This is a genomic window from Brevundimonas sp. MF30-B, assembly GCF_004683885.1.
GTDB lineage: Bacteria > Pseudomonadota > Alphaproteobacteria > Caulobacterales > Caulobacteraceae > Brevundimonas.
Genome location: NZ_CP038440.1, coordinates 2,599,228 through 2,706,419 on the forward strand (window position 1 = coordinate 2,599,228; position 107,192 = coordinate 2,706,419).

Sequence of the window (107,192 nt, forward strand, 5' to 3'; positions counted from 1 at the left end):
TGGCAGCTACCACAACGTCTTCCGCCTGGGCTCCGCGATCCAGGACCTGGGCTTCTGGGTGCTGAACGACATCATCTGGCGCAAGTCCAATCCGATGCCGAACTTCAAGGGCACGCGTTTCACCAACGCCCACGAGACCCTGATCTGGGCGGCGCGCTCACGCGAGCAGAAGCGCTACACCTTCAACTACGACGCCCTGAAAGCCTTCAACGAAGACACCCAGATGCGCTCCGACTGGACCTTCGCCCTGTGCACCGGCGAGGAGCGGTTGAAGGACGCCGACGGCAAGAAGGCCCATCCGACCCAGAAACCCGAGGCCCTGCTGCACCGCGTGCTGCTGTCGGCCACCCGGCCCGGCGACGTGGTGCTGGACCCCTTCTTCGGCACCGGGACGACGGGCGCGGCCGCCAAACGGCTGGGCCGCCACTTCATCGGCATCGAGCGCGACGAGGCCTACGCCGACCTGGCCGAGGCGCGCATCAAGGCGGTGATCCCCGCCGCGGCCGATGACCTGAAGGTCATGGGCTCCAAGAAGTCCGAGCCCAAGGTGCCGTTCGGCGCCCTTGTGGAAGCCGGTCTGCTGGCGCCGGGCGAAACCCTGTACTGCCCCAAAGGCGAGCGCATGGCGCGGGTGCGGGCCGACGGCTCACTGATCTCGGGCGCGTTGACCGGCTCGATCCACAAGCTGGGCGCGCTGCTGGAGAATGCGCCCGCCTGCAACGGCTGGACCTACTGGCGGTTCAAATCCGACCAGGGACTGAAGTCGATCGACGCCCTGAGAGCCGAGATTCGCGCCGGGATGCAATGACCGGAACCGGACATATGTAACGGCTGTAAGCCCCTATCTTTTCGGCGAAAATTTGCATGGTGCGATGCGGAACCGTGACAGGCTGTCGCGGGTTTCCAGATTCTGGCGCCCGGCTGTCGCGGGCGCGGGAGCTTCCGCATGAAAATCGCCCAGGTCACCCCGCTGTACGAAGCCGTGCCGCCCAAGCTGTATGGCGGCACTGAACGGGTCGTCGCCCACCTGACCGACGCCCTGGTGGACCTGGGGCACGAAGTCACCCTGTTCGCCTCGGCCGACGCCGAGACCCGGGCGCGCTTGATTCCGGTGCGCGATCAGGCGATCCGGCTGGACCCCGCCCCGCTGAAATCCGACCTGGCGGCCCACCTGGTCATGCTGTCCGAAGTGCTGCGGCGCGCCGACGAGTTCGACGTCATCCACTTCCACACCGACATGGTGCAGTTCCCGCTGTTCGAGCGCTACGCCGACAAGACCCTGACCACCCTGCACGGCCGCCTGGACATGAAGGACATCGGCGGCGTCTACGAACGCTGGCCGCAGTTCGGACTGGTCTCCATCTCCGACGATCAGCGCCGGCCGCTGGCCTCGGCCAACTGGAAGGCGACCGTGCATCATGGGATGCCGGGCGACCTGTATCGCTTCTCGCCCCAATCAGAGGGCTATCTGGCCTTCCTGGGCCGCATCTCGCCTGAGAAGCGCCCGGACCGCGCCATTGAGATCGCCACCAAGCTGGGCAAGCGCCTGAAGATGGCGGCCAAGGTCGATGCGGCCGACAAGGTCTATTGGGAGACGGTCATCAAGCCGATGGTCGACGGCAATCCGCTGATCGAGTTCATCGGCGAGATCGGCGATCATCAGAAGTCGGACTTCCTCGGCGGCGCCGAGGCCCTGCTGTTCCCCATCGACTGGCCCGAACCCTTCGGCCTGGTGATGATCGAGGCCATGGCCTGCGGCACGCCCGTCGTGGCCTTCCGCTGCGGCTCGACGCCCGAGGTGATCGAGGACGGCGCCACCGGCTTTCTGGTCGACACCCTGGAGCAGGCCGTGGCCGCCGCAGGCCGGGCGCATCTTCTGGACCGCGAGGCGATCCGCGCCCGGTTCGACCTGCGCTTCTCCTCGACCGCCATGGCCCGGCGCTATCTGGACGTCTACGGCGACCTGCTGGCCCGTCGCCCCTTCGCCGAAACGCCGCTGGACGACCGCATTGCGCCGTTGCGCGTGGCGAATGAAGAGCGGGTCTTTCTGGCCCGCGGCTGAAGACCGGTTTCCGACAAAGGCCCCGGAACGGCCACGCGGCCTCCGCATTCCGCAGTGACCCTCAGCCCTCGCCTTGGCCGGAGACCTCATGGACGACGCCTATCCGGTGCAGACGCCCGCCGTTGAGACCGTCGAGCAGGATGGTCTCGAGCGCCTGATGGCGCTCAAGTCGGGCGACGCCTTCGTCGTGGCCGACGGCTGGGGCGACATGCGCGGCGGGGCCGACGGCCTGTTCGACAACGATACGCGCATGCTCTCGCGCCTGATCATGACCGTAGGCGGCCAGCGCCCGTCGCGGCTGAGCTCGGGCGTCAGCCAGGACAACGTCTTCTTCACCTGCCATTCGACCAACAGGCCCCTGCCCCCCATGGGCAAGCGGTCGACGCCCGGCGGGGTTCTGCACATCGAGCGGCGGCGCTTCGTCTGGGACCGCCGGCTTTTCGAGAAGATCACCATCGCCAACCATGGCGTCGAAGAGGTGTGGATGCCGCTGGCGTTCGACTTCGCCGCCGACTTCGCCGACATCTTCGAAGTGCGTGGCACCGCCCGCGCCAAGCGCGGCAAGGCCGAGCCGCCTCGACATGACGGTCGGCGCGTGACCTTCCGTTACACCGGCCTGGACGATGTCGAGCGCATGAGCTGCCTCGCCTTTTCCGAGCCCCCGGCCCGGCTGACGGGCGGCCGCGCGGAGTTCATGTTCAGCCTCGGCCCGAACGCCCGCACGGAGATGTTCGTCGAATGCGGCATCGATGCGTGCGAGGCGCCCGACGAGGCGCGCTGGCGGGTCGCCGCGCTTCAGGCCCGGCTGGCGATGCGCGCCAAGCGCCGGCGCGGCGCCTCGGTGCGCGGCCCGCGCAGTCCGCGCTTCAACGATTTCCTTGAACAGTCCCGCGCCGACGTGGCGCTTTTGACCACCGACCTGCCGACCGGCCCCTACCCCTATGCGGGCGTGCCGTGGTTCTCGACGCCGTTCGGGCGCGACGGGATCATCACCGCCTGGCAGATGCTGTGGCTGGATCCCAGCCTGGCGCGCGGCGTGCTGACCTATCTGGCCAGCCGTCAGGCGACCGAGGTCTCGGCCTTCATGGACGCCGCGCCGGGCAAGATCATGCACGAGACGCGCGGCGGCGAGATGAGCGCGCTCGGCGAGGTGCCGTTCGGCCTCTACTACGGCGGGGTGGACACCACCTGCCTGTTCATCGCCCTGGCCGGCGCCTACTGCCGTCGAACCGGCGACCAAGACCTGATCCGCGCCCTGTGGCCCAATCTGGTCGCGGCGGCCGGCTGGATGACCGATTACGGCGACTACAACGGCGATGGGCTGATCAGCTATCAGCGCGGCGCGGACACCGGCCTGTCGAACCAGGGCTGGAAGGACTCCGAGGACGCCATCTTCCACCGGGACGGCCGCTTTCCCAAGGGCCCGATCGCGCTGCTGGAGGTGCAGGGCTACGCCTACGCCGCCTGGCAGGCCATGGCCGATCTCGCCGAACTGACCGGACAGGCGGGCGCCGACAGCTATCGCGTCAAGGCCGAGCGCACGCGCCAGCTGGTCGAGGACCGCTTCTGGATGGAGGACGAAGGCTTCTACGCCATCGCCCTGGACGGCGACGGCGAGCAGTGCCGATCCATCGGCTCCAACGCCGGGCACCTGCTGTTCACCGGCCTGCCGTCGGCCGAGCGCGCCAGGCGGGTCACGCGCCGGATGCTGTCGTCGGAGTTCCGCTCGGGCTGGGGCGTGCGCACCCTGGCCAAGGGCCAGTCGCGCTTCAATCCGATGAGCTACCACAACGGCTCCGTCTGGCCGCACGACACGGCCATGGCGGCGGCGGGCATGGCCCGCTACGGCGAGCGGCGCGCGGTCGCCATGCTGCTAGGCGAGATCAACGCCGCCGCCGCCCACTTCAACCTGCGCCTGCCCGAACTGTTCTGCGGATTCGAGCGCCAGACCGGCGAGCCGCCGATCGCCTATCCCGTCGCCTGCCTGCCCCAGGCCTGGGCCGCGGGGTCGGTCTTCCTGATGCTCCAGGCGTCGCTGGGCCTGTCGGTCGACGCCTGCGCCGGAATCATCGAGGTCGACCGGCCCATGCTGCCTCCCGGCATCGACCGGCTGAACGTCACGCGGCTGGAGGTGGGCGGCGGTCAGATGGACCTGGGCTTCCAGCGTGTCGACGGACATGTCGTGGTCATGCCGCGCGAAAGGGATGACCGGATCAGCGTTCGGGTGCTCGGCTGACGTGTCTTGCTTCTCCCCCGAGGGGAGAAGGGTCAGGCGAGCGCTCTCTCCAAGGCTTTTCTGAACACCGTGGGCAGGCCGGCACGCCCGTCCTCCACCGACATCCAGACGAACGCGCCGTCGCCCGTCGCGACATGGACCGTCAGGTCCAGCGCGAAGTGGGTGAAAACGTGTTCGACTGATCCCGCCGCGCGCCAGACTGCGGCGACCGGCGGCGAAGGCGCGGGCGCGGCGCTCCAATCCGAAGTCGGCAGACCCAGCATGCCGCCCAGCAGCCCCTTGGCCGGACGGCGCACCAGGGCGACGCGGCCCTGTCCGTCCAGCAGCACATAGGCGTGGCCGAAGCGCTGCGGCCGCTGCGCCTTCGGCGTCTTCACCGGAAACCGCTCGGGCGCGCCGGTCGCCAGGCCCTGGCAGGCGAAGGCGACGGGGCAGCGCTCGCACAGGGGTGACTTGGGTCGGCAGACGGTCGCGCCGAGGTCCATCAGCGCCTGGGCCCAGTCGCCCGGCCGTTCATCCGTCACGAACTCGGCGGCCAGGCGGCGCAGTTCCGGCCGGGCAGCGGGCACAGGCGTCTGAACCGCGAACAGCCGCGCCATGACCCGTTCGACATTGCCGTCCACCACATTGGCCGCCTGGTCGAAGGCGATGGCGGCCACGGCGGCGGCGGTGTAGGCGCCCACGCCGGGAAGGGCCAGCAGGCCCGCTTCGCTGTCGGGAAAGATGCCGCCGTGATCGCGCGCCACCGCGCGGGCGCAGGCCAGCAGATTGCGGGCGCGGGCGTAGTAGCCCAGCCCGGCCCAGGCGGCCATCACCTCGCCGTCCTCGGCCGCGGCCAGATCGCCGACGGTCGGCCAGCGCGTCGTGAAGGCGGCATAGTAGGGCGCGGCGTGGGCCGTCGTGGTCTGCTGCAGCATCACTTCCGACAGCCAGACGCGATACGGGTCGGGCCGCGCGTCCGAACCCGGCGGGACGCGCCACGGCAGGCTGCGGGCCTCGCGGTCGTACCAGTCGATCAGGGCGCGGCGAACGGCGACAACATCCATCGCCCGACCATGTAGTGCGCCGCGCGTCCAAGGGATATGGTCTGTCCCATGCGCCGCCCCCTGCCCACGGAAGCCGAAGCCCGCGACATCCTGGCGCGCCGTCGCACGCGCCCGCCGATGCGGCCGGCTCCGCGCGCCGGCAAGGCCCTGACCGGCCTGATCCGCGAATTGGACGAAAAGTTTGGTCGCGGCGCCGAGGCGCTGGAGCCGCGCTGGCGCGAGATCGTCGGAGACAGGCTGGCGCGGGTCACGCGACCACAGAAGCTGACGCGCGGGCGTGGCGGGGCGGGCGGGACGCTGGAGCTGCGGGTCGCGGGCGCGGCAGCCTTGCTTGTGCAGCATCAGTCCGAGGAAATCCTGTCGCGGGTGAACCTGTTCCTGGGGCCGGGCGCGGTGGCGAAACTCAGGATCGCCCAAGGCCCGGTGAAGCCGCTGGCCGAACGCGAACGGCCCCGCCCCGCGCGGGCCGCCACGCCCCCGCCGCTGGACGCCGCCGAGGCGAGGCGGCTGGAGGCGGACCTGGCCGATGCGCCCGAAGTCCTGCGCGGAGCGCTGGCCCGACTGGCCCGCGCCGTGAAGACGAACCGACACGAGCATGACTGAGGCCAGAACCCTGTCGGCGCCCAGCGGCGGGGTGGTTCACGACCTGCCGGACGATCTGCGCCAAGTACTGTGCGGTGACCCGGCCGCCCTGGAGCGCTGGGAGGACATCACTCCGCTGGCGCGCAACGAGTGGATCTGCTGGGTCCAATCCGTCAAACGGCCGGAGACGCGACGCAAGCACCTCGCGCGGGTGACCGAAGACCTAAACGCCGGCAAACGTCGCCCCTGCTGCTGGCCCGGCTGCCCGCATCGGGACCGGACGGGGAGGTGAGGCGCGGACGTTTTGGATCGGCGCCGCCCGAAGTCGTCTTTTTCGCCGATGTTCGAACTCTGCTTTCGACCCATTGCGGACGTTAGCCGAACTGTCGTGCGTGCAGATACAGAGCCAAGTAGCGCGCGTGGCGGCCCCAATGAACATAGAGCAGGCGGAAGAACCAATGTGCATCATCAAGGCCGATGTTCTCGGCGCGCCACACAATTTCACGCATGTCAGACGTTAGATCGCAGAGGTCATCTATTGCGTCGCCTGTGAGCTCGGCCTCCCCGAACGATGCTGTTGGGTCAGCAGCGGGGTAAAAGCCGTAAGCAGGGAAACGGCCCGCGACCTGCTTGTTCAGCGCTTCTTTGTCGGGGCTTGGAGGCTCTAGATCAGTTTCTGCTGCGCCCTTTTCCGGGGTTGCCGCGTAGGCTCCGAGAAGGCGGTCGAGTGCGGCTAAGAGCTCTAAGTCCGTCGGAGCTTCACCACTCCAAACCACGTCGAGAAAGTGGACTGCGGCTGCTACACTAGGCGACGGTTCCATACCTTAAGCTGGCATGTTGGTTCCGCTCGTTCAACGTCCGGTTCCCACCCTTAGCGGAAACAGCCAGCGTCCGTTGTCCGGTCCGAAGCCCAATGTCTGCTCACGGCGGCGAAGCCGAGGACCGCATTCGACCCATTGCGGACATGAAACGGCACCTGCAATCTGAGCTATGCCGAAAGCTCAAACGCCCTTGCCACCGGAAGACCCAGCACCTTTGTCAGGAGAGGAGGAGCGGTTCGTCCTCGCAACTATTCGTGCCTACTACGGCCCAGACGCAGTGGTGCGGAACTGGGGTCCAGACCCAAGGCACCTCATGCTTCACGTCGAAAGCGACAAGGAAGACAGCCTCGCTCGCCATGAATGTCTCGGTGTGCTGATGTGCGACATCGTGCGCGATCAGATCACTTTAGAGTCGACCAAGCGAGGGCAGCGCATCTGGGGAGGGGCCAAGATCGCTTATCGGCAGGGTGTCATCTTACCGACGACAGTCAGCGGCTAGTTGCTGAGCGTCCGCTTTCCACCTTATCCGACCTTTAGCAGGACCGCTTTCAGCCGCGATGGCTCAATCCGGGCTTGACCGCCCGGCCGTCGTGCCTTGATTGGGGGATCGGCGACCGGGACGGCCAAAATCCGCCTTACCTGTCGTCAAAAACCAGCGGTGCGATGACGTCTCCGGAATCGCCGATGATCCGCCTCTAGCGATGGAAGACGACGCATGCGCGCCAAGCTGAACCGATACGCCGACATGAGCCGCCGCGCGGCTCTGAGCGCCGCCGCCCTGGCGAGCATGGCCCTGATGGCCGGTTGCGGCGGAAACGCCGGCGGGGCCGCCGAGGGCGACATGGCGATGGGCGCGGCCGAGGGCGCCAAGGTGACGGTGGTCGAATACGCCTCGGTGACCTGCGTCCACTGCGCCGCCTGGCACACCAACACCTGGCCGGCGTTCAAGGCCAAATACGTCGACACCAATCAGGTCCGTTTCGTGCTGCGCGAGCTGCCGACGCCGCCGGCCGACATCGCCACGGCCGGTTTCATGATCGCCCGCTGCGCCGGCGACGACCGCTACTTCGATGTCGTGCATCATCTGATGGACACCCAGGGCGAGTTGTTCTCGGGCGCTGTCCAGCCGCGCGACTGGCTGCTGCGCACGGCCAACGCCGTGGGCATGACCGAGGAGCAGTTCCAGACCTGTCTGGCCGACCCCGAGGGCGTCGCCGCCATGGAGCGCCGCATCCAGGTCGCCCGCGACCAGGGCGTGACCGGCACCCCGGCCTTCTACGTCAACGGCAAGGTTGTTCAGTCCTCGGGCGGCGAGGGCGCCAGCCTGGAAGACCTGTCGGCGGTCATCGATCCGCTGCTGGCGGGTTGACGGTCATGAGGGGGGCGACGATGAGCAGGCGTGGGCTGGGCGGAGCCGCTTTGGCGGCGGCCGCGCTGATGCTGGCTGCGTGCGGCGGCGGGTCCGGCAAGGCCCCGGCCGAGGGCGACATGGCGATGGGCGCGGCCGAGGGCGCCAAGGTGACGGTGGTCGAATACGCTTCGGTCACCTGCGGCGCCTGCGCCCAATGGCATTCCGAGGTGTGGCCTGCGTTCAAGGCCAAGTACGTCGACACCAACCAGGTGCGGTTCGTCTTTCGCGAGTTTCCCACGCCGCCGGCCGACATCGCCGTGGCCGGCTTTCTGGTGGCGCGCTGCGCGGGGTCGGATCAGTATTTCGACGTGGTCGGCAAGATCATGGACGCCCAGCCGGAAATCTTCGGCGGGGCGCCGCCGCGTGATGTTCTGGTCCGCATCGCCCGCGAGGCCGGGCTGAACGAGCAGCAGTTCACACAATGCGTCACCAATCCCGAGGCTGTGGCCGCCGCCGAGGCTCGGACCCAGGCCGCGAGAGCGGCGGGGATCACCGCCACCCCCACCTTCCTGATCAACGGCCAGATGGTTGCGGATCGGTCGCTGTCGGGTCTGTCGGCGGCCATCGATCCTCTGCTGGCGGGCGAATAGCGATGCGCCGCGTCCTTCTCCTGGCGGCCGCCCTGATGCTGGCGAGCCCGGCGACGGCCCAGACCCAGCTGGCCGCGCCTTCGCAGACCCCTGCGACCCCGCCCGCAGCGCACGCCAATGACCGGGTGCTGGGACGCGCCGACGCTCCGGTCACGGTGATCGAATACGCCAGCTTTACCTGCCACCTCTGCGGCGACTGGCATCAACTGGTCCTTCCCGAGTTCAAGCGGCGGTTCATCGACACCGGACGAGTGAAGCTGGTGTTCCGCAACCTGCCCACGGCACCGGCCGAGCTGTCGTTCCCTGCCGCAGCCCTGGCGCGATGCGCGGCACCGGAGCGCTTCTTTGACACGACGGCCGCCTTGTTCGGCGGCCAGGCCGCCCTGTTCAACGGCGGCAGCCAGGACGCTTGGTACGAAGCCGCCGTCGCCGCCAGCGGCCGGACGCGGGCTCAGATCGACGCCTGCGTCGCTCGCCCGGAAATCCGCCGGCTGATCGAGACCGAGGCCGATCAGGCGCGCGCCGCCGGGGTCCAGGGCACGCCGGCCTTCTTCGTCAACGGGCGGCGCGTCAACGACCGCAGCCTGGGCGGGCTGGAGTTCGCCATCCGCGACGCCGAAGCCGCGGCGGGGCGCTGACGGACGGGCGATGCAGTTCCAGCGCCTCAGGCTCGTCGGATTCAAGTCGTTCGTCGAACCGGCCGAGGTGCAGATCGAGCCGGGGCTGACCGGCATTGTCGGCCCGAACGGCTGCGGCAAGTCCAACGTGCTGGAGAGCCTGCGCTGGGTCATGGGCGCCAACTCGGCCAAGGCCATGCGCGGCCAGGGCATGGACGACGTCATCTTCGCCGGCGCCTCGGGCCGCCCGCCGCGCAACCACGCCGAAGTCCAGCTGACCATCGACAATGCGCAGCGCCGCGCGCCCCAGCCCTTCACCGACAGTGCGGTGCTGGAGGTCTCGCGCCGCATCGACCGAGGCCAGGGCTCGACCTATCGGATCAACGGCAAGGAGGTTCGGGCGCGCGATGTGCAGCTGCTGTTCGCCGACGCCTCGACCGGCGCCAACTCGCCCGCCCTGGTGCGCCAGGGCCAGATCAGCGAACTGATCGCCGCCAAGCCCCAGAACCGGCGTCGCATCCTTGAGGAAGCCGGCGGCGTCGCTGGCCTGCACACGCGCCGGCACGAGGCCGAGCTGCGCCTCAAGGCGGCCGAGACCAATCTGGAGCGGCTGGACGACATCGGGCGCGAGCTGGAGACCGCACTGAACCGGCTGAAGCGCGAGGCGCGCCAGGCCGAGAAGTACAAGAAGATCTCGGCCGAGATTCGCGCCTTGCAGGCCGCGCTGCTCTACGTCCGCTGGAACGACGCGCGGGTCGCCGCCGAGGCCGCCGCCAGCGAGCTGCGCGAGGCCGACCGCGCGGTCGCCGAGACGACCACCGCCGCCGCCGCCGCACAGACAGCCGCCCTGACCGCTCAGGAAGGGCTGAAGCCGGCCCGCGAAGAGGATGCGGTCGCCACCGCCCTGCTGAACCGCGCGACCATAGAGCGCGACCGCCTCGACATGGCCGAACAGGCGGCCCGCGCCGAGGTCGAGCGCCTGAAGGCCGAGGCCGCCCGCATCGCCGCCGATCAGGAGCGCGAGGGCCGCATGGCCGGCGACGCCCAGCGCGAGCTGGAGCGGCTGGACGGCGAACTGGCGCGCCTCAAGGCCGAAATCGCCGCAGCGCCTCAGCGTGGGCCTGAGCTCGAGACGGCGCTGTCCGCCGCAGAAGAGGCCCGCAGGGCGGAGGACGCCGAGGTCGAGCGCGTCGCCGGCACCCTGGCGGCCGCCGAGGCGCGCGCCAACGCCGAAACCGCGCGCCGCCGCGACGCCGAGGCCCGCCTGTCGCGCGTTCAAGCCCAGCAAGACCAGGCGAGGCGCGAGCGCGAGGCCCTGGGTCCGCTCGAGACTCCCGAACTGGAGCCCGCCCGCCTGGCCCTGGAGACCGCCCAGGCCGAGCTGGCCGCCGCTCGCGAGGCGGTGGAGGCGGCCGAGACCGCACGCGGCGACCTGGCCCGCGCCGAGCAAGAGGCCCGCACAGAGGCCCGCGCCGCCGAAGACCGCCTGGGTCGGCTGCAGACCGAGGCGCGCGGCCTGGCCCAGCTGCTGGTCTCGGCCAAGCGCGACTATCCGCCAGCTTTGGACAAGGTCGCGGCCGCCAAGGGCTATGAGGCGGCCCTGGCCGCCGCTCTGGGCGACGATCTGGACGCCGCGCTCGATCCTCGCGCTCCGGCCCACTGGGCGGGCGCCCAGGCCGCGCCGCCGACCTGGCCGGCGGGCGTCGAGCCCCTGTCGGACCACGTCCAGGCGCCCCAGGCCCTGAGGGCGCGCCTGGCCCTGTGCGGCGTCGCCGACCGGGCGCGCGCGGCCGAGCTGGCCGCCGACCTGCCCCCCGGCGCCCGCCTGGCGACGCGCGAGGGCGACCTGTACCGCTGGGACGGCTTCGTCAGCCGAGCCGAAGCCCCGCGCCCCGCCGCCGTCCGCCTCGCCCAGCGCACCCGGCTGGCCGAGCTTGAGGACGAAATCGACCGCGGCAAACCGGCCCTGGAGCAGGCGCAGGGTCGTCAGAAGGCCGCCGCCGAAGCCTTCCGCGCCGCCGAGGAAGCGGTAAAGAGCGCCCGCCTCAAGCCCTTCGCCGCCGACAAGGCCCTGACCGGCGCGCGCGATCGCGTCGAGGCCCTGACGCGCGAGCAGACCCGCCGGGAAGCCCGCGCCCAGGCCCTGGACGAGACCGTCGCCCGTCTCGCGGTCGAGGTCGACGAGGCCCGCGGCGCGCTCGAGGCGGCCCAGAGCATCGACACGAAGTCCGAAACCCTGATCGAGCTGAAGGGCGAGCTGTCCGCCGCCCGCGCCAGGGCCGACGCCGCGCGCCAGGCCGCCCAGACGGCGCGGTCCCAGCGTGACGAGGAGGCCCGCGACCGCGCCGGCCGTGAGCAGCGCCTGGGCGCCCTGACCCGCGCGCAGGAGGGCTGGACATCGCGCGCCAAGGACAGCGCCCAGCGCGTCGCCGCGCTTGAGAAGGACGCCGACAAGACCGCCGCCCTGCTGGCCCAGGCCGAGGTCGCGCCGCTGGGCTTCGCCGAGCAACGTGGGCGGCTGATGGACTCTCTGCTGGCCGCCGAGGCGCGCAAGCAGGCGGCGTCCGACGCCGTCGCCGTGGCCGAGGCCGCCGCGACCGAGGCCGACCGCGCCGCGCGCGCATCCGACGCCGCCGCGTCCCAGGCGCGCGAGGCCCGCGCCGGCCTGGCCGCCCGCGCCGAGGCGGCGGCGGAGAAGCTGTCGGACGCCGAGACTACAGTGCGCGAAACGGCGCAGATGTCGCCGCATGAACTGGGTCAGAAGCTGACCGACGACGCCATCGCCCGACCGCCGGACGCGGCGGGCGCCGAAAGCCTGCTGTACGGGCTGGAGCGCGAACGCGAGGCCCTGGGCGCCGTCAATCTGCGCGCCGAGGACGAGGCGGCAGAGTATGGCGAGCGGTTGAACAGCATGAAGTCCGAGCGCATCGACCTGACCCAGGCGATCGCGAAACTTCGCGACGGCATCGACGAGTTGAACGCCGAGGGCCGAGAGCGGCTGGTCGCCGCCTTCGACATCATCAACGCCAACTTCAAGGCCCTGTTCGAGGCCCTGTTCGGCGGCGGCCAGGCCGAGCTGAAGCTGGTCGAGAGCGACGACCCGCTGGAGGCGGGCCTGGAGATCTACGCCTGCCCGCCGGGCAAGCGGCTGTCGGTCATGAGCCTGATGTCGGGTGGCGAGCAGGCGCTGACGGCGGCGGCGCTGATCTTCGGCGTCTTCCTGGCCAATCCGGCGCCGGTCTGCGTGCTGGACGAGGTGGACGCGCCGCTGGACGACGCCAACGTCGACCGCTTCTGCCGCATGCTGGACGAGATGCGCAAACGCACCGACACCCGCTTCATCGTCATCACCCACAACCCGGTGACCATGAGCCGGATGGACCGCCTGTACGGCGTCACCATGCCCGAACGCGGCATGAGCCAGCTGGTCAGCGTCGATCTGAACCAGGCCGAGACCCTGGTCGCATGATCGCCCTGGCCCTGGCTCTGCTGGCCGGCGAGCCGCGCCTTGTGGAGACCGGCGTCGGCCGCTTCGCCCATTACGCCGATGTGGCCTCCCTCGAACGCCAGGGCGATCAGGCCCGCATGCGCGCGCTGCAGGTCGCCGAGGCCGGCTTCAGCGTGGGCGAGGTCGTCTATGTCGGCGGCTGGTCTTGGTGGGCGTTCGACTGCGCAGCCCAGACCGCCGACCGTCTGGACTTCGCCGCCCTGCGGGCCGACGGGACGGAGGGTCCGGCGACGCCCGACGCCTCCCCGCCCTACCCCGCCGCGCCCGGAGGCGACGCCGCCGAACTCATGATGGTGGCCTGCGCCGAAGCAGACTGGGCAGACACATTGTCGCTTGCGGACGCCATCCTGAGGGGCCAGGCGGCGCTGGAGGACTAGATCAGCCCGAGCGCCCTTGGACCGGACCTCAAAGTCGGGAGGGGCGACGGCGGCGTTCAGAGGCCGGTGGCGGAGAGGGGGGGATTAGAAGCCTCTAGGCGTGGCGGGTGTTTGCGGCCCGCCGAGCGCTTCCGCCCTAAAACGCGCCCTAAGCCGCGTGACCGATTGCTCCGAAGTGGCGCTCCAGCTCCGAGCGTGGAATGAACACCCTCCGACCCCGGCGCCGGGCCTGGATCTCGCCCGAGTTGACCATGGCCGACAGGGTGCAGCGGCTCGCGCCGGTGGCCAGCACAGCCTCGCGGTAGGTGTAGGCCAGCTTGAACCCGTTGTCGTTCGCCGCGGTCATCGCGTGTCCCTCCACAGTCCCCTTCCCTGCCGGCGAGCTTCGGCCTCGAGGCGACGATAGCGGGCGCCGTAGCGAGGATCGGCAATGGCCAGGCCTTCGGTGATGAGCGTCCCGCCGATGTCCCGCCCCGAGGCGGTGCAGACGGCGACGATCCGGCCGTAGCGGTCGCGGTCCTCTACACGGCACCGGGCGCCGCCCTGCGCAAGCTGACGGGCGCGCTGGGTGGCTGGGGCGGCATAGGCCCGGCCGGTGGTGGAGCAGGCCCAGATGGCGGGCTGCTGACGGCAGCGGGTGTGCGGGGCGACCTCGCCTGCGTCGACACCCGCCAGGCGCACGCGGTGGTTCTCTCCGTCAGCCGTGCGGCACCGGCCGGAATCGCCGTCTGAGAAAGCCAGGGTGGCGCAGATCAGAATCTCGATCATGCTGGCCACCCCGACTTCGCGGTGAAGACGTTGGAAGTCGGATCGACCGTCAGGGCAGAAGCGAGATAGCCTGCATTCATCATGGCCTCTGCGCTCTCATCGGCAACGCAGATCGTTGGCTCCAGATCACCATGACCACAACAACACCCCGTCGTGCGGATACCCATGCGCCAGAGCTCGGTGATTTCCAGCGCAAGACAGGCATCAACGCATATTCCGCGCCCGTCAGGTCTGACCAGGAACGGCGGCGGCACAAGCTCAACTTGAGCATCATATGAGCCCATGCCCACGCGCCGGCAGGTGCAGGAGCGGATCATACCTCGTCGTCCTTCTGATACCTGGAGGCCAAGTGTCGTAACTTCCTGCTAAGCCGATTGTCGGCCTTGATCTTCGCGCGCCTCAGCAGGTGCCTCACTGTGCGCACGCTCGATCCGTCCCGCGCCGCTATTTCGGCTAGCGTCAGTCCAGCCTTGCGGAGTGACAACGCCCGATCCTGCCTGGGTGAGTTGCTCCGCCGCTTCGAGCGTTCGAGATGAACGTCCATCATTCCCCTCCTTCGCTCTCCGGGGGGGGGTGGGGCGTTGCGCTGGACAGTGATGGACCAGTCACCAGCTTGAACGCCCTTCACATGGAACCCCTCAAGGCTTGTCGTGAACGTCTCCGCGTTGGACTCAAAGGCCATGCGGGCGGCCTCTTTCAGCCCCATTAGCATCAAGCCAAGCCGACGCTCTCCATCGTCACGCCACTCGGTTTGGGACCAGTCGGTGACTGTCTGAGCAAACCGGCGGAAATCGCGGCCTAGCTCTTCATCGGTCATTTCTGGCCAGTAACGCTCCTCGCTCATGACCCGCCCTCGGGGGCGCTGGACAGGGCTGCTAGAACATCGCCGTGACAAGCTTTCGGAGCGCACCAGCAGCCGAGCGTCTTTCCGCGAAGCTCTGGAAGCGCCGCCATCAGGTCCGGTCGCGTCAGAACGTGTTCGCGGTATTTTTCGATCACCTCGCCGCGCGTCCCATCGCGGCCAATCTCAAACGGATTGCCCCATTTGCTCGGCCGACCGATGTAAACATCGTAAGGCTCGCGCTTGCAGTGGACCACGCCCATCACGAGCCTCCCTTCGCTGAGAGGGCGGGGGCGGCGTAAGCCATGCCGGCGCGCCAAGCGTCCTGCATATCCTCCCAGTCGAACTGATCTCCCGACAGGTCGCCGCCGAAGCGGCCCTTCATCCAGAGTGTCGCGGCACCTTGTGTTTCCTCTCGGTCCTCCCCACCCCTCGCGGCGGCAGGCTCCGGTGTGGGGGCGGCGTAGCCTAGGTCTGACAAGAACAGTCGGGCTTCGGTCAGCGCCTTCTGAACCTCTTCATGGTCTGTGGGCAGCGCCTTCATGCGGGCAATGTGTGACCTTGCTCGGTCCTGCCAGAAGCCGGGTTCCTCTCGCTCTGCTTGGCGTTCAGCGGCGCACGTCATGGCGTGCAGAAACTGCGCGTCTGACACCGCTACAGGGGCGGGGCGGGAGAGCGCGGCGAGGCGGTGTGCCGTCACGTCGAGCGTGATGTAGGCCTCGCGGATCATGTTCTCTTCGTCCGTGAGGTTCTCGGCTTCCAGATACTTCGGAAGGCCGTAGATCAGTTGCTCGTATGCGGCGTGAAGGTCGGAAGCGATCTTGAACGCGCTGTCCTCCCTCTCCCCGCCAGGGGTGGCGGCGGGACGGGCGGCGCGAAGGTATTCGGTGATCACGGCGCGCGCGAACTTCTCCTGGCCCATGACGAAATCAGGATCGAAGCCATGCAGCGAGCAAAGATTGTGCGCGATGGCCTCCAAGGCTTGCGGCGGCACGACCACGGTGTCGGGGGTGGTGGTCATTGCGGCCTCCAGAGGATTTCGCCGGTCAGGGCGCAGGTGATTTTCAGGGTGCCTGGGTTGCACTCCGCATGGGCTGAAAGGTCATCGTAAAGCGGCAGGTCCAGCGGGTAGTAGAACCCCTCGCGGTGGAAGATCAGCGGGCGCATCGGCCCACGGTCGGGGGTGGCGGGGGCTTGGGGGGTCATTTCGGGTGCCTTTTAAATCCAGCCGGAACAGGCCACGCTGCTGGCGGTCGTTCCTGGCGCTTGTCGTCGGAAACCATCACGGCGAAACCTTTGGCCAGATGGCTGTTCTTGCTCATCCACGCGCGCGCTTCGTTCAGGTCTTCGGCGGCTCGATATGTGTGGGCGTAGAGGCCTTGAGAGCCGACTTCACGCGACAGCACACCGGCGTTGACCGCCTCCTCAAGAGCCCGTCGCGCTCTGTCTGTGACGTTCCAAGGCGTCTGAAAGGTCAGTGTCGTCTTGACCCCGAACGAAAGGTGGCCCGCGCACATCAGCTTGGCGTCGTCGCTTAGTCCGTCAAACTTCCTCATTCCGACCTCCCCGGCGTAGGGATGGCGGACAGGGCTTGGCGGGCGCGCGCATGCCCGACTTGACCAAGAGAGATTAGAGTTCCGCGCAGATAGTTCTCATGTTTTGGGTCTGCGCTGTTCGATGGCATTGGCGACTGCGCGCCAATGTCTCGGAGATCGTTCGCCGCCCGCTCCAAAGCCTCCCGCAACGCTGCGACCTGGGCTTCGGCGGCCTTGCGCTTCGCGAACTCGTAATCGGCCTGCTGCTGATAGATTTCACCGTCTCGCGCGGCGGCATCGAGGGCAGCGGCGGCAGAGGCCTGGGTGACGAGCAGATGGTTCAGCGCGACCTTTTCATCAGGTGACAGCCGAGGGCGGCTTGGGTCACCCGCGAAGGTCGAGTGCAGAAGGTCTTGCAGAACGATCAGCCCCGCGTCCACGCCCTTGTCAGCATCGGCGGGGCGGGTGGAGAGGGCTTTGGCGCGGTCGGGATAGTTCAGGCGCACCCACTCGGCGGCACTCTCAAGGCTGGCCTCGCCGTTGATGCGGCGGATCAGGACATCGAGGACCGAGTTGAGGTCCGACATCGCGCCTTCGTAGTTGAGGTCGTAGCCTTCCCCCGACACCCCCTCTGCGCGGCGGTCGGCTTCGGCGGTGGGGAGGGCTGTCATGCGAATCCTCCCAAAGAGTTTCGTTCGTTGCGGCTGGACAGGAAGCGCAAGACAGCCTCGGCGGCGTCGGGCGTGAGGCCGCGCAAACTGATCGCCACGCCCCCAACCGGACGGCCGTCAATGTGGTCGATCTGCACGCGGGCGCTGACATCGGGTCGGGCATAGAATGACCGGCTGTCTTCATCCGGGCGCTGCCCTACGAATGCTGGAATGCCAGCAGCCTGACGCAGGCGATCCTCAAGTTCATCTACAGGAAAACGGCTCACTGCTTCACCTCAGTCAGAGGGCGGCCGGATTGGGGCGTGTCATGCGACATGGCGGGGCTCCTGGGATTGGGTGGATTCCTTCGCCCGCAAGACTGCAAGGACGAGAGCAAGGGCGATCTGCGGCGTGTATTCGGAGGTTTGGTAGCCTCGCGCCCACAGACCGCCTGGCCCGTCTAGAGCGTCATTCCAGAGTTGCGGCAGGTCGAAACCCGCACGCTCTGCCAGCGCGACAGCCGCATCGATTGACACAGTGTATCGACCGACGCTCTCCTCAAACTCAGGATAGCCCACAAAATCTGCATGGCTACCAGGTCCGTCGCACATCACTAGCGGGTCAAACACATCCTCAATGAGAGCATCCAACTCCCTCGACCCCGCCTCTGCCTTCTCTACGCGCTCGATTAGGGATGCGAGGGTCATGACTTGAGCGACTTGTGCGAAAGCCTTTCAGGACCGCCAGCGTTGATGATCTCAGCGAGGGCAATCGCGCGCTGCTCACCGATTCCGATCCCGCAATCCAGCAGGTGGCCGTCCGAAAGCAGGACCATCCAGACGGTCGCGCCACCGTGTTCGCTGTTGACCTCGCGCTTGCAGACGAGGGCCTTGTCGGACCTCAGGTCTTCCCAGCTTGTCATTCCGAGCCCTCCCCTTGAGCGCGGCGACCGATCTCTAGCGATGCCGCGTGGCCTCGATACGTCGCGGCCTTTGCGGCGTAGTGCTGCTGAAGACCACGGAGAGCGCGGGCCAGCGTCCCATCCCGGTTCGTGTGAAGCCAAGGCGCGCGCTTGCCGAACCCTGCCGACTTCGCTTCGTATTCAACGACACCGTCGCGATCCCGACGCGTCACGGCGAGCGTCGAAAGCCGATTGAACCCGCTGGACTGGATGCCGGTGGCCTCAAGGTATGCACCCGTCTTGGCGATCGGCCGGTGCACGGTCCACTCGTAGCCGGGCATGGCCTTGAGCAATTCCTTGCGGAGATCGTCGGGCCCGAAGACCTTCTCTGGCGTATGCTTACCCATGTCTCAGCCTCCCCGCTGGTATGCCGAGAACAGCGTCGCGGCGATGGTGAATGGATCCAGCCCCCGCTCTGACCAGAACCTGGCCTCGCTCATGCTGTGCTGGGTGGTGTGGCAGTCTCGGTTGAGCGGGACGGCGAAGCGGTCGGACGGCTTGACCTGCATCCCGGTCGGCAGCTTTCCGAGGGACAGGTTGCCCATGCGGATGTGTGCGGCGTCGGAGGGCGCCGGGCGCCCGCAGCCGCACACGCAGGGCTGACGGCGCAGAAACGCGAGGTAGCCCGTGTCGCGCTCGCGTCCGCGGTCGGCCTTGGGGCTCTTGGGCCGGGCGCGCGTGGCGGCCTTGCGGGCGTCGCGCTGCAGCTCCTTCGCCGCGTTGATGATCTTGCGCTGGTCCTGGTCGAAGCGGAGCATCAGGCCGCCCTCGCCTTCTGTCCGATCCCGGCGGCATAGAGGCGGCCCCGCTCTCGGACTCCAGCGGCGCTGAGGCGGACGGTGTAGGGCCGCGCCGGTGCCCGCTCCCATTCCTGAGTGCCTTGCAGGACGTCGAGCAGCCCAAGGCCGATCATCTCCAGCACCAGAGCCTCGGGATACAACTGCGGTGGTGCGATGGGCTCCCACGGCTCACGCTCGACCCGGAACGGCTGGCCGCCAAACGCAGCGCGGGACATCAGCTGGCCAGGGCGAAGCGTGCAGACCAGGGCGGCCTGATAGACCGACAGGTCCATATGGTCGTCGGCGATGGTCATGCCGCCGCCTGGTCTGCGGTCTCGATATAGCGAGCTTGGAGCTTGCGACCGATGTTGACGCGGTGGGCGGAGGGGCAGGACCGGAGGCCCAGCACGTTGGTCGCCTCGAAGGTGGCGAGGTCGCTGGACGACTGCGCGAGATCCACGCGGCGCTCGAATGCGGCCGCCCATCCCTTCCAGTCGGTGGTCATGATCTCGTCCGGCAGGAACAGCTGCTCAGACCAATCCACGTCCTCGACGAACTCGGGCATGGTGTAGCGTCCGGAGGTGACCGGTGCCGGAGCGGCAAGCTCTGACCGTGAGGGCGCCGGTGACACCAACTCCGACCGAGGCGGCAACACCTCGGCCAGGTCGAGCCAGGCTAGCCCGCCACAGACGCGCTGCGCCAGACGCTCTGCGTCCTGCACATAGGCCGAAAGGTAGAGCAGCGGCACGCCGGGCCCGTCCTTATCGTCCGAGCGCTCGATGCGCACGGTGGTCGGGCCGAAGAGGTCGATGTCCCGCTTGGGGGTGGGCGCGGTGATGGCGCGATAGAAGCCGGCCATCAGAACACCAGCTTGATAGCGAGGAACCAGGCGGTCCCGACCATGCCGCCTATCATCACGACGCCGGCCAGCGCCTCACCCAGGCGGGTTGAGAGGAACGGCACGCGCACGGCCGCCTCTCGCTCAGCCGCCGCGTTCAGGATGGCGGCGCACTGGCGCTCGTGAAGGCGGTCTCGGACTGACGCCCATGCCGGATCGAAAGCGATACCCAGCGGATGGGCGGGGACGTCGATATAGGCTTCGTCGGTGGTTGAGGCGGTGGACATGGCGTCTCCCTTCGATGGAGAGACTATGCGCCCGACGCATATTTGCTGTCAACAGGATTATGCGCCGCGTGCATTTTCTATACGTCCGTTTCGGACGTAGGCCGCCCGCGCCCGTATGGACTCACGGCGATCAACCGGGAATCCATAGAGCATGGCGATGAGGACGATCTATTGCGTGCAGCCCTTCCAGCGGTCAGCCGGCCGCCTGGTCAGAGGGCATATGCGGCGGCTTCTGAGCCGTGACGCAGCGATCCGCGTGGCGCGCTCGTGCAAGGGCGCCGCTGCCGGTGTGGTTGTGTTCAGGGTGACGGGATCGGCAGAGGCCGATTACTGGTCAGATCCGGTCCTGATTGCGCGGGCCGGGGAGGTGCCGGCCGAGGCGGCCTAGAGAACCCGGAACACATGGATGCGCACCGGCTTGGTAGTGCCGTCATCCTTAAAGCGGCTCTCAAGAATAGCCTCAACCTCGGGCTCGTGAAGCTCCGCGAGCTTGTCCGGATCGATCCCTGGAGCAAGGCGAATGGGCAGGCGCTTAGTTTTCAGGTCGTCGTTTTCGACCCGCCCCGCCCAGCCCTTGTCTGTCTTATCTCGATCTGTTGCGCGGATGTGGAGCCGCGCTCGGGGGAGATGCACCGGAACCACGTCATCATCCAGCTCGGCCATCGCGATGGCGTCAGGGAAGGCGGCCACGGTTTCGGCACGGATAGGGTCAAGGCCGCGAGGGATGATCCGGCCATTCAGGCCACGCTTCGCCGGACGGAACAAATCCACAGCAGCGCGCTGCACTAACGCCAGCTTCTGTTTTCCGATGGCTTTATCGAAGGCCCTAGCCACCTTCTCCGGCGTGCTTGACAGCTTCTCTGCCGCGAGCTCGGTGTAGGCGCGCTGGTCTTCAACGATATTGGCCGGAACGGCACTGTCAGTTGAGTTCTTGCCGCGCCTAAAAATGGCGTTGGCTCCATGATAGACCGCGACGATAAACAGGACAGTGATGATCGTGTCGTAGCGGTCGCTGACAGGCATGCCTGTTATCGCCTCGATCACGGCTGGCACTTCTTGCTCCAAGTCATCCTGGAAGGCGACAAATAACGCGACGTAGAAATATTCCTTGAGCGACGACCGTTCGATCCGCTCAAGGAATATCTTCCTATCATCAACAGACAGGCCTGGCACGATATTTTCGAGCGCGTCCGCCACTATTGGGAGAAGTCGCTCGTGAGCGAGCAATGTCGCCGCAATGTCGCTCAGCGGGATGTCGTGATTGTCCGGGTAATAGAACCCGTGCCCAAACCGAACCTCTTGCATCCGCCCTCCCCGGCTGATGGGGCCTGACTACCCGTCAGTGCCAGTCTTCAAGCCAGACAACATCCGCAGCGCCACCGGGCGCTGGGCCGCCGGGATCTGATCGTAGATCGACCACAGCCCCTCGGGGTCTTCCGGGTTCCGCATGATGAGGGAGGCCGGGTCGGTGCCGTAGGCCTCGGCCAGCAGCTCTAGCAGGGTCTGGTTGTAGGGTATCTCGCCGCGCTCGACCCGGCTGATGTTCGGCTGCGAGATGCCGAGGCGCTTGAGGTCGCCCTCTTCGCCTTCGGCCAACACCCGATCCTCGACCAGGGCGCGGACCTTCTCGACCACAGCCTCCATCGAAAGGCCGCGGTGCTTTCGCCAGGCCCGCAGGAAGTGCTTCGGATGCTCGGTTTGCGCCATGTGCATATTATCGCGCGGCGACACGGCGCGGATTAGCGGCTTAGGCGCATATCGCCCTTGACCTTGTTTATGCGTCGGGTGCATATTCCAGTCATGAGCCAGAAGCGATTGACCCCCCTCGGCCAGTGGATGCTGAAACATCAGCGCCGCGATCAGTGGCTTGCTGACCAGCTGGGCTGCACCCAGCCGCAGGCTTGCCGCATCCGCCAGGGCACGTCCGCCACCTCTCCCGACCGCGCCTTCATGATCGAGAAGATCACCAAGGGCGCCGTGAAGGCCGCGTCGGTGCTGATGCCCGATCGCTCGGCCAATGACCCCTCCCCCAATCGGAAGGCTGCCTGACCCATGGCGCCTCTGATCGCCCCGGCGCGGCAGTCCCTCCCCCTCCCGCCCGCGCCGGGGCGTCCCTCTCTCACTCGCATCAACCCGTCCCTATCCAGCCTGGGAAACCTAGGCCCGAGGGACTGACCCGTCTTCCCGAACAACCGCCAGCCCATCGGGGTGAACACATGAGCAACTTCGAACCCATGAAGCGCCGGCCGGCAGGGTCCGTGCACGAGGCCGTCACGCGCGCCTTCGGACAGCTGGAAGGCGGCGTGACCGGCGCCGCCGAGCTGCTGGACCTGTCGCGCCAGCACGTCCACGCGATGGGCGACCCCGACGCCGAGGGCCGCAAGAAGGTCAACATGAGCCTGCTGCAGGCCGCGCGCCTGTCGGAAGGCGGCGCTACCGCGCTGGCCGAATGGCTGGCGATCAAGGCCGGTGGTCTGTTCATCCCCTGCATCGACCGGACCTGCGCCGCGGCGATCCAAGAGGCGGTGGCCAACTACTCTCGCGAGTCTGGTGAGGCCATCGGCGCCGCGATCGACGCCGCCCTGCTCGGTGGTGACCGCGAACGGGCAGTCCGCGAGATCGACGAGGCCTCAGCCGCTCTCGCACGCGTCCGCGCCAAGCTGATGAACGGGGGCAACGTCACGCCCCTGCGGAGCGCCTGACGATGTTCGGCCTCCGCATCCTCGCCGCGCGCCGGCGCGTCTCCAAGGCCATGAAGGCCTACCGGCTGGCTTACCTGGAATGGAACCAGGCCAACGCCCGGCAGGACACCCGCCGCATGAAGGCGGCCGGCAACGCCCTGCGTGCAGCGAACATCGAACTGCTGTCGGCTGAAACTGCCCTGGCTGCCTTGGAAGCCCCTCAGCACGGGCAGGTGGCCCGATGAGCGTATCGATCCTCATTGGCGACGTCCGCGCCCGCCTGCGCGAGATGCCTGCCGACTCCGTCGATTGCGTCGTCACCTCGCCGCCCTATTGGGGACTGCGCGACTACGGGGTGGCCGGTCAGATCGGCCTGGAGCCGACGCTGGCTGAACACCTGGCTGTCATGGTCGAGGTGTTCGAAGAGGTGCGCCGCGTCCTTAAACCGACCGGGACGCTCTGGCTGAACTACGGCGACTGCTACGCCACCAGCCCGAACGGTCGCAGCGCTGCCGACACAAAGGCGGCCGGCACCGACGACAGAACGTTCCGCGACAAGCCCTTCTCGACCATCCGGGGCGCGCTGAAGGCCAAAGACCTCTGCATGGTCCCGAACCGGCTCGCCATCGCCCTGCAAGAGGCCGGCTGGTGGGTCCGTTCGGAGATCATCTGGGCCAAGCCGAACCCGATGCCCGAGAGCATCAATGACCGCCCGGCCACGTCGCACGAGAAGATTTTCCTGCTGAGCCGGGCGCCGCGTTACCACTACGACGCGGACGCCGTGCGGCAGGGCCGGACCTCTGACGAGGACGCGAACACGTTCCGAGGCGGGGCCTACACCGGCGGCGCTACCGACAACGCCACCACGGGTAAGCGCAAGGTTCGCGGCAACAAGCAGATCGCGACCGCTGAATGCGCAGATCGAGCTGGCGGATCATCCGGTCGCCGCATGGCTGGATTCAACGAGCGATGGGACGCGAAGGAGAAGGCGCTCCGCGCTTCTGCGATGGCCCCGCGCCATGCTGGCCACATCAGCCACACCGGGATCGAACAAACACCGCGCGGTGAAGGCCGGAACCTTCGCAACTACGAGCCCGCGCCGGTTCAGGTCTGGCCCATCGCCACCCGACCGTTCTCCGAGGCTCACTTCGCCACCTTCCCGCCGGAACTGGCCGAGCGCTGCCTGCGGGCTGGCTGCCCTGCTGGCGGAACGGTCCTTGATCCCTTCGGCGGTGCCGGGACCACGGCTCTGGTGGCTGACCGCATGGGCCTGGACTGCACCATCATCGAACTGAACCCCGAGTATGCCGAGATCGCGCGCCGTCGCATCTCAACTGAGCAGGGCATGTTCCAGGCCATCGAGGTGGCGGCATGAGCGCCGGCCTCTTCGCCACGGCCCGAAAGGGCGCCCTGACCTCTGCTGAGGTTGATCGCGCCAAGGCGGCCATAGGCCCACGCGCGACGCCTTCGATGATCGCCAAGTACCTCGGCCGTCCGGTGGTGGACGTGCAGGGCATCCTCTCGCCTGCTGACGGGCCAGGGGCGAAGGTGGTCGACAAGGCACCCGAGCCGGTGACGCCAAAAAAGCCGCTGAGCCGGAGGGACCGCGAGTTCGTGACCCTCTGGGAGAGCGGCGCGACGTTTCAGTTGATCGGGGACCAGATCGGCGTCTGCCGGCAGCGGGTACCCCTCATGGCGGATCAGCTCGGGCTTCAGCCGCGCCCGAAGGCGTCAGACCGGTGGTCAGCCGCCCAAGTGGAAGAGCTGGTCGACCTTTGTTCAGAGGGCCGCCTGAGCCACGGTCAGATCGCCAGGAAGCTCAAGCGGACCAAGGGGGCAGTGGAAGCCCAGCTGAGGCGTGCCCGGGATGCGGGTTTGATGCCGAGGGCCGCATGAGGATCACCGCACGCTCGGTTGCGATATTTTCAGCCGACCACTTCGACCTGACCTTCGCGGATTTGTGCAGCCAGGCTCGGCCCCGGCACATAGCGCGCGCCCGTCAGGTGGCAATGTACTGCATGAGGCTCCTGGTCCCCCGGATGAGCCTGCCCGCTATCGGCACCATGCTGGGCGGCCGCGATCACACCACGGTGCTGCACGGCATCCGGACGGTTGAAGCTCTGATGAAGCGCGGCGAGCTGATTGCGGACGTTGACCGGATCACTGCGGCGTTCGCCGCTACGACCGATCCTGTCGCTGATGAGATCGCAGTCCTTGAGGCCCGCCTGGCTATCCTGCGTGCGCAGCAGGCCTGGAGACCGGCAGCATGAGCGTCCAGGCCATCACATGGGCGCTGGAGCAAGCCTGCGCGACCGCGACGGAGAAGGCCGTCCTGCTGGTCGTGGCCAACTACGTCGGGCCGGACGGCACCACGTTCGTGGGTCAGGAGACCATCTCGGAGCAGGCCTGCTGCTCAGTGAAGACCGTAGAGCGCGCGTTGGCCACCTTCGAGGGTATGGGGTGGATCGAGCGTGAGCGGCGGCACCGTAAGGACGGCTCGCGGACGTCGGATCTGATCATCTCCAAGGGGCCGAAACACCCCGAACGGAGGGAGAACGTCCAACCCGACACAAAGTCGGTTAGGCGCGCACCTAACAGACAGCCTGTCCAAACCAAACAGACATCCTGTCCAAACCTACCCGACACAGTGTCGGGGCTCACTTCGTTTGAACCGTTAGAGGAACCGTTAGAGGAAGCTGCTGCTGTTGCGCAGGCACCCGAGACGGTTTCCCCGGCGGTGGTCGAGACGCCAGCTCTAGCCCCGGCCAGCGACTGGCCCGAGGGCGACACACGCCGCCACGCCGAGCTTCTGGCCCAAGCCGCACAGACGGTCCGCCTCGACCCCGCCCGCCAGCCAGGCCTGACCCTGACAGCCGGGCGCTTGGCCGCCTGGCGCCGCGACGGGGCCAGCTGGGAACACGACGTCGTACCGGTGGTCACGACCATCGCCGCCAAGCGTGGTCCGCTGATCGCGTCGTGGAAGTTCTTCGACGCCGCCATCGCCCAATCGATCTCCGACAACGCAGCCGCCCTGACCCTTCCCGAGGCCCGCCATGCAAGCCCAGCCCATGTCCAGCTTTCCGACCGCCAATCTGCCCGCCGCGCCAATCGAGACCGTGCGTCTGCCGGCGCTGACTGGGCCTCTGAGGTCATGGCTGCTCGAAGAGCCCTCTGACGATGTCGCCATCGGCGTGATCGCCAAGAGCGATCTGCTGCGCGGTCAGGCCTCGATGATGCTGCCCGAGCTTCGCCAAGAGGCCCTGCGCCCCGCCTCGCCCGCCGACATCATGGGCATCCTCCGCAGCCGCGAGCAGACGTTCGGAGACCTGCGCACCGAGCGCACCGAAGCCGAATGGGCGGCCTTCTTCGCCGACTACTTCGAAGCCCTGAACGGCCTGACCGCCTCGCAGATCGAAGCCGGAATGGTGGCCTACATCGCTCTGCCTGATAGCGAGTGGTCGCCGAAACCGGGCAAGCTGGCCCACCTCGCCAAGACGACGCCCAGCACCGGCCGCTTCACGCGGGCCTATAACCGCGCCCGCGCGGCGGTGGTCGCCAGCCAGCCCGCGGTGCCCAAGCCGGAGGAACCGCGGCCCAGCGCCGAAGAGGTGCAGGTGATGATGGCCAACTTTCACCGGGCCATGGCCGACAAGGATCCGTTCGCCAAGCTGAAGGCCAAGGCGCGCCAGCCCACCCCGTCCGCCAAGGTCGACGACACCGGAGTCAGCGCTGAGATGCGGGCGCTATGGGCCCGGCAGCGCGCCGCATGACCGACCACCTCCGCACCCGCCTGGCCAAGGTCGCCTTCACCGCCCTTCCGCAAACCACAGCCAAGGACGCTCAAGCCTCATGGCGGACAGCGGAGCGCATCGCCTCGGCCCAGGTCGAAGAACTGAAACGCCTCTCTCGCCAGCAGACGGACAAAGCAGCATGACCGCGAACAAGCCCTGCGTCCTCGAGGTCTTCTCCCTCCCCGAGCCCGACCCGTCATGCCGGCTGGTCTGGTTCGCCATGCGCACCAAGTCGCTGTGCGAGCACAAGGTGGTCATCGGCCTGCGGGAACGCGGCTTCGACGCCTACCTGCCGGCCGAGGCCGACTGGAAGCGAAACAAGACAGGCAGCAGGGAGCGCAGGGAGCGGCCCCTGATCCCAGGATACGTCTTCGTGGGTGTCGGGCCCGGCAAGTCCCTCTATTTCGCCATGCAAGTCGAGAGCGCGACAGGCGTGGTTGGCTGGGATGGGCAGGCGCGAGAGATCGACCCCAGGTTCGTCTACGGCCTGCGAGCCCGCCAAGCCGCCGGAGAGTTCGACCACACAGCGTCGAAGCGCGACGCCTTCCGGCCTGGCATGAAGGCCAAGGTTCTTCTCAAGGGGCCGTTCCAAGATCTGATCGGCCGCATCCTCAAGTCCGGCAAAGACGGCCGGGTCGAGCTGATGATGTGCGAGGCCCTGAACTGGAAGGCCAGCATGCACGTGGATGAGCTCAAGCTGGTCGAGGACGAAAAGAAGGCGGCGTGACACAAGGGCTTGTGTTTCCCGGCGAACGCAACCACTATGCGTTCACGGTCAGCCTACGGCTGGTCGCGGCTATGGCTTGGGGCAAACGCGCCTCTCCCGATAAGGGCCTCCAGCGGAGGCGAGCCACCCGCCACCCAACGCAGCGGCGTAGAGCCGGCTGGCGAGGGTGAGTGCGAAGCCGTGTTGATCGACCACCTTCCCCCGCGCCCTCCCACGCTGAGCTGTACCCGGCTCACAGCAGCGCACCACGCCGACCCTTAGGCTCATAGGCACACCGTGGCGCGGCACTGCTCTGGCGGGCAGTGTGTGAATGCGGTGACAGGATCGGAACGACCGGGACCAATGACACAGGAGGCGTCATGCCTGCTCGGAGCATTCCCGCCACCTGCAACGGCCTCGGTCATCGGATCGATGAGACCAAGGTCAACATCGGTGAACTGACCGCCAACCTTCGCATCCGTGTCTACACGCCGATGCTGTTCAGCTTCCGCCTGAAAGCCTCTGCCTGGGTCATGCGCCTGGCGGGATGGATTGCCGGCATCCCTGTCGACGTAGCCATCGAGAGCGAGCGCCTTCGCCTACTGCCTGAGGACCAGTGGAAGATCGATCGCCGTGCTGGCTGCATCTACGTCAGCACCCACGACCGCATAGGCTTTGACGGAACCTATGGGCGCACCTGGCAGAGAATCCCGCTCACGTCCTGAAGGCGGCCGACCGGGACCAACACCATGGGCAAGCTCTGGGACCGCAGAAGCGAAGAGGCCAGAGCGTACCGCAGCTGGTACAATAGCGCTCGCTGGAAGGGGCCAAACGGTCGGCGCGCCCGACAGCTGAGAGACGAGCCGCTCTGCCGCATGTGTGCGAGTGAGGGCCGGGTCACCCCAGGCACCGTCGCTGACCACGTTGTCCCGCATAAGGGCGATGAGCGGCTGTTCTGGGAAGGCGAGCTTCAGACGCTCTGTGACGAAGAGCCGTGGCGCTGCCACTCCAGCCGGAAGCAACGCATCGAGGCATTGGGCTATGAGCCCGGCTGTGATGCGGCTGGCCGGCCAAAGGACATCGGACACCCCTGGAACCGCCCCGGAGCACCCGGGCGGGGGGTGTCGAAAGTTTAGAGGCGATCGGTCTGGAGACCGGCGGGGTCCCTGCATTCGCACCGAAATGCGTTTCAGACTGAAAAGTTGGGACCCCCTACGTAGTAGGGGACTTGCATGGAAGTGGTTTCGGGCACCGGGGACATTGTACCCGAGCCGCATTGGCGCTTGCTGCTCTCGGATGAGCTGGAGGTCGCTTCGGCCTCCGACTACTGGCGCATGGTTACGACCGAGATGCGCGAGCGAAACACGCTCTCACCCACGAACCGCCACGCCATCCAGCGTCTGGTTCTGGCCTACATCAATTTCGACCGATGCAGCCGAGAGGTTGCCGAGCATGGCGCGGTGACGAAGCCGAAGCGCGGCAACCCAAAGGCTATCGCCAGGGTCAGCCCGCACTTCACGGCCATGCGCGAGGCCGGCTCGGACGCGGCCACGCTGGAAGCCGAGTTGGGCCTGTCGCCCCGCCGCAGGTCAACGGCCGCCAAGGTCGAAAGGAAAGCGAGGTCGGCACGTGCGTCGGACTCGTACCTCAAGCCGGTCGCCGGTCGCGGCTGATCCCACGACCCGATGGGCGCAGGATGTCGTCGCGGGTCGCATCGTCTCGGGTGAGTTCGGCAAGTTCGCCGCGGCTCGCCACCTGAAGGATTTGGCGAACAGCCCGGGCAACGGCCTGTTCTTCGACGTGGAAGCCGCAGGGCGGGCGCTGGGTTTCTTCCCCGCAGTCCTGACGGTCACGGCCGGCGCCATGGAGGGCAAGCCCTTTGTGCCGCTGCCCTGGCACACGTTCGTGGTCGGTTGCCTGTTCGGGTGGAAGAAGGCCAGCGGCCGTCTCCGTTTTCGCCGGGCTTGGCTTGAGACCGGAAAGGGCCAAGCCAAGTCTCCACTGATGGCCGCCATCGGCCTTTACATGATGGGCTGGCACGGCACGAAGCGCAGCGAGGTCTATGCCATCGGGCAGGACCGGGCGACGGCGAACGTGCTGTTCAAGGATGCGGTGGCCATGTGCCGCGCCAACCTGCCGGATACGCCGGACGACGAAGAGGACAGCCTGGTCAGCCGTGGCGAAGTGCTGATCCGCGGCGAGGGCGACAACGCCTGGAAGATCGAACACCCGGACACGGGCTCGAAGTTTCAGGCACTGGCCAACGGCGAGGCGATCTCGGGCCCGCGCCCCTCACTCGTCACGGCCGACGAGATCCACGAGTTCAAGTTCGCCACATCAATCGAGACCTGGCAGCGCGCTATCGCGAAGATGCCTGGCGACGCCATGATGCTGCTGGGCACCAACACTCCAGCGTCTACTCAGCTGGTCGGAACCAGCTACAGCGATTTCTTCCAGCGCGTCCTCAAGGGCGAGGTGATCGACGACGAGGCTTTCGCCTTCATCGCTCGCGTCGACAAGGCTGACCGGGAAACGATCTTCGACAACGAGGCGGCGTGGGTGAAGGCACTGCCAGCGCTCGATCTGACCTTCCCAATCGAGAACATCCGCGGCGAGGTGACTTCGGCCCGCTCGATGACCTCAACAGCCATGTCGGTGAAGCGGCTGTACTTTGGCATCCCGACAGGCGCTGTGGATTTCTGGATCGAAGAAGGGGCCTGGGCCGCCGTTCAGGGCTCCGTCGATCCGAACGACTTCAGGGGTTGCCCATGCTGGGCCTCTCTCGACCTGTCCAAGAAGAACGACCTGACTGCCCTGACGGTGGTGTGGATTAGGGACGGCAAGCTATACGCCAAGACCTGGTACTGGACGACGAAGGACGGGCTGGCCGACCGCGAGCGGAAGGCGAACGCGCCCCTGGCTCAATGGGTCGAGGACGGATTCGTAGAGGCCCACCCCGGCGCGGTGATCGACAAGACGTTCGTCGCGGCCCAGGTCGCTGAGATATTCGACCAGCACGACCTGCAGTTCCTCGCCTTCGATGCCGCGATGATCGAGGACTTCATCGCGGCCTGTGAGCAGATCGGCTTCGCGGTGTGGCGCTGGAAAGGCCCGAAAGAGCCGGAAGGCGAAGGTCTCAAGCTGGTCGCGCATGCACAGGGCACGCGGGTCATGTTCGAGGACCGGCAGCTCTGCATGCCGAGGTCGATCGAGCGCTTCGAAGACGCGATCCTGAACGAAAACGTCGTCATCGACAACAACCCTGTCACCTACTTCTGCGCCGGCAACGCGCTGGTGGTGGAAGACGGCCAGAAAAACCGGGCCTTCGACAAGAAGCGCTCACGCGGCTGGATCGACGGCCTAGTCACTACGGCCATGGCGGTCGGATCCGCACTGTCGAATGATCAACCCACGGAGGCGGGATGGAACGACTACCTCGCCACCCTGGGGGTGCCAGCTTGATCGGCAAGGCGCTGAACGCCATCGGGTTGAAGTCGGCGCCGGTCACGCAGAGCGTGCGCCAGCTTCGGCTGACCGAGACGGATGGGTGGGATGCTGAGCCGGTCTGGTCTGGTGTGGTGCCGACCGAGACCATGGTGCTGAACCTCTCGGCAGCGTGGGCATGCGTCAACCTGCTGGCCGGGACCATCGCCAGCCTGCCGCTGATGGTCTACCGCGACCGCGGCGACCGTCGAGAAGTCTACCGCGCGCACCCCCTCTATCGGGTGCTGCACGACAGCCCGAACTACGATCAGAGTGCGATGGACTTCTGGGAGGGCGGCGTCGCAGCCTTGGAGCTTCGCGGCGACATGCACGCCCGGATCGAGCGCATCGGGGGGCGGATCATTGCACTGCACCCGGTGTTCTGCCCGACTGTCCGGCGAACCTCCAGCGGATCGCTTCGCTATCGCTGGACCGAGAACGGCAAGTCCTGGGACGAGCCGCAGGAGAACATGCTGCACGTCCGCGGATTCGGCGGTTCGCCGCTCGGAGGCATGTCGACGCTGGCCTATGGCCGACAGGTCTTCGGCCTTTCAGCCGCCGTCAACCAGGCGGCCGGCGGGATGTTTGCCAATGGCATGCGGCCGTCGACCGTCATAGCCTTCAAGGAGTTCCTGAAGGCCGAGCAGCGCGACCCATTCGAGCGCGCCCTGGTCGAGAAGTTCGTGGGCGCCATGAACGCCGGCCGCCCTTACATCGCCGAGGGCGGTTCCGAGGTGAAGCAACTGTCGTTCTCGCCCGAGGACGCGCAGATGCTGGAGAGCCGCGCGTTCTCGGTCGAGGAAGTCTGCCGGCTATTCGGCGTTCCGCCCCACATGGTCGGCCACACCGAGAAGTCGACCAGCTGGGGGACGGGCCTGGAGCAGCAGACCCTGGCCTTCCAGAAGTTCACCCTGCGCAAGCGTCTGAAGCGCATCGAGCAGGCCCTGGAGAAGCAGTTGCTGACCCCTGCCGACCGCGCCGCGGGCGTGACGATCGAGTTCAATCTCGAAGGCCTCCTGCGAGGCGACAGCACCGCTCGTGCGGCATTCTATCAATCCGGCCTGCAGAACGGCTGGACCACCATCAACGAGGTTCGCGCGCTGGAAAACCTGCCCCCGGTCCCCGGCGGCGATGTCCCGCGCATGCAGATGCAAAACCAGCCGATCACTCAGGCCGGGCAAGCGCCGGCGCCAGCGGCTTAGGAGGGCGTGATGCTCCAGACCAAGGACAGCGGCCTGGCGCTCGACGTCAAGGCGGTGGGCGACGACGGCGTGATCGAGGGCTATGCCTCGGCCTTCGGTGTCGTCGACAGCTACAACGAAGTGGTCGAGCCCGGAGCCTTCACGGCGTCGCTGGTTGACGGCCGCCGCAAGGGCCGGTCGGTCAAGATGCTGTGGCAGCACGACACGACCAAGCCCATCGGGGTCTGGGATGATCTGGCCGAAGACAGCAAGGGCCTCTACGTCAAAGGCCGGATACTGAAGGATGTGTCGCCGCTGGCGGCCGAGGCCTATGGTCTGATCAAGGCCGGCGCGCTGGATGAGCTGTCCATCGGCTATCGCACCGTGCAGACCGAGCCGCACGACGACAAGCAGGGCGTCCTGCGCCTGCTGAAGCTGGACTTGAAAGAGGTCTCCATCGTGACCTTCGGCGCTCTGTCGCGGGCTGCACGGATCACGGATGTGAAAAGCATTCTGGAGGGCGGCTCACAGCCGACCGTCCGACAGTTCGAAGAGCACCTGCGGGATGCAGGGTTCTCGAAGAGCGCCGCGGCCGCCATGGCCTCGGCGTGCAAGCCCTACCTTCGGGGGGAACCCGAGGCGAAGGCGGATGACGTGCTGGCCTTTCTGTCGGCTCTGCGCGGTTGACCACCCTCGCCTGACCGCTGCGCGCGGCAGGCTCTTTCCTCCCAATCCATCGAAAAGGAGCTTGCGATGAGCGAGCAAAAGACCGCTGCCGAAATGGCGGCTGAGGTGAAGGCCGACTTCGACAAGTCGCTCGACGCCGTGAAGCAGATCGCTGAAAAGGCGGTCGCGGACGCCCAGAAGGGTATCGATCAGTCGACTTCCGCCAAGGAGAAGACCGACGAAGCCCTGATCTCCATGAACGAGGCCAAGGCCCGTCTGGACGACCTGGAGCAGAAGCTGGCCCGCGGCGGCGGCCACGAAGAAGAGCGCGCCAAGTCCATCGGTGAGCGGTTTGTGGAGTCGGAGGGCTTCAAGTCCTTCGAAGCTACCGGCTTCTCGAAGAGCGCACGCGGCGGCGATCTGCAGATCAAGGCCACCCTGACCTCGGCCACGACCGACGCCGCCGGCTCGGTGGGCGACGCGGTGAACCAGACCCGTCTGCCCGGCATCCTGCCGCTGCCCCAGCGCCGGCTGACCGTCCGCGACCTGCTTTCGCAGGGCCGCATGGACGGCTCGACGCTGGAATACGTCAAGGAAACCGGCTTCACCAACAGCGCCGCCCCGGTCGCTGAAGGCGCGGCCAAGCCGGAGTCGGACCTGAAGTTCGATCTGGTCACCACGTCGGCCAAGGTCATCGCCCACTGGATGAAGGCGTCCAAGCAGATCCTGAGCGATGTGTCGCAGCTCCGCTCGACCATCGACCAGCGCCTGCTGTATGGCCTGGCCTATGTCGAAGAGCAGCAGCTGCTGAACGGCAGCGGATCGGGCCAGAACCTGCACGGCATCATCCCGCAGGCCACGGCCTACTCGGCGCCCATCACTATCTCCGGCGCCACCAGCATCGACATGATGCGCTTGGCTATGCTGCAGGCGGCCCTGGCGGAATACCCCGCCACCGGCCACGTGATGAACCCGATCGACTGGGCCTTCATCGAGACCCTGAAGGACAGCGAGGGCCGCTACATCATCGGCAACCCGCAAGGCACCATCGCACCGACCCTGTGGGGTCTGCCGGTGGTGGCGACGCAGGCCATCGCGGTCGACAAGTTCCTGACCGGCGCCTTCCGGATGGGCGCCCAGGTGTTCGATCGTTGGGATGCGCGCGTGGAGACTGGCTACGTGAACGACGACTTCACGAAGAACTTGGTCACCATCCTGGCGGAAGAGCGGCTGGCCCTGGCGGTCTACCGCCCCGAGGCCTTCATCTTTGGTGATTTCGGCCGCGTGACCTAAATCACTTCCGGGCAGTAGAAATGCGGGGTATGGTTCGCCATGCCCCGCATTGTCCGACCTGCGATCTATCGCCCTCGCTTGTGCGAGACCTGTAAGGCGGAATTTCTAAGTCGATCCTCAAAGAAGCGCTTCTGCGACGCCTGTCGGCAAGAGCGGGACCGAGAGGCGGATCGGCGGCGCGCCCTGGCGAAGCTTCGGGAGGGGGGAGCGCGCGCCATCGGGGCGGAAACCGCTTGTCGAAACTGCGGCGCATCTTTCATCCTAACGGTGGGGTCGATGCGGTTCTGTGAGCCCTGTCGCGATAGCCGGTTCAACCGTTGGCACCGCATCAAAAGGGCAAGTGACCCGAAAGCGAACCTGTCTGGCCGCATGACCAGGGGCATGAACGCGTCGCTCGCCAGTGGCAAAACAGGCCGGTCGTGGCGAGCACTGGTGTCGTATTCTGTTGCTGACCTGATGGCGCATCTGGAGCGTCAATTTCTGCCTGGGATGACCTGGGCTAACCGAGACCGTTGGCACATCGACCACATCGTGCCGGTCTCCAGTTTCGAGTTCACGACGCCCGACTGCCCCGGTTTCAAGGCCGCGTGGGCGTTGAGCAATCTCCGGCCGCTCTGGGCGACGGACAACATCCGCAAAAGCGCCAAGCGAACGCATCTGATCTGACCGGCCTGAGGGTCGGTTTCCGTTGGAGACGACTCACCATGACCGAGAAGTTCAAAGTCACGCGGCAGGTTCTGTTCGACCGCCTATATCAGGACGGCGAGACCTACGAAGGCAGCGCCTCCGAGGTCGAGCACCTGGTCGCCAACGGCGTGCTGGTGCCGCTGAAAGGCAAGTCCGAGGCGCCGCCGAAGAACAAGGCCGCGCCCAAGCCTGAGAACAAGGCGTCCTGACGTGCTGAGCGTCGTCGTCCTCACGACCGGCCCGCTCCTGACCCTCGAAGAGGCCAAGACGCACCTTCGCGTGGACGACAACGATCAGGACACGCTGATCGAGGCCTATACGGACGCGGCGGTGCTGTCCTGCCTTAACCACTGCGACCGCAAGCTGGTCCCGCAGGGTGCGGAATCGGCCTTCAAGGCAGCGTCGTTGCTGATGCTGGGAGACCTGTTCGGCACGCGCGAGACGGTGGTGGCGGGGCAGTCCTTCAGCGTCAGTCCGACGATCGGCGCCCTGCTGAACCCCTATCGCATCATCCGCGTCTAGGAGGCTGCCCATGCGCGTCCGCATTCTTCGCAACCGCGACTTCACCCCGCCGGAAGAGCGCCGGATCACTGTGGCCTATCCCAAGGGCGCTGAACTGACGGTGAAGCGCGCCTGGGGCGAGGCGCTTGTTGCGGCGGGCGATGCCGAAGAGATTGACCCGCCCGCCCGCGATCCGCTCGACCACGACGGCGATGGTCGAAAGGGCGGTAGCTTGCCGAAGGCCAAGGCCGATGCCGGGCGCGGGTGACCTCAAGGACCGCGTCCGCTTCGAGGAGCGCGGCCAGACACCCAAAGGCCACCTCGGCGATTGGCAGGAGCACTGCACCGTCTGGGCCCAGATCAAATGGCTGCGCGGCGGCGAGAGCGTCGTGGCGCAGCGCCTGGAAGGCCGTCAACCGGCCGCCATCGTGGTTCGGACCAGCACGCAGGCGCGGCTCATCGACCCGGCCTTTCGCGCCGTAGACGCGCGCACGGGGCGGACGTTCAACATCAAGGCGGTGTCGCCGGCCAAAGAGGCAGGCTTCATCGACATTCTGGCGGTCAGTGGCGAGGCGGACGGCTGATGAAGTTCTCCAACCGCGACCACCTACGCCGCCGGATGAAGGCGATCCCGGCAGAGGTGAAAAAGGCGGCCCGAGCCCAACTCCGAGCCAATGCCGAAGAGCTCGTCGAGACGATCAAGCGGTTTGCTCCGGAGGAAGATGGCGCGCTCCGCAACAGCGTCCGACAGCAGGACGTCTCTACGTCGACCCGCATCGCGCGGCGCGTTCAGGCCGGCGGCGCCCTGACCACCAAGCCCGTCCGCAAAAGCGAGAAGGGTGCCCCGACCTACGACTACGCCTTGGCCCAAGAGTTCGGCACAGAGCGCATGCCGGCCAACCCGTTCTTCTGGCCGGCATGGCGTCTGCTGCGCCGTCGTATGCGCTCGCGGATGACCCGCGCCGCTCGCAAGGCCATCCAGAAGGCCACCGGCTGATGTCCGACCCCGCTCTGGCCCTACAGGACGCCATCGAGGCGACCCTGACTGCATATGCGCCGCTCCAGGCTATAGGCACGGCCGGCAAAGTCGTCATCCACACCATGTCCGCGCCGAACGGGGCCGCGTTCCCCTACGTGGTGATTGGCGAAGATCAGGTTCTGGACGACAGCACCGAGTGCCTGGACGGCTCCGAGGTCTATTCGACCGTCCACTGCTGGGCCCGCGCGAGCGACGACCCGGAGAACAGCCGGCGAGAGACCAAGGCCATGGCCGCCGCCATCCGCCAGGCTCTCAAGACGATCACCGTGCCGGGCTTCGACGTCGTGCTGATCGAGTTCGACAGCGCCCGCCACCTGACCGCTGCAGATGGGCTCACGGCCCACGCGGTTCTGACCTTCCGGCTCCTTCTGGATCCGGTTTAGCCGCCCCACCCGGGGCTTCTCTCATAGACTGACGAAAGGAGCCCCAGCATGGCTGAGGTCAAACACGCGCGCGGCGTAAAGCTGCTCATCAAGGTCGGCGACGGCGAAACGCCGGAGGTCTTCTCGACCTACTGCTCGATCAACGCCGAACGCGGCATCACCTTCACGGCCGGGTCGAACGATCAGGAAGTGATCGACTGCGACAACCCGGAACAGGTCGCCTGGCTGCTGCGCGAGAAGACCAATCTGTCGGCCTCCATCACCGGCTCGGGCATGCTGAACACGCCTGACGTGGAAGAGTTCTTCGACTGGCTGGCCTCGCCCGACAGCCGCAACGTCAAGGTCGTCATCGACGTGCCTTCGGCGGACGGCGGCGTGATCTTCACCGGCGCCTTCCATTGCACCGAGTTCTCGATCACCGGGAACCGCGGCGAGAAGATGCAGGCCTCGATCAGCCTGTCGTCTGACGGCCCGGTCACGAAGGCGGCCAACACCTGATGAGCCGATCCGCTGAGATCAGCCTGGCGTTCGGTGGCGAAGAGCGGTCGTTCCGCCTTCCCATCGGGCGCCTTCGCCCACTTCAAGAGAAGGTCGACGCCGGGCCGATGGAACTTCTCCAGCGGTTCGCCGCCGGCACCTGGCGAGTGGACGACCTGCGCGAGACCATCTTGCAGGGGTTGATCGGCGGCGGCCTGGACCAGGCGAAAGCCTCGCGGCTGGTGATCGACTACTTCGACGACCAGCCTCTGCAGCCGTTCGTGACGCTGGCCCAGGCCATCATCATGGCGGCAGTGGTCGGGGCGGAGGACGAAGAGCTGGGGGAGCCTCGGGGGGAGGAAGCGACGAGCAGCCCCTCCCCCAAGGCAAGCTCCGGTTCGGCGGAATCTACGGAACAGCCGGCGTCGTAGGTCTTGGCCCGAGAGAGGCTGATGACCTTTCGCTGTGGGAGTTTGCGGCCGTCGTGAATGGCTGGGCCAAGGCGAACGGCGTCGAAGAGAAGCCGCCGGCGCCGACCGCTGAAGAGCACGACGAGTTGATCGCCAAGTACGCGCACGTATAGGGTGTCTGACCTGGGAGGGTCAGATGGGCCTGTTTTCTTTTCTGTTCGGCAAGCCGAAGCCGCCAATCGTAGCGCAACATACTCGCCACAGTCCTGTGCGCGCCGTTTCCATCCCTCGCCTTGTCGGGGATGGAAGCTTCGGGTTTGAGGTGGTGGGCGAGAGCCATCGTCAAGAAGTGCTTTCGCGAATCTGCGGCGGTCATTGTGAAGAGGGTCACGAGAAAGAAGTCGAGGCCATTCTAAGGCCGGACCCGACCAACCCACACGACGGGAATGCCGTCCGCGTCGAGATCATGGGGGAACAGGTGGCCTACCTTTCGAGAGCGGACGCTGCGGATCATTTAAACGAACTGCGTCGCTTAGGGTTGGCCGGGCAGCCGGTCCGGTGTGCCGCGCTCATCAATGGCGGGTGGCGCCGGGAGCGAAAGGGCGGGCGAGCTGATGAGGGCCATTTTGGCGTAGAACTCGACATCATCGAACCGCTGGAAGTCGAGGGGTAGGCGCATGCTCGTTTTCGGATGGATACTGCTGGCCGTTGGAGGCCTCCTTGGGGTTCTGGGTCTTTTCGGCCTTGCCGACGCGATGGCGCAGATCGGCAACCCATACGCCGTCTCGGGCTCCGGTCTTACCTTCTACTCCTCGATGGTCGCGGTTGGTTTTGGAGCCGCCCACATCGGCTTTTTTCTGGTCCTCTTCGGGTGGCTTGGACAAAAGGTGGAGCGGATCGGCAAGTTGGCTATTAAGCCGCCTGCGTCGCCCTATGAAGAACTAGCCCGCCACGCTTCCAGGCATGATCGCGGTGAAATCACCGACGAAGAATACGAAGCTCACCGATTGCGAATCCTCGGCTAACACCGAGGCGCTTCAATCTAGGCCGTACAATCTCGGTCGTCGTCAGGGCGGTTCTTCGGAGCCGCCCTTTTCCATGGAGGCATCATGGCGCGAGACGTTGAAGCCCTGGTCCTCCAGATGACGGCCGACCTGCGGCGCTTCGAGAAGTCAATGTCTTCCATGCGGGAGGTCGCAGACCGGCGCCTGACCCAGGTCGAGCGCCGGGCGCAGCAGTCGCAGCGCAATCTGAGCCGAGTCATGGACAACGCCGGCCGCGACATGGTGGGCAGCCTTCAGCGCAGCCTCGGACAGCTGGCGCCGACGCTCGCAGCCGCCTTCTCCACCCAGCAGATTGTACGATACGCGGACGGCTGGAAGTCGATGACCAACCAGCTGGCCGCCGCCGGGGTGGCCACGGACGACCTGGCGGGTCGCCAGGACCGTTTGCTTCAGGTGGCAAATGACAGCCGGTCGTCCGTGGCTGATACGGTCGCGCTCTACGCCCGCCTGACCATCGCGACGCAAGAGGTCGGGCTCGCCGCGAACGATACGATCCGGCTGACCGAACTGCTGAATAAGTCGTTCCAGGCGTCGGGAAAGACGAGCCAGGAGGCGTCGTCTGCGGCCTTGCAGCTGTCTCAAGCCCTGGCTTCCGGCAATCTGGCCGGCGACGAACTGCGTTCCCTACGCGAAAACGCGCCCGAGCTAGCACAAGTCATCGCGCGGTCTATGGGCGTCGGCATCGGCGCGCTGAAAGACCTCGGCGCCGAGGGCAAAATCACTGCGGACATCATCATCAACGCCATCCTCGGCGCGGGCGACACCATCGAGGCGAAGTTCAACTCGACCAGCGTCACGGTCGGCCAGGCGCTGACCCAACTGAACAACAACCTAGGGGCCTTCATTGGCCGCCAGGACGAAAGCCTTTCGGCCTCTGATCGACTGGCCCAGGCGATCATTTGGCTCGGAGAGAATCTGGACACGGTAGCGCAGCTTGTCGGCGTCCTCGCGGCGGTCATGGGCACGCGCTTCGTTCTGGCGATGACCGCCGGTAGCGGCTCCATGATAGCCCAGAGTATCGCGGCAGCCCGTCTTATCGCTTTCCAGACCGCAATGACGGCCAGCATGACCGGCGTCACGCGGGCCACCTTGATCTCAACGGCTGCGATGCGGACCTTCACCGCTTCGATTGCTGCAAATCCGGTCGGCGCGCTCATTCTTGCCATCGCGGCCCTGACGACCGGCCTGCTCGCGCTCAAGGCGACGACCGACGATGTCAGTGATGCGCTGGACCGGTCCGGCGAGTTACTGCGGGAATACAAGCAGTCGGCAGACAGCGCGGCTGATGGGAGCCAGAAGTTCGGAGCGGACAGCGCGGGAGCCGTGTCGGGTGTAAACAGCCTGTGCGACGCGACTAGGAACCTCGCCGGCGAAACCCTCAAACTCGCAGACGCCCGCCTTCAGGCCGCCCGAGCGGCCCGGCTAGAGCAGATCGCGTCAAACAGGGCTCTGGCACAGAAGCTGCGCAATCCGGGCATCATTCAGCGCGCCGCTGAGGGCGCCGGGGCCATCAGTCCTTACACGTCTAACGTTGCGAGGGCTGTTCAGGCGGGCCGAGAAGCCGCGGCCGACCGACTGGACCAGATGAGCGCTGAGCTGATGTCTCAAGCCATCGCCATCAGCACGTCACCGACGGCCAGGTTTACGACCGGCGGCGGATCCCTCAACGCTGTCGGGTCCACAGATTCCGGTGGCGGCAAGAAGCCCAAGGGCCCGACCGGCCCGACGCCCGAAGAACTGGCCGCGATGCGAGAAATGCTGCGCCTCCAGGGCCAGCTAGACCTCCAGCGCGCACAGGGCCGCGAAGAAGAGGCTATCGCCACCCAGCGCCAGATCGACCTGATCAATCTGACGCGGCAATACACGGACGCGCAGGTCGAGAACGCCGCCGAAGCGGCGCGGGCGCAGGTCGCCGCTGTTGCCACAGCAGAAGACTCGGCCCGTGGCCTGGCGATCCTGTGGGAGAACAATCAGCGCGCCATGGATGCGCTGTCCGAGGCTTCCCAGCGGGAAAACGCCCTCCTTCTCGACCGGCTGGGCTATGAGGCAGAACTGGCGCGGCTGTCTGGCGACCCCAGGCGGATTGAAGTGGCCGAGCGAGAACTCTTCATCGAAGAGCGGATCAACGAAATCCTGCGGCTCCGGCCGGAACTGACGGCTGCTGCCGCCCGTGCCCAGGCCACCGAGGAAGCTGATGCTCTGAAGTCGGCCGGAATTTCGGGCGAGATGCGCGAAGAGTTCCGCCGCTCGTTCCGCGACGGCATCCGTGCTGCGATTGACGGGGACATGGGCGGATTCTTCGAGAACTTGGCCGACCGCTTCACCGACCGGATGCTGGATAACCTGGCCGACGACCTGTTCAACTTGCTTAGCCAGGCCGCCAAGGGCTTCGCTTCTGGCGGGGGTCAGGGCGGTGGATTCTTGTCATCTCTCCTGTCGTCGTTCGGCAGGCGCGCCACCGGCGGCCCGGTCACGGCTGGTCAGCCCTATATCGTTGGTGAGCGCCGCGCCGAGGTCTTCGTGCCCAGCGTCAACGGCACCGTCCTGCCTAGCGTCAACGCCGCAATGGGCCGGGCCCAGCGCGCGAGCCAGCAGCGCAGTGAACTGCTAATCCGCGTTCAGCCGAACGATGATCGGTTCGACGCCTATGTGGACAGCCGAGCGGAGCCGATGGCCTATCGGGCAGCAGCAGGCGCCGTCGCGGTCAACCAATCCCAGATGCGGACGGCGCAGCGCCGGGTGCGGCAGAGGTTCGTTTGATGGCGGTAGAGATCGTTCTGCCGCGCCGGACGCGGGTTACCATTCGCGAGGTATCCCGCGCTCGCAGCCTCGCGCCGTCGTTCGGCGGCGGGCCCGAAAGCATGATCCAGCGCCTTGGCACGCGCTCGGCCATGTCGATCGATATACCGCCCGTGTCGTCGGGGGCCTGCGGCCCTGCACTCATCGCGGATCTGCTGCGAGCCCGCACCGAGGGTGCTCTTGTGCGAATTCCGGAGCCAAAGCTTCCGGAAAAGGACTACGGCACATCGCTCATCGCCGGGTCTGGCCAGACCGGCTCCAATCTGGTCGTTGGCGGCGTGCCGGCGGGGACAGTCGTGCCTAAGGGCAAGTGGCTCTCGGTCATCATCGCGGGACGTCGCTATGCCTATGTGATCACAGCGGCTGCCACATCGGACGGTGGGGCGCTCGTCACGCTCCCCATCTGGCCAATGATCCGTCGTTCGCCGCCGCACCTGGCTGTGGTCGAGCTTGCCGCTCCTAAAATGGAGGGCTTCGTGCAGGGCGTGGTTGAGCGCGACGTGCAGTCCATCGGCGCGATCTCAGTCGCCTTCACCATCACCGAGCGCGAGTAGTCATGCCCCTGAACGCGTCCCTGGACGCCGCGCTGAAAGGTGCGGCGCCGTTGGTGTGCCTGCTTCTCAAGATCGAGCTGCCGGACCACACCATTCGCATCACCGATGGCGCGGGCCAAGTCGTGTTCGGCGGCGAGACCTACAGCGGCGAGGACGCGGTCTACGGGACGCTGGATCAGGTCGAGACGGTTGCGGAGCAGATCGGCACCGAGGCGCCCAAGGTCCGGTTCGGCTTCCTCCCGGCCTCTCTCGCGGCCCTGGCGTCGATCACCAACCCCGCCAATCAGGGCGCGCCGGTCAGCCTGTGGTTCGCCGCGGTCAATCCTTCAACCGGCCTGCTGATCGGTGATCCTGAACTGCTGTTCCTCGGAGAGCTGGACACGGCGGACACCGAGACCTCGGAGGGCTCGACGCTGATCACCTTCGACGTGGCCTCGGCCTGGGAGCGGCTGTTCGACGCCTCGGAGGGCCAGCGGCTCAACAACACCTTCATTCAGTCAGTCTGGCCCGGCGCCAGGGGCGCGGAGTTCGTGTCCCAGGTCCAGCGCGATCTGCCGTGGGGCTATGACGCGCCGCGACCGGCTGTTGTGCGCGACGGCTACACGGCCGGCGTGCCCGGCAGCGGCGGCAATGGCGCGGGCGGCGGCTGGCGCTATACGGACGTGCCCTACTGATGCGGCCCGAACTCGTCCGCCGCGTCGCTGCGGCCCAGGCCTGCATCGACCGTTTCGCCGGCAAGCCCTACGACTGCGCCAAGAGCCGCGACTGCATCCGGCTCGCCGGTCACGCGCTGCACAAGCTGGGCAAGCGCGTCAGCCTGACGAAGGGGCTTCGCTATTCCAGCGAGGCCGGCGGGGTCAGGGCCATGCGTAAGCTGGGCTTCTCGAACCTGCTGGAGGCGGTGGACGCCGCGCTTGGCGAAGAGAACCGGATTGCCCCGGCGGCAGCCCTGCCCGGAGACATCATCGCGCTGCCGACCGAGGGAGATAACCCTTTCGGCTGCGCGCTGGCGGTGGCAGTCGGAAACGGCCGGGTGATCGGCTTCCAGAACGGTCATGGCGTGGTGGTCCAGCCGCTCCAGTATCTCGCGGCCTGGAGGTCGATCTAATGCCGATGATCGCCGGGGCCGCTGCTGCCGCAGTGACGTGGATTGGTGGAGCCGCAAGCACACTGACCGGCCTTCTCGCGGCTCCTATGGTCGGGGCGCTTGGAGAGGGAGCGGCCATCGCGCTCGCTGGGGGGCTACTGAAGACAACCGCGTTGCTTGGCGCATCCACAGCGCTGAGCGCCCTGACCCAGCCACGCGTCGGCGCTGGCGGCTCGCCCATCGCCTTCAAGGCCGACCCGGCGGCTCCACTTTCGGGCGCCATGGGCCGCACCGGCGTAGGTGGCCGTCAGGTCCACGCCAACGTCTGGGGCAAGTCCAACCTCCTGATCTCGTTCGCCACGGTGCTGAGCCTGGGTCCGATCCAGGCGGTCGACGGCTTCACCGCCAACACCTTCGCGGTGACCTTCCCTGGTGCTCAAGGCCTCGCCGCTCCGGTTGAGCCCTATCGCGACAAGATGTGGCAATCCCGCCGCCTGGGCCTGCCGACCGACGCCGCCCTGCTGCCCCCGACGAACGTGTCCAACGGCTCGCCGGGCATGACCGAATGGACCTCGGCTCACACCCTCCCCCAAATGGCCCAGGTCTTCTGGACCATGCAGAACAACTCCAAGCGGGCGTCGTATGAAAGCGGCGTTCCTCGCCCGCTCTGGACCCTGCTGGGGATGCGGGTCTGGGATCCGCGCCAGGACAGCACCTATCCCGGCGGCTCGGGTGCGCAGCGCCGCGACGACTGGCGCACCTGGACTTACTCGGAGAGCCCCCAGCTTCACGCCCTGGCCTGGGCACGCGGTCACCACAAGCTGAACGCGGACGGATCGATCGACCGGACGAAGCGTCTTGCCGGTGTCGGAGCGCCAGACGCCGCCATCGACATCGACAGCTTTGTCCAGGGCGCCAACATCGCGCAGGCCAATGGCTGGGTCATCTCCGGCGAATGGACGACAGCCGACGACAAATGGCAGGTCCTGGCCTCGATGCTCCAGGCCGGCGGCGCTGTCCCGCTGAACCGCGGCGCGCAGATCGGCTGCATGACCGAGGCCCCGCGTGCGTCGATCCTGACACTGACGGGCGCGGACATCGTGGGCCCGGTGTCGCTGAGCGTCATGGCCAGCCGCCGGGACCGCTACAACACCGTCATCCCGCGCTATCGCTCGGAGACACATCGCTGGGAGCAGGTCGCGGCTGGCGAGGTCACGTCCAGCACTTACCGGACTGAGGACCGCAACGAGCCCCGCACGCGCGAGATCGCCTACAACTACGTCCGGCTGGCGAAGCAGGCTGCGGAGCTTGCCGCCTATGACCTGGCTACGGCGCGGGAGACCCTGCGTGGGTCGATCCCGTCAATGCCCTATATGCTGGGCCTGCGCGCCGGGGACGCCTTCACGGTCTCAGAGCCGGAGCTTGCCCTGAACGGGCAAAAGTTCGTGCTGGAAAAGCGCGCCTTCGACCCGGGGTCCACCATCGTCACGCTGGAGGCCCGCTCGGAGACGGACGGCAAGCACGCGTGGGCTCTGGGCCAAGCCGCGAGCCCCCCGCCGTCGCCTTCTCTCACCCCGCCGGACACCAAACCAGATGCACCGGATGCTGAAGACTGGACCGTCACGCCCCGTCCGCCGGCTGCAGATGGAACGCAGCAGCCCGGCCTGATCATTCAGGGTGAGGTTCTGGACGGCCTGGGGTCTGTGCTGGTCGAGGTCGGCACGTCATCGGAAGGCCCGTGGCAGCAGGTCTACGAAGGCCCGCCGACGTCCGAAATCATCCGCGCTGACGGCCTGACGCCGGGAGCTGCCTATCATGTGGCCATCACCTACCGCTCGGTGCGCGGAACGCCCTCCGACCGCCTGATCCTTGGCCCCTACACCGCCCCCGGCCTCACCTCCGGCGGCACTACGGTCCCGACCGATGGCGTGAACCGGGTTCCCCTGTCCAACTTCGAACGGAACCTGTTCGGATGGGGTTTAGGCTTCAACTCAAGCGGCCTTCCCGTTGGGATTGACCGGGCCGAGGCAGAGGGCCGCCGATACATCGCGACCTCGACCACGTTTACTGCAGCGGGCCAGGTTTATGCCTTCGGCTCCACCAAGGCGTTCAGGGTGGCGGGCGGCGAGCGTCTGTCCTGCCAGATGGGCGTCAACACCTATGGCGTGGGTACGCTTTACGCCGCGGTTGTCTTCTTCGACCCCGATGGGGACTACATCGGGACGGCGTATTTCGGCTTCGCAGGCCCTCTGACGCCCTATGGCGAGCAGCTGGCCGGCTTCATCGTGGCGCCGGTGAACGCGCACACCGCTGTAATATTCGCGGATGTGCACTCGACCGGCGCGGGCTTTGGCGGCGGGCTGATCATCGAGCCCATGGTCTCGGGCGCCAATGCCGGTCAGACCGAACACCCGCCCTATACGACCGGCCCCATCGACCTGACCGAACAAATTCAATGGATCGACGACACTGGCCGCATCCGTGACGGCCGGGGGCTGCCGATCAACGCCGCCGGGGGCGCCGGCATCGTCCTGAGCCCCCGTCAGACGCTCTATCCCTGGACACCACCTCATACGGCCATCCGCGTCGTCTCCCACACCGCGACCCTTGTCGGCGGCTACGTCATCACCAACCCGTCAGCCTATGTGACCGGGCTCTCTGCGGACACGACCTACGCCGTGTTCAGGGATCTGGTCGCTGGCACCTATCTGCCGATCAGTAGCGACACCGCGCCCTACATGACCTCGCCGGATCGCTACCTGTTCCTGGGCACGCAGACCACGTCGGTTGACGCCTCGGGCACCTATACGCCGCCTGATGGCCCCCCGCCGGGCGGCGGTGTGATCCCCGGCGCGCCCTCCCTGACCCCGGAGACACCGTGATGGAAGACGTCACCGATCAATTCGACGACGTGAACGAGTACGACCGCCTGTTCCGCACACCGCAAGGCTACCTGGCTAAGGTGCGTGTCGAGGACATCAGCGCCAATCCAACGGTCGTCTCGTTCAAGGTCACCGGATCATGGGCGGACGACGCTACTGGCAAGGCCAAACCGTTCGGACAGGCCTGGTTCATCGTGGAGCCGCATGAGGTGACAGCCCGGCCGGACACGCCGGTCGATCTGCCGGCCCTGATCGAAGATGCGCGGGAGCGTGTCGCCCTGCGCGTTGAAGCTGCTGCTGTGAACCACGAGGCGGTCTGTTCCCTCCCCGGCGTCAAGGCGAAGGCTGTAGCCAACCCGTCTCAGCCGGCCCCGATGGCCCCACCCGGACCGCTGGTCCTGACCTGATCGTTCTGGAGGCGACCTCGCCTTCATCGCCGTGCTGCTGAACCGCACACGAGACTGAACCCCGGCCCAGCCGGTCCCCTGAACCCATCGCATAGGAGCCGAGAGCCCTCACGCCGACCGCGTTCGCCTCTTCTTCGACCGGCTAGGGTCAGGTGGAGAGAAGAGCTCGCTATCAGCCCAACCCCGGCGGCGACGAAGAGAAATCAAAAGGGGATCCAGGCCAGTTTTCTCGGCAGCCTCTGCAATCGTGACCCGGCGACCTCCCAGGTTGACCAAGGCGCTGGATCGCCGGTTTCGTGCTTGTTCGGTCCTTGTTGCCCAGCGACAATTTCCCCGCTCGTAATCGCCGTCGTTGTCTATGCGCTCGACAGAATAACCCGGCCCTGGCCTTGGGCCCATGTCGGCAATGAAGTTTGCAAAATCCGCTCGCCATTCTGGGCTGATGGAGATTCCTCTTCCGCCGTAACGTTCATACGATTTTACGTTCGGGTTCTCGCATCGGGACAGAATGTGTCGATAGCTCCGATACTCTGGCGAGCCGTGCCAGCCGTGCCGATGGTTTCGGCCTGCTACGAGTGTTTCATGTCCTAGGCACCCGCAACTGCGAACCCGACCGGTCTTGAGCAAAGAACTGCTCGTCAGCTTCACCTTCCCGCAGTCGCACCGACAAGAATAGTACCGATATTTGTCGCGGGCTTCTCTTGGCCTGGGCGCCAGGCTTTCCACAACCAACCGACCGAACCTCTGGCCCTCAAGGCCAGGCCAACGCCCTATGGAGACAGAAATGGCATCGCTCATCTTCAACTCGTTCTTCGACGATCTTGCTCGCGGAAACATTAACCCATCGGCAGATACGTTCAAGGTCATGCTGGTCACATCGGCCTATACCGAGAACAAAGACACCCATCTCAAACGGTCGGACGTGACCAACGAGGTGACCGGAACCGGCTATACGGCTGGCGGCCCCACCACGACGGTCACGATCACCAAGGACACGACCAACGACCGGCTGAACGTCGAGATCGGCGCCTTCTCTCTGTCCAACACGACCCTGACCGCTCGCAAGGCCGTCATCTACAAGGCGCGGGGCGGTGCAGCTTCTGCCGACGAGCTGGTGGCTGTCATCGACAACGGCTCGGACCTGGTTTCGTCCAACGGCACCTTCGCCTGGGGCGCCTCGACCATCCGCATCCAGAACTAAGCCTGCCGCGCGGGGCCTGACCCATGCCCACCGTCTCCTACGGCATAGCGACGACCGCCGACGACGCATTAACAATCCCCGGCGTCGCGAACAGCGACACCGGGCTGTTGTTTGGGGAAATTGGCGGGGCGTCTTCGACAGGCGCCGTGCGTTTTCTCGGCGTCGCTATCTCCCCTAGCGACACAATCCTAAGCGCAGAAATCACCTTCACGCGCGAGGCCGTCAGCCAGCTTGGCCTTTCCCCCATCAGCAACGGGACGAACGCCGGGAAGCTGCACGGCGTCAAGGTCGCAAACCAAGGCTCGCTCCCGGCGGACCTGACGACGCTTTCCAAAACGACCGCCTCGACCACCATCGTCCCAGGCGTGACGGTCGTTGTCGATGTGCTGGCGGCGGTTCAGGAAATCCAGGCGCTATCGGGCTGGGCTTCCGGCAACGCGATGGCGTTTGTTGGTGACCCATCGACCGCCCCGGCCGCCAACTACATAGAGTTCTACGACCGAAACCGGTCATCGACCCTCTGCGCTCAACTCTCGATCACCTATGAGGCCGGCGGCCCCGATGAGACGCCCCCGACGATCACGAGCACGGCCGATGCGACGGTCTATGAGGGAGATGGCTTCGCGCAGACCCTGACCGCGAACGAGACGGTCACCTGGGCCATCGTGGGTGGGGCGGATGCGGCTCTGTTCAGCCTGTCGGGCGCCGTGCTGTCCCTGCCGGAGCAGCTCTACCTGTCGCCGGCCGATGCGAACGCCGACAACGTCTATGTCGTCCAGGTCCAGGCCGAGGATGCGGCCGGCAACCTGTCGACCATCCAGACCAAGAACATCACAATCGAGCAGGCTCCCCTCGTCCGCTGGATCGGAGGGGCCAGCGGGACGAACACCGCCACCCTGCCGCCCCACAAGGCCGGGGACGCCATATTCGCCGCCGCCTTCCGGGACGGCTCGGCCACGCTCCCGACCCTGCCCAGCGGCCAGAACTGGTCTTCGATCCTGGCCCCGACCGGCGCGAACACGTGCTCGGCTCGCGCTGCCGGGAAGATCGCGGCTTCATCTGGAGAGGCGGTCGGCACCTTCACCAACGCCACGACGGTCGATGTCGGCATCTGGCGTCCCCGGCCGGGCTACACCCTCTCGTTCGGCGCTGCGGCTTCCGCCTCGGGCTCCAGCACGACGGTCAGCTATCCGGCCCTGACGCTACAGGACACGAGCGGAAGTAGCTGGGTCATGGGCTGGGCCGGGCATCGCAGCGTCAACACGACGCTGGAGACGCCTCCCACGGGGATGACCAACCGCCTGACCACGGTGGACGCGACCGACGAGACGGCGCTGCACGACACCAACGGCGGGGTGTCTTCGTGGTCGCTTCAGACCCGCTCGGTTGGGGGCACGTCGTCGGGCTGGTTCGGCTTCACAGTCGAACTGAAGGCCGCATCAGCAGGCGGGGCGAACGCCTCGGCCTCGGGCCAGACGCAGACCGCCACAGCCAGCCTCATCGCGGGTGGGGCCTCGGCACAACGGAACGTCTCTGCGGCCGGACAGACCCTGACGGCGACCGCTTCGCTGATCGCCGGGAGTGCGAGCGCCACCCGCGCCGTCTCGGCAGCCGGGCAGACGCTGGCGGCTACAGCATCCCTGACGGCGGGCGCGGGCTCCGCTGTTCGGTCGGCAACTGCTGAGGGGCAAGTCGTCACTGCGACGGCGACTCTCTCGGCTGGCGCGGCTTCTGCATCGCAGACCGTAGAGGCGACCGGCGTCACGATCACCGCTTCCGCCTCGCTCATCGCGGGCGCCGGGAGCACTGGACAGAGTGCAAGCGCACCCGGCGTCATTCTGACGACCTCCGCAACCCTGATGGCTGGCCAAGCCTCCACCGGTTCTCTGGCGCTTGGCCAGGAACTGCAGGCCAGCGCATCACTGACCCCTGGCGCTGGGTCTGCGTCAGGCCAGACGACGGGCGCGGGCCAGGTCCTGTCCGTCTTCGCCAGCTTCATCCCTGGCGTGGCCTCGGTCACGCGGTCGGCCGCGGGGACGGGTCAAACCCTCGCTGCCACAGCCGCCCTGATCCCTGGCGCCGCCGGCGGCTCTGCATCGGCGGCGGGCCAACTGCTGATCGCGTCGGCCTCCATCCTGCCCGGCCCCGGCTCAGCCACCCGCAATGCGTCTAGCCCGGGCGTTCAGATCACGGCATCGGCCTCACTCATCCCCGGCGAGGCCGAGGCCGTCAGGAACGTGCTCGGTTCCGGTGCGCTGCTGTCCGCCTTGGCGAGCCTGACGCCTGGGTCAGCCCAAGCTTTCATCGGCACGGAAACGCCGCCTGAGCGCCGCCTGAGCGCCACCTATCAGTCCAGGGCTGTCCTCGCTCACCAGCAGGATCGCAGCCTCTCCAGCGCCCTTCAGGACCGTGAGATGGCCGCGACAGACCAGAACCGCGCCCTGACCGCGCAACTCCAGACACGAAGGTTCACCGCATGACGGATCCACTGGTGCGCTACGGCCCTGACAAATACGCCGATGAGGTCCTCGACTACACCTTCGACTGGACGAACCGCCTCAAAGACGCGGCCGGGACTGTGGTCGACAGCATACCCGACGACGGCGTTTCGCTGAGCGAGAGCGATCCGCTGGTCGAGGCCGACCGGATCACCACGACCGACAACGTCACGACCTTCTGGGTCAATGCCGGCGGCCGGGTCGGCTTCCCCCTTCGCATCAACCTTCTGGCGACCTCTGCGGCCGGCCGCGAATACGGCGTGCAGATCGTCATCCCGATCAGGGCTCGCCCATGACCGCTTTGCCGTAGGCGTGGGGTCAGCGCCGCAGGTCAAAAAGCGTATGCGCGGCTGCGACCGCCAGAGCCAGAAGCGAGACGACCGTGGCGGGGCTGAGTGCGTCCATGGCGTCCAGAGCGCCTGCCGCCACCTTCGGTTCCTGACCGCCGCCCTCCCAGGGCTTCCGTAACGACTGTTTCCTGTGGAGGGGCGGATGTTCCTTGAGTTCATGCGCGCGGTGCTGGTCACGCCCGCGTTCTGGGGCCTGTGCGGCGGCCTGCTGTCGGGTCTGCACGGGGTGATCAGCGCCTATTCCGCCAAGGCGGGATCGCCCGACGCGCATCAGAAGGCGTGGCTGCGCCTGCTGTTCGGCCTGATCGCCGGGCCGATCGTGGCCGAGGCTCTGACGCAGCCCGTCATCCTGGCCGTGATGCCCGTGCTCGACATGCGCGGGGTCGCCCTGGTCCTGGGCTGGACCGCCACCAATGATCCGCGCGGCCTGTTCGCCATCGGTCAGCGCATCCTCAAGGCCGCCTTGAACCAGGAGGGCAAATGATGGGCAACGCCATCGCTGTAGTCGCAGGGCTGATCTGGATGGGGTCCGGCATGATCCTGCTCGAAATCTCGCGCCTGCTCGGGCCCGCCTTCGACAAGGTGAAGACCGTGCCCTGGGGCTGGCGTGCGCTGACGTGGGCGGCGGCCGTCATCTTCTTCATCCGGGGGGTGTCGCTGTTGTTCCCGGGCCAGCTGATCGAGACCAGCGGCGTCAGCTATGTCGCCCCCGTCACGGCGCTGGCCGTCGCCGGCGTGACCCTGGCGCTGCTGAACTGGATCATGGCCGACCGCAACCCGCCGCCGCTGACGGTGCAGATCATGCGGCTGGCCGCCCTGCTCGGGCGCGACGGGCTGGTTAAGTTCGCGGCGATGAACGTGCCGCCGGCCGGCGCTGCGGATCTGCCCCCGGTCGATGAGCCCAAGGGGCGGCGGCGCTGGCGATTGACGGTGCTGTCCGGCGCCTTTGCGCTGATCGCAGCCGTCGTCGTCTTCCTGGCCGTGAACAGCTGGGCGGCGCCGTAGAGCCGGCGGCGGCCCGGCCTCCGAGGGGGCAGTGAAAGAGGTGGCCGGGCCGCCTGCTGGCGAGCACACCAGCCCCTGAACCTTAGCGCCGCGCCCTTCGGCGCCAACCCCCTGCGACAATCTGGAGACTGCCCATGACCACGCGCGCGGCCCTCGCCGCTGCGGTGCGCTCGTTCGCGCCCGGCGGCAAACTGCAGACTGCCCACATCCCGGCGCTGAATGCCCTCGCGGACGCCCTGGGGCTGCCACAGGACGGCGAAACCGCCCGACCCCTCATCGATGCCGCCAAGTTCGCAGCATGGGCTCCACGGGCCGTTTCTGGGGCTCGGGAGGCATTGGAGGCCGCCGCCCGCAGGCACGGCCTGACCGATCGCCTCGTCCTGGCGCACTGGCTGGGCCAGAACCACCACGAGTCCGCTGGCTTCTCCCGGCTCGAAGAGAACCTGAACTATTCGGCCGTCCGCATGACCCAGGTCTGGCCCTCGCGCTTCCCGACCGTGGCTTCTGCCCAGCCTTTCGCCAACAATCCGCAGGCCCTGGCGAACAACGTCTATGGCGGGCGCATGGGGAACACCCGGCCCGGCGACGGCTGGCTGTTCAGGGGGCGCGGCTTCAAGATGATCACCGGCGCCGACAACTACCGGGCGCTGGGCTACTATGATCGGCCCGACGCCCTGCTGGACGTGCGAGAGGCGGCGGACGCCTCGGCTCTGTTCTTCGTCTCGGCCGGCGGCGTTGCTCTCGCCCGTGCCGACGACATCACTGGCCTGTCCCGCAAGATCAACGGCGGCCTGATCGGCCTTGATGACCGGAAGGCGCAGACGGCCCGCGCCAAGCAGGTGGTGGCATGAACCTCTTTCGCGCCATCGCCCCCGCCGGATGGGCCGCGCTCGCGCTGCTGGTCTTCCTGGCCGCCGTCCTCTTCTGGTTCGCCCTAGACGCCCGCAACGACGCCCGGCGAGCCCAGGCAGGCCAGACCCTTGCCGAAGGCCGAACGGCCGCTGGAGCGGACGCCAGCGCCATCCGCGACCGGGCCGACGCTCGAAACAACCAGATAAGCACCACCACGAAGGAGACGACCGATGCGATCCGCAACGCGCCTGACGATGCTTCTGCCGGCAATGCTGGTCTTAGGGGCCTGTGCCAGCTCTATCCAGGTCACGACCCCCGCTGTCGGGTGCTCATCTCTAATCCCCCAGCCGTGGACTGAACCTGTCCCGCCCCCCGCCTTTCCGCAGGACACCGCCAGCGTCAGGGACTGGCAGGTCTATGGCGTGCAAGCCACGGGCGGACTGGCCACGGCGAACGGCCGGACGCAGGACGTGATCGCCGTAGTGCGCTCGTGCGAGGAGCGGGACGCGAGGGCTGTGGCGAAAATCACGCGCCCTTGGTGGCGCAGGTTGGCTTAGGCTCGCTGCGATGGTGTGGCCAGCGCTCGCTCCGCGCTCCAGCCCCTCGCCAGCCTCTGGCGAACAAGATCGGCTGACACACCCTGTTGCCGACACGCGTCCCGCAAGGACACTGTCCGCCCCTGAACACTGATGTGCGTCGTCACCCGGCGATTGGCGCTCTGCTCCAAAGCAGTAGCCCATCTGCAGTTTTCGGGGCTGTATGGGCCATCATTGTCAATCCGGTCCAGCGAGTGGTTAGCGCTCGGCCTTTGGCCCATATCGCGAAAAAACTGGGCCGGGTCATTTCTCCAAGCGTCGCACATGACGATCCCCCGTTGGCCATAGCGTGGGTACGATCGATCAGTCGATGTGTGGCATCGCCGGCGGGCGGCGAGCCAAGCGGCATATTCGGCCCGGTGGCTTTCGGAGAGTCCGTGACTGGTGCGCTTTTGCTGGTTGTAACAGCCGCAGCTAACCGTGCGGCCGGACCTGAGATGCGTGCCCCACACTTCTCGCTCCAAGCCGCACTCACAGAGGCAGCGCCACTTTGGGCGGGACGCGGGAACCCGACCTAGAACGGTCAGGCGTCCGAATTTGAGGCCCATGAGATCATCGGCAACGCATCGAGGCATGGAGGCGACTATGACCAGCACACCCAGCAATTGCAAGTTATCAGTGGCGGTCGTGAGGGCCTGCGAGGCCCGCGACGCGGCGGCGGTGCGACAGATCGAGCGCAGTTGGTGGCGCCGCCTCTTGCCTGGCTAGATGACGTCGGCATTACCGACGCCATGCGTCGAGCCTCCCGGCTCCGCTCCCGCCCGCTCCGGTTCGCGCCGGGGCGGGCGTTTCTGCGTTCAGGGCCTCGAGATGATCGTATGCGTCTTCCTGACGATGGTCGGGTCTCCACTCCATTCGACCGCGCACCACTCCACCACGGCTATCGCGGCCATCAGCGGAGGGGCGGCGCCTGACGACGGGTTGAGCCCCACAGTCAGCCTCTGAAGGTCGCGGTGGATGGCCTTCAGCTTGGCCAGATCGTCCAAGGTGATCTGGCCCTTGAGCTTCGTCCTCATGCGCGGAACGCCACGACAGACCCACGCTGGCCAAGGCAGAAGGCCGACCAGGCTTCCATGAGCGCCCGCCGCTTCTCGATGGCTTCCCCGCGCCGGTAGGCCCGTCGCACGGCTGAACCGACCACATGGGCCAAGGCTTCTTCGCTCACCTCGTCGGGGAAGTTGGTGCAGTCCATAGCCCAATCCTTGAAGGCCGACCGGAAGCCGTGCGGGGTGGCGTCGTTCACGTCGAGCTTCCGCATGACCATGGCCAGCGCCATGTCGGACAGCAGCCCTTTGGCGCCGGGAAAGATCAGGCCCTGCCGCAGGACTGGCGACACGCTCTCCAGCACCGCCATAGCGCCGGGCGACAGCGGCACGCGGTGCTCTCGCTCGGCCTTCATCCTTTCGGCGGGTATCACCCAGATATCGCCCTGAATCTCTTCCCAGGTGGCGCCGCGGATTTCGCCGGATCGGGCAACGGTGAAGATCAGGAACCGCAGCGCCTCGGCCGAGATGCTGTCCCGCGTCGCCAAGGCCTTCAGGAAGTCGGGCACGTCCCCGTAGGGCATGGCGGCATGGTGGCCCTTCTTGCGCCTGGTGCGAGACAGCAGGTTGTCCAGGTGACCCCGCCAGCGGGCCGGGTTCTCCCCTTCCCGGAGCCCCCGTGCCTTGGCGGCGTCCAGCACCCGCTCGATGCGCGCGCGGATCCGGGTCGCGGTCTCTGGGCTCTTGGTCCAGATCGGTCGAAGAGCGGAAAGGACGGCCTCGGTGTCGATCGCTGAGACGTCGGCCGACCATAGCGCCGGAGCATGCTGTTTCAGCGAGGCTTCCCACTGCGGCCGCTGCTTTGGTGAGCGCCAGCCCTTCTCCAGCTCGTCCAGAAGGTCGGAGGCCACGCCGGAGAAGGTGTGATCGGCGGCTGGCGCCATGGCCGCGCGGCGAGCCGTGATAGGATCGGCGCCAGCTTTCAGAGCCGCGCGGGCTTCCTCAGCGGCTTGGCGGGCCTGGGCCAGCTTCACGACCTCGGCCGAGCCAAGGCCCATCTCGCGCCGCTTCTTGAGCCGGTAGTAGATGAAGACCCAACGCCGGGAGCCGGTCTGGTCAATCCGCAGATAGAGCCCTTGGCCGTCGGCAAACAGGCCGGGATCGCGCATGGCGCCCACCTGCTTCCAGTTCAGCCGATTGATGGGGCGCACCGCGAAATCCCTCCGTGAGAACAGAGGAAGAACATAAGGCCACGACAGGTCCGGTCGCCACCCTAAGCCCGCCCTAAGTTCCGCCCTAAGCCTATGCTCGCGATCAGAACCCAGGCAGGGCGGCCAATCGCCCGGAAACCCTTAGAGGACGGGGGGTGCGCCCGACAACCGGCGACACCAGTAAACAAAGGAATGGCGGAGAGGGGGGGATTCGAACCCCCGGTACCCGTAAAGGCACGCCGCATTTCGAGTGCGGTACATTCAACCACTCTGCCACCTCTCCGCGGGGCCGAAGCGTTCGGTTGAGCGGGCTTCTCTAATGATGTCGCGGGCGCGCCGCAAGCGGCTTTCGGCGGGAAAACATCAGCGCTGCGCCGGCAGCGGCAAACCGGGCGCGGGCGCGCCCTGCGGGTCGGCGCCGACGAAGCCGAACAGCTCGGCCGGACGCCCCCCTGTCGCCGACGACAAGCGGCCCGTGGCCTCGACCAGACCGGTGCGCTCGACGCCCCGGCGGAAGTTCTGTTTGTGCAGCGCCAGGCCCGCCACGGCCTCGGCCGCCGCCTGCAGTTGCGACAGGGTGAAGACCTCGGGCGTTAGGTCGAACAGGACCGGGCGGTACTTCATCTTGCTGCGCAGCCGGCCCAGGCCCGTGGCCAGGATGCGGCGGTGGTCCGACGCCATGGCCAGACCCGGCGCGCCCTCGGGCTCGGGGCGCTCATTGTCGCGCGCGGCCTCAGCGACCAGACCGGCTTCATAGAGCAGCTCATAGCGGTCCAGCACCCGCTCCTCGTTCCAGCGGCGGTCGGGCGCCAGGGCGAACAGGCTGTCGGCGCGAGCCAGCCGGCGCGGATCGTCGCCGGCCCAAGCGTGCAGGGCGTCGCCCAGCCGGGCGCGGATGCGTCCGTCGTCGCGGCGATCCTCCCACGGGAACAGGTCCATCAGCGGCGTCCAGCGGGCGTCGGCCGATGGCGGCGCGCCCGCCTCGGGCGTCAGGGCCAGATAGCCCACCGAAATCTCGCGCGCCTTCTCCGGACCCGGCGTGGCGCGCGGTGCCTCGCGGCCCGCATCGCCGAAGGTGTAGAGCTGCTCGACGAATCCCAGGCGAAACCCGGTCTGGGCGGTCACGAAGTCCCTCAGCGCGCGCTCGAAGGTGCGGTCGCGCACAGGGTCGAAGGGGCCGAACGGCAGGGCGGGCCGGCCGTCGCCGTCGCGCGTGGTCAGAACGACGGCGCGGCGATCGATCAGGGCGATGACCACCGCCGACAGGCCGATGCGAACGCCCAGACCCGTTGCGTGTCCCCCGCGATCCGACATCAGCCCCTGTCGCCTCCTATTCGGTGTGCCAGGCGTCAGCGGCGGGGATCAGGCCCGACGCCTCGGCCAGGACGCGATAGCGTTCCAGATACCGCTCCTGCGCCAGCGACGCAGGCAGCGGCTCGATCTGGAGATCATAGCCCGGCGGCGGCGAACCGAAGAAGCCCAGCGCCTCCTTGCGGCTGAAGCCGGCCAGCTGCGTGGCTTCGAAATAGGCGCAGGCCTTGTCGGCCTTCTTGATCAGGGTCTTGATCGTCTGCGGCGTCTTGGGCGGCAGCTGGAAGCGGACGTGGATCGCGCCCTCCAGCCGGGCCTCGAAGTCCTTGTAGCCCGCGCCCAGCGCCGATTTGAACGGCGAGATCATGTCGCCGATCACATATTCCGACGCATCATGCAGCAGGGCCGCCAGCCGCCATTTCGGCTCGAGCCCTGGCCGGATATGGGCGGCGATCTCCTCCACCACGCAGGAGTGCTGAGCCACCGAGAACGCGTGCTCGCCGATCGTCTGGCCGTTCCAGCGGGCGACGCGCGCCAAGCCGTGGGCGATGTCCTCGATCTCGATGTCGAAAGGCGAGGGGTCAAGCAGGTCCAGCCGACGGCCGGACAGCATGCGCTGCCAGGCGCGGGGCGCCTTAGCGGGGGCGGTCTTGCGGTTGCTCTCGGCCAAAGGGCTGTCCTGAACGCGGCGGGCGGGTCAGGTGACGCATCCCAGCGCCAGGATCAAGAGCCCTGCGGGGCTTATCAACGGCCCGTGTTGAGCGTGACAAGGGCTCTAGCGGCTTCGAACACGCCGTCTGTTTTCCGTTCACGCGCCCGGACGGTCGCGATCACCAAAGGTCCCCCTGCGGGACCCCGCGCCTCGTAGCCCACCACGCCCCAGCCGCCCGGCTGGGCTCGGCTGTCGGACAGCACGTAGGTGGCGCGGGTCGCTTCACCGCCGGCGATCGTCCGCACCTCTGCGACATTGTCACGCGCATTGACGCTGACGCCAGGCCCGGATGTCGAGCTGGACGAGCGGATCTCCGTGGTCCCCTTGCCGTCGTTGGAGGTGATGTTCAGACCGCCGATGCGCACGGAGGCCGTGTCGCCCTGAGTTTCAATGCGCAGTCCCGGCAGACGCACCGAGGCGTTCTCCTTGTCCGCGCGAATGTCCATTCCGGGACCACGCACGGACGCCGTGCCGGTGGCGTCGTCGGCCTGGATTTCCAGAGCGGCCGCCCGGGCGTCCTCGCGAGCGGCGTCGGCGTCGGCGCGCGCCGCATCAGCGTCGGCGCGCGCGGCTGCGGCCTGGGCCCGGGCGTTCTCGGAGTCGATCTTGGCGGCGGCGGCCGGCATGTCGCCGCTCAACCGGGTCTCGAACTCGCGCAGCACCGTGTCTGGGCTCGCGCCGTTCAACTTGACCAGATGCAGCGTCACCTCCGACCCGCGCGGGCCAGCGTAGGTGCAGCTGGCGCCGTCGGCCGAGGCAGAGCCCTTGCGGGTCAGCACATCCAACGTCTGGGGGCACTGCAGGGCGTCGACCACCTTCAGCGGGCCGCCATCATCCGTCCGGGTCGTGGTCGAGCTGATCCGCACCCCGTCACCGTCGCACGCGCCCAAGCCAAGGCTGGCGATCAAAGCGGCGAGTGAAGCTGCGACGCGGGTCATTCGGCGATCCCTGATAGGGCAGGTCATGGCTCATAATGCCGCCGCGCCGGCGACCGGCGCCAGTGAAATCGCGGTAAGTCTTGCGCCGCGCGAACGGGATCAACCGCCGGGCCGCACCCCCTCGCGTCGGTTCAGAAAGGCCAGACGTTCGAACAGGTGCACGTCCTGCTCGTTCTTCAACAGGGCGCCGTGCAGCGGCGGGATCAGCTTGCCGGGCGTCTTTTCGCGCAACGTTTCCGGCGAGACGTCGTCGACGAGCAGCAGCTTGAGCCAGTCCAGCAACTCCGACGTTGACGGCTTCTTCTTCAGGCCCGGGGTTTCGCGAACCTCATAGAAGCTCTTCAGCGCCTCGGCGACCAGACGCGGCTTGATCCCGGGGAAGTGCACCTCGACGATCGACTGCATGGTCTCGGCGTCGGGGAAGCGGATGTAGTGAAAGAAGCAGCGGCGCAGGAAGGCGTCCGGCAGTTCCTTTTCATTGTTGGAGGTGATGACCACCACCGGCCGGCGTTCCGCGCGGATCGTCTCGCCGGTCTCCTGAACGTAGAACTCCATCCGGTCGAGTTCCTGAAGCAGGTCGTTGGGGAACTCGATGTCGGCCTTGTCTATCTCGTCGATCAGCAGGACGGGCCGTTCGGGCGCGGTGAAGGCCTCCCACAGCTTGCCCTTCTTCAGATAGTTACGCACGTCGTGCACGCGCTCGTCGCCCAGCTGGCTGTCGCGCAGGCGGCTGACGGCGTCGTATTCGTACAGACCGCTGTGGGCCTTGGTGGTGGATTTGACGTGCCAGGTGATGAGCGGCGCGTTCAGCGCACGGGCCAGTTCATAGGCCAGCACCGTCTTGCCCGTGCCCGGCTCGCCCTTGATCAGCAGGGGGCGCTCCAGGGTGACGGCGGCGTTGACCGCCACCTTCAGCTCTTCGGTCGCGATATAGTCCTGGGTGCCTTCGAACCGGGCCATAAACAAAACCTGCTCCGCCATTGCTGACGGAGCAGGTAGCGGATCGAAACCCGCGTGAACAGCGATCAGTCGCCGCTCAGGTGATGCGTTTGGCGGAAACGGGATCGGAGGCCGGGAAGGTTTCCTCGATCCCTTCGTCGACGAGAGCCTCCTGGCGGTTTTCGGCCTTGTGCTTCAGTTGGTCAGGCTTGCCTTCCTCGCGCTCTGCCCGCTTGGCGTGGGGGGCGTTCGGATCCAGATCTTCCTTGCGCTTTTCGTCGGTCATCGCGGGGCCTCCTCTGCGGCGTTGTCGCTGTCAGGGCCGTAGCCCAAGTCTTCGATGTCATCGTCGGACAGGCGCTTGGCCTCCCAGTGGGCCGCGCTGGCCTGGGCGCCCTTCTGGTTGCGCATCAGGCCGGTGTAGACCAGTTCGACCTCGTCCCTGCCTTGCAGGCCGTCGCTTTCCCCGTCGATCTCGCTGACCTTTACGCGATCGACCCCCAGCAGGGCGTCCGCTTCAGCCTCGACGCCATCCAGAGCGAGTTGATCGTCCAGTTCCTGATCGTCCTCGTCGAACTCGTCTTCATCGGCGTCGCCATCGGCTTGGGTGACGTCCAGAACGTCGTCGATCTCGTCGGGCATTTCGTCGCCGTCGCCCTCGTCGTCCCGGTGGGTCTCGTCGAAGGTTTCGGACTGGTCTTGTTCGTCGCGGTCGTACTCGTCGGGCATTTCGCTCTCCTGTCGCCTTTCAGAACGCCGCGTCCGATCCGCTGTTCCGCCCGACAGAGCGCGTTTCTGGAAGCAACGGTTAACTCTCTCGGTTTAGCTTGGATTCGCGCTTAACCCGTATAGGTTGCACCAGAGAGCGCTGAGGGAGACCCGGCCGAATGCCTTTGAAACTGTCGCTGAAGCCCGGCGAGAAGTTCGTTCTGAACGGCGCCGTCGTCCAGAACGGCGATCGGCGCGGCGTTCTGATCTTGCAGAACAAGGCCAGTGTCCTTCGCGAAAAGGACATCATGCAGCCCGAGGACGTGAACACGCCGGCGCGCCGCATCTACTTCCCGGTCATGATGATGTACCTCGAACAAGGCGGGGCGCCCTCGATCTATGACGAGTTCGTGCTGCGCCTGACCGAGTTCATGGGCGCCACGCGCAACCCAGAGGTTCTGGCCGATTGCGTCTCCGTGTCACGCCACGTGCTGGCGCGCGACTACTACAAGGCCTTGATGACGGCCCGCAAACTGGTGGATTACGAGGAAAGGGTGACCCATGTCGCTTCAGGCCTACAAGGCGGCGTCGGCGCGGGCTGAAAGCCCGCGTGAAATGGAATACCGCCTCTTCGGCCAGGTGACCCGCGCCCTGGTCGAGGCGTCCCAAGCCGATCAGAAGGACTTCAAGACGCGCATCGACGCGCTGGACTGGAATCGGCGGCTCTGGACCACGCTGGCCAGCGACTGCTCGGATCCCGCCAACGCCATGCCCCAGGCGATGCGGGCCAACTTCATCTCGCTGAGCCTGTTCGTCAGCCGGCACTCGTCCGCGGTGATGGCCGGCGACGAGGATTTCGAGCCCCTGATCGACATCAATCGCATGATCATGCAGGGCTTGGCCCCCGCAGCCTCTCCGGCCGCCTGAAGACGAGAAAAAAGGCGCGACCCTTGCGGATCGCGCCTTTCGTCATCTGAAAGCGTCGGTCTTAGAAGCGACGGACGTAGTTCAGCGAGTAGATGTCGGCTTCGCCGCCATCGCTGCGGAAGTCGCGACGGGTCCAGTCGCCGCGGATGCCGTTCTGACCGTCAAAGAAGTAGTTGGCGCCGACGCCGTAGTTGACGCTTTCGCCGTCCTCGCGGGCGCTAACGCCCGGGATCTTGGCTTCGATTTCGGTGGTGCCGTAGCCGACGCGGCCGAACAGTTCGAACTGCGGGGTCACCGGCAGGGTGGCCACGCCGTAAACGGCGGCGTCGTAGTTGTGCTTCAGCTTGCCGTTCACGCCGGCGACGGTGAAGTCTTCATCCTTCACGCCGAAAGAAACTTCGCCTTCCACACCCAGGTTCGGGGTGAACTTGGCGCCCAGGCGGCCCGTGACGGCGCCAAGGTCACCTTGGCTGCCATCAAGTTGAGAGTATCCCAGCGTCCCGTAATAGGTCGGCGATTGCATGCTTTGCGCCATGGCGGGCGCAGCAATGGCGGACACAGCGGCAGCGGCGATGAGAATATTACGCATTGTTTCATTAACTCCTAAGAGACGGCGACTTCTTTGGTCGCCGGCCCAACCCAGCGAGTGCTTAGGTGGGAGCGGTTAGCGGCCAATCCAAGGCCAAACCGTTACGAAATGGTCATAGTGACCCTATGAACACACACGACGTTCCGCGAAGCTTGGCAGGAAGGTGTCAGGGCAAGCTGGGCTGGAAGTCCGCATCGAACAGACACGGCTCGCCGTAGGCGGGCGCGGCGGCCTCGCAGCGCACGGCGATCTGGACCGGCGTCGGCCGTTCGCCGGTCTCGACCCAATCCAACAGAGCGTCGAACACCGCCACGTACTGCGGTCGCGACAGACGGCTGTGCTCGCTTTCGCGGGTGAAGGTCTGGACCAGCAGATCGCCCCGTCCCGCCGCCTCGACCGTCTGGCGATAGGCGGCCGAGTGGGACACGAAAACCGTCGGATCGTCTATTCCGTGGATGGTCACCGTCGGCGCGACGATCAGGCCCGACAGGTCGGCGTCATAGGCCAGCCGCGCCAGCCCTTCAGGGTCGGCCGAAAACCGCTGCACGCCCGCGTTCAGCGCCGCGTCGTCGTGCGAGCCGACATAGACCGTGTCGCTGTTGTCGAAGGGATTGAGCCCGTCCAGCCGCTGCTGAACCATGTCCCGGAACAGGAAGGTGGCCCAGGCCAGGTGCGAGACCAGTTGGTCCTCGCCGATGCCGACCACATTCAGGATGTCGGCCAGACGCGCCTTCTGCTCGGCCGTGCGACGCGCCTCAGGCAGGCCGACGCCGGTGCACTGCTCAACCCGCTCGGCCAGCTGCGCGCGGGTCAGGCGGCTGTCCGCCGGGAGACCGCTCCACAGCGGATACTGGGTCTCGTCCGGCTTGGGGTGGTTGTTGCAGTAGAACTGATAGACCGCGCGCAGATCGGCGCGGAACGTATAGCCGCGCGTGCCGCCGGCCAGCAGGCCGCTGGTCAGGACGACGCCGTCCCAGACCACCTGGCCCTCGGCGTTGCGGGCGTAGAGCTCCGCCGCCTTGGCCGCGACGTTCCCGCCCCAGGACTGACCATGCAGGATGGTGCGCCGGGGCCGCCCCATGAAGTCCCAGACGATTTGGCGCAGCTGTTCGGTGTCCTCGGCCGCCATGCGCACGCCGTAACCGCCGCGGCGATAGGTCGAACCGGCCCAGGCGTAGCCTTCGCGCACGGTCATGGAGAACCGCTCCAGGTCTTCGACCGGGTCATCAGCCTTGGGATCGCCCGTGCGCGGACCGCCATGGGCGTGGACCACCAGCACGCCGTTCCAGTCTTCGGGCACGGCCAGCCAGTAATAGGCGCCGCTTGCCGCCCGCCCCGACCAGCAGCGCGCCCGCTGCGGAAGGGTCTCGGGACAGGCGGCCGGGGCGGGCGCGGACGCTTCAGGCGCGGTTTGGGCGACTGCTTGGGAGGGGGCGAAAGCAAGCCACGCCGCCCCCAGTATCGCTGTCGCCGAACCGAGCCTGATCATCGTCTGCTCCCTCGTCAGAACGTCTGTGAGACGTTGACGTACCAGTAGCGACCCCAAGGGCTGTGCACGGTTCCGCGGAAGCCGTTGTCGGCCAGCGGCGGACCCGAGTCCGTCAGGTCGCGCACGCCCAGACGGAGCCGCGTGTCGCTGGGGAATTCATAGTCCACATACGCGTTGTAGGTCTGGCGGGCGTCCACCTGCCAGGGGTCGCCCGACGCCCCAAGAAGGCTGGCCTGCTCGAAACCGCTGACATACTGGCTGGAGACACCCGCGCGCCACGGGCCCTTGCGCCAAGTCAGGCTGCTGTTGACCCGCCATTCCGGCCGGCCGTTCTGTCCGATCAGCTGCGATGGGTCCGGCAGGGTCGTGCCGGCGTTGATCGTGCCATTGGCGCGTGCGGCGAACAGTTCGTTGACGATGTCGCCCGGGTCGCGAGTGAAGGTCTCCAGCTTGCTGGCGTTGAAGTTGACGATGAAGGTGCCCCAGGCCGTACGCCGCTTGGTCCAGTTGACCCCGAAGTCCATGCCGCTGACCGTCTGGGGCTGGAGGTTGATGAAGCGGTCGTTGATCGAAACCACCTCTCCCGCCGGGGTCAGGCCAGTGCCTTCGAACAGCAGGATGTCTTCGGGCGTCGGCGCTCGACGATTGACCAAGGGATTGGAGCCGCCCCCGACGCGGTTCAGATAGTCCAGCGCCAGAGCCGTCTGGGCGCCCAGCAGGCCGACGATTTTCTCCTGCTCGATCCGCCAGCGATCGACCGTGATCGTCACCGAGCCGAACGAGTCGGGCAGGAAGTCAGGCTGGAAGACCAGGCCGTAGGAGCTGTTGGTGCTCTCTTCCGGCTCCAGATCCGGATTGCCGGCGACAAGCAGGGAGGCGCTGGAGGTGTTCTGCGAGCACTGGGCGAAGTTGCTGATCCGGCCGGCGCGCAGGTCAGCCTCACAGCGCACATAGTCCACGCCGCTGGCCAGACGTCCGTACTGGGTGGCGTTGGTCTGCTCCAGGTTCGGGGCGCGGAAGCCCTGCGAATAGGAGCCGCGCAGCCGCACGCCAGGAACCAGGTCCCAGGCCACAGCGATCTTGGGCTTGGCCACCGAACCGAAGTCCGAATAGTGCTCGTAGCGTCCGGCCAGCTGCACATCCAGCTGATGAACGCCCCAGATGTTCATCTCCGGCGAAACCAGCGGCACGGCGAATTCGACATAGGCCGAGAACACGTCGCGGCTCCCTGAGGTGTCGGGGTTGGGGCTGACGGCCGAGACGTTCGACGGGTTGGTCGCGCCGGTCACCATGTCCACGAAGGTGTTGGTCCCGTCCAGATTGGCGTCGCGGTCGTCCTTCTGGGTCTCGTGACGCGCTTCCAGGCCCAGAGCCACCCCGACCGGTCCGCCCGGCAGGCTGAACAGATCGCCGCGCGAAACGCGGAAGTCGGCCATGGTGAGCGTGGTGCGCGACACCCGCTTCAGGTCGAAGACGATCGCATCGATCGCCGCCTGGCTGCTGGGTGAACAGTCGCCGTAGCTGGTCGTGGCGACGCAGCCGCCGCTGAAGGGGTTGTAAGCGTCGGGCGTGGACAGGGCCAACTGCTGCTGGAGCGCGGTCATGTTGATGTTGGGCGAGCTGTCCTCGGCCTCCGCCTCGGAATAGGTCAGGGCCGATTCCCAGTCCCAGCCGTTCCATTCGCCACGCAGCCCGCCCAGCAGGCGCGCCTGATAGTTGTCGACCTTGACCACCTGGAAGCCCGTGTCGACGAAGCGGTAGTTGGTCATCAGCACCGGCAGACCGGCGGCCGGCACGCCCGTCAGGCCCGGCAGACGGTTTGGATTGGCCTGACCGTTGGCGAAGGTCACCGGGCCGAAGGGGTTGTAGTAGTTGCTGGCCGGAATCCAGATCTGGTTCAGATTGACCACCGGCGGCTGAACCGCGCGGCTGCTGGCGGCGTAGTAGCCGATCTCGCCGAAGGCCTCGACGCCCGAGCCGAGGTCGTAACGCCCGGTCGCGAACAGATTGATGCGCTCGACCGAAGGCCTCACCGTCGTCTGATAGCGCGTATCGTAGCGCATCTCGCGGTTGGTGGTGTTGAAGTTGTGATTGCCGCTGGCGATGCAGATGTCATTGCCGACGCTGACGCCGCAGCCAAAGCTGGTCGGCTGATAGCGGAAGGCCCCGGCGGTGTTGGTCACCGCCACCCCGTTCGAGCGGATCACCGGCCGCGACCCCACCGACAGGCGCGCCCACGGCGTATGCGACGAACGGCCGTCGAGGGACTGCACACCCGCAAAGTCGGGATAGTCGGCGAACAGCGGGCGCAGGTCGTCGGAGCGGGTGAAGTCCTGATCCTCGGCCCACAAGGCGGTGCGGTTCGCATAGCTGGCGAACAGCGAGATATTGCCGCGGTCGAAGTTCTTGCCGGTGAACAGGTTGAACTCGGTGTCGCGCATCTGGGTGCCTTCGGCGCCGCCGTAGCGGGCGCTCACGCTCAAGCCGTCGATGTCGGTGCGCAGGACCGTATTGACCACGCCCGCCACGGCGTCAGCGCCATAGATGGCGGCCGCACCGTCCAGCAGGACCTCGAGCCGCTCCAGCCCCGACACCGGAATGGCGTTGGAATTGTAGCTCAGCACCGGCACCGTGCCGGTGTCCGACGTGCCCTGGCTGGTCGGGTGCTGGACCAGGCGGCGGCCGTTCAGCAGCACCAGGGTGTTGCCCACGCCCAGCGAGCGCAGATTGACCGAGTTCACATCGCCCCGCGCCGAGTTGGAGGTCTGCGGATTGTTGGCGCTGTCGAACAGAACGTCGCCCATCTGCGGGATGGTGCGCAGCAGCTCGTCGCCGGTCGTGGCGCCGGTGGCGTCGATCTGCTCGCGGTCGGCCACGACCACCGGCAGGGCGGCGGTGGTGCGCGCACCGCGGATGTTGGTGCCGACCACGACGATGTCCTCCACCGTCGTGGGCTGGTTCGGATCGACCGGCGCGGTCTCAGGCTGGGCCTGGGCCAGGGCCGGCGCGGCCATCATCAGGACGGCGGCCGAGGTCGTGACGCCCCACAGGGCCTTGCGAATGTTCATGGTGTCCTCCTCCCAGTCTTTTTCTTGTCTCTTGGGTTCGTCAGTCGGCGGTGATCGCCGTGTCGTCGCCCGGCCCGGCGGCCGGATCGGGTTGAGCCGCCAGGGGCTTGGGCCCCTTGGCCAGGGCCGCGCGCATCTGTTCGCGGTCCAGCTCGCCCTCCCAGCGCGCCACCACCAGGGTGGCGACGGCGTTGCCGATGAAGTTGGTCAGGGCCCGGCACTCGCTCATGAAGCGGTCGATGCCCAGGATCAGGGCCATGCCGGCCACCGGCACCGTCGGCACCACCGACAGGGTGGCCGCCAGGGTGATGAAGCCGGCGCCCGTGATGCCCGCCGCGCCCTTGGAGCTGAGCATGGCCACCAGCAGCAGCAGCACCTGCTGCTCCAGCGTCAGGGGAATGTTCAGCGCCTGGGCGATGAACAGGGCCGCCATGGTCATGTAGATGTTGGTGCCGTCCAGATTGAACGAATAGCCGGTGGGGACCACCAGGCCGACGACCGACTTGGAGGCGCCCGCCTTCTCCATCTTGGAGATCAGGCTGGGAAGGGCCGCTTCGGAGCTGGAGGTGCCGAGCACCAGCAGCAGCTCCTCCTTCAGATAGCGGATCAGGGCGAAGATCGAGAAGCCGTTGAACCAGGCCACCAGGCCCAGGATGCCTAGCACGAAGATCAGCGAGGTCAGGTAGAAGGTGGCGATCAGCGCCGCCAGATTGGCGATCGATGAAATGCCATAGGCTCCGATGGTGAAGGCAAAGGCGCCGAACGCCCCGATCGGCGCCGCCCGCATCAGGATGCCGACCAGCTTGAAGAAGGCGGCGCTGGCCGATTCCAGGAAGGTCAGCACCGGCTTGCCCATGTCGCCCACCATGGCCAAGGCGATGCCGAACAGAATCGAGACGAACAGCACCTGAAGGATGTTGCCCGTCGAGAAGGCGCTGACGACCGTGTCGGGGATCACGCTCATCAGGAAGCCGACCATGGTCGTCTCGTGGGCGGCCTGGGCGTATTGCGCGACCGCGCCCGTGTCCAAGCTGGCCGGATCAATGTTCAGCCCCCGGCCGGGCTGGACCACATTGGCCACAATGAGTCCGACGATCAGCGCCAGGGTCGAGAAGAACAGGAAATAGGCGAAGGCCTTGGCCGCCACCCGGCCGACACGGCCGATGTCGCGCATGCCGGCGATGCCGGTGACGATGGTCAGGAAGATCACCGGAGCGATGATCATCTTCACCAGCTTGATGAAGGCGTCGCCCAGCGGCTTCAGGCTCTCGCCGAACGTCGGATAGAAATGCCCGATCAGCCCGCCCGCGATGATGGCCAGCACGACCTGGAAGTACAGCTGGGTGTAGAACGGTTTGCGCACGGGCGCGGCGCCGGCGGCTGCGGGGGGCGAGGCGATCAAGCTGTCACAGGCTCCGTTAGGCGAGCCGAGCTCGCGGTTTCCTCGTCGGCGCGCTCTGCGTCGCGTCCTGCGGCCACTCTGCCGTCACGCCAAGCCGACAACCATGTGTGCTAGGCGATATGCTAATGCATTGAAATAACGGATTTATTTATGCGACGCGCGTGGGCGCCTGGGCATTTCGTGCGGAATTTCGCCATGATCTCTGGCGTCGGCGTGCGATTTTTCGCACAAATGGCGAATGGGCATCCGGGTTAGAGGTCGAGTCGCAGAATGGGGGCTTTACGCCCTGGCCGCCCTGGCGCTCGCCGTCGCGGCGGCGGCGGGCGCGGGGGAAGCGGCGCGGCGTCAGGCCCAGGCCGAACTGGCCCGTCAGGCGCAGGCCGGGGCGCTGCTGCACGCCGCCGTGCTGCGCAGCGAGCTGGACAAGCAGCGCTCCCTTCCGCTGGTGCTGGCGACCGACGCCGACGTCGCGCGGCTGCTGTCGGACGGCGGCGACGCCGAAGCCATCAATGCGCGGCTTGAGACCCTGGCCGATCAGGCGCGCGCGGCCGCCGTCTATGTCATCGACGCGCAGGGGATCACCCGCGCCGCCAGCAACTGGCGCCGACCCGACAGTTTCGTCGGCGCCGACTACGGCTTCAGGCCCTATTTCGTCGGCGCGGTGCGCGACGGCTCTGCCGAGTTCTTCGCCCTGGGCACCGTCAGCGGACGACCCGGCCTGTATCTCTCCCGCCGCGTGGTCGAGCCGGGCGGGCGCGTGCTGGGCGTCGTCGTGGTCAAGGTCGAGTTCGACGCCCTGGAGGCTGAGTGGCGGGCCTCGGGCGAACCGGCCTGGGTGGCGGACCCCGGCGGCGTGGTGCTGATCACCAGCATGCCGGACTGGCGCTTCCGCACGCTGGGACCGCTGGACGAGGCGCGGCGCCGCCTGACCTTGATCGACCAGACCCTGTCGCCCGAGGCGCTGCGCCCCCTGCCCTTTCGCACGCCCCCGGGGCCCGAGCCGGCCCTGATGCGCGCGACGATCCAGGGCGGCTCCGGTCCCTGGATGCACGCCGAGACCGGCACAGCCACGCCCGGCTGGACCTTGCACCTCCTGGCGCCGTCGCGCGGCGCCATCGAATCGGCGGTGGCCCTGTGGCGTACGGTGGCGGTGCTGCTGGTCGCGCTTCTGGCCGGGATCGGCGCCCTGATGATCCGCAGTCGCCAGCAGGCCCAGGAAAAGACCCGGCGCGAGGAGGCTCAGCGCCTAGATCTGGAGCGGCGCATCGCCGACCGCACCGCCGCGCTGCGCCAGGCCAACGCCGCCCTCAGCGCCGAGATCGACGAGCGCCGCCGCGCCGAGGCCAGCCGCGAATTGCTGCGCGACGAACTGGTGCAGGCCAGCAAGCTGGCCGCCCTGGGTCAGATCGTCGCCGGCGTGGCGCACGAGATCAATCAGCCGGTCGCCGCCATCATGACCCAGGCCGAAACGACCGAGGCCTATCTGGAGCGCGGCGAGCCCGCGCCCGCCCGTCGCGCCCTGGCCCGCATCGGCGAACTGACGGCGCGGATCGGCGCGATCACCGAGGCGCTTCGGGTCTTCTCGCGCAAGTCTGAACCACGTCTCGCGGCGGTCGATCTGAAGGAGGCGGTGGACGGCGCCCTGCTGCTGGTCGGCGGACGCCTGCGCCAGGGCGGGGTGGCGCTGACGTTGCAGGGACTGGAGCCCGGCCTGCGCGTCCAGGCCGACAAGTTCAGGCTTGAACAGGTCGTGGTCAACCTGGCCAAGAACGCCGCCGAGGCGATGCAGGGCCGGCCGCTGCCCACGCTGATCCTGGCCGCGAAACGCGCCGGCGACTGGATCGAACTACGGGTGACGGACACCGGGCCGGGGCTGGACGCGGCGATCCGCGAGCAGTTGTTCACTCCCTTTGTCACCAGCAAGTCCAACGGCCTGGGGCTGGGGCTGGTGATCTGCCGCGACATCATCGCCGGCTTCGGCGGCCAGCTGGATCTGGCGGAGTCGGGCGGCGACGGCGCGGTCTTCGTCATCCGCCTTAAGGCGGCGACATGAGGGCCGCGTGATGCAGTTTCCCGCCCTCCACGCTGTCGCCCTGATCGAGGACGACGTCGACTTCCGCGAAGCCCTGGTCGAGCGGCTGACGCTGGAAGGCCTGGACGTGCGCGCCTTCGCCTCGGCCGAGGCGGGGCTGAAAGGCGTCGAGCCCGACTTTCCCGGCGTGGTCGTCACCGATCTGCGGATGCCGCACATGGACGGCCGCCAGTTGCTGGACCGGCTGCAGGCGGACGATCCCGCCCTGCCGGTCATCCTGATCACCGGCCACGGCGACGTCGCCGATGCGGTCGCCGCCATGCGCGCCGGCGCTTACGATTTCGTGGCCAAGCCCTTCCCGTTCGAGCGTCTGATGGACAGCCTGCGTCGGGCGCTGGAGAAGCGGGCCCTGGTGCTGGACAATCGACGTCTGGCGGTCCTGGCCGCCGACGGGGCGGTCGAGACCCCCTTGATGGGCGACAGCGCGGTCATCCGCCAGCTGCGCGCCACCCTGGCCCAGATCGCCGACGCCCGCATGGATGTGCTGATCGAGGGCGAAACCGGGGTGGGCAAGGAGTCCGTGGCCCGCTCGCTGCACAATGCGGGACGCCGCCGCCCCCATCCCTTCGTCGCGGTGAACTGCGGCGCCCTGCCTGAAGGTCTGATCGAGAGCGAGATGTTCGGCCACGAGCTGGGGGCCTTCGCCGGCGCCCTGCGCCGCCGCATCGGCCACGTCGAGCGCGCCCACAACGGCTCGCTGTTCCTGGACCAGATCGAAAGCATGCCGCTGGACGTGCAGGTCAAGATGTTGCGCGTGGTCGAAGAGCGCGAGATCCAGCCCATCGGCGCCGGCGAGCCGCGCGTGCTGGACCTGCGCATCCTGGCCTCTGCGCGCGGCGACCTGAGCCAGGCGGTTCAGGACGGGGCGTTCCGCGAAGACCTGTACTATCGCCTGAACGTGGTGCGCCTGCGCGTGCCGCCCCTCAGGGAGCGGCGCGAGGACATCCCCCTGCTGTTCGCCCGTTTGCTGGAGCGCGCGGGCGCCGAGGCCGAGCAACGACCTGTCCTGACCGACCGGGCGCGCCGTCACCTGATCGAGCACGACTGGCCGGGCAACATCCGCGAACTGGCCCACTACGCCCAGCGCTTCACCCTGGGCCTGGAAGACGAGCCCGCCGCATCGGTCGCCCCCGACGACGGCCTGGGCTTGTCGGATCGCGTCGCCCGCTTCGAGGCCGAGGTGCTGCGCGAGACGCTGCAAGCCTGCGGCGGCGACATCCCCGCCGTACTGGATCGCCTGCGCCTGCCGCGCAAGACCCTGTACGACAAACTGGCCCGCCACGGCCTGAAGCCAGCCGATTTTCGCCTCGACTGAGCAAGGGCGCTGGACCTGACAGCGCGGCTGATGTTGGCTTGGCCAGTAGTTTGATCGAAGGAGCGCCCATGCCCCCCGAGCGTGAAATCTATCCCGTCGATCCGGCGATCGCGGCGGGGGCGCACATGGACCGCGACGCCTATCAGACCGCCCGCAAGGCGGCGCGCGAGACGCCCGAGGCCTTCTGGGCCGAGAAGGCCCGGCGGCTGGACTGGATCACGCCGCCGACCAGGATCAAGGACGTCTCCTTCGACAAGGCCGACTTCCACATCCGCTGGTTCGAGGACGGCGTGCTGAACGTCTCGGCCAACTGCATCGACCGCCACCTGCCCCAGCGCCGCGACGAGACCGCCATAGTCTGGGAGGGCGACGATCCCGCCGACAGCCGACGCATCACCTATGGCGAACTGCACGCCGAGGTCTGCCGCATGGCCAATGTCATGAAGGCCCATGGGGTGAAGAAGGGCGACCGCGTCACCCTGTATCTGCCGATGATCCCGGAGGCGGCCTACGCCATGCTGGCCTGCGCGCGGATCGGCGCGGTGCATTCGGTCGTGTTCGGCGGCTTCTCGCACGACAGCCTGTGCGGGCGGATCGAGGACTGCCAGTCGCGCCTGGTCATCACCGCCGACGAGGGGCTGCGCGGCGGCAAGACCATTCCGCTGAAGGCCAATGTCGATGCGGCTCTGGAAAAGGTTTCGGTGGACACCGTCCTGGTCATCCGGCGCACCGGCGCGGACGTGCCGATGATAGGGGGCCGAGACGTCGACTATTCCGCCGCCGCCGCCAAGGTCGAGGCCGACTGCCCGCCCGAGCCGATGAACGCCGAGGATCCGCTGTTCATCCTCTACACTTCGGGCTCGACGGGCAAACCCAAGGGGGTGCTGCACACCACCGGCGGCTATCTGTTCTGGGCGTCATGGACGCACGAGATCGTCTTCGACCACCGCGCGGGCGAGCTGTTCTGGTGCACCGCCGACGTGGGCTGGGTGACGGGCCACAGCTATGTCGTCTATGGCCCGCTGGCCAACGGCGGGGCGACGCTCATGTTCGAGGGCGTGCCCAACTATCCGACCGTCAGCCGCTTCTGGCAGGTGGTGGACAAGCACAAGGTCGATGTCTTCTACACCGCACCCACGGCCCTGCGCGCCCTGATGCGCGAGGGCGACGCCCCGGTGCGCGAGACCAGCCGCCAGTCGCTGCGTCTGCTGGGCACGGTGGGCGAACCGATCAATCCCGAGGCCTGGCGCTGGTATCACGAGGTGGTGGGCGACGGCCGCCTGCCCATCGTCGACACCTGGTGGCAGACCGAGACGGGCGGCATCCTGGTCTCGCCCCTGCCGGGCGCGACGGACCTGAAACCCGGATCGGCGACCAAGCCCCTGCCGGGGGTCGAGCTTCAGCTGGTCGACGCCGAGGGCCAGGTGCTGGACCGGGCGGCGTCCGGCAATCTGGTCATCACCGACAGCTGGCCCGGCCAGATGCGCACCGTCTATGGCGATCCGCAGCGCTTCTTTGACACCTATTTCTCGACCTATCCGGGTAAGTATTTCACCGGCGACGGCTGTCGCCGCGACGCGGACGGCTACTACTGGATCACCGGCCGGGTGGACGACGTCATCAATGTGTCGGGCCATCGCATGGGCACCGCCGAGGTCGAGAGCGCCCTGGTGCTGCACGACGACGTGGCCGAGGCGGCGGTCGTCGGCTTCCCTCACGACATCAAGGGCCAGGGCATCTACGCCTATGTCACCCTCAACGCCGGGGTCGAGCCGAACGAGGACCTGCGTAAGGCCCTGGTCGCCCATGTGCGCAAGGAGATCGGGCCGATCGCAGCGCCCGACGTGATCCAGTGGGCGCCGGGCCTGCCAAAGACGCGGTCGGGCAAGATCATGCGCCGGATTCTGCGCAAGATCGCCGAAAACGACATCGGCGCCCTGGGCGACACCTCCACCCTGGCCGACCCCGCGGTCGTCGACGATCTGGTGCGAAACCGGGCGAGCTGACGCCGCCTGCGACAAAGTTTCAGCCCAAGAGCGCGATTATCACGAAAATTCAATGTGCGCCGCGCGGCGCCTGCGGTTAAGGTGCAGCTGAAGCCACCGTCGCGTTCGCGCGGCCCGGCCTCTCCTTCATTTCTTATCGGAGATCGCCCCGCCGCATGCCGCCTGGCGTCTTAATCCTGACGACCGCGCTCCTGCCCTTCGTCGGCGCGGTTCTGGCCGCCTTCCTGCCCACGCGAGCACGCAACCTGGCGGCCGCACTGGCGTGGGCGGTGTCTCTGATCGGCGTCGGCTGCGTCATCGCCCTGTTCCCCTCCACGGCGAACAACGGCGTGGTCCATCAGATCATTCCGTGGATCCCCAGCCTGGGGCTGGAGCTGAACTTCCGCATGGACGGCCTGTCGTGGCTGTTCTCGCTGCTGGTGCTGGGCATCGGCGCGCTCGTCGTTCTGTACGCCCGCTACTACATGTCGGCCGAGGATCCGGTCCCGCGCTTCTTCTCCTTCCTGCTGGCCTTCATGGGCGCCATGCAGGGCATGGTCCTGTCGGGCAACATCATCCAGTTGGTGGTGTTCTGGGAGCTGACCAGCCTCTTCTCCTTCCTGCTGATCGGCTACTGGCACCACAACGCCTCGGCCCGCGACGGCGCGCGCATGGCGCTGACGGTGACCGCCGGCGGCGGGCTTTGCCTGCTGGCGGGCATGGCGGTGCTGGGCCGCATCGTCGGCAGCTATGACCTGGACGTGGTCCTGGCGTCCGGCGACGTCATCAAGGCCAGCGGCCTGTATCTGCCGGCGCTGCTGCTGATCCTGGCCGGCGCCCTGACCAAGAGCGCGCAGTTCCCGTTCCACTTCTGGCTGCCGCGCGCCATGGCCGCGCCGACGCCGGTCAGCGCCTATCTGCACTCGGCCACCATGGTGAAGGCGGGCGTCTTCCTGCTGATGCTGCTGTGGCCGGTGATGTCGGGCACGGACGCCTGGTACGTCATCGTCTGCACCGCCGGCATGGCCACCCTGCTGATCGGCGCCTGGAGCGCGATCTTCCAGCACGATCTCAAGGGCCTGCTGGCCTATTCGACCATCAGCCATCTGGGACTGATCGTCCTGCTGCTGGGTCTGGGCAGTCCGCTGGCGGCGGTCGCGGCCATCTTCCACACGGTCAACCACGCCATCTTCAAGGCCTCGCTGTTCATGGCGGCGGGCGTCATCGACCACGAGACCGGCACGCGCGATCTGCGCAAGCTGTCGGGCCTGCGCAAGGCCATGCCGATCACGGCCGTCCTGGCCATCGTCGCCGCCGCGGCCATGGCGGGCGTGCCTCTGCTGAACGGCTTCCTGTCCAAGGAGATGTTCCTGGCCGAGGCGGTCGCCCAGTCCGGCGGTCGCCACCTGAACCTGGCCCTGCCGGTGCTCGCCACCCTGGCCAGCGCCTTCAGCGTTCTCTACTCCCTGCGCTTCATCCACCAGGTCTTCTTCGGCCCGCCCGCGACCGACCTGCCCAAGGCCCCGCACGAGCCGCCGCGCTGGATGCGCTTCCCGATCGAGCTGCTGGTCGCCCTGTGCGTCATCATCGGCATGATCCCGGGGCGCACCATCGGGCCGTATCTGTCCTCGGCCGTCGAGGCGGTTCTGGGCGAGCGAACGCCCTATTACAGCCTGGCGGTCTGGCACGGGCTGAACCTGCCGCTGCTGATGAGCGTGCTGGCCCTGATCGGCGGGGTCGTGGCCTATGTGCTGTTCCGGCGCTCGATCAACGTCAATCCGCGCGGCGGCCCGTGGCTGTTCTCGCGGTTCAACGGCGGCCGGATGTTCGAGGCCAGCATGGACAATCTGGTCCGCGCCTCTCGCTTCGTGGAGCGTCGCCTGGGCGCGGCGCGGATGCAGCCGCGGCTTCGCGGCCTGATCCTGACGGTGCTGCTGGCCGCCGGCCTGGTCGGCGCCGGGCGCGGCCTGGGCTTCTCCATGTGGGGGGCGCAGACCACGCCGCTGGATCCGGGCTTCCTGATCCTGTGGATCGTCGGCACCGCCTGCGCCATCGGCGCGGCCTGGCAGGCCAAATATCACCGCCTGGCCTCCGTGGTGCTGATGGGCGGCGCGGGCCTGGCCAGCTGCCTCAGCTTCGTGTGGCTGTCGGCGCCCGACCTCGCCACCACTCAGCTGCTGGTCGAGATCGTGACGACCGTCCTGCTGCTGCTCGGCCTGCGCTGGCTGCCCAAGCGGCTGGAGGCGCTGCGCGGTTCGCCGCAGCAGGAGGCCCAGGGCCGCCGTCGGCGTCTGGTCGATCTCGGCATCGCCTCGGCCGTCGGCGCCGGGGTCTCGGCGCTGGCCTATGCGGTCATGACCCGCCCGGCCCCGGCGGACGGCGTCTCGCGCTATTTCGTCGAAAACGTCTATGAGCTGGCCGGCGGGCGCAACATCGTCAACGTGCTGCTCGTCGACTTCCGCGCCTTCGACACCCTGGGCGAAATCGCCGTCCTGGGCGTGGTGGGCCTGACCGTCTGGGCGCTGCTGCGCCGCTTCCGGCCGGCGCCCGACAGCCTGGGCGCGCCGGCTCAGCAGCTTTCCCAGAACGCCCGCGACCGACGTCGCGAGAAAATGAAGGTCGGCGACACGCTGGAAGAAACGATGCTGATCCCGCGCGTGGTGATGAAGTGGCTGTTCCCCTTCATCATCCTGCTGGCGCTGCACCTGTTCCTGCGCGGGCATGACCTGCCGGGCGGAGGCTTCGCCGCCGGGGTCGCCCTGTCGATCGCCTTCATCCTTCAGTACATGAGCTCCGGCGCCCGATGGGTGGAGGAGCGACTGCGTATCCGGCCGATGATCTGGATCGGCTCGGGCCTGCTGATCGCAGCCTTCACCGGCATTGCGTCCTGGTTCTTCGGCTATCCCTTCCTGACCTCCTACTTCCAGTATGCGGAGCTGCCCTTGATCGGCCGCCTGCCGATGGCCAGCGCCCTGGTGTTCGATCTGGGTGTGGTCTTCCTGGTGCTGGGCTCGACGGTGCTGATGCTGATCGCCTTGGCGCACCAGTCGCTGCGCAAGCCCCGTCAGCCGGATCCCGAGGTCGATCAGGGCATCGACGACGCCGCGGGAGACATCGGCTGATGGAACTGGTTCTCGCTCTCGGCATCGGCGTTCTGGTCGCCTCCGGCACGTGGCTGCTTCTGCGTCCGCGCACCTTCCAGGTCATCATCGGCCTGTCGCTGATGGCCTATGCGGTCAATCTGTTCATCTTCGCCATGGGTCGGCTGCGGCTGGGCGCCCCGCCCGTGCTGGAGAACAATTATGCGAACAATCCGGCGCTCTACGACGACCCCCTGCCCCAGGCCCTGGTCCTGACAGCCATCGTCATCTCGTTCGCGCTGACGGCCCTGTTCCTTGTGGTTCTGCTGGCGGCGCGCGGTGCGACCGGCACGGACCATGTCGACGGCAAGGAGCCCGAACGTTGAGCGGGCTCATGGACCATCTGATCATCCTGCCGGTGGTGCTGCCGCTGGTGGTGGCCTCGGCCATGCTGCTGATCAACGAGCGGCGGCACCGGCTCAAGGCCGGGCTGAGCCTGGGCACGACCGCTCTTCTGGCGGTCGTCGGCCTGACCCTGCTGCATCAGGCGGCGACGGGCGGCGAAGGCGGGGCCGACACCGCGCGGGTCTATGCGCTGGGCGACTGGGCGGCGCCCTACGGCATCGTGCTGGTGGCGGACCGGCTGTCCAGCATGATGCTGGCCCTGTCGTCCGTCCTGGGGCTCGGTGCGCTGATCTTCGCCCTGGCGCGCTGGGACCGGGCGGGACCGCGATTCCACGCCCTGTTCCTGCTGCTGCTGATGGGAGTGAACGGCGCCTTCCTGACGGGCGACCTGTTCAACCTGTTCGTCTTCTTCGAAGTCATGCTGGCGGCGTCCTACGGCTTGCTGCTGCATGGTTCGGGGACCGAGCGGATCCGGGCGGCGCTGGGCTATATCGCCATCAACCTGACGGCCTCGCTGTTCTTCCTGGTCGGCGTGGCGCTGATCTACGGTTCGACCGGCACGCTCAACATGGCCGACCTGGCCATGCGCATCCCGATGCTGCCCGCCGAAGACCGACCGCTGTTCGAGATCGGCGCGGCCATCCTGTCCATCGCCTTCCTGGTCAAGGCCGCCGCCTGGCCGCTGGGCTTCTGGCTGCCGGGCGCCTACGCGGCCGCCTCGGCGCCGGTGGCGGCGGCGTTCGCCATCCTGTCCAAGGTCGGCGTCTACGTCGTGATCCGCCTGCATCTGCTGCTGTTCGGCCCCAACGCCGGCGACAGCGCGGGCTTCGGCCTGGACTGGCTGTTGTGGAGCGGGATCGCGACCATCGTCTTCGGCACCGCCCTGCTGCTGGCCTCGCGCAAACTGGTTCGCGCGGCGGGCGCGGCGGTCATGATCTCCTCGGGCACCATGATCGCCATCGTGGGGACGGGCGACGGCCAGGCCCTGGCCGGCGCGGTCTTCTACCTGGCCGGCTCGACCCTGGCGGCCGGAGCCCTTTATCTCGTCGCCGAGATGATGAGCCGGGGCGGCCAGGACGTGGAATCGGATGAGGTCCCGGTCTTCGAGGACGAGTATCAGGACCCTCTCGACAACGCCGAGCAGGAAATCGGCCTGGTCATACCCGCCGCCACCGCCGTCATCGGCGGCTTCTTCCTGGTCTGCACCCTGATCCTGGCGGGCGTGCCGCCACTGGCGGGCTTCATCGGCAAGCTGGCGGTCTTCGACGGCCTGCTTCAGGACGCGGGCGCCCAATCCTGGCGCACGGGCCTGATGATCGCGGTGCTGACCCTGTCCAGCTTCGGCGTGCTGATCGGCCTGGTCCGGTTCGGGGTGGACGCCCTGTGGGTTCCAGCCGAGGAGACGCCGCCCGCAGTCCGCGCGCCAGAGTTCGTGGCCGTGGCGAGCCTGCTGGCGGCCTGCCTGGCCCTGACCGTCTGGGGCGAGGCCGCCTTCGCCTATGCCCAGCACACGGCCGAGTGGCTGGTCCGGCCCGACGCCTATGTCGTCAACGTCCTGGGGCGTGTCCAATGATGGCGCGCATCCTGCCCCACCCGATCCTGAGCGTGGCCCTGGCCGTCAGCTGGGTGCTGCTGACCCGATCGACCGCGCCCGCGACCCTGATCGGCGCCGTTCTGATCGGCCTGACCGTGCCCTTCGTCATGCGCTCGCTTGAGCCTGATCGGTCCGAAGTGCGCGCCCCCGGCGCCATCCTGAAGCTCGCCGGCCTGGTCATCGTTGATGTGCTGCGCTCCAACTACGCCGTGGCGGCCATCATCCTGGCCGGCAAGCGGCGCGAGCGGGTGTCGGGCTTCATCCAGGTGCCGCTGGACCTGAAGAACCGCTACGGGCTTGCCGTCCTGGCCATCATCCTGACCTCCACGCCGGGCACGCTGTGGGTTCAGTACGAGTCGACCACCGGGCGCCTGCTGCTGCACGTCCTCGACCTGGTCGACGAGAGCGAGTGGGTTCACCTGATCAAGAACCGGTATGAATCCCTGCTGATGGAGATCTTCCCATGACCTCCGCCGCCGTTCTGTTCTGGGGGCTGGGCCTGGCGCAGGTGCTGCTGGCCCTGGCCCTGGCCCTGGCGGCCTTCCGGGCGCTGTACGGTCCGCGCGCGCAGGATCGGGTGCTGGGCATGGACACCCTGTATCTGAACGCCATGCTGCTGATCGTGGTGTTCGGCGTGCGCACCGGGTCGCCGCTCTATTTCGAGGCGGCGCTGGTGATCGGCCTGGTCGGTTTCGCCGCCACCGTGGCCCTGGCCAAGTTCCTGATGCGCGGCGAGGTGATCGAATGACCGGCGCCGAACTGCCGCTGTGGGCGGCCTGGATCATCGTCATTCTGGCTGTGGGCGGCGCCGCCCTGTCGCTGATCGGGGCCCTGGGCCTGGCGCGGCTGCAGCGCTTCTACGACCGGGTGCACGCCCCGACGCTGGGGGCGACCCTGGGCATGGTGCTGATCCTGCTGGCCTCGATCGTCTTCTTCTCGATGACCGAGGGCCGGCTGATCCTGCGCGACCTGCTGATCGGCCTGTTCCTGACGGTGACAACGCCCGTGACGCTGATCCTGCTGGCCCGCGCCGCCGTCTATCGCGACCGCACCGAAGGCGACCCCGACGCCCCGCCGGACCTCTAATCCGCCGTCTAGCGCGCGATCGATTCCGCCAGGTCGGCCAGGCGCTGGGTCGCATCCAGATGGGCTGCGGTGCGCGCGGCGTCCGACATCGCCTTCAGCCGCTGCGGATCGCTCAGCAGGGCCCCCAGCCGCTGGGTCAGGGCCGACAGGGTCGCCTCGTCCTCGGTCAGCACCTCGGCAGCGCCTGCATCGGACAGGGCGCGGGCGTTCAGCGTCTGGTGATCGTCCATGGCGATCTTCAGCGGGATCAGCAGCGACGGCGTGGCCGTGACCGCCAGCTCCGAACAGGTCGAGGCGCCCGCCCGCCCGATCAGCAGGTGCGCCCCGCCCAGCCGCTGGGCCATGTCGCGGAAGAAGGGCGCGACCTCGGCCCGAACGCCCGCCTCCAGATAGGTCTGCGACGCCGCCTGCATCGTCTCGGGCCGCGACTGCTGCGACACCTCCAGGCGCGCACGGATCGCCTCGGGCAGGGCCGCCAGAGCCTGAGGCACGGCCTCCGACAACAGGCGCGCGCCCTGGCTGCCGCCGGTCACCAGCACCCGGATCGGCCCCTCATCCGGCGCGGCGTAGATGCGGCCGGCCAGCGCGGCGATGTCGGCGCGAACCGGATTGCCCGTCACGGTCGCATTCGACTTCACCTGATCCGGCGCCTTCTCCAGCGTCGCAAAGGCCGAGGCGACGCGAGTGACGAAGGGCGCCAGGGTCCGGTTGGTGCGGCCCAGGACCGCGTTCTGCTCATGGATCAGGGTGGGGCGGCGATCGACGATGGCCGCCACCAGCGCCGGCGCAGAGGGATAGCCGCCGAAGCCCACCACCACGTCCGCATCCAGCCGGGCGAAGGCGTCGCGCGCCTGCATCACCCCCCGCCCGATGGCCAGTCCCGCCTTGACCAGGCCCAGCGGCCCGAGCCCAGTGGCGGCGTCCAGCGCCAGCCGCTCTTCGGCCGGAAAGCCCTGCGCATAGGCCTCACCTCGGGCATCGGTGGCCAGAACCACGCGCCAGCCGCGCGCGGCCATCTCGCGGGCCAAAGCCTCGGCGGGAAACATGTGGCCGCCGGTGCCCCCGGCGGCGACGACGCACAGTCTGCTCATCGGTCTATCCCAGGAAACGACGCCGGGGCGCGAAGCTGGCCCCCGGCTCATAGGCGCCCGGTCGGCGACGGGTCAGGGCCAGGGCGAAGCCCATGGTCAGACCCATGGCCACCATGGACGATCCGCCATAGCTGATGAAGGGCAGGGTCATGCCCTTGGTGGGGATCAGGTTCAGATTCACCGCCACATTGATCGAGGCCTGCAGGCCGATCAGCATGAACAGGCCCGCCGCCGCCGTCTGCTCGAACGGATCGGTCAGCTTCATGGCGCGCCGCATGCCGCGAATGACGATGAAGGCGTACAGGCCGATGACGATCAGGCTCAGGATCAGGCCGAACTCCTCGGCGCCGACGGAATAGATGAAGTCGGTGTGCAGGTCGGGCACATGGCGCTTCATCACCCCCTCGCCCACCCCGCGTCCGAACAGGCCGCCCGCGCGGATGGCCTCGGACGCCCGGTCGATCTGGTGGGTGTCGGTCGAGTCCGGCGACAGGAAGCGGCTGAGGCGGTCCCTCATGTGGCCGAAGATGAAATACAGCGACACCAGCCCGGCCATGCCGGCCGAGGCGATGACCGCCATCCACTTGAACGGCACCCCCGCCATGAAGAAGACGGCCATGAAGGTGGTCGTGATCAGCAGGGTCTGGCCGATGTCCGGCTGGATCAGCAGCAGGCCGACGGTCAGGGCGTAGAGCGCAAAGGCGATCGAGACGCCCGGCACGCCCTGCCCCTTCTGCGCCTCGGCGAACATCCAGGCGGCGAAGACGATCAGGCCGGGCTTGGCGAACTCCGACGGCTGCAGGCTGAACGGGCCGAGACTCACCCATCGCGCGGCGCCCTTCACCGTGTCGCCGATGAACGGCAGGGCGGCCATGACCACGATGGCGCCCAGCAGGGCCAACACCGCCAGCCGCCGCACCCCGCGCGGCGACAGCAGCGACGCCACCAGCATCGTCGTCAGCCCCGCGCCCGAGAAGACGATCATCCGCCAGGAATAGTGGAACGGGTCGCGGATCGATTCGTCGGCCAGGATCGCCGCCGGACTGGCGGCGAAGCTCAGCGCCACGCCCAGCGCCATCAGGGTCAGGGCGGCGGCCAGCAGACCCCGATCCACCGTCCAGAACCAGCGGGCGACCAGGCTCTGATCGTTGCGCGAAAAGGCGGGGCTGTAGCTGTGCGTCATGGCGCCTTCGCCGAAATCTGGGCCAGCACGGCGGCGCGGAACGCCTCGCCCCGCGCCTCGAAGTCCGGATACTGGTCGAAGCTGGCCGCCGCCGGGCTCAGCAGCACGACCGCCGGACCGCCCTCGGCCGCCGCATCGGCGGCCGCCGCCTGGACCGCCGCCTCCATCGTCGTGCTGACGACGTGGGGGGTGTCGCCCAACGCGCGCGCGAAATCGGGGGCCGCCTCGCCGATCAGATAGGCGCGGGCGATGCGGGGAAACAGGTCGGCCAGGCTGTCGATCCCGCCGTCCTTAGCGCGCCCGCCGGCGATCCAGAACACCCGCTCATAGGACGACAGCGCCTGGCGCGCCGCATCGGCGTTGGTGGCCTTGGAGTCGTTGATGAAGCGCACGCCGTCCATCTCGGCCGCCGGCTCCATGCGGTGTGCGAGGCCCGGGAAGGTCAGCAGACCCTCCACGGCCTGCTCGTGCAACACGCCCACGGCGCGCGCGGCGGCATAGGCGAAGGCCGCATTCTGGGCATTGTGCCGACCGGGCAGAGCCAAGGCCTCGGTAAGATCGATACGCGCGTCGCCGGCGATCAACAGCCCCGGCGTCGCCTGTAGGTCCCCATCCTGTGCAGAAGCGGGCGACGTCGTGACGGTCCGCACATGGCGTCCCTCGTGTTTCAGCCCATCGGCCACGGCGCGGCCCGCCGCCTCGTCCACGCCGACCAGGGCCAGGCCCGCGTGGGCGAAGATGCGCCGCTTGGCCGCGACATAGCCCTCCATGCCGCCGTGGCGGTCCAAGTGATCGGGCGTGATGTTGGTCAGCATCGCCACGTCGGGGGCAAAGCTGGTCGTCAGGTCCAGCTGATAGCTGGAGCATTCGATCACATAGACTGGGTCCGCCGTGGGCGCAGGCAGCGCCAGCACGCCGATGCCGATGTTGCCGCCGACATGGACCGTCAGCCCGGCCTGCTTCAGCACCCAGCCGATCAGGGCGGTCGTGGTGGACTTGCCGTTGGTGCCGGTGATGGCGACCACCTGCGGCCGATGGCCGTCGGACAGGGCGGCGAGCGCGCGGGCGAACAGCTCCAGATCGCCGAGGATCTCGACCCCCGCCTCGCGCGCCTTGTCCACGCTCCAGTGCGGGCGCGGATGGGTCAGGGGCGCGCCGGGCGACAGCACCAGAGCGGCGAAGTCCGACCAGTCGGCCGTGGTCAGGTCTTCGACCACGAAACCTTCGGCCTCGGCCTGCATCCGGCCCGACACGCCGTCGTCCCACAGCACCGGCAGGGCGCCGCCGGCCTTGAGCGCGCGCGCCGCCGTGATCCCCGACCGTCCCAGGCCGAAGACCGCGACCCGCCTGCCCTCGAAGCCGGGAACCGGGATCATTTCAACGCAGCTTCAGGGTCGCCAGGCCGGCGAGCGCCAGCATGGCGGAGACGATCCAGAAGCGGATCACCACCGTCGATTCCGGCCAGCCCATCTTTTCGAAATGGTGGTGGATTGGCGCCATTAGGAAGATCCGCTTCTTGGTGGCCTTGAAGTAGCCGACCTGGATCATGACCGAGGCCGCCTCGATGACGAACAGGCCGCCGACGATGCCCAGCACCAGCTCGTGCTTGGTGGTCACGGCGATGGCGCCCAGCGCGCCGCCCAGGGCCAGCGAACCCGTGTCGCCCATGAAGATCTTGGCCGGGGGAGCGTTGTACCAGAGGAAGCCCGTGCCCCCGCCGATGATGGCCGCGCAGAAGATGGCCAGCTCGCCCGCGCCCGGCACGTGGTGGACCTGGAGGTATTCCGAGAAAACGAAGTTGCCGACCAGATACGAGATCACCCCGAACGCGGCGGCCGCCATCATCACCGGCACGATGGCCAGGCCGTCCAGGCCGTCGGTCAGATTCACTGCATTAGAAAAGCCCACCAGGGTGAAGGCGGCGAAGATCACATAGAACCAGCCGATGTTCAGCAGCACGTCCTTGAAGAACGGAAAGGCGATGGAGGTCTCCAACCCCGGCGAGGTCGGCGAGGCCGTCATCCACAGCACCGTCAGCACGCCGGCGATGACCGACACCACGACCTGGGCGGCCAGCTTCTGTTTCGACGTCAGGCCGGCCGAGCTCTGTTTGGACACCTTGGCGTAGTCGTCGATGAAGCCCAGCACGCCGAAGGCGGCGGTCACCAGCGACACGATCCAGATGTAGGGATCGGTCAGGTCGGCCCACAGGAAGACGCCCGCCGCGATGCCCGCCAGGATCATCAGCCCGCCCATGGTCGGGGTGCCGACCTTGGACAGGTGCGACACCGGGCCGTCGTCGCGGATCGGCTGGCCCTTGCCCTGGCGCGCCCGCATCCAGTTGATGAAGCGGCTGCCCATGGCCACCGCCACGATCATCGCCGTGGCCATCGCCAGGCCGACCCGCACCGTCTGGTACTGGATCAGGTTCAGCAGCGGATAGTCGCGGGCGACGTCGGCGAAGTGGAGATAGAGCAGGTAGAACATGGGTGGAGTCTTCTTTCGCCCTATCGCGTCCCGCGCGGCGGGCCGCTGCTTGAGGGCGCCGGATCGGTGGGGTCAAGCGGCGCCGTATCCAGCGCCGCCAGCGCCTTGGCGACGAGGGCGGCCTTGGAGCCGTTGGAGCCCTTGACCATGACGATGTCGCCAGGGCCGGCGAGCACCGCCGCCTCGGCCGCCAGTTCGGCCGCCGTTTCGCGCCACAGGCCGCGCCGCGCCGCCGGCAGGGCGTCGTGCAGGCGCTTCATCTCGGGTCCGGCCGTGTGGACCAGGGCGATGTCGGCGGCGACGATCGGTCCGGCCAGCCCCTCGTGCAGATCACGCGCGCGGCCGCCCAGCTCCAGCATGTCGCTCAGCACCACCACGCGGCGCCCGCCCGCTCCGGGAGTGCGCGCGCCCAGCGAGCGGAAACCCGCCGTCATCGACATCGGATTGGCGTTATAGCTCTCGTCGATCAGGGTGAAGGCGCCCTCAGTTGTGCGCACCACCTTGGTTTCGCCCCGCCCCGCCAGCGGCCGGAAGTCGGCCAAGGCCTGCAGCACCAGGTCGCGCGACACGTCCAGCGCCTCGAGCATCAGCAGCACGCACAGGCTGTTCAGCCCCCAGTGCGCGCCGGACTGGGCCAGCCGATAGTCCAGCGTTTCGCCGTGCAGACGGGCGCGCACAGTCGCGCCTTCGGCGTCGGGGGTGAAGTCGATCAGCCGCGCCTCGCAGCCCTCGCCCGTTCCGAAGCGCCAGACCTGACCGGCGTGCCGACCCGCAACGGCCTCGACGATGTCCGCCTGGGCCACGTCGGCGTTCAACACCGCCACGCCGCCCTCGGCCAGGCCTTCGAAGATGGCCGCCTTCTCGCGCGCCACCCCGGCCTCGCCATCGGAAAAGGCCTCGATGTGGACGGGCCCGACGGTTGTGACGCAGGCCGCGTGCGGACGAACCATGCGGCTGAGAGGCGCGATCTCGCCCGGCGCGTTCATGCCGATCTCGAACACGGCGCGGTCGGTCCCACGCGGCATCCGCGCCAGGGTCAGCGGCACGCCGATGTGATTGTTGTAGCTCTTGATAGAGCCGTGGCTGGTCCCGGCCAGCTCAAGGCCTGCGCGGATCGCCTGGGTGACGCTGGTCTTGCCGACCGAGCCGGTCACCGCGCCGCGCTTCGTGCCCTGGGAGCGATCGCGCGCGGCCTGGCCCAGCGCCTCGAGCCCCTTCAGAACATCGGGCACGACGACGAACGGACCGCCCTCGACGGGCCGCTCGACCAGCGCGCCGACCGCGCCAGCGGCGAAGGCCGAGGCGGCGAATTCATGCCCGTCACGCGCGCCCTTCAGCGCCAGGAACAGGTCGCCGGCCGCGATCTCGCGGCTGTTGTAGGTCAGGCCCTCGGCCGTGAAATCGCCGGCCTCGACGCGGCCGCCCACGGCGCGGGCGATCTCGTCGGAGGTCCACAGGGGGGTGTCAGGCATGGGCGGTCAGGGCCTCGGTCGCGACGGTCGCGTCGTCGAAGGGGTGGGTCACGCCCCCGACGATCTGGCCCTGTTCATGCCCTTTCCCGGCGATCACCACCACATCGCCGTCGTCCATCATGGCGATGGCCTGGTCGATGGCGGCGCGACGGTCGCCGACCTCCAGCGCCTGAGGGCAGCCTTGACGCACCATGGCGCGGATCGAGGCGGGGTCTTCCGAGCGGGGGTTGTCGTCGGTGACGATGGCCACGTCAGCCAGCCGCCCGGCGATCTCGCCCATCAAGGGCCTTTTGGCCCGGTCGCGGTCGCCGCCGGCGCCGAAGACCACGATCAGCCGGCCCGTCGCGTGCGGACGCAGCGCCGTCAGCACCGTCTCCAGACCGTCAGGCGTATGGGCGTAATCGACATAGACCTCGCCTCGGCCGGATCCGGCGATGCGCTGCAGCCGGCCCTGCGCGCCCTGAAGCCCTTCCAGCGCGGCCAGAACACGCTCGGCGTCCTCACCCGCGGCGATGCACAGACCGGCCGCCACCAGGGCGTTCGACGCCTGGAAGCCGCCGGCCAGCGGCAGCAGGAGTTCATGAGTGCGGCCGCGCACGTCCAGCGTCAGACGCTGGCCCTCGGGCGTGGCGCGGCGGCCGATAAGCGTCAGGTCACGGCCTCGCTCACCCACCCCCATGACGCCCAGGCCCGAGACGATGGCGGCCGAGGCGAACTCGCAATAGGCGTCGGAATCGGCGTTCAATACAGCCGTGCGCCCGCGCGGCAGCAGGGTCTCGAACAGCCGCAGCTTGGCCGCCCGATAGGCCGCCATGTCGCCGTGATAATCCAGATGGTCCTGGGTCAGGTTGGTGAAGGCCGCCGCCTTCAGCGCCACGCCGTCCAGCCGCCGCTGATCGATGCCGTGCGACGAGGCCTCCAGCGCCAGATGGGTGACGCCCTGCTCCGCCAGGCCCGACAGCAGCCGCGCCGCCTCGCCCGCGTCGGGACTGGTCAGACCCGGCCCCGTGAGGGCCTGGGTCCGGGCGCCCGACTGGGCGGTAACGCCCAGCGTCCCCATGCTGGCCGAGACGTGGCCCAGCGAGGCCCATATCTGGCGGCAGAAGTTGGCGACCGAGGTCTTGCCGTTGGTGCCGGTGACCGCGACGCAGGTCTGCGGCTGCAGGCCGTAGAAGCTGCGCGCCGCGATGGCGTAGGCTCGGCGCACGTCGCCGGAGGTCACCAGCACCGGCGCGGCCTCGGCAGGCGTGTCGGCCGAGGCGAGCACCGCCGCCGCGCCCTTGGCGAGGGCCTGGGGGATGAAGGCGCGGCCGTCCGACTGGCTGCCCGGCAGGGCGACGAACAGCGTGCCCGGCGCGACCTTGCGGCTGTCGGCCGTCACACCGGTGATCTCCGGGTCCGACGGCACGTCGCGGCGCAGCAGTTCGGACAGGCGAAGCGCGCTCATTGGGCGGCCTCGGCCACGGGCTCGGGGATTTTCTCTCCGGTCGCGGTGCGCCAGCGATCGGCCCGCCGCTCCACGCCCAGGAAGGGGGCGATGCGGTCGGCGATGCGGCCCACGGCCGGCGCGGCGACGAAGCCGCCCGTGCGCGGATAGCTGCCCGGCTCGTCGATCAGGATGAAGATGGAATAGCGCTTGGCGTTGGCCGGGCCGTCCGCCGGGAAGACCGCCGCGAACGAACCCACGGCGACCGTCGGATCATAGCGGCCGTTGACCAGCTTGTTGGCCGAGCCGGTCTTGCCGCCGACCCGCAGGCCCGGCGCGTCGGCCCGCCCACCCGAACCACGCACCACATTGCGGCGCATCAGGTCCAGCATGGCCAGAGACGTCTGCTCGGACACCACCTGATGCGTCTGCGCATTGCGCGCGCCGCCCTTGCGCAGGCTCAGCGGCACGAAGCGCCCGCCGTTGGTCAGGGCGCCATAGGCGGCGGCGGCCTGGACCGGGGTGATCATGATGCCGTAGCCGAACGACAACGACGCCAGGGTCGAGTCGTCCCACTTGCCTGGACGACGCGGACGCGCGCTTTCCTTCAGTTCGATCGGGGCGGCGTCCAGCAGGCCCAGGCGCTGGAAATAGGTCTTCATCACGTCTCCGCCCATCTCGACCGCCAGGCGCGAGGTGCCGATGTTGGACGAGTGGATGAAGACGTCTTCCAGCGTCATGATCCGGTTCTGGGCGTGGAAGTCGTTGATGCGCCGGTTGCCGATCATGAAGGTCTGCGACGCGTCGAACAGGGTGTTCATGTCGGCCCGCCCGGTGTCCAGGCCGGCGGCGACGGTGAAGCTCTTGAACACCGAGCCCATTTCATAGTGGGCCGAGGTGACGCGGTTGAGGGTCGCCCCCTCGCTCGCGGCGTCGCGCTGGTCGGGATCGAAGGACGGCCAGCTGGCCATGCCCAGAACCTCGCCGGTCTGGACGTCGGTGATGATGCCCACCGCGCCGCGGGCCTGGGCCGCCTCGGCGGCGGCGGCCAGCTCGTTCTCCAGCACGCCCTGGACGCGCAGGTCGATGGACAGGGCGAAGTCCTGGCCCGCCGCGCCGGCGGCCTTGATCTCCTTGTCGAACGCCAGCTCGGCGCCCGAGACGCCGACGTTGCCCGTGTCGGCCACGCCGAGCAGGTGCCGCGCCGAGGCGCCCAGCGGATAAACCCGGCGATCTTCAGGCTCGAAGGTCACGCCGCCCAAGGCCAGGTCATGCACCGCCGCGCGCTCGGACGGGGTCAGACCCGTCAGCACGATCAGCCGCCGCTCGCCGTTCAGCACGCGGTTCAGGCGCGAGGCGGGAATGCGCGGCAGGGCGGCGCGCAGCTGGCGGAAGGCGATACCCCGGTCCCAGACCTCTCGCGGGTCGATGTAGAGGCCGTAGTGGACGATGTTGGTCGCCAGCAGCTGGCCGTTGCGGTCCGTCAGATCGGCCCGCGCCACCGCGCCCGGCGCCAGTCCTGCGCCGCCGCCGCGCTGCGGTCCCCACAGGGCCGCGTGCGCCGCGCCGATCGCCAGCACGCCGAAGATCACCGAGAAGATGATGACCAGCACGAAGATGCGGACGCGCGTGTCCTCTTCCGGCTTGCCGCTGGCCTTGGCGCGCTCGAAGGCGTGCTCCAGCCCCCACACCAGTTCGCCGACCCAGCGCCAGCCGGGGCCCAGGCGGCGCGGCGCGCCCAGACCGGGGGCGGGACGGTAGTGCGGCTCGTGCACGCTCATTGCACAGCCTCCGCCGGAAGCGGCGCAGGCGCCGTCGTCGCCGGGATCGCGGGCGCCACCACAGGCGCAGGCTCGACCTCGGGCGCCAGTTCGACCAGGCCGTGGGCGTCGGTGACCTGTTTGACCGCCACAGGCTCCAGGCCGGCCTCACGCGACAGGGCCTCCAGCCGCGCGGGCTGCTCCAGCCGCGCCGCCTCGGCGGTCAGCAGACGCACCCGCTGGCGGTTATCCGCGATCTCGCGCTCCAGCTCGGCGATGCGCGAACCCTCGCGTGCGGCGCCCGCCTTGGCGACATAGACCGACAGGATCATCACCGCGACCAGGACGCAGCCGACGATCTCGACCCAGCGCACGCCGCGCACCTTCCAGTCGAAGACCCGCTGGATGGGGGCTGTCAGCGTCCTCATGCCGCCGCCCTCCAGGCCGGAGCGTCGGTGCGGACGGCGGCGCGAAGCTTGGCCGAACGCGCGCGCGGATTGACGGCGCGCTCCTGATCGGTCGCCTCGCGGGCGCCCTTGAAGATCATGTCGAAGCTGGGCCGACGCGTCTCGACCGCGACCGGCGCGTGACGCGAGCCGCCGGGCGCGTTTCCGCTGCGCTCGGCGAAGAAGGTCTTGACGATGCGGTCCTCCAGCGAATGGAAGGTCACCACCGCCAGCCGGCCTCCGGGCGACAGGGTCGCCTCCGCCGCAGCCAGCCCGCGCTCCAGCTCGCCCAGTTCGTCGTTCACGGCGATGCGCAGCGCCTGGAAGGTTCGCGTCGCCGGATGGATAGCCGCGCCGCGCCGACCGCCCAGAGCCTTTTCGACCACTTCGGCCAGATCCAGGGTGCGCTCGAACGGCCGCTCTGCCCGGCGGCGCAGAATGGCGGTCGCCACCCGGCCCGACTGACGCTCCTCGCCGTACAGTTTCAGGATATGGGCCAGCGGCCCGTGCTCCCAGCCGTTGACGATGTCCGCGGCGGTCCGGCCCTCATCAGCCATGCGCATGTCCAGCGGCCCGTCGCGCATGAAGGAAAAGCCGCGCTCGGCCTGGTCCAGCTGCATCGACGAGACGCCAATGTCGAACACCGCGCCGTCCAGCCGCGCCTCGCCCGTTTCAGCAAAGGCCTCGGCCAGGCCCGAGAACGGCGTCTCGATCAGGCGGAAGCGGTCCGGATGATCCGCCGCCACCGCCTCGGCGTGCGGACGGACGGTCGGATCGCGGTCCAGGCCGATGACGCTCGCGCCGGTCGCCAGGATGGCGCGCGCATAGCCGCCCGCGCCGAAGGTGGCGTCGATCATCACCTCGCCGGCGCGCGGGCTCAGCGCCTCGATGACTTCGTTGAGCAGGACGGGGGCGTGAGGGCTCATTGACCCTCCCGCGCGGCGATCGACGCCTTGCGGCGCGCCTCGCCCAATTCACGCAGGGCCTTGCCGGCCAGGGCGCGCTGCGCCTCGCGGTGCGCCAGCCAGGCTTGGCGGTCCCAGATCTGGAAGCGTGAACCAAGCCCCGCGATCACCACATCCTGGCCCAAGCCCATTTCGGCGCACAGGCTTTCCGGCAGGGTGATGCGGCCGCCGGCGTCATAGGCCAGCGGCTTCTGACCCGCGTAGACAGTGGCCTCGAGCGCCGACCGGTACTCGTCGCCGAACGGCAGGCCGTCGATCAGCGCCTGGTACTCGGCGAACAGGCGGTCGCCGCCCGCTTCCAGGCACGGCGCCTCGATGGAGGGAAAGCAGAACACGCCATGCTCGGCGCCATTGTCGGCTGTGCGGAACTCCTGAGGGATCAGGAGACGGCGCTTGCCGTCCAGCTGCTTCTCATAGGTCGAGAGAAACACGCCCTGCCCCATCGGACCTTGAGGTCCGCCCCTGATTGCCAATGCGCCCAAAAGACGGGCGCGCCCCAATGCCTGCTAACGCATTTGGGATAGCATGGGATCAGATGGGTCTCAATGGGATTGATTGACGCTTTTTAACCACGTTCGAGCTGTGTTCACCGCGTTACACCGCCAAAAACGTGAACATACAAAGAACACGCCAAGTATTAACAGGCTGGGGACCCTTTGGTCGCCCAGATGCGGCCAAAAGCATTAACGAAAACGCCGCCTTGCCAGATGCTTTCCCGAGGCGTTCTTTGCGAGCTCGAACCTCGGAGCTGATCCCATGAAGCGCCTCTTTCCGATCCTGACGGCGGCGCTCGCCCTGTCGGGCTGCATCATCATCTCAAACGAAGGAGGCGAACGCACTGTCGCGACCGCTGACGCCCCGACCGCCGGGCTGTCGGCCGCCTACGCCGCCGCCATCGCGGATCCGCTGCGGCCCGCTGAGGAGCGCGAGCGCGATCCCCTCCGCCATCCGGCCGAGATGCTGGCCTTCGCCGAGCTGTCGCCGGGCGACCGCATCGCCGACATCCGGCCCGGCGCCGGCTACTTCACCCGCCTGTTCGCCCGGGTCGTGGGACCGCAGGGGCATGTCTACGCCTTCGTGCCGGATCAGACCTCGGCGCGCGAGAACGCCCGGGCCCAGCCGCTGGTGGACGCCTACGGCAACGTCAGCCTGGTCAACGGGCGGTTGGAGGCCATGCGGTTCGATCAGCCGCTGGACGTGATCTTCGTCAGTCAGGAATACCACGACTTTCACCTGCCCTTCTTCGGGCCGGCCGACATCGCTCAGGTCAACGCCTCGGCGTTCCGCGCCCTGCGCCCCGGCGGCCTGTACGTCCTGATCGACCATCAGGCGCGACCCGGCAGCGGGATCAGCGACACCGCCCAGCTGCACCGCATCGAAGGCGCCCAGCTGCGGCGCGAGGTCGAGGCCGCCGGCTTCGTCTTCGACGGCGAAAGCACGGCCGTGGCGAACCCGGCCGACGACCACAGCCTGAACGTCTTCGACCCGGCCATTCGCGGCCGGACCGACCAGTTCGTCTATCGCTTTAGAAAGCCGGGCTGAGCCCGATCAGAAGTATTCGGCGTTCGCCGGGCACTGGGCGCTTATGCGGCGCGCGGTGATGCTGGCCGGCAGATAGGGCGTGCCACGCGCCAGCTGGGCGCCGCCGCGGAAGCTGAAGCTCTCGGCCTGATAAGGGCCGTTCAGCCGCACATTAATTCGACGGCCCTTGCGGTCCTGGCATGTGCCTTCGAACCGCGCATTGCCGCCGGCGACCTCGCGCACCGGATAGGTGCACTGCCAGCGGCGTGTCGACAGGCCGCCGAAGAATCGGTTGATCTCGCTGGCCCGCACGCATTTCTGCTCGGTGTCGCGCACGCCAACCGCATTGGTGGTGTATTCCCAATAGCCGGGCTGGGGCGTCTGGGCGGGGCTCTGCGCCTGGCCCGGCGCAGCCAGCAGCAGGGCGGCCCCGACGGCGGGGACGGCCAGGGCGGCGGCGCGGTACAGGGAGGGCTTCATCGCTTTTCCTTGGGGCTTGGTGGTCTTCATGGTGATGACCGTGCCAGATGGCGGTTGAACGGCGGCTGAACAAGCTTTGAGCCCGCTCCGAGCCTTGACGGCGGACCCCGCCTTTGTCTATACGGCCCCCTCTCGCGCGGGCCTCGACCCGCGCGTACCTGTTTCATGCGCCCCTTGTGGGCTGCAAGCCCAAGGACTTTGACGATGGCTCGTCGTTGCGAACTCACCGGGATCGGCCCCATGGTCGGCAACTCGGTCAGCCACTCGAACATCAAGACCAAGCGCCGCTTCCTGCCGTCGCTGAAGACCGTCAAGGTCGCCTCGGAGGCCCTGGGCCAGACGTTCTCGCTGCGCATCTCCAACGCTGCGCTGCGCACCCTGGACTACAAGGGCGGCCTGGACGCCTTCATCGTCAAGGCCCGCGACGAGCAGCTGTCGCCGACCGCCCAGAAGATCAAGCGTCAGGTCCGCGCCAAGCTGGCCGAACAGGCCGCCGCCTGAGTCCAGGCGCCTGCGACATTTGAAAAGGCCGGCGGCGACGCCGGCCTTTTTCTTTGCGCGCCAGTCGCATGGGGCGGCCTTGGCTTAGACCTGGCCCCGCTTCAGATCGGGCGGGGTGGCTTCTTCGGTCAGGACGCGGATGGCCTCTTCGACCGTCAGGATTTCCTGAGCCTGCGAACCCAGGCGGCGTAGGGCGACCTTGCCCTCTTCGGCCTCCTTGCGGCCGACCACGGCGATGACGGGCGTCTTGCCGACCGAGTGTTCGCGGACCTTGTAGTTGATCTTCTCATTGCGCAGATCGCTCTCGACGCGCAGCCCCGCCGCCTTGAAGCGCGCGACAACGTCCTGGGCATAGGCGTCGGCGTCCGAGGTGATGGTCGCCACCACGGCCTGCGTCGGCGCCAGCCACAGCGGGAAGGCCCCGGCGTAGTTCTCGATCATGATGCCGATGAACCGCTCGAAGCTGCCCAGGATGGCGCGGTGCAGCATGACGGGGCGGTGCTTGCCGCCGTCCTCGCCGATGTATTCCGCGTTCAGGCGCTCCGGCAGGACATAGTCCAGCTGGATGGTGCCGCAGGTCCATTCGCGGCCGATGGCGTCCTTGACGATGAAGTCCAGCTTGGGCGCATAGAAGGCGCCGTCGCCCTCGGTGACGACGGGCTCGGAGCCGGCCGCTCGGGCGGCCTCGGCCATCTGGGCCTCGGCCTTGTCCCAGAATTCATCGGTGCCCGCGCGGATCTCGGGGCGGGTGCCCAGGCTGATGTAGGCCGTTTCCATGCCCAGATCGGCGTGGACCGAGCGGGCCAGTTCGATGAAGGACCGCGTCTCCTCCACGATCTGATCCTCGCGGCAGAAGATGTGGGCGTCGTCCTGGGTGAAGCCGCGCACGCGCATCAGGCCGTGCAGCGAACCCGACGGCTCATAGCGGTGGCAGGCGCCGAACTCGGCCATGCGCAGCGGCAGTTCGCGATACGAGCGCTGTCCCTGGTCGAAGATCTGCACGTGGCCCGGGCAGTTCATCGGCTTGAGCGACAGTTCCTCCCCCTCGACCGTCTCGCAGACGAACATGTTGGGGCGGTACTTCTCCCAGTGGCCCGAGGCCTCCCAGAACTTGCGGTCCAGGACCTGGGGCGTCTTGACCTCGACATAGCCGGCCTTGTCCAGGCGGCGGCGCATATAGGCCTCGATGACCTGCCACAGCACCCAGCCCTTGGGGTGCCAGAAGACCATGCCGCGGCCCTCTTCCTGCATGTGGAAGAGCTCCATCGACCGACCGATCTTGCGGTGGTCGCGCTTCTCGGCCTCTTCGATGCGCTTCAGATAGGCGTCCAGGTCCGCCTGGTTGGCCCAGGCCGTGGCGTAGATGCGCTGCAGCTGCTCACGCTTGGCGTCGCCGCGCCAGTAGGCGCCGGCCAGCTTGGTCAGTTTGAAGGCCTTACCCACGAACTTGGTCGAGGGGAAGTGCGGCCCCCGGCACAGATCGACCCAGCCGCCCGTGGCGTAGGTGGTGATGGTCTCGTCGGCGGGCAGGTCGCGGATCAGCTCGGCCTTGAAGGTCTCGCCCTTGGACTCGAACAGAGCGATGGCCTCGTCGCGGTCCCAGACCTGGCGCACCAGCTTTTCGTCGCGATCGACGATCTCGGCCATGCGCTTCTCGATGGCGGCGAAGTCGTCGGTCGAGAAGGGCTCGGCCCGGTGGAAATCGTAATAGAAGCCGTCCTCGATGGCCGGGCCGATGGTGACCTGGGTGCCGGGGAACAGCTCCTGCACGGCTTGCGCCAGCACGTGGGCGGCGTCGTGGCGGATGGTCTCCAGCGCGTCGGGGTCGTCGCGCATGATCAGCTTGAAGTCGCCGCCGGTCTCCAGCGGACGGTCCACGTCCCACTGCTGGCCGTTTATCTCGACCAGGGCCGCGCGCTTGGCCAGCGAGGGCGAGATGGAGGCGGCCACGTCGCGGCCGGTGGCCGAGGGCGGGAACTGTCGAACGGCGCCGTCGGGGAATTTGAGATCGATCATCGTCAGTCTGCTTCAGGTCTGTCGCCGAGTTCAGCGCTTGGCGGCGCCGCCGGAACGGGATCGTAGCCCGAACCGCCGAAAGGATGGCATTTGCACAACCGGCGCACGGTCAGCCAGCCGCCCCGCACCGGACCGTGGGTCAGAAGCGCGTCGCGTCCATAGTCCGAACAGGTCGGCAGGAAGCGGCACTGCTGGCCGATCAGGGGGGACAGCGTGAGCTTGTAGGCCCGATAGGCCCCGCGCACGCCGCGTTCATAGAGAGACATTCGTCCCTTCGCCGGGGGCTCGTTGAGGTTCGCCCGGCTTATCCCCCGTCACGCCGGGGCGATCAACCGATTGGACGTCAAGCCGCGCCGGCGAGACGAGTTCGAGTGTCGCTCTGATGCTTGAGCAGGGCCTGATCCACGGCGTCCAGCGTCGCCTCCACCGCCACCAGGGTCGAGGCGTGGCGGGCGGGATAGTCGGCGACCTGTTTCAGCGCGCGCAGGCCCCCGAAACGACCCTCGGGGCCGTCGCCGCCGGACTTGAGCATGGCCGACATGGCGTCGCGGGCGTCGCGGACCTCCTGCGCGGTCGCGCCGATCACGGCCTGGCCCAGAACGCCGGCCGCGGCCTGGCCCAGCGCGCAGGCCTTCACGTCCTGGGCGAAGGCGGCGATGCGGCCCTGATCGTCCAGCACGACGTCGACGATGGCGCGCGAGCCGCACAGCTTGGCCACGCGTTCGCCCGTGCCCTCGGGCGCAGGCAGACGCCCCGCGTGCGGCAGGTTGGCCGCCAGCGACAGGATGCGTGCGCTGTAGAGCTCGTCGATCATGGGAGGAAGATAGGCGCGCCTTACGGGCGAGGGAAGATCAGCCGCCTTGCAGCGAGGACCAGGTGCGGCCACCAGCGGCGTCCGGTCCGGTAGCAGAGGCGGCGCGCAGCCAGGCCAGATTGCGGTCGGCCGACTCGGGCGGAAGTTCGCGGCGCAGGATCTGCTCGGCTTCGGCCATCTTGCCCTGCAGGCCCAGGGCCATGGCCAGGTTCAGCTTGACCTGAAGCTTGGCGCCCGGCTGGGAAACCGCGCGGCGCAGCAGGGGTTCGGCCTCGGCGGCGCGACCCTCGGCCATCAGGGGCATGGCCATGTTGGCAAGCACATCCGGGTTGTCGGGCGACAGGGTCAGGGCCTGACGCCAGGCCTCCTGCGCATCGTCGTGGCGGCGGACCTGCTGATAGGCCGTGCCGAGCAGCGACAGCGCCCGCCAGTCGCGCGGCGCCTGGTCACGGGCCCGTTCCAGGGCGGCGATGCCGTAAAAGGCGTGGCCGCGGGCGATGTGGGCGCGCCCAGCCTCCAGCATGGCTTCGACGTTCGTCGGCTGGACCATCATCACGGCCTGTGCGGTTTCAGCCGCCTGGTCGTGACGCCCGAGTTCGCGCAGAGCCTGGGCCAGCTTGACGCCGGCGACGGGGTCCGCCGGATTGATCTCGTTCTGCTGGGCCCAGAAGACCGAACGGGCCAGCGGGTCGGCGCGATCATAGGCGGCGCGGGTCTGGGCGTCCGCAGGCGTACGCGGCTGTGCGGCGGGCGGCGCCTGTTCCTGCGTCTGCGCCAGCGTCGGCGCGGCCGTCAGCAGCAAGGCGGAGGTTGCGAGTGCGAGGGCGGTGCGCGACATGGATGGAGTCCAGGCTGATCGCATCCAGACTCAAGCCTCGGCGTCAAACTTTGGTTAACGGCTGGAGCCGCCCGCATATGACCGCTTCGAACCACGATGTTCTGATCGCCGCCGATGCGTCCGCCCGGTCCGTGCGCCTGATCGCGGCGGGCGCCGCGCCGGCCTCGCCCTGGGCCGAGGCGCACGACTTCACCGGCAAGACGGGCCAGCTGCTCGTGATCCCCGACGCCGAGGGACGGCCGGTCGAAGCTTGGTTCGGGACGGGCGAAGCCTTCGATCCGCTCACTGTGCGCGGCCTGGCGGCGCGTCTGCCCGCCGGCGAATGGCGGCTCGACGGGGTCGAGGGCGAGGCAGCCGAGATGTCGGCCGTGGCCTGGGGCTTGGGGACCTATCTGTTCGACCGCTACAAGCCTCGGCCCCAGCGCGGGCGCGCGCGCCTGGCCGTGGCCGAGCGCGTAGACCTTGAGGCCTGTCGCCGCATCGTCGCAGCCTGCGCCCTGTGCCGCGAGATGGTGGACACGCCCGCCGCCGACATGGGGCCGCTGCAGATCGAGACGATCGCGCGCGAGATCGCTGAAGCGCACGGCGCGGACCTGTCGGTCACCGAGGGCGAGGCCCTGCTCGAAGCCAACTACCCGGCCGTGCACGCCGTGGGCCGCGCCGCCGCGCCGCACCGGGCGCCGCGCGTCATAGAACTGGGCTGGAGGCTGGACCAGACGGACCGTCCGTTGATCGCCCTGGTCGGCAAGGGCGTGGTGTTCGACACCGGCGGCCTGGACCTGAAGCCCGCCGCCGGGATGCGCAACATGAAGAAGGACATGGGCGGGGCGGCCCACGCCCTGGCCTTGGCGAGGCTGGTGATGCAGGCGAACCTGCCCGTGCGGCTGGTGGTGCTGGTCGCGGCCGTCGAGAACGCCGTGTCAGCCGACGCCTTCCGGCCCGGCGACGTGCTGTCGACGCGACAGGGCCTGACGGTCGAGGTGGGCAATACCGATGCCGAGGGACGCCTGATCCTGGCCGATGTTCTGACGCGGGCGGGCGAGCACGCGCCGGACCTGACGCTGGACTTCGCCACCCTGACCGGTGCGGCGCGTATCGCCCTGGGGCCGGAACTGCCACCGCTCTACACCGACGATGACGCTCTGGCGGACGGCCTTCTGGCGGCTGGACGGACGGTGCGCGACCCGCTGTGGAGGATGCCTCTTCACCCCGGCTATCGTCCAGCGCTTGAGGCCGAGATCGCCGACCTGAGGAACGATCCGGCCGCCTGGGCCCAGGCCGGGTCGGTCACGGCGGCGCTGTTCCTGCAGAAGTTCGCGCCGACAACGGGATCGTGGGCGCATCTGGACATCTTCGCCTGGAATCCGCGCGCTCGCCCCGGCTGGCCCGAAGGCGGCGAGGCGCAAGGACTTCGCGCCGCCTTCCATCACATTTCCGCGTTCGCTGCCGCACATTAACGTCCGCTTCGGCTTCGCGGCCTAGAACGATTGTTCAACCGATCGAGCCGCCGTTTGACCGACGTCCTCGCCCTGATTGATCCCGGACCGCGCCTGGCGCGGCCCGACCTGGCCGAGCTTCGGCTGGAGGGATTGGTGCGCGCCGATCGCTATGCGCAGACCAGCGCCCGGCATGGCGCCGATCCGGCGTCTCCGATCTGGAGCGGCGCGAACGCGGACGCCCGGCGAATCGACGAACTGCTGGCCGGCGAGGTCTTCGATGTCCTGGACGAGACCGGGGGCCGGGCCTGGGGCCGGGCGCGTCGCAGCGGCGTCGTCGGCTGGATCGACCTGGGCGCCCTGAGGCCCGGCGCGTCGGCGCCGACCCATCGGGTGCGCGCCCTGAAGGCGCCGGTTCACGCGGCGTCTAAAGGTGAGACAGCGCAGGCCGCGCCTCTGTTTATGAACGCCCTGGTTCGGGTCGAAGAGACGGCAGGCACCCGTGCGCGCCTGACCGGACGGGGCTGGATCGCTGCCGAGGCGCTGGCGCCGATCGGCGAGTTCGAGTCCGACCTGGCGGTCGTAGCCCAAGCCTTCCTCGGCGCGCCCCACAGCCTGGGCGGCCGCACGGCGGCGGGGACGGATTGCTGCGGGCTCGTGCAGCAGGCCCTGATGGCCTGCGGCCTGGCCGCGCCGCGCTGGGCGTCGGGGCAGGCGGAGCTTGGACGGTCTGTCGAGACGCCGGCGCGCGGCGACCTCGTGGTGTGGCTAAAACCGGACCTTAAGCCGTGGGGCGGGCACAGCGGCGTGATGACGGACGCCGGCCAGGTGATTCACGCCAGCGGACGCGCGGGCGAGGTGCTGATCCAGCCTCTGGCCGAGGTCGCGGCGGCCTATGTCGGCAACGGCTTCGAGCCAGCGATATTCCGACGCCTGTCGACCTAGGCCCCAAACGCAGAAAAGGCGGCCCGAAGGCCGCCTTTTCGCAACTCAATCGACTGAAATCAGCGAGCCGTTGGCGCGCTGGCCGGAGCGGCCGGCGGGGTGCTGGTCGCGGCCGGAGGGGCGACCGGCGTGGCCTGCTCTCCCGGCTGGGCGGCGACGCCCGTGTCCGGGGTTGCGCCGTCCGGAGCGACGGTCTGGCCTTCCGTGCCCTCGGCGATGGGGGCTTCGCCCTCGACGGCGGCTGCGCCCTCGGCGCCCGGTTGACGAGCCGGATCGGGGGCGGGGATGGGGTAGCCCTGCGAGCCCTGCTCGTGCAGCCAGGCCAGCAGGTTGATGCGGGTATTGGTGTCGCGGATGCCGGCGAACGACATCTTGGTGCCGGGGATGTAGCGGGCCGGGGCGGTCAGGAACTGATCCATCTCGTCCCATCCCCAGATCGGAGCCTCGGCCTTGTGCGCGGCCATGGCGTCCGAATAGGCGAAGCCCGGACGGTGCATGACTGCGCCGCCCATGACAGCCCACAGATTCGGACCGATTCCATCGGCGCCGCCTTGGTTCACCGTGTGACAGGCCTGGCAGCGCGCGAAGGCGGCCTGGCCGGCGGCGAGGTCGGCGGTCGGGATGACCGTGCCCCAGTCGGGCGCCAGCTCGGCGGGACCGGCCGCGGCTTCTTCCGGCGCATCCACAAAGTAGCCCATCTTTTCAGGGGCTTCAGTATGATAAATAGCGCCCGACGCTTCCTTGATCACCAGGATGGCGAAGGCCGTGCCCAGCGCGGCGCCGAAAATCTTGTTCCACTTCAGATCGCCGCTCATACGCGTCGTCGCATCCCGTCTCTAGAGCCCCTGACGCGCACGGCGGTGAGCCGCGCCCAGGGGGCGTGTCCTTGCGTGGGCGTCTCTGACACGCTAGCGCCGCCTTCGCAACCGGCCCGGAGTGCTCCGGGCGTCGCAGGGCGCCGTCAAGCCGATGAACCCGCTGATAATGATACCCGCTCGCATGGGCGCCACCCGTCTCCCGGGCAAGCCGCTGGCCGACATCGGCGGCAGGGCCATGATCGTGCGCGCTTGGGAGCAGGCTGCGAAATCCGGTCTGCCGGCGGTCGTCGCGGCGGGCGATCCCGAAATCGTGGAGGCGGTCCAGGTCGCCGGCGGGCGGGCCATCCTGACCGATCCGGCCCTGCCCAGCGGGTCCGACCGCGTCCTGGCGGCGCTGAACGCCGTCGATCCCGACGGGCGGCACGACGCGGTGATCAATCTGCAAGGCGACATGCCGTTCGCCGATCCGGCCATCCCGACCGCCTGCGCGGCCCTGCTGGCCAGCGAGGCCGCGTGCGACATCGCGACCCTGGTCGCGCTCGAAGCGGAGGCCTCGGATCGATCAAACCCGGACGTCGTCAAGGCGGTGCTGGCGCTGGGCGAGGGCGGGACTTCCGGCCGCGCCCTCTATTTCACCCGCTCGACCCTGTACGGCGATGGCCCGGTGTGGCGTCACGTCGGCGTCTACGGCTATCGCCGCGCAGCCTTGGAGCGCTTCTGCGCCGCGCCGCCGTCTCCGCTGGAGCGGCGCGAGAAGCTGGAGCAGTTGCGGGCGCTGGAGATCGGCCTGTCCATCTGGGCCGCCGTCATCGACCAGGCGCCCCTGTCGGTCGACAACCCGGCGGACCTGGAAGCGGCGCGGGCCCTGGCCTGACGCCGCCCCTCGATCCTCAGCCCTGAGGCAGCCGGATCGGATTGCGGATGCGCACCGCCTGGCCGGCGTCCAGACCCAGTTCCTGATAGGTCCAGCTGATCACCGCGCCATCCGCGACCAGGGCCTTGCACAGGTCCGGCGAGCGGCGCTTCAACGTCAGTTCGGCGGGATCGCCGTCCTGGATCGCCACCTCGAAGGTCGAGGTTTCGGTGCAGCCGTTGGAATCGACCCGCACCGACAGGCCACGGCCGTCGAAGGCGACCGAGCGGATCGCCTCCAGCGGCTCGGCCGCCACCGTGGCGGCGTCCCCGCCCGAGCGGACCGTGATCTTCTCGCCCGCCTCGTTGGAATAGATTACGCAGCCGGCCAGCAGGGGCGCGAGCGCGCCTGCCAGAACCAGCCCCTTGAGCGCCGCCTTCACCGCGGCGCTTCCGTCGACGACGAATGGATCACCCGCGTGGTGGGCTTTTCGCTGGAGATGATGATGCAGCCGCTCAGAAGCGGCGCGGCGATGGCGAGGGCGATGACGAAACGAACCATTGGATGTGTCCCCTTTGTGGCTTGGCCGCAAGGTGCCTGCCCGACCGCCCGGGTTCACGTGAATAATCGGAAAGGCGGATGACAAATCGGCAAGGATCGCCCTTGCGCCGATCTGCAACAGGCATAGCTACGCTCGACCTAAACGCACCGATGGTGATCGCCGATGAGCCTGCTGTTCTCGCCCCACACGATGGGCCCCCTGACCCTGAAGAACCGGATCATGGCGGCGCCCATGTGCCAGTACTCCGCCATCGATGGCGTGCCGCAGCCCTGGCACGCCCAGCACTGGGGCCGGCTGGCCCTGTCGGGCGTGGGCCTGGTGGTGATCGAGGCGACGGGCGTCGAGGCCGCCGGCCGCATCAGCCCCGCCGACACCGGCCTGTGGAACGACGAGCAGGAGGCGGTCTACGCCCGGCTGATCCGCGATCTGCGGACCTACAGCGACACCCCGATCGGGGTGCAGCTGGCCCACGCCGGCCGTAAGGCCTCGACCACGCCGCCGTGGATCGACCGGGGCCGGGCGCTGACCGCCGAGGAGGGCGCGTGGGAGACCTTCGCCCCGTCGGCCGTCGCCTTCAAGGACGACTGGCACACGCCCACGGCCCTGGACGAGGCGGGGATGGAGCGCGTCGTCGAGGCCTTCGTGCAAGCCGCCAAGCGCGCGGAGCGGGCCGGCTTCGACGTGGTGGAGTTGCACGCGGCCCATGGCTATCTGCTCAGCGAATTCCTGTCACCGGTCTCGAACCTGCGCGAAGACGAATACGGCGGCTCGGCCGAAAACCGCATGCGCTTCCCGCTGCGGGTGGCCCAGGCCCTGCGCGACGCCTGGCCGCGCGACCGGGCGCTGGGCGCGCGTTTCAACGGCTCGGACTGGGTCGACCAGGGCATCACGGACGATGAGGTCCAGGCCTTCGCCCGCGCCCTGCACGCGATGGGCTACGACTATCTGCACCTGTCCAGCGGCGGCAATGTCGCCACGGCGCAGATTCCGGGGCGCGAGCCGGGCTATCAGCTGCCCTTCGCCGAGGGGGTGAAGCAGGCCGTGCCCGAGGCGACCGTCGTGGCCGTCGGCATGATCGCCGATCCGCATCAGGCCGAGGCGGTGCTGCAGGCGGGTCAGGCCGACATGGTCGCCCTGGCCCGCGCCCTGCTGGATGATGCGAACTGGGGCCACCACGCGGCCGTCGCCCTGGGGGCGGACGAAGGCCTGCCGCGTCAGTACCAGATGGCGTCGCAGAAAATCTGGCCGGGCTACGCCCTGGCCCACAAGGGCTGACGCCGGCGCGTCAGCCTTGCGGCGGCAGCTGGTAGGGGTTCTGCACCGTCACCGACGAGCCTGGGCGCAGGCCCAGCTCGTCGAACGACCACTGCAGCTGGACGCCGTCGCGCAGCGGCTTGTCGCACCGGTCTTCCTCGAGCCGGCGCAGGGTGATGACCACCTCCCCGCCGACGCGGCGCACCATCGGCGTCACGTCCTGCTTGGACGTGCAGCCGTTCGAGCTGACCCAGAAGACGGCCTGGTCACGCGTGATGGCGGCGGCGTGGATGGGCTCGACCTGCCCGGGCATGACGGCGGGCGCAGACGCCTCGACGGGCTCCGATCCGAGCGGCAGATGGCTGCAGGCGCCCAGGGCCGCAAAGACGGCGACGACGCCCAGCGTATGAATGCGGCTCATGGCCCGGTTCCTTCCGGCAAGGCGTTCACTATGCCTCATTTCGGTCGCCGCCGCACCCCTTGAGCGCCTCAACTGGCGTTACGGCATAACAAAAAGGCTCCAGGTTTCCCCGGAGCCTCGTTGTCTGATTTCAAGCCGTCGGCTTAGGACGAGTAGTATTCCACGACCAGGTTCGGCTCCATCTTCACCGGGAACGGCACGTCGGCCAGTTCCGGGACGCGAACGTAGCGAACCGAGAAGCCGCGGTCACCCAGCTCGAGGTAATCCGGCACGTCGCGTTCCGACGACTGCTGGGCTTCCAGGACCAGGGCCATGTTGCGGCTCTTTTCCTTGACCTCGATGACCTGGCCCGGCTTCACGCGGTACGAGCCGATGTCGACCTTCTTGCCGTCGACGGTCACGTGGCCGTGGCTGACGAACTGGCGAGCGGCCCAGACGGTTGGGACGAACTTGGCGCGATAGACGATCGCGTCCAGGCGCGATTCCAGCAGGCCGATCAGGTTCTCGGAGCTGTTGCCCTTGCGGCGGGCGGCTTCGGCGTAGGTGGCCGAGAACTGCTTCTCGGTGATGTTGCCGTAGTAGCCCTTCAGCTTCTGCTTGGCCTTCAGCTGCAGGCCGAAGTCCGAGACCTTCTGCTTGCGGCGCTGGCCGTGCTGGCCGGGGCCGTAGGAGCGCTTGTTGACCGGGGACTTGGAGCGACCCCACAGGTTTTCACCCATGGCGCGGTCGATTTTGTACTTGGCGCTGTGGCGCTTGGACATTCTATTCTCTTTTCACTGATGCGGCCCGGTCCCTCCCCGAATGGAGAGACGATCTCAACGGCGGTCCACGCATCGTCCGTGTTAATCCGCGCTTCCGGCCGAGGCTGGAGGCGTGAAGGGCGCGCTTATGGCGGCGGGCGGCGACTGAGTCAATGTCGCAGCCCCCTTGCCCGAGCGCCATTCAATGGCCTAAGCGCCGCCGTGATGACCCGCAGCCGTTGCGAGACATGGTCGACCGCAAAGTCGCTGGCCTTCCTGGCCGCCGTCTTCGCCATGACGCTCGCCGTTCTGCTGCCCACGGCCGCCGCCGCGGCGCGCGGCCCGGGCGAGGCGGTCATCCTGTGTTCGGGCGACCAACTCCAGGTCGTCTATGTCGGCGGTCACGCCGAGAAGAAGTCGGACCACGACCAGCCTGTCCAGTGCGCCCAGTGCATTCTGCACGCCCAGGCCGCTCTGCCGGCCGGCCCCGGGCCGGCCCCTGCCCCGCGCATCCGCACCCCGTCGGCCCAGCCCGCGCCCCTGTGGGCCGAGCGCCGCCTGCCGCCGTCGACCGCCCCGCCGCGCCCGCCCTCCACCGCCCCGCCCCTGACCGTCTGACGCGCGCCCGCGCGGCCTATCCGGCTGCGCTTCATCCGTTTCAGACTTCAGGACATCCATGTCTTCCAGAACCTGCGCGGCGCCGATGGCGCTGCTGGCCGCCGCCTGCGCGGCCGCCCCCGCCTTCGCCCAGAGCGCCGATCAGACCGTCACCACGGTCGACAGCATCATCGTCACCGGAACCCGCAACCCCGATGAACCAGCCGTGGTGGCCGAGGCCCGCGCCCGCCTGTCGCGCACCCCCGGCGCCGTCGCCGTCGTCTCTGCCGAGAGCTATGAGGACCGCTACGCCTCAGCCCTGTCCGACACCCTGCGCGCCGTGCCCGGCGTCTTCGCCCAGCGGCGGTGGGGCGAAGAGGTCCGCCTGTCGATCCGCGGCTCGGGCATCGGCCAGTCGCTGCACCTGCGCGGCGTGCTGCTGGCCCAGGACGGCGTGCCGATCAACGGCCCTGACGGGTTTGGCGACTTCCAGGAGCTGGACCCGCTGATCGCGCGCTACGCCGAGGTCTACAAGGGCGGCAACGCCCTGCGCTTCGGCGGCGCGGCCCTGGGCGGCGCCATCAACATTCTGACGCCCACGGGCCGGAACACCCCGTTCGACAATCTGCTGCGGCTCGAGGCCGGCTCTTTCGCCACGCGGCGGGCTCATCTGGCCATGGCGCGCGAACAAGGGGACTGGGACGTCTACGCCGCCGGCACCTGGGCCGGCAGCGACGGCTTTCTCGATCACCAGGACGCCGACAGCAAGCGCCTGACGCTCAGCGTCGGCCGTCAGTTCGGCCAGGATCGGGAAGTCCGCCTGATCGTCCAGGCCAACGACCTGGACCTCGACATCTCCGGCACGCAGTCGCTCGACAAGGCGTTGAACCGGCCGCGCGATCCGGATCCTGATGTGCGCCGGCTCGACTACGGCCGCGACGTCGATTCGGTTCGTGTGACGGCCCAGACCCGCTGGCGGCTGAGCGACGGCCTGGTGTTCGAGGGCGGCGCCTATATCGCGGACAAGCGGCTCTATCACCCGGTGCCCGTGGTGCTTCAGAACGACTACCGTTTCTGGGGCGGCTTCGGGCGGCTGGACTGGAACGGGCAGGTCGCCGGCCTGCGCGCTGACGCCTTCGCCGGCGCCTATTTCCGCACGGGCGACAATGACAGCTCGGTGTTCCTGAACGTCGGAGGGGGCAACCCCGGCTTCCGCATCGGCGACACCCTGCAGACTGCGACCGGCGTCGACGTGTTCGCCGAAGGCCGCCTGTTCGTCACCAACAATCTGGCTGTCATCGGCGGCGGGTCGTGGGGCCGGGCCGAGCGCGATGTGGATAACCGGCTTGCGCCCGCCAACAGCGCCAACCGGGACTACGACTGGTTCGCGCCCCGCGTCGGCCTGTTGTGGGAAGAGGCGGACGGCTCGCAGATCTACGCCAATGTGACCCGTTCGGTGGAGCCGCCGACCTTCCTGGAGCTGGTTCAGAGCCCCGTGCCGCAGTTCGTCGATCTGGACGCGCAAAAGGCCTGGACCGCCGAGATCGGCGCGCGGGGCCAGCGCGGGCCGTTCCGCTACGACATCGCGGCCTATCGCGCTCACATCAAGGGCGAGCTGCTGAACTACGTCGTCATCCCGGACGTGCCCCCGCTCAGCTTCAACGCCCAGGACACCGTGCACCAGGGGATCGAGGCCGGTCTGGACTGGCGGCTGGTGGAGGGCGGCGCGGGCCGTCTGACGCTGCGCCAGACGTGGACGTGGTCGGACTTTTTCTTCGACGGCGATGCGGTCTATGGCGACAACCGCCTGCCCATCATCCCCGAGCACGCCTATCGCGCCGAGCTGAAGTTCGAGCACGCGGCCGGCTGGTTCGTCGCCCCGTCGATCGAGTGGGTCCCGCGGTCTGTCTTCGTCGATTACGCCAATACGCTGAAGTATCCCGGCTACACGGCCGTGTCGCTGAATGCGGGTGTCGATCTGAACGACGGGCTGTCGCTGTTCGCGGACCTGCGCAACCTGACGGACGAGCGCTACGTCTCCAACGCCAATGCGGTGGGCGACGCCCGCAGGGACTCGACCAATGTCTTCACCCCCGGCGAAGGCCGCGCGGCCTACGTCGGCCTGCGTCTGAAATACTGATGGAAAGGAGCCGGGGCGGCCTTGGCCGTCCCGGCGTCGTCACATGAGCCAGACTCCTTCCAAGCCCGCCCGAAACGGTCTGTCGGACGCCTATCGCGCCGTCTGGCGGTGGCATTTCTACGCCGGCCTGTTCGTCATGCCGGTGCTGATGCTGATGGCCCTGACCGGGGCGATGTATCTGTTCAAGCCCGAGATCGAGGACGCGGTCTATCGCGACATGGCGGTGGTCCAGCCGGCCGCGCGCACCGTGTCGCCCGACCGCTGGGTGGCCTCGGCCGAGCGCAACGGCGGCACAGCCTCGTCCGTGCTGGTCTCGGACAGGCCCGACCGTGCGGTGCGGGTGACGGTGCGTCAGGACGGCGAAAGCCGCATCGCCTTCGTCGACCCCTACACCGCCGCCCTGAACGGAACGGTTCAGGGCGAGGGCGTCATGGGCGTGGTCCAGGGCCTGCACAGCCTGACCCTGCTGGGCAAGCCGTTCAACATCCTGGTCGAGATCGTGGCCGGCTGGGCCGTCATCCTGGTCGCGACGGGCATATTCCTGTGGTGGCCGCGACGGCGCGATGCGGCGGTGGCCGTGCCCCGCGCGGGCGATCCGGCCCGCCGACCCTTTTGGCGCGATCTGCACGCCGTGACGGGCCTGTACGCCGGCGGCGTCATCGTCTTCCTGGCGCTGACGGGCATGCCTTGGTCGGCGGTCTGGGGCGACAAGTTCCTGAACGTCGTGCGCGAAAGCGGCCTGGGCCGTCCCGCCGCGCCGCCGGCCGCCAGCCCCTGGGCGCACGGCGAGGGCCACGACGCCCCGGCCGGTGTCGGCTGGACCATGGAAAACGCGGTGATGCACGCCAATGGCGACCACTCGGGCCACGTCATGCCCAGCCTGTCGCGCGTGATCCGCACCGCGCGAGCCGAGGACGTGCCTCTGCCCTACACCGTCTCGATCCCGTCGGACCCGACCCTGGCCTACACCGTGGCGCACGCCGCCGTGCGGGCCGAGGACGCGCGCAGCCTGTATGTCGACGGCGTCACCGGCGAGGTGAAGGCCGACATTCGCTGGAGCCAGTTCGGCGTCGGCGCCAAGGCCTTTGAGTGGGGCATCGCCGTGCACCAGGGCACGCAGTACGGCTGGGCGAACCGGATCGTCATGCTGTCGGGCTGCATCGCCGTCTGGCTGCTGGGCATCAGCGGTCTGATCATGTGGTGGAAGCGTCGCCCGGCGCGCAGCGGCCTCGGCGCGCCGACGGCTCCGCCCGGACCAAGGGCGCGGGCGGCGGTGCTGGGCATCGTGCTGCCGCTGGCGGTGCTGTTTCCCCTGACAGGCCTCAGCCTGGTTGCGGCGCTGGCCCTGGACTGGACGATCCGGCGCGTGCGCCGCTGACGGCTCAGGCGGCGGCGCGCGCCGGCAGGACCTCTTCGATCAAGGTCCGGCCCCGGTGCGCGTCGGCCGTCGGCCGACCCAGCAGATAGCCCTGGGCCTCGTCGCAGCCCTGTCCGCGCAGGAAGTCGAGTTGGCTTTCGGTCTCGACCCCCTCGGCCAGGACCGGAATCTCCAGGCTTTCGCCCAAGGCCAGGACGGCGCGGATGATGGCCCGGGCCTGCTCGTCGCCTTCCAGCTCGGGCATGAAGGAGCGATCCAGCTTGATCTTGTCGAACGGGAAGGCGCGCAGGGTCGACAGGGACGAATAGCCGGTGCCGAAGTCGTCCATGGCGATGGTCACGCCCAGCGCCTTGAGCTGGCGCAGCACATGGGTGGTGCGGGCCAGATCGGCGATCATGGCGGTTTCGGTGATCTCCAGCTCCAGCCGGCTGGGCGACAGGCCGGTCTCGACCAGGATCTGATGCACCAGGCGCGGCAGGTCGACGTGCGACAGCTGCACCGGCGACAGGTTCACCGCGATCTTGTGCGGCTCGGTCCAGGTGGCGGCCTCGACGCAGGCGTGGCGCAGCACCCATTCGCCGATCGGCAGGATCAGGCCGGTCTCTTCGGCCAGGGGAATGAACTCCGCCGGCGAAACCTGAACCCCGTCCTCGCGCCGCCAGCGCAGCAACACTTCGAAGCCGGTCAGGCGGCCCGTGCGCAGCGAGGCCTG

General features: G+C 68.0%; 125 protein-coding genes and 1 tRNA gene (2 of these 126 only partly in view). 72 read left to right on the forward strand and 54 right to left on the reverse strand.

All coding sequences use genetic code 11. The features are described 5' to 3' along the window. The 3 genes from E4M01_RS13140 to E4M01_RS13150 all read left to right on the forward strand — a co-directional run. Positions 1–808 carry the 3' portion of a site-specific DNA-methyltransferase gene (locus E4M01_RS13140; RefSeq protein WP_135065279.1) on the forward strand. 272 nt of this gene lie to the left of the window's left edge, so the window shows 808 of its 1,080 coding nt (coding positions 273–1,080); the start codon falls outside the window, past its left edge; it ends in the stop codon at positions 806–808. A gap of 138 nt (positions 809–946) precedes the next feature. After that, positions 947–2,062, forward strand: coding sequence for a glycosyltransferase family 4 protein (locus E4M01_RS13145; RefSeq protein ID WP_135065282.1), 1,116 nt, complete (start codon positions 947–949; stop codon positions 2,060–2,062). A gap of 88 nt (positions 2,063–2,150) precedes the next feature. Beyond that, on the forward strand, positions 2,151–4,298 hold the full coding sequence (locus E4M01_RS13150; protein WP_135065285.1) for an amylo-alpha-1,6-glucosidase: 2,148 nt from the start codon (positions 2,151–2,153) through the stop codon (positions 4,296–4,298). 32 nt (positions 4,299–4,330) lie between these two features. Here the strand turns inward: E4M01_RS13150 and mutY are convergent, their stop codons facing one another. Then, the gene (gene mutY, locus E4M01_RS13155) at positions 4,331–5,344 is read right to left on the reverse strand and encodes an A/G-specific adenine glycosylase (protein ID WP_135065288.1); all 1,014 of its coding nucleotides are present in this window, start codon (positions 5,342–5,344) and stop codon (positions 4,331–4,333) included. 48 nt (positions 5,345–5,392) lie between these two features. Here mutY and E4M01_RS13160 point away from each other — a divergent pair, with 48 nt between their 5' ends. Then, complete coding sequence (locus E4M01_RS13160; protein ID WP_135065291.1) at positions 5,393–5,947, forward strand: DUF721 domain-containing protein; 555 nt, start codon at positions 5,393–5,395, stop codon at positions 5,945–5,947. Next, positions 5,940–6,218 carry a YdeI/OmpD-associated family protein gene (locus E4M01_RS13165; RefSeq protein ID WP_135065294.1) on the forward strand — a complete coding sequence of 93 codons (279 nt, stop codon included), beginning with the start codon at positions 5,940–5,942 and terminating at the stop codon, positions 6,216–6,218. The genes E4M01_RS13160 and E4M01_RS13165 overlap by 8 nt, the downstream gene beginning before the upstream one ends. Positions 6,219–6,300: 82 nt before the next feature. Here the strand turns inward: E4M01_RS13165 and E4M01_RS13170 are convergent, their stop codons facing one another. Next, the gene (locus E4M01_RS13170; RefSeq protein WP_135065297.1) at positions 6,301–6,747 is read right to left on the reverse strand and encodes a hypothetical protein; all 447 of its coding nucleotides are present in this window, start codon (positions 6,745–6,747) and stop codon (positions 6,301–6,303) included. A 313-nt stretch (positions 6,748–7,060) separates the two neighbouring features. Here E4M01_RS13170 and E4M01_RS13175 point away from each other — a divergent pair, with 313 nt between their 5' ends. The 6 genes from E4M01_RS13175 (at position 7,061) to E4M01_RS13200 (ending at position 13,250) form a co-directional block, all read left to right on the forward strand. Beyond that, positions 7,061–7,246 carry a hypothetical protein gene (locus tag E4M01_RS13175; protein ID WP_135065300.1) on the forward strand — a complete coding sequence of 62 codons (186 nt, stop codon included), beginning with the start codon at positions 7,061–7,063 and terminating at the stop codon, positions 7,244–7,246. A gap of 216 nt (positions 7,247–7,462) precedes the next feature. Continuing rightward, a complete protein-coding gene (locus E4M01_RS13180) occupies positions 7,463–8,116 on the forward strand; it encodes a thioredoxin domain-containing protein (RefSeq protein ID WP_135065302.1) in 654 nt (217 codons plus the stop codon). A 20-nt stretch (positions 8,117–8,136) separates the two neighbouring features. Then, the gene (locus E4M01_RS13185) at positions 8,137–8,748 is read left to right on the forward strand and encodes a thioredoxin domain-containing protein (protein WP_245158305.1); all 612 of its coding nucleotides are present in this window, start codon (positions 8,137–8,139) and stop codon (positions 8,746–8,748) included. Positions 8,749–8,750: 2 nt separating this feature from the next. Further along, positions 8,751–9,386, forward strand: a complete 636-nt coding sequence (locus E4M01_RS13190) for a thioredoxin domain-containing protein (protein ID WP_135065308.1) — start codon at positions 8,751–8,753, stop codon at positions 9,384–9,386. Positions 9,387–9,396: 10 nt separating this feature from the next. Continuing rightward, complete coding sequence (gene smc / locus E4M01_RS13195) at positions 9,397–12,834, forward strand: chromosome segregation protein SMC (RefSeq protein WP_135065311.1); 3,438 nt, start codon at positions 9,397–9,399, stop codon at positions 12,832–12,834. Further along, positions 12,831–13,250 (forward strand): hypothetical protein, encoded by a 420-nt coding sequence (locus tag E4M01_RS13200; RefSeq protein ID WP_135065314.1) that lies wholly within the window; start codon positions 12,831–12,833, stop codon positions 13,248–13,250. The genes smc and E4M01_RS13200 overlap by 4 nt, the downstream gene beginning before the upstream one ends. 148 nt (positions 13,251–13,398) lie before the next feature. Here the strand turns inward: E4M01_RS13200 and E4M01_RS13205 are convergent, their stop codons facing one another. From E4M01_RS13205 to E4M01_RS13280, 16 genes are all read right to left on the reverse strand, one after another. Beyond that, a complete protein-coding gene (locus E4M01_RS13205; RefSeq protein ID WP_135065316.1) occupies positions 13,399–13,596 on the reverse strand; it encodes a helix-turn-helix domain-containing protein in 198 nt (65 codons plus the stop codon). After that, on the reverse strand, positions 13,593–14,018 hold the full coding sequence (locus E4M01_RS13210; protein ID WP_135065319.1) for a thermonuclease family protein: 426 nt from the start codon (positions 14,016–14,018) through the stop codon (positions 13,593–13,595). Before E4M01_RS13210 ends, E4M01_RS13205 begins: the two co-directional genes overlap by 4 nt. Further along, positions 14,015–14,335 (reverse strand): hypothetical protein, encoded by a 321-nt coding sequence (locus E4M01_RS13215; RefSeq protein WP_135065322.1) that lies wholly within the window; start codon positions 14,333–14,335, stop codon positions 14,015–14,017. The genes E4M01_RS13210 and E4M01_RS13215 overlap by 4 nt, the downstream gene beginning before the upstream one ends. Then, positions 14,332–14,835 carry a helix-turn-helix transcriptional regulator gene (locus E4M01_RS13220; RefSeq protein ID WP_135280333.1) on the reverse strand — a complete coding sequence of 168 codons (504 nt, stop codon included), beginning with the start codon at positions 14,833–14,835 and terminating at the stop codon, positions 14,332–14,334. Before E4M01_RS13220 ends, E4M01_RS13215 begins: the two co-directional genes overlap by 4 nt. A 23-nt stretch (positions 14,836–14,858) precedes the next feature. Further along, on the reverse strand, positions 14,859–15,122 hold the full coding sequence (locus tag E4M01_RS13225; protein ID WP_135065328.1) for a DUF4326 domain-containing protein: 264 nt from the start codon (positions 15,120–15,122) through the stop codon (positions 14,859–14,861). Beyond that, positions 15,122–15,880 carry a hypothetical protein gene (locus tag E4M01_RS13230; RefSeq protein WP_135065331.1) on the reverse strand — a complete coding sequence of 253 codons (759 nt, stop codon included), beginning with the start codon at positions 15,878–15,880 and terminating at the stop codon, positions 15,122–15,124. The genes E4M01_RS13225 and E4M01_RS13230 overlap by 1 nt, the downstream gene beginning before the upstream one ends. After that, a complete protein-coding gene (locus tag E4M01_RS13235; protein WP_135065334.1) occupies positions 15,877–16,065 on the reverse strand; it encodes a hypothetical protein in 189 nt (62 codons plus the stop codon). The genes E4M01_RS13230 and E4M01_RS13235 overlap by 4 nt, the downstream gene beginning before the upstream one ends. Beyond that, the gene (locus E4M01_RS13240; RefSeq protein ID WP_135065337.1) at positions 16,062–16,415 is read right to left on the reverse strand and encodes a hypothetical protein; all 354 of its coding nucleotides are present in this window, start codon (positions 16,413–16,415) and stop codon (positions 16,062–16,064) included. The genes E4M01_RS13235 and E4M01_RS13240 overlap by 4 nt, the downstream gene beginning before the upstream one ends. Next, complete coding sequence (locus E4M01_RS13245) at positions 16,412–17,065, reverse strand: hypothetical protein (protein WP_135065340.1); 654 nt, start codon at positions 17,063–17,065, stop codon at positions 16,412–16,414. The genes E4M01_RS13240 and E4M01_RS13245 overlap by 4 nt, the downstream gene beginning before the upstream one ends. Further along, positions 17,062–17,331, reverse strand: a complete 270-nt coding sequence (locus E4M01_RS13250) for an NIL domain-containing protein (RefSeq protein ID WP_135065343.1) — start codon at positions 17,329–17,331, stop codon at positions 17,062–17,064. Before E4M01_RS13250 ends, E4M01_RS13245 begins: the two co-directional genes overlap by 4 nt. Before the next feature lie 416 nt (positions 17,332–17,747). Continuing rightward, the gene (locus E4M01_RS13255) at positions 17,748–17,966 is read right to left on the reverse strand and encodes a hypothetical protein (RefSeq protein WP_135065346.1); all 219 of its coding nucleotides are present in this window, start codon (positions 17,964–17,966) and stop codon (positions 17,748–17,750) included. Further along, a complete protein-coding gene (locus E4M01_RS13260) occupies positions 17,963–18,352 on the reverse strand; it encodes a hypothetical protein (RefSeq protein WP_135065351.1) in 390 nt (129 codons plus the stop codon). Before E4M01_RS13260 ends, E4M01_RS13255 begins: the two co-directional genes overlap by 4 nt. Before the next feature lie 3 nt (positions 18,353–18,355). Then, positions 18,356–18,763 carry a DUF968 domain-containing protein gene (locus E4M01_RS13265; protein WP_135065354.1) on the reverse strand — a complete coding sequence of 136 codons (408 nt, stop codon included), beginning with the start codon at positions 18,761–18,763 and terminating at the stop codon, positions 18,356–18,358. Next, on the reverse strand, positions 18,763–19,098 hold the full coding sequence (locus E4M01_RS13270) for a hypothetical protein (RefSeq protein WP_135065357.1): 336 nt from the start codon (positions 19,096–19,098) through the stop codon (positions 18,763–18,765). The genes E4M01_RS13265 and E4M01_RS13270 overlap by 1 nt, the downstream gene beginning before the upstream one ends. Further along, on the reverse strand, positions 19,095–19,643 hold the full coding sequence (locus tag E4M01_RS13275) for a hypothetical protein (protein ID WP_135065360.1): 549 nt from the start codon (positions 19,641–19,643) through the stop codon (positions 19,095–19,097). The genes E4M01_RS13270 and E4M01_RS13275 overlap by 4 nt, the downstream gene beginning before the upstream one ends. Then, positions 19,643–19,909 carry a hypothetical protein gene (locus E4M01_RS13280; protein ID WP_135065363.1) on the reverse strand — a complete coding sequence of 89 codons (267 nt, stop codon included), beginning with the start codon at positions 19,907–19,909 and terminating at the stop codon, positions 19,643–19,645. Before E4M01_RS13280 ends, E4M01_RS13275 begins: the two co-directional genes overlap by 1 nt. A 157-nt stretch (positions 19,910–20,066) precedes the next feature. Between E4M01_RS13280 and E4M01_RS13285 the strand changes: the two genes are divergently transcribed. Continuing rightward, positions 20,067–20,297: a hypothetical protein gene (locus tag E4M01_RS13285; protein WP_135065366.1), complete on the forward strand. Its 231-nt coding sequence runs from the start codon at positions 20,067–20,069 to the stop codon at positions 20,295–20,297. Here E4M01_RS13285 and E4M01_RS13290 read toward each other — a convergent pair. Then, positions 20,294–21,214 carry a hypothetical protein gene (locus E4M01_RS13290; RefSeq protein ID WP_135065368.1) on the reverse strand — a complete coding sequence of 307 codons (921 nt, stop codon included), beginning with the start codon at positions 21,212–21,214 and terminating at the stop codon, positions 20,294–20,296. The genes E4M01_RS13285 and E4M01_RS13290 overlap by 4 nt on opposite strands. Before the next feature lie 27 nt (positions 21,215–21,241). Then, complete coding sequence (locus E4M01_RS13295) at positions 21,242–21,616, reverse strand: helix-turn-helix domain-containing protein (RefSeq protein WP_167765418.1); 375 nt, start codon at positions 21,614–21,616, stop codon at positions 21,242–21,244. A gap of 108 nt (positions 21,617–21,724) precedes the next feature. On the opposite strand from E4M01_RS13295, the gene E4M01_RS13300 reads away from it, so the two are divergent. The 40 genes from E4M01_RS13300 (at position 21,725) to E4M01_RS13485 (ending at position 52,264) form a co-directional block, all read left to right on the forward strand. Continuing rightward, positions 21,725–21,958: a helix-turn-helix domain-containing protein gene (locus E4M01_RS13300; protein ID WP_167765420.1), complete on the forward strand. Its 234-nt coding sequence runs from the start codon at positions 21,725–21,727 to the stop codon at positions 21,956–21,958. Positions 21,959–22,125: 167 nt separating this feature from the next. Beyond that, entirely contained in the window at positions 22,126–22,611 is a 486-nt protein-coding gene (locus E4M01_RS13305; RefSeq protein WP_135065377.1) for a hypothetical protein, read from the forward strand. Positions 22,612–22,613: 2 nt separating this feature from the next. Beyond that, positions 22,614–22,835, forward strand: a complete 222-nt coding sequence (locus tag E4M01_RS13310) for a hypothetical protein (RefSeq protein WP_135065380.1) — start codon at positions 22,614–22,616, stop codon at positions 22,833–22,835. After that, positions 22,832–23,965: a site-specific DNA-methyltransferase gene (locus E4M01_RS13315; protein ID WP_135065383.1), complete on the forward strand. Its 1,134-nt coding sequence runs from the start codon at positions 22,832–22,834 to the stop codon at positions 23,963–23,965. The genes E4M01_RS13310 and E4M01_RS13315 overlap by 4 nt, the downstream gene beginning before the upstream one ends. Then, positions 23,962–24,486 (forward strand): hypothetical protein, encoded by a 525-nt coding sequence (locus E4M01_RS13320; protein WP_135065386.1) that lies wholly within the window; start codon positions 23,962–23,964, stop codon positions 24,484–24,486. Before E4M01_RS13315 ends, E4M01_RS13320 begins: the two co-directional genes overlap by 4 nt. Further along, positions 24,483–24,860: a helix-turn-helix domain-containing protein gene (locus E4M01_RS13325; RefSeq protein ID WP_135065389.1), complete on the forward strand. Its 378-nt coding sequence runs from the start codon at positions 24,483–24,485 to the stop codon at positions 24,858–24,860. Before E4M01_RS13320 ends, E4M01_RS13325 begins: the two co-directional genes overlap by 4 nt. Continuing rightward, positions 24,857–25,765: a helix-turn-helix domain-containing protein gene (locus E4M01_RS13330; protein ID WP_135065392.1), complete on the forward strand. Its 909-nt coding sequence runs from the start codon at positions 24,857–24,859 to the stop codon at positions 25,763–25,765. The genes E4M01_RS13325 and E4M01_RS13330 overlap by 4 nt, the downstream gene beginning before the upstream one ends. Beyond that, entirely contained in the window at positions 25,707–26,360 is a 654-nt protein-coding gene (locus E4M01_RS13335; RefSeq protein WP_135065395.1) for a hypothetical protein, read from the forward strand. The genes E4M01_RS13330 and E4M01_RS13335 overlap by 59 nt, the downstream gene beginning before the upstream one ends. Continuing rightward, a complete protein-coding gene (locus E4M01_RS14380; protein ID WP_167765422.1) occupies positions 26,357–26,524 on the forward strand; it encodes a hypothetical protein in 168 nt (55 codons plus the stop codon). The genes E4M01_RS13335 and E4M01_RS14380 overlap by 4 nt, the downstream gene beginning before the upstream one ends. Further along, positions 26,521–27,108 carry a transcription termination/antitermination protein NusG gene (locus tag E4M01_RS13340; protein ID WP_167765424.1) on the forward strand — a complete coding sequence of 196 codons (588 nt, stop codon included), beginning with the start codon at positions 26,521–26,523 and terminating at the stop codon, positions 27,106–27,108. Before E4M01_RS14380 ends, E4M01_RS13340 begins: the two co-directional genes overlap by 4 nt. A gap of 359 nt (positions 27,109–27,467) precedes the next feature. Beyond that, positions 27,468–27,812 (forward strand): hypothetical protein, encoded by a 345-nt coding sequence (locus E4M01_RS13345; protein ID WP_135065401.1) that lies wholly within the window; start codon positions 27,468–27,470, stop codon positions 27,810–27,812. Positions 27,813–28,319: 507 nt separating this feature from the next. Next, on the forward strand, positions 28,320–28,760 hold the full coding sequence (locus tag E4M01_RS13350; protein ID WP_135065404.1) for a P27 family phage terminase small subunit: 441 nt from the start codon (positions 28,320–28,322) through the stop codon (positions 28,758–28,760). Beyond that, a complete protein-coding gene (locus E4M01_RS13355) occupies positions 28,717–30,549 on the forward strand; it encodes a terminase large subunit (protein ID WP_135065407.1) in 1,833 nt (610 codons plus the stop codon). The genes E4M01_RS13350 and E4M01_RS13355 overlap by 44 nt, the downstream gene beginning before the upstream one ends. Then, positions 30,546–31,772, forward strand: coding sequence for a phage portal protein (locus E4M01_RS13360; RefSeq protein ID WP_209316044.1), 1,227 nt, complete (start codon positions 30,546–30,548; stop codon positions 31,770–31,772). The genes E4M01_RS13355 and E4M01_RS13360 overlap by 4 nt, the downstream gene beginning before the upstream one ends. 9 nt (positions 31,773–31,781) lie before the next feature. Continuing rightward, complete coding sequence (locus E4M01_RS13365; protein ID WP_135065413.1) at positions 31,782–32,438, forward strand: HK97 family phage prohead protease; 657 nt, start codon at positions 31,782–31,784, stop codon at positions 32,436–32,438. A 66-nt stretch (positions 32,439–32,504) separates the two neighbouring features. Continuing rightward, entirely contained in the window at positions 32,505–33,710 is a 1,206-nt protein-coding gene (locus E4M01_RS13370) for a phage major capsid protein (RefSeq protein WP_135065416.1), read from the forward strand. 381 nt (positions 33,711–34,091) lie between these two features. Continuing rightward, positions 34,092–34,376, forward strand: coding sequence for a hypothetical protein (locus E4M01_RS13375; RefSeq protein ID WP_135065419.1), 285 nt, complete (start codon positions 34,092–34,094; stop codon positions 34,374–34,376). A gap of 38 nt (positions 34,377–34,414) precedes the next feature. Beyond that, positions 34,415–34,606, forward strand: a complete 192-nt coding sequence (locus tag E4M01_RS13380) for a hypothetical protein (RefSeq protein WP_135065422.1) — start codon at positions 34,415–34,417, stop codon at positions 34,604–34,606. A 1-nt stretch (position 34,607) separates the two neighbouring features. After that, positions 34,608–34,919: a head-tail connector protein gene (locus E4M01_RS13385; protein ID WP_167765426.1), complete on the forward strand. Its 312-nt coding sequence runs from the start codon at positions 34,608–34,610 to the stop codon at positions 34,917–34,919. Between the two features lie 10 nt (positions 34,920–34,929). Next, positions 34,930–35,166, forward strand: coding sequence for a hypothetical protein (locus E4M01_RS14385; protein ID WP_167765428.1), 237 nt, complete (start codon positions 34,930–34,932; stop codon positions 35,164–35,166). After that, positions 35,150–35,482 carry a head-tail adaptor protein gene (locus tag E4M01_RS13390; RefSeq protein ID WP_167765430.1) on the forward strand — a complete coding sequence of 111 codons (333 nt, stop codon included), beginning with the start codon at positions 35,150–35,152 and terminating at the stop codon, positions 35,480–35,482. The genes E4M01_RS14385 and E4M01_RS13390 overlap by 17 nt, the downstream gene beginning before the upstream one ends. Then, complete coding sequence (locus E4M01_RS13395; RefSeq protein ID WP_135065429.1) at positions 35,482–35,895, forward strand: HK97-gp10 family putative phage morphogenesis protein; 414 nt, start codon at positions 35,482–35,484, stop codon at positions 35,893–35,895. Before E4M01_RS13390 ends, E4M01_RS13395 begins: the two co-directional genes overlap by 1 nt. After that, entirely contained in the window at positions 35,895–36,320 is a 426-nt protein-coding gene (locus tag E4M01_RS13400; RefSeq protein WP_167765432.1) for a DUF3168 domain-containing protein, read from the forward strand. Before E4M01_RS13395 ends, E4M01_RS13400 begins: the two co-directional genes overlap by 1 nt. A 48-nt stretch (positions 36,321–36,368) precedes the next feature. Then, positions 36,369–36,818 carry a phage tail tube protein gene (locus E4M01_RS13405; RefSeq protein WP_135065435.1) on the forward strand — a complete coding sequence of 150 codons (450 nt, stop codon included), beginning with the start codon at positions 36,369–36,371 and terminating at the stop codon, positions 36,816–36,818. Next, positions 36,818–37,228, forward strand: coding sequence for a gene transfer agent family protein (locus tag E4M01_RS13410; protein ID WP_135065438.1), 411 nt, complete (start codon positions 36,818–36,820; stop codon positions 37,226–37,228). Before E4M01_RS13405 ends, E4M01_RS13410 begins: the two co-directional genes overlap by 1 nt. Positions 37,229–37,403: 175 nt before the next feature. Then, complete coding sequence (locus E4M01_RS13415; RefSeq protein WP_135065441.1) at positions 37,404–37,880, forward strand: hypothetical protein; 477 nt, start codon at positions 37,404–37,406, stop codon at positions 37,878–37,880. A 4-nt stretch (positions 37,881–37,884) separates the two neighbouring features. Then, entirely contained in the window at positions 37,885–38,232 is a 348-nt protein-coding gene (locus E4M01_RS13420; RefSeq protein WP_135065444.1) for an SHOCT domain-containing protein, read from the forward strand. 84 nt (positions 38,233–38,316) lie between these two features. Then, positions 38,317–41,031 (forward strand): tape measure protein, encoded by a 2,715-nt coding sequence (locus E4M01_RS13425; protein ID WP_135065447.1) that lies wholly within the window; start codon positions 38,317–38,319, stop codon positions 41,029–41,031. Beyond that, entirely contained in the window at positions 41,031–41,624 is a 594-nt protein-coding gene (locus E4M01_RS13430; RefSeq protein ID WP_135065450.1) for a hypothetical protein, read from the forward strand. Before E4M01_RS13425 ends, E4M01_RS13430 begins: the two co-directional genes overlap by 1 nt. A gap of 2 nt (positions 41,625–41,626) precedes the next feature. Then, positions 41,627–42,298 carry a DUF2163 domain-containing protein gene (locus E4M01_RS13435; protein ID WP_135065453.1) on the forward strand — a complete coding sequence of 224 codons (672 nt, stop codon included), beginning with the start codon at positions 41,627–41,629 and terminating at the stop codon, positions 42,296–42,298. Beyond that, a complete protein-coding gene (locus E4M01_RS13440; RefSeq protein WP_135065456.1) occupies positions 42,298–42,732 on the forward strand; it encodes a hypothetical protein in 435 nt (144 codons plus the stop codon). The genes E4M01_RS13435 and E4M01_RS13440 overlap by 1 nt, the downstream gene beginning before the upstream one ends. Before the next feature lie 152 nt (positions 42,733–42,884). Further along, positions 42,885–45,593: a hypothetical protein gene (locus E4M01_RS13445; RefSeq protein WP_135065459.1), complete on the forward strand. Its 2,709-nt coding sequence runs from the start codon at positions 42,885–42,887 to the stop codon at positions 45,591–45,593. After that, complete coding sequence (locus tag E4M01_RS13450; RefSeq protein ID WP_135065462.1) at positions 45,593–46,000, forward strand: hypothetical protein; 408 nt, start codon at positions 45,593–45,595, stop codon at positions 45,998–46,000. The genes E4M01_RS13445 and E4M01_RS13450 overlap by 1 nt, the downstream gene beginning before the upstream one ends. An 865-nt stretch (positions 46,001–46,865) precedes the next feature. Continuing rightward, positions 46,866–47,201: a hypothetical protein gene (locus tag E4M01_RS13455; RefSeq protein ID WP_209316045.1), complete on the forward strand. Its 336-nt coding sequence runs from the start codon at positions 46,866–46,868 to the stop codon at positions 47,199–47,201. A gap of 23 nt (positions 47,202–47,224) precedes the next feature. Beyond that, positions 47,225–49,681 (forward strand): hypothetical protein, encoded by a 2,457-nt coding sequence (locus E4M01_RS13460; protein WP_135065468.1) that lies wholly within the window; start codon positions 47,225–47,227, stop codon positions 49,679–49,681. Then, entirely contained in the window at positions 49,678–49,995 is a 318-nt protein-coding gene (locus tag E4M01_RS13465) for a hypothetical protein (RefSeq protein ID WP_135065471.1), read from the forward strand. The genes E4M01_RS13460 and E4M01_RS13465 overlap by 4 nt, the downstream gene beginning before the upstream one ends. Positions 49,996–50,191: 196 nt before the next feature. Next, positions 50,192–50,533, forward strand: coding sequence for a hypothetical protein (locus tag E4M01_RS13470; RefSeq protein ID WP_245158306.1), 342 nt, complete (start codon positions 50,192–50,194; stop codon positions 50,531–50,533). Then, the gene (locus E4M01_RS13475) at positions 50,530–51,054 is read left to right on the forward strand and encodes a hypothetical protein (protein ID WP_135065474.1); all 525 of its coding nucleotides are present in this window, start codon (positions 50,530–50,532) and stop codon (positions 51,052–51,054) included. Before E4M01_RS13470 ends, E4M01_RS13475 begins: the two co-directional genes overlap by 4 nt. A gap of 134 nt (positions 51,055–51,188) precedes the next feature. Further along, positions 51,189–51,905 (forward strand): glycoside hydrolase family 19 protein, encoded by a 717-nt coding sequence (locus tag E4M01_RS13480; protein WP_135065477.1) that lies wholly within the window; start codon positions 51,189–51,191, stop codon positions 51,903–51,905. Further along, positions 51,902–52,264 (forward strand): hypothetical protein, encoded by a 363-nt coding sequence (locus E4M01_RS13485; RefSeq protein ID WP_135065480.1) that lies wholly within the window; start codon positions 51,902–51,904, stop codon positions 52,262–52,264. The genes E4M01_RS13480 and E4M01_RS13485 overlap by 4 nt, the downstream gene beginning before the upstream one ends. Before the next feature lie 1,035 nt (positions 52,265–53,299). Here the strand turns inward: E4M01_RS13485 and E4M01_RS13490 are convergent. The 9 genes from E4M01_RS13490 to E4M01_RS13530 form a co-directional block, all read right to left on the reverse strand. Then, positions 53,300–53,518, reverse strand: a complete 219-nt coding sequence (locus E4M01_RS13490; RefSeq protein ID WP_135065483.1) for a hypothetical protein — start codon at positions 53,516–53,518, stop codon at positions 53,300–53,302. Further along, entirely contained in the window at positions 53,515–54,696 is a 1,182-nt protein-coding gene (locus E4M01_RS13495; RefSeq protein ID WP_245158307.1) for a site-specific integrase, read from the reverse strand. The genes E4M01_RS13490 and E4M01_RS13495 overlap by 4 nt, the downstream gene beginning before the upstream one ends. Before the next feature lie 193 nt (positions 54,697–54,889). Continuing rightward, positions 54,890–54,979 (reverse strand) — tRNA-Ser (locus tag E4M01_RS13500). 80 nt (positions 54,980–55,059) lie between these two features. Beyond that, positions 55,060–56,010, reverse strand: a complete 951-nt coding sequence (locus tag E4M01_RS13505; protein ID WP_135065486.1) for an NAD regulator — start codon at positions 56,008–56,010, stop codon at positions 55,060–55,062. A 16-nt stretch (positions 56,011–56,026) separates the two neighbouring features. Beyond that, positions 56,027–56,620, reverse strand: coding sequence for a YfbR-like 5'-deoxynucleotidase (locus tag E4M01_RS13510; protein ID WP_135065849.1), 594 nt, complete (start codon positions 56,618–56,620; stop codon positions 56,027–56,029). A 131-nt stretch (positions 56,621–56,751) separates the two neighbouring features. Next, positions 56,752–57,657 carry a methyltransferase type 11 gene (locus E4M01_RS13515; protein ID WP_135065489.1) on the reverse strand — a complete coding sequence of 302 codons (906 nt, stop codon included), beginning with the start codon at positions 57,655–57,657 and terminating at the stop codon, positions 56,752–56,754. A gap of 99 nt (positions 57,658–57,756) precedes the next feature. After that, positions 57,757–58,617 carry a MoxR family ATPase gene (locus E4M01_RS13520; RefSeq protein WP_135065492.1) on the reverse strand — a complete coding sequence of 287 codons (861 nt, stop codon included), beginning with the start codon at positions 58,615–58,617 and terminating at the stop codon, positions 57,757–57,759. Between the two features lie 76 nt (positions 58,618–58,693). Continuing rightward, on the reverse strand, positions 58,694–58,882 hold the full coding sequence (locus E4M01_RS13525) for a hypothetical protein (protein ID WP_135065495.1): 189 nt from the start codon (positions 58,880–58,882) through the stop codon (positions 58,694–58,696). Then, positions 58,879–59,325 (reverse strand): hypothetical protein, encoded by a 447-nt coding sequence (locus tag E4M01_RS13530; RefSeq protein WP_135065498.1) that lies wholly within the window; start codon positions 59,323–59,325, stop codon positions 58,879–58,881. The genes E4M01_RS13525 and E4M01_RS13530 overlap by 4 nt, the downstream gene beginning before the upstream one ends. Before the next feature lie 158 nt (positions 59,326–59,483). On the opposite strand from E4M01_RS13530, the gene flbT reads away from it, so the two are divergent. Together flbT and flaF are read left to right on the forward strand one after the other, a co-directional pair. After that, entirely contained in the window at positions 59,484–59,906 is a 423-nt protein-coding gene (gene flbT, locus E4M01_RS13535; RefSeq protein ID WP_135065501.1) for a flagellar biosynthesis repressor FlbT, read from the forward strand. Next, positions 59,866–60,231 carry a flagellar biosynthesis regulator FlaF gene (gene flaF, locus E4M01_RS13540; RefSeq protein ID WP_135065504.1) on the forward strand — a complete coding sequence of 122 codons (366 nt, stop codon included), beginning with the start codon at positions 59,866–59,868 and terminating at the stop codon, positions 60,229–60,231. The genes flbT and flaF overlap by 41 nt, the downstream gene beginning before the upstream one ends. Before the next feature lie 61 nt (positions 60,232–60,292). Here the strand turns inward: flaF and E4M01_RS13545 are convergent, their stop codons facing one another. The 4 genes from E4M01_RS13545 to E4M01_RS13560 form a co-directional block, all read right to left on the reverse strand. Then, positions 60,293–60,820, reverse strand: coding sequence for a porin family protein (locus E4M01_RS13545; protein WP_135065507.1), 528 nt, complete (start codon positions 60,818–60,820; stop codon positions 60,293–60,295). Between the two features lie 166 nt (positions 60,821–60,986). Further along, complete coding sequence (locus E4M01_RS13550) at positions 60,987–62,309, reverse strand: hypothetical protein (protein WP_135065510.1); 1,323 nt, start codon at positions 62,307–62,309, stop codon at positions 60,987–60,989. A gap of 14 nt (positions 62,310–62,323) precedes the next feature. Then, positions 62,324–65,377 (reverse strand): TonB-dependent siderophore receptor, encoded by a 3,054-nt coding sequence (locus E4M01_RS13555; RefSeq protein WP_135065513.1) that lies wholly within the window; start codon positions 65,375–65,377, stop codon positions 62,324–62,326. A 40-nt stretch (positions 65,378–65,417) separates the two neighbouring features. Continuing rightward, complete coding sequence (locus tag E4M01_RS13560) at positions 65,418–66,779, reverse strand: dicarboxylate/amino acid:cation symporter (RefSeq protein ID WP_135065516.1); 1,362 nt, start codon at positions 66,777–66,779, stop codon at positions 65,418–65,420. Between the two features lie 238 nt (positions 66,780–67,017). Here E4M01_RS13560 and E4M01_RS13565 point away from each other — a divergent pair, with 238 nt between their 5' ends. The 9 genes from E4M01_RS13565 (at position 67,018) to mnhG (ending at position 78,336) form a co-directional block, all read left to right on the forward strand. Continuing rightward, positions 67,018–68,832 (forward strand): ATP-binding protein, encoded by a 1,815-nt coding sequence (locus E4M01_RS13565; RefSeq protein WP_135065519.1) that lies wholly within the window; start codon positions 67,018–67,020, stop codon positions 68,830–68,832. A 10-nt stretch (positions 68,833–68,842) separates the two neighbouring features. After that, a complete protein-coding gene (locus E4M01_RS13570; RefSeq protein WP_135065522.1) occupies positions 68,843–70,186 on the forward strand; it encodes a sigma-54 dependent transcriptional regulator in 1,344 nt (447 codons plus the stop codon). A gap of 68 nt (positions 70,187–70,254) precedes the next feature. Continuing rightward, entirely contained in the window at positions 70,255–72,192 is a 1,938-nt protein-coding gene (acs, locus tag E4M01_RS13575) for an acetate--CoA ligase (RefSeq protein ID WP_135065525.1), read from the forward strand. A gap of 155 nt (positions 72,193–72,347) precedes the next feature. Further along, positions 72,348–75,293 carry a monovalent cation/H+ antiporter subunit A gene (locus tag E4M01_RS13580; protein ID WP_135065528.1) on the forward strand — a complete coding sequence of 982 codons (2,946 nt, stop codon included), beginning with the start codon at positions 72,348–72,350 and terminating at the stop codon, positions 75,291–75,293. Next, on the forward strand, positions 75,293–75,637 hold the full coding sequence (locus E4M01_RS13585) for a Na+/H+ antiporter subunit C (RefSeq protein ID WP_135065531.1): 345 nt from the start codon (positions 75,293–75,295) through the stop codon (positions 75,635–75,637). Before E4M01_RS13580 ends, E4M01_RS13585 begins: the two co-directional genes overlap by 1 nt. An 8-nt stretch (positions 75,638–75,645) precedes the next feature. Continuing rightward, positions 75,646–77,229, forward strand: a complete 1,584-nt coding sequence (locus E4M01_RS13590; protein ID WP_135065534.1) for a monovalent cation/H+ antiporter subunit D — start codon at positions 75,646–75,648, stop codon at positions 77,227–77,229. Then, the gene (locus tag E4M01_RS13595) at positions 77,226–77,717 is read left to right on the forward strand and encodes a Na+/H+ antiporter subunit E (protein ID WP_209316047.1); all 492 of its coding nucleotides are present in this window, start codon (positions 77,226–77,228) and stop codon (positions 77,715–77,717) included. Before E4M01_RS13590 ends, E4M01_RS13595 begins: the two co-directional genes overlap by 4 nt. Continuing rightward, entirely contained in the window at positions 77,714–77,998 is a 285-nt protein-coding gene (locus E4M01_RS13600) for a K+/H+ antiporter subunit F (protein WP_135065537.1), read from the forward strand. Before E4M01_RS13595 ends, E4M01_RS13600 begins: the two co-directional genes overlap by 4 nt. Continuing rightward, the gene (gene mnhG / locus E4M01_RS13605) at positions 77,995–78,336 is read left to right on the forward strand and encodes a monovalent cation/H(+) antiporter subunit G (RefSeq protein ID WP_135065540.1); all 342 of its coding nucleotides are present in this window, start codon (positions 77,995–77,997) and stop codon (positions 78,334–78,336) included. The genes E4M01_RS13600 and mnhG overlap by 4 nt, the downstream gene beginning before the upstream one ends. A gap of 8 nt (positions 78,337–78,344) precedes the next feature. Here the strand turns inward: mnhG and murG are convergent, their stop codons facing one another. The 10 genes from murG to E4M01_RS13655 are packed head-to-tail and all read right to left on the reverse strand — an operon-like array spanning position 78,345 to position 89,597. Then, the gene (gene murG / locus E4M01_RS13610) at positions 78,345–79,427 is read right to left on the reverse strand and encodes an undecaprenyldiphospho-muramoylpentapeptide beta-N-acetylglucosaminyltransferase (RefSeq protein WP_135065543.1); all 1,083 of its coding nucleotides are present in this window, start codon (positions 79,425–79,427) and stop codon (positions 78,345–78,347) included. Positions 79,428–79,431: 4 nt separating this feature from the next. Continuing rightward, on the reverse strand, positions 79,432–80,610 hold the full coding sequence (gene ftsW / locus E4M01_RS13615) for a putative lipid II flippase FtsW (protein ID WP_135065546.1): 1,179 nt from the start codon (positions 80,608–80,610) through the stop codon (positions 79,432–79,434). After that, positions 80,607–81,986 carry a UDP-N-acetylmuramoyl-L-alanine--D-glutamate ligase gene (gene murD / locus E4M01_RS13620; RefSeq protein ID WP_135065549.1) on the reverse strand — a complete coding sequence of 460 codons (1,380 nt, stop codon included), beginning with the start codon at positions 81,984–81,986 and terminating at the stop codon, positions 80,607–80,609. The genes ftsW and murD overlap by 4 nt, the downstream gene beginning before the upstream one ends. Before the next feature lies 1 nt (position 81,987). Continuing rightward, positions 81,988–83,097 (reverse strand): phospho-N-acetylmuramoyl-pentapeptide-transferase, encoded by a 1,110-nt coding sequence (mraY, locus tag E4M01_RS13625; protein WP_135065552.1) that lies wholly within the window; start codon positions 83,095–83,097, stop codon positions 81,988–81,990. 20 nt (positions 83,098–83,117) lie between these two features. Then, positions 83,118–84,569 (reverse strand): UDP-N-acetylmuramoyl-tripeptide--D-alanyl-D-alanine ligase, encoded by a 1,452-nt coding sequence (gene murF, locus E4M01_RS13630; RefSeq protein WP_135065555.1) that lies wholly within the window; start codon positions 84,567–84,569, stop codon positions 83,118–83,120. Further along, complete coding sequence (locus E4M01_RS13635) at positions 84,562–86,016, reverse strand: UDP-N-acetylmuramoyl-L-alanyl-D-glutamate--2,6-diaminopimelate ligase (protein ID WP_135065558.1); 1,455 nt, start codon at positions 86,014–86,016, stop codon at positions 84,562–84,564. Before E4M01_RS13635 ends, murF begins: the two co-directional genes overlap by 8 nt. Continuing rightward, positions 86,013–87,776 (reverse strand): penicillin-binding protein 2, encoded by a 1,764-nt coding sequence (locus E4M01_RS13640; protein ID WP_135065561.1) that lies wholly within the window; start codon positions 87,774–87,776, stop codon positions 86,013–86,015. The genes E4M01_RS13635 and E4M01_RS13640 overlap by 4 nt, the downstream gene beginning before the upstream one ends. Then, positions 87,773–88,183: a cell division protein gene (locus tag E4M01_RS13645; protein ID WP_135065565.1), complete on the reverse strand. Its 411-nt coding sequence runs from the start codon at positions 88,181–88,183 to the stop codon at positions 87,773–87,775. The genes E4M01_RS13640 and E4M01_RS13645 overlap by 4 nt, the downstream gene beginning before the upstream one ends. Next, positions 88,180–89,127: a 16S rRNA (cytosine(1402)-N(4))-methyltransferase RsmH gene (gene rsmH, locus E4M01_RS13650; RefSeq protein WP_135065568.1), complete on the reverse strand. Its 948-nt coding sequence runs from the start codon at positions 89,125–89,127 to the stop codon at positions 88,180–88,182. Before rsmH ends, E4M01_RS13645 begins: the two co-directional genes overlap by 4 nt. Then, a complete protein-coding gene (locus E4M01_RS13655; RefSeq protein ID WP_135065571.1) occupies positions 89,124–89,597 on the reverse strand; it encodes a division/cell wall cluster transcriptional repressor MraZ in 474 nt (157 codons plus the stop codon). The genes rsmH and E4M01_RS13655 overlap by 4 nt, the downstream gene beginning before the upstream one ends. Positions 89,598–89,922: 325 nt before the next feature. On the opposite strand from E4M01_RS13655, the gene E4M01_RS13660 reads away from it, so the two are divergent. Continuing rightward, entirely contained in the window at positions 89,923–90,708 is a 786-nt protein-coding gene (locus E4M01_RS13660; protein ID WP_135065574.1) for a class I SAM-dependent methyltransferase, read from the forward strand. 6 nt (positions 90,709–90,714) lie between these two features. On the opposite strand, the gene E4M01_RS13665 is transcribed toward E4M01_RS13660, so the two are convergent. Further along, positions 90,715–91,167 (reverse strand): DUF3617 family protein, encoded by a 453-nt coding sequence (locus E4M01_RS13665; RefSeq protein WP_167765434.1) that lies wholly within the window; start codon positions 91,165–91,167, stop codon positions 90,715–90,717. A gap of 204 nt (positions 91,168–91,371) precedes the next feature. Between E4M01_RS13665 and rpmB the strand changes: the two genes are divergently transcribed. Further along, the gene (rpmB, locus tag E4M01_RS13670) at positions 91,372–91,668 is read left to right on the forward strand and encodes a 50S ribosomal protein L28 (RefSeq protein WP_135065580.1); all 297 of its coding nucleotides are present in this window, start codon (positions 91,372–91,374) and stop codon (positions 91,666–91,668) included. Positions 91,669–91,752: 84 nt separating this feature from the next. On the opposite strand, the gene thrS is transcribed toward rpmB, so the two are convergent. From thrS to E4M01_RS13690, 4 genes are all read right to left on the reverse strand, one after another. Next, positions 91,753–93,684: a threonine--tRNA ligase gene (gene thrS, locus E4M01_RS13675; protein WP_135065583.1), complete on the reverse strand. Its 1,932-nt coding sequence runs from the start codon at positions 93,682–93,684 to the stop codon at positions 91,753–91,755. 2 nt (positions 93,685–93,686) lie between these two features. Further along, on the reverse strand, positions 93,687–93,950 hold the full coding sequence (gene yidD, locus E4M01_RS13680; RefSeq protein ID WP_135065586.1) for a membrane protein insertion efficiency factor YidD: 264 nt from the start codon (positions 93,948–93,950) through the stop codon (positions 93,687–93,689). A 77-nt stretch (positions 93,951–94,027) separates the two neighbouring features. Beyond that, positions 94,028–94,498, reverse strand: a complete 471-nt coding sequence (locus tag E4M01_RS13685) for an iron-sulfur cluster assembly scaffold protein (RefSeq protein WP_135065589.1) — start codon at positions 94,496–94,498, stop codon at positions 94,028–94,030. A gap of 37 nt (positions 94,499–94,535) precedes the next feature. After that, complete coding sequence (locus tag E4M01_RS13690) at positions 94,536–95,336, reverse strand: tetratricopeptide repeat protein (protein ID WP_135065592.1); 801 nt, start codon at positions 95,334–95,336, stop codon at positions 94,536–94,538. 77 nt (positions 95,337–95,413) lie between these two features. On the opposite strand from E4M01_RS13690, the gene E4M01_RS13695 reads away from it, so the two are divergent. Both E4M01_RS13695 and E4M01_RS13700 read left to right on the forward strand, forming a co-directional pair. Beyond that, the gene (locus E4M01_RS13695) at positions 95,414–96,793 is read left to right on the forward strand and encodes a M17 family metallopeptidase (protein ID WP_135065595.1); all 1,380 of its coding nucleotides are present in this window, start codon (positions 95,414–95,416) and stop codon (positions 96,791–96,793) included. Between the two features lie 54 nt (positions 96,794–96,847). After that, positions 96,848–97,717, forward strand: coding sequence for a C40 family peptidase (locus tag E4M01_RS13700; RefSeq protein WP_135065598.1), 870 nt, complete (start codon positions 96,848–96,850; stop codon positions 97,715–97,717). 59 nt (positions 97,718–97,776) lie between these two features. Here E4M01_RS13700 and E4M01_RS13705 read toward each other — a convergent pair whose 3' ends face one another. Next, positions 97,777–98,532, reverse strand: a complete 756-nt coding sequence (locus tag E4M01_RS13705; protein ID WP_135065603.1) for a cytochrome c family protein — start codon at positions 98,530–98,532, stop codon at positions 97,777–97,779. A gap of 154 nt (positions 98,533–98,686) precedes the next feature. Here E4M01_RS13705 and E4M01_RS13710 point away from each other — a divergent pair, with 154 nt between their 5' ends. After that, entirely contained in the window at positions 98,687–99,409 is a 723-nt protein-coding gene (locus E4M01_RS13710; protein WP_135065606.1) for a 3-deoxy-manno-octulosonate cytidylyltransferase, read from the forward strand. 16 nt (positions 99,410–99,425) lie between these two features. On the opposite strand, the gene E4M01_RS13715 is transcribed toward E4M01_RS13710, so the two are convergent. Beyond that, complete coding sequence (locus E4M01_RS13715; RefSeq protein ID WP_135065609.1) at positions 99,426–99,830, reverse strand: hypothetical protein; 405 nt, start codon at positions 99,828–99,830, stop codon at positions 99,426–99,428. Beyond that, positions 99,827–99,949 (reverse strand): hypothetical protein, encoded by a 123-nt coding sequence (locus E4M01_RS14625; protein WP_256359956.1) that lies wholly within the window; start codon positions 99,947–99,949, stop codon positions 99,827–99,829. Before E4M01_RS14625 ends, E4M01_RS13715 begins: the two co-directional genes overlap by 4 nt. Positions 99,950–100,112: 163 nt before the next feature. On the opposite strand from E4M01_RS14625, the gene E4M01_RS13720 reads away from it, so the two are divergent. Continuing rightward, complete coding sequence (locus E4M01_RS13720) at positions 100,113–101,225, forward strand: NADH:flavin oxidoreductase/NADH oxidase (RefSeq protein WP_135065612.1); 1,113 nt, start codon at positions 100,113–100,115, stop codon at positions 101,223–101,225. Between the two features lie 10 nt (positions 101,226–101,235). Here the strand turns inward: E4M01_RS13720 and E4M01_RS13725 are convergent, their stop codons facing one another. Further along, on the reverse strand, positions 101,236–101,625 hold the full coding sequence (locus tag E4M01_RS13725; RefSeq protein WP_135065615.1) for a hypothetical protein: 390 nt from the start codon (positions 101,623–101,625) through the stop codon (positions 101,236–101,238). 143 nt (positions 101,626–101,768) lie between these two features. Then, on the reverse strand, positions 101,769–102,386 hold the full coding sequence (gene rpsD / locus E4M01_RS13730; protein WP_135065618.1) for a 30S ribosomal protein S4: 618 nt from the start codon (positions 102,384–102,386) through the stop codon (positions 101,769–101,771). A 204-nt stretch (positions 102,387–102,590) separates the two neighbouring features. Here rpsD and E4M01_RS13735 point away from each other — a divergent pair, with 204 nt between their 5' ends. From E4M01_RS13735 to E4M01_RS13745, 3 genes are read left to right on the forward strand one after another with little or no spacing between them, the layout of a single operon-like run. Further along, entirely contained in the window at positions 102,591–102,983 is a 393-nt protein-coding gene (locus tag E4M01_RS13735; RefSeq protein WP_135065621.1) for a DUF2946 family protein, read from the forward strand. 58 nt (positions 102,984–103,041) lie between these two features. Beyond that, the gene (locus tag E4M01_RS13740; protein ID WP_135065624.1) at positions 103,042–105,102 is read left to right on the forward strand and encodes a TonB-dependent receptor; all 2,061 of its coding nucleotides are present in this window, start codon (positions 103,042–103,044) and stop codon (positions 105,100–105,102) included. 43 nt (positions 105,103–105,145) lie between these two features. After that, positions 105,146–106,480, forward strand: coding sequence for a PepSY domain-containing protein (locus E4M01_RS13745; protein WP_135065627.1), 1,335 nt, complete (start codon positions 105,146–105,148; stop codon positions 106,478–106,480). Positions 106,481–106,484: 4 nt separating this feature from the next. Here E4M01_RS13745 and E4M01_RS13750 read toward each other — a convergent pair whose 3' ends face one another. After that, on the reverse strand, positions 106,485–107,192 hold the 3' portion of the coding sequence (locus tag E4M01_RS13750; protein WP_135065630.1) for an EAL domain-containing protein. It continues 1,650 nt past the right edge of the window; the window shows 708 of its 2,358 coding nt (coding positions 1,651–2,358); its start codon lies off the right edge, out of view; its stop codon occupies positions 106,485–106,487.

Excerpts from the sequence above, each read along its gene's own strand:
- E4M01_RS13660 (WP_135065574.1), top strand. The coding sequence starts at position 89,923 with ATGAAGCGCCTCTTTCCGATCCTGACGGCGGCGCTCGCCCTGTCGGGC.
- E4M01_RS13410 (WP_135065438.1), top strand. The coding sequence starts at position 36,818 with ATGAGCCGATCCGCTGAGATCAGCCTGGCGTTCGGTGGCGAAGAGCGG.
- E4M01_RS13340 (WP_167765424.1), top strand. The coding sequence starts at position 26,521 with ATGACCGCGAACAAGCCCTGCGTCCTCGAGGTCTTCTCCCTCCCCGAG.
- yidD (WP_135065586.1), bottom strand. The coding sequence starts at position 93,950 with ATGTCTCTCTATGAACGCGGCGTGCGCGGGGCCTATCGGGCCTACAAG.
- E4M01_RS13270 (WP_135065357.1), bottom strand. The coding sequence starts at position 19,098 with ATGACCATCGCCGACGACCATATGGACCTGTCGGTCTATCAGGCCGCC.
- thrS (WP_135065583.1), bottom strand. The coding sequence starts at position 93,684 with ATGATCGATCTCAAATTCCCCGACGGCGCCGTTCGACAGTTCCCGCCC.
- E4M01_RS13220 (WP_135280333.1), bottom strand. The coding sequence starts at position 14,835 with ATGACCGATGAAGAGCTAGGCCGCGATTTCCGCCGGTTTGCTCAGACA.
- E4M01_RS14380 (WP_167765422.1), top strand. The coding sequence starts at position 26,357 with ATGACCGACCACCTCCGCACCCGCCTGGCCAAGGTCGCCTTCACCGCC.
- E4M01_RS13350 (WP_135065404.1), top strand. The coding sequence starts at position 28,320 with ATGGAAGTGGTTTCGGGCACCGGGGACATTGTACCCGAGCCGCATTGG.
- E4M01_RS13725 (WP_135065615.1), bottom strand. The coding sequence starts at position 101,625 with ATGAGCCGCATTCATACGCTGGGCGTCGTCGCCGTCTTTGCGGCCCTG.
- E4M01_RS13255 (WP_135065346.1), bottom strand. The coding sequence starts at position 17,966 with ATGACAAGCTGGGAAGACCTGAGGTCCGACAAGGCCCTCGTCTGCAAG.
- E4M01_RS13430 (WP_135065450.1), top strand. The coding sequence starts at position 41,031 with ATGGCGGTAGAGATCGTTCTGCCGCGCCGGACGCGGGTTACCATTCGC.
- E4M01_RS13745 (WP_135065627.1), top strand. The coding sequence starts at position 105,146 with ATGAGCCAGACTCCTTCCAAGCCCGCCCGAAACGGTCTGTCGGACGCC.
- E4M01_RS13210 (WP_135065319.1), bottom strand. The coding sequence starts at position 14,018 with ATGATCGAGATTCTGATCTGCGCCACCCTGGCTTTCTCAGACGGCGAT.
- acs (WP_135065525.1), top strand. The coding sequence starts at position 70,255 with ATGCCCCCCGAGCGTGAAATCTATCCCGTCGATCCGGCGATCGCGGCG.
- E4M01_RS13590 (WP_135065534.1), top strand. The coding sequence starts at position 75,646 with ATGGACCATCTGATCATCCTGCCGGTGGTGCTGCCGCTGGTGGTGGCC.
- E4M01_RS13490 (WP_135065483.1), bottom strand. The coding sequence starts at position 53,518 with ATGAGGACGAAGCTCAAGGGCCAGATCACCTTGGACGATCTGGCCAAG.
- E4M01_RS13645 (WP_135065565.1), bottom strand. The coding sequence starts at position 88,183 with ATGAGGACGCTGACAGCCCCCATCCAGCGGGTCTTCGACTGGAAGGTG.
- E4M01_RS13240 (WP_135065337.1), bottom strand. The coding sequence starts at position 16,415 with ATGAGGAAGTTTGACGGACTAAGCGACGACGCCAAGCTGATGTGCGCG.
- E4M01_RS13740 (WP_135065624.1), top strand. The coding sequence starts at position 103,042 with ATGTCTTCCAGAACCTGCGCGGCGCCGATGGCGCTGCTGGCCGCCGCC.
- E4M01_RS13395 (WP_135065429.1), top strand. The coding sequence starts at position 35,482 with ATGAAGTTCTCCAACCGCGACCACCTACGCCGCCGGATGAAGGCGATC.
- E4M01_RS13215 (WP_135065322.1), bottom strand. The coding sequence starts at position 14,335 with ATGATCCGCTCCTGCACCTGCCGGCGCGTGGGCATGGGCTCATATGAT.
- E4M01_RS13285 (WP_135065366.1), top strand. The coding sequence starts at position 20,067 with ATGAGGACGATCTATTGCGTGCAGCCCTTCCAGCGGTCAGCCGGCCGC.
- E4M01_RS13400 (WP_167765432.1), top strand. The coding sequence starts at position 35,895 with ATGTCCGACCCCGCTCTGGCCCTACAGGACGCCATCGAGGCGACCCTG.
- E4M01_RS13345 (WP_135065401.1), top strand. The coding sequence starts at position 27,468 with ATGCCTGCTCGGAGCATTCCCGCCACCTGCAACGGCCTCGGTCATCGG.
- E4M01_RS13260 (WP_135065351.1), bottom strand. The coding sequence starts at position 18,352 with ATGGGTAAGCATACGCCAGAGAAGGTCTTCGGGCCCGACGATCTCCGC.
- murD (WP_135065549.1), bottom strand. The coding sequence starts at position 81,986 with ATGATCCCGGTTCCCGGCTTCGAGGGCAGGCGGGTCGCGGTCTTCGGC.
- E4M01_RS13420 (WP_135065444.1), top strand. The coding sequence starts at position 37,885 with ATGCTCGTTTTCGGATGGATACTGCTGGCCGTTGGAGGCCTCCTTGGG.
- E4M01_RS13330 (WP_135065392.1), top strand. The coding sequence starts at position 24,857 with ATGAGCGTCCAGGCCATCACATGGGCGCTGGAGCAAGCCTGCGCGACC.
- E4M01_RS13470 (WP_245158306.1), top strand. The coding sequence starts at position 50,192 with ATGTTCCTTGAGTTCATGCGCGCGGTGCTGGTCACGCCCGCGTTCTGG.
- E4M01_RS13485 (WP_135065480.1), top strand. The coding sequence starts at position 51,902 with ATGAACCTCTTTCGCGCCATCGCCCCCGCCGGATGGGCCGCGCTCGCG.
- E4M01_RS13705 (WP_135065603.1), bottom strand. The coding sequence starts at position 98,532 with ATGAGCGGCGATCTGAAGTGGAACAAGATTTTCGGCGCCGCGCTGGGC.
- E4M01_RS14625 (WP_256359956.1), bottom strand. The coding sequence starts at position 99,949 with ATGGTTCGTTTCGTCATCGCCCTCGCCATCGCCGCGCCGCTTCTGAGC.
- E4M01_RS13565 (WP_135065519.1), top strand. The coding sequence starts at position 67,018 with ATGGGCATCCGGGTTAGAGGTCGAGTCGCAGAATGGGGGCTTTACGCC.
- rpmB (WP_135065580.1), top strand. The coding sequence starts at position 91,372 with ATGGCTCGTCGTTGCGAACTCACCGGGATCGGCCCCATGGTCGGCAAC.
- E4M01_RS13320 (WP_135065386.1), top strand. The coding sequence starts at position 23,962 with ATGAGCGCCGGCCTCTTCGCCACGGCCCGAAAGGGCGCCCTGACCTCT.
- E4M01_RS13235 (WP_135065334.1), bottom strand. The coding sequence starts at position 16,065 with ATGACCCCCCAAGCCCCCGCCACCCCCGACCGTGGGCCGATGCGCCCG.
- E4M01_RS13710 (WP_135065606.1), top strand. The coding sequence starts at position 98,687 with ATGAACCCGCTGATAATGATACCCGCTCGCATGGGCGCCACCCGTCTC.
- E4M01_RS13640 (WP_135065561.1), bottom strand. The coding sequence starts at position 87,776 with ATGAGCGTGCACGAGCCGCACTACCGTCCCGCCCCCGGTCTGGGCGCG.
- E4M01_RS13365 (WP_135065413.1), top strand. The coding sequence starts at position 31,782 with ATGCTCCAGACCAAGGACAGCGGCCTGGCGCTCGACGTCAAGGCGGTG.
- mnhG (WP_135065540.1), top strand. The coding sequence starts at position 77,995 with ATGACCGGCGCCGAACTGCCGCTGTGGGCGGCCTGGATCATCGTCATT.
- E4M01_RS13305 (WP_135065377.1), top strand. The coding sequence starts at position 22,126 with ATGAGCAACTTCGAACCCATGAAGCGCCGGCCGGCAGGGTCCGTGCAC.
- E4M01_RS13555 (WP_135065513.1), bottom strand. The coding sequence starts at position 65,377 with ATGAACATTCGCAAGGCCCTGTGGGGCGTCACGACCTCGGCCGCCGTC.
- E4M01_RS13380 (WP_135065422.1), top strand. The coding sequence starts at position 34,415 with ATGACCGAGAAGTTCAAAGTCACGCGGCAGGTTCTGTTCGACCGCCTA.
- E4M01_RS13225 (WP_135065328.1), bottom strand. The coding sequence starts at position 15,122 with ATGGGCGTGGTCCACTGCAAGCGCGAGCCTTACGATGTTTACATCGGT.
- E4M01_RS13550 (WP_135065510.1), bottom strand. The coding sequence starts at position 62,309 with ATGATCAGGCTCGGTTCGGCGACAGCGATACTGGGGGCGGCGTGGCTT.
- E4M01_RS13150 (WP_135065285.1), top strand. The coding sequence starts at position 2,151 with ATGGACGACGCCTATCCGGTGCAGACGCCCGCCGTTGAGACCGTCGAG.
- E4M01_RS13475 (WP_135065474.1), top strand. The coding sequence starts at position 50,530 with ATGATGGGCAACGCCATCGCTGTAGTCGCAGGGCTGATCTGGATGGGG.
- E4M01_RS13205 (WP_135065316.1), bottom strand. The coding sequence starts at position 13,596 with ATGACCGCGGCGAACGACAACGGGTTCAAGCTGGCCTACACCTACCGC.
- E4M01_RS13375 (WP_135065419.1), top strand. The coding sequence starts at position 34,092 with ATGAACGCGTCGCTCGCCAGTGGCAAAACAGGCCGGTCGTGGCGAGCA.
- E4M01_RS13665 (WP_167765434.1), bottom strand. The coding sequence starts at position 91,167 with ATGAAGCCCTCCCTGTACCGCGCCGCCGCCCTGGCCGTCCCCGCCGTC.
- E4M01_RS13690 (WP_135065592.1), bottom strand. The coding sequence starts at position 95,336 with ATGTCGCGCACCGCCCTCGCACTCGCAACCTCCGCCTTGCTGCTGACG.
- E4M01_RS13295 (WP_167765418.1), bottom strand. The coding sequence starts at position 21,616 with ATGGCGCAAACCGAGCATCCGAAGCACTTCCTGCGGGCCTGGCGAAAG.
- E4M01_RS13200 (WP_135065314.1), top strand. The coding sequence starts at position 12,831 with ATGATCGCCCTGGCCCTGGCTCTGCTGGCCGGCGAGCCGCGCCTTGTG.
- E4M01_RS13275 (WP_135065360.1), bottom strand. The coding sequence starts at position 19,643 with ATGGCCGGCTTCTATCGCGCCATCACCGCGCCCACCCCCAAGCGGGAC.
- E4M01_RS13405 (WP_135065435.1), top strand. The coding sequence starts at position 36,369 with ATGGCTGAGGTCAAACACGCGCGCGGCGTAAAGCTGCTCATCAAGGTC.
- E4M01_RS13245 (WP_135065340.1), bottom strand. The coding sequence starts at position 17,065 with ATGACAGCCCTCCCCACCGCCGAAGCCGACCGCCGCGCAGAGGGGGTG.
- flbT (WP_135065501.1), top strand. The coding sequence starts at position 59,484 with ATGCCTTTGAAACTGTCGCTGAAGCCCGGCGAGAAGTTCGTTCTGAAC.
- E4M01_RS13315 (WP_135065383.1), top strand. The coding sequence starts at position 22,832 with ATGAGCGTATCGATCCTCATTGGCGACGTCCGCGCCCGCCTGCGCGAG.
- E4M01_RS14385 (WP_167765428.1), top strand. The coding sequence starts at position 34,930 with ATGCGCGTCCGCATTCTTCGCAACCGCGACTTCACCCCGCCGGAAGAG.
- E4M01_RS13390 (WP_167765430.1), top strand. The coding sequence starts at position 35,150 with ATGCCGGGCGCGGGTGACCTCAAGGACCGCGTCCGCTTCGAGGAGCGC.
- E4M01_RS13180 (WP_135065302.1), top strand. The coding sequence starts at position 7,463 with ATGCGCGCCAAGCTGAACCGATACGCCGACATGAGCCGCCGCGCGGCT.
- E4M01_RS13480 (WP_135065477.1), top strand. The coding sequence starts at position 51,189 with ATGACCACGCGCGCGGCCCTCGCCGCTGCGGTGCGCTCGTTCGCGCCC.
- E4M01_RS13185 (WP_245158305.1), top strand. The coding sequence starts at position 8,137 with ATGAGCAGGCGTGGGCTGGGCGGAGCCGCTTTGGCGGCGGCCGCGCTG.
- E4M01_RS13460 (WP_135065468.1), top strand. The coding sequence starts at position 47,225 with ATGCCCACCGTCTCCTACGGCATAGCGACGACCGCCGACGACGCATTA.
- E4M01_RS13145 (WP_135065282.1), top strand. The coding sequence starts at position 947 with ATGAAAATCGCCCAGGTCACCCCGCTGTACGAAGCCGTGCCGCCCAAG.
- E4M01_RS13160 (WP_135065291.1), top strand. The coding sequence starts at position 5,393 with ATGCGCCGCCCCCTGCCCACGGAAGCCGAAGCCCGCGACATCCTGGCG.
- E4M01_RS13170 (WP_135065297.1), bottom strand. The coding sequence starts at position 6,747 with ATGGAACCGTCGCCTAGTGTAGCAGCCGCAGTCCACTTTCTCGACGTG.
- E4M01_RS13570 (WP_135065522.1), top strand. The coding sequence starts at position 68,843 with ATGCAGTTTCCCGCCCTCCACGCTGTCGCCCTGATCGAGGACGACGTC.
- E4M01_RS13520 (WP_135065492.1), bottom strand. The coding sequence starts at position 58,617 with ATGGCCCGGTTCGAAGGCACCCAGGACTATATCGCGACCGAAGAGCTG.
- E4M01_RS13450 (WP_135065462.1), top strand. The coding sequence starts at position 45,593 with ATGGAAGACGTCACCGATCAATTCGACGACGTGAACGAGTACGACCGC.
- E4M01_RS13325 (WP_135065389.1), top strand. The coding sequence starts at position 24,483 with ATGAGGATCACCGCACGCTCGGTTGCGATATTTTCAGCCGACCACTTC.
- E4M01_RS13545 (WP_135065507.1), bottom strand. The coding sequence starts at position 60,820 with ATGCGTAATATTCTCATCGCCGCTGCCGCTGTGTCCGCCATTGCTGCG.
- E4M01_RS13280 (WP_135065363.1), bottom strand. The coding sequence starts at position 19,909 with ATGTCCACCGCCTCAACCACCGACGAAGCCTATATCGACGTCCCCGCC.
- E4M01_RS13290 (WP_135065368.1), bottom strand. The coding sequence starts at position 21,214 with ATGCAAGAGGTTCGGTTTGGGCACGGGTTCTATTACCCGGACAATCAC.
- E4M01_RS13695 (WP_135065595.1), top strand. The coding sequence starts at position 95,414 with ATGACCGCTTCGAACCACGATGTTCTGATCGCCGCCGATGCGTCCGCC.
- E4M01_RS13585 (WP_135065531.1), top strand. The coding sequence starts at position 75,293 with ATGGAACTGGTTCTCGCTCTCGGCATCGGCGTTCTGGTCGCCTCCGGC.
- E4M01_RS13415 (WP_135065441.1), top strand. The coding sequence starts at position 37,404 with ATGGGCCTGTTTTCTTTTCTGTTCGGCAAGCCGAAGCCGCCAATCGTA.
- E4M01_RS13230 (WP_135065331.1), bottom strand. The coding sequence starts at position 15,880 with ATGACCACCACCCCCGACACCGTGGTCGTGCCGCCGCAAGCCTTGGAG.
- E4M01_RS13455 (WP_209316045.1), top strand. The coding sequence starts at position 46,866 with ATGCTGGTCACATCGGCCTATACCGAGAACAAAGACACCCATCTCAAA.
- E4M01_RS13515 (WP_135065489.1), bottom strand. The coding sequence starts at position 57,657 with ATGACCCGCGTCGCAGCTTCACTCGCCGCTTTGATCGCCAGCCTTGGC.
- E4M01_RS13525 (WP_135065495.1), bottom strand. The coding sequence starts at position 58,882 with ATGACCGACGAAAAGCGCAAGGAAGATCTGGATCCGAACGCCCCCCAC.
- mutY (WP_135065288.1), bottom strand. The coding sequence starts at position 5,344 with ATGGATGTTGTCGCCGTTCGCCGCGCCCTGATCGACTGGTACGACCGC.
- E4M01_RS13465 (WP_135065471.1), top strand. The coding sequence starts at position 49,678 with ATGACGGATCCACTGGTGCGCTACGGCCCTGACAAATACGCCGATGAG.
- E4M01_RS13510 (WP_135065849.1), bottom strand. The coding sequence starts at position 56,620 with ATGCTGTCCGGCCGTCGGCTGGACCTGCTTGACCCCTCGCCTTTCGAC.
- E4M01_RS13735 (WP_135065621.1), top strand. The coding sequence starts at position 102,591 with ATGACCCGCAGCCGTTGCGAGACATGGTCGACCGCAAAGTCGCTGGCC.
- E4M01_RS13600 (WP_135065537.1), top strand. The coding sequence starts at position 77,714 with ATGACCTCCGCCGCCGTTCTGTTCTGGGGGCTGGGCCTGGCGCAGGTG.
- E4M01_RS13595 (WP_209316047.1), top strand. The coding sequence starts at position 77,226 with ATGATGGCGCGCATCCTGCCCCACCCGATCCTGAGCGTGGCCCTGGCC.
- rsmH (WP_135065568.1), bottom strand. The coding sequence starts at position 89,127 with ATGAGCCCTCACGCCCCCGTCCTGCTCAACGAAGTCATCGAGGCGCTG.
- E4M01_RS13165 (WP_135065294.1), top strand. The coding sequence starts at position 5,940 with ATGACTGAGGCCAGAACCCTGTCGGCGCCCAGCGGCGGGGTGGTTCAC.
- murF (WP_135065555.1), bottom strand. The coding sequence starts at position 84,569 with ATGCCTGACACCCCCCTGTGGACCTCCGACGAGATCGCCCGCGCCGTG.
- E4M01_RS13425 (WP_135065447.1), top strand. The coding sequence starts at position 38,317 with ATGGCGCGAGACGTTGAAGCCCTGGTCCTCCAGATGACGGCCGACCTG.
- rpsD (WP_135065618.1), bottom strand. The coding sequence starts at position 102,386 with ATGTCCAAGCGCCACAGCGCCAAGTACAAAATCGACCGCGCCATGGGT.
- smc (WP_135065311.1), top strand. The coding sequence starts at position 9,397 with ATGCAGTTCCAGCGCCTCAGGCTCGTCGGATTCAAGTCGTTCGTCGAA.
- ftsW (WP_135065546.1), bottom strand. The coding sequence starts at position 80,610 with ATGACGCACAGCTACAGCCCCGCCTTTTCGCGCAACGATCAGAGCCTG.
- E4M01_RS13635 (WP_135065558.1), bottom strand. The coding sequence starts at position 86,016 with ATGAGCGCGCTTCGCCTGTCCGAACTGCTGCGCCGCGACGTGCCGTCG.
- mraY (WP_135065552.1), bottom strand. The coding sequence starts at position 83,097 with ATGTTCTACCTGCTCTATCTCCACTTCGCCGACGTCGCCCGCGACTAT.
- E4M01_RS13265 (WP_135065354.1), bottom strand. The coding sequence starts at position 18,763 with ATGCTCCGCTTCGACCAGGACCAGCGCAAGATCATCAACGCGGCGAAG.
- flaF (WP_135065504.1), top strand. The coding sequence starts at position 59,866 with ATGTCGCTTCAGGCCTACAAGGCGGCGTCGGCGCGGGCTGAAAGCCCG.
- E4M01_RS13440 (WP_135065456.1), top strand. The coding sequence starts at position 42,298 with ATGCGGCCCGAACTCGTCCGCCGCGTCGCTGCGGCCCAGGCCTGCATC.
- E4M01_RS13530 (WP_135065498.1), bottom strand. The coding sequence starts at position 59,325 with ATGCCCGACGAGTACGACCGCGACGAACAAGACCAGTCCGAAACCTTC.
- E4M01_RS13580 (WP_135065528.1), top strand. The coding sequence starts at position 72,348 with ATGCCGCCTGGCGTCTTAATCCTGACGACCGCGCTCCTGCCCTTCGTC.
- E4M01_RS13720 (WP_135065612.1), top strand. The coding sequence starts at position 100,113 with ATGAGCCTGCTGTTCTCGCCCCACACGATGGGCCCCCTGACCCTGAAG.
- E4M01_RS13310 (WP_135065380.1), top strand. The coding sequence starts at position 22,614 with ATGTTCGGCCTCCGCATCCTCGCCGCGCGCCGGCGCGTCTCCAAGGCC.
- E4M01_RS13505 (WP_135065486.1), bottom strand. The coding sequence starts at position 56,010 with ATGTCGGATCGCGGGGGACACGCAACGGGTCTGGGCGTTCGCATCGGC.
- murG (WP_135065543.1), bottom strand. The coding sequence starts at position 79,427 with ATGAGCAGACTGTGCGTCGTCGCCGCCGGGGGCACCGGCGGCCACATG.
- E4M01_RS13685 (WP_135065589.1), bottom strand. The coding sequence starts at position 94,498 with ATGATCGACGAGCTCTACAGCGCACGCATCCTGTCGCTGGCGGCCAAC.
- E4M01_RS13370 (WP_135065416.1), top strand. The coding sequence starts at position 32,505 with ATGAGCGAGCAAAAGACCGCTGCCGAAATGGCGGCTGAGGTGAAGGCC.
- E4M01_RS13175 (WP_135065300.1), top strand. The coding sequence starts at position 7,061 with ATGCTTCACGTCGAAAGCGACAAGGAAGACAGCCTCGCTCGCCATGAA.
- E4M01_RS13435 (WP_135065453.1), top strand. The coding sequence starts at position 41,627 with ATGCCCCTGAACGCGTCCCTGGACGCCGCGCTGAAAGGTGCGGCGCCG.
- E4M01_RS13190 (WP_135065308.1), top strand. The coding sequence starts at position 8,751 with ATGCGCCGCGTCCTTCTCCTGGCGGCCGCCCTGATGCTGGCGAGCCCG.